Origin of the sequence: Thiorhodococcus fuscus (assembly GCF_042682685.1) — a bacterium.
Lineage (GTDB): Bacteria > Pseudomonadota > Gammaproteobacteria > Chromatiales > Chromatiaceae > Imhoffiella > Imhoffiella fuscus.
In genome coordinates this window covers 1-115,343 of sequence record NZ_JBHUHX010000047.1, presented here as the reverse complement: position 1 = coordinate 115,343, position 115,343 = coordinate 1, and the positions used below count along the sequence as shown (strand labels likewise).

The following is a 115,343-nucleotide window of genomic DNA, read 5'->3' as shown; positions in this document are numbered from 1 at the left end:
CATCATGCAGCGCTGACGGTCATCGGCTCGGGGCGTCTGCTCCGTGACCATGCCCAGGCATGATGCCGCTGATGATTTCACTCTGCCCGTGCTGGCTATTTGCGATGCTTCAGATTCGGAGCCCACCTGAATCAGCGGCGTGCCTTGAAGAAGGCTCGCAGCCGGTCGCCGCAGATGTCTCCCAGGACGCCGCCGCGACAGTCGGTGCGATGATTGAAGCGTCCGTCGGAGGGCAGCAGGTCGAAGACGCTCCCGCAGGCGCCGGCTTTTGGGTCGGTCGCGCCATAGACGACCTCGCCGACCCGGGCATGGATGATGGCGCCCGCGCACATGACGCAGGGCTCCAGCGTCACATAGAGCCGGGTGCCGGGCAGTCGATAGTTGCCGACCCGCCGGCCGGCATCCCTCAGCGCCTGGATCTCGGCATGGGCCGTCGCGTCATGGGCGCCGATCGGGCGGTTCCAGCCCTCGCCGATCGGCTCGCCGTCTCGGATCAGGACCGCCCCCACCGGCACCTCGCCTTCCTCGGCCGCGCGCTCGGCGAGGCCGAGCGCGTATTGCATCCAGTGCGCGTCCTGCTCGGCGTCCGCGATCACTCCCACTCGATCGTGCCCGGCGGTTTGCCGGTGATGTCGTAGACCACGCGCGAGACGCCGGGGACCTCGTTGGCGATGCGTCGGCACACCAGGTCGAGGAAGTCGTAGGGCAGGTGTGCCCAGCGGGCGGTCATGAAGTCGATGGTCTCGACCGCGCGCAGGGCGATCACGTGGGCATAGAGCCGATTATCTCCGACCACGCCGACCGAGCGCACCGGCAGGAAGACGGCGAAGGCCTGGGAGACTTGATCGTAGAGATCGGCCTTGCGCAGTTCCTCGATGAAGATGTGATCGGCCTGACGCAGCGTCTGGGCGTAGTCCTTCTGCACCTCGCCGAGGATGCGCACCCCGAGTCCCGGACCGGGGAAGGGATGGCGGTAGACCATCTCGGAGGGCAGTCCGAGTTCGATGCCGATCTTGCGCACCTCGTCCTTGAACAGCTCGCGCAGCGGCTCGACTAGCTTGAGGTTCATCTCCTCGGGCAGGCCGCCGACGTTGTGGTGCGACTTGATGACCTTGGCCTTGCCGGTCTTGGCCCCGGCGGACTCGATGACGTCCGGATAGATGGTGCCCTGGGCCAGCCATTTGACGTCCTGGATCTTGTTCGCCTCGTCGTCGAACACCTCGATGAAGGTGTTGCCGATGATCTTGCGCTTCTGCTCCGGGTCGTTGACGCCTTTGAGGCGGCCGAGGAAACGGTCCTCGGCGTCGGCCCGGATCACCCGCACACCCATGTGACGGGCGAAGGTCCGCATCACCTGATCGCCCTCGCCGAGACGCAGCAGGCCGTTGTCGACGAAGACGCAGGTCAGCTGGTCGCCGATGGCGCGGTGGAGCAGGGCGGCCACGACGCTGGAGTCGACTCCGCCCGAGAGTCCGAGCAGGACCTTCTCGTCTCCGACCAGTTCGCGCACCCGGGCGATGCTGTCCTCGATGATGTTGTCCGGCGTCCAGAGTCGGCCGCAGCCGCAGATCTCGTGGACGAAGCGCTCGATGATGCGCTGCCCCTGACGGGTGTGAGTGACCTCGGGATGGAACTGGACGCCATAGAAGCGTCGGCCTTCGTCGGCGATGCCGGCGAGCGGTGCGTTGTCCGTCTCGGCGATGACCGTGAAGCCGGGCGGCAGGGTTTCCACCCGGTCGCCGTGACTCATCCAGACATCGAGCAGGGCGTGCCCTTCGGAATTGTTGTGGTCCTCGATGTCGCGCAGCAGACGCGAGTGTCCGCGTGCCCGAACCTGGGCATAGCCGTATTCGCGATGGGTCGAGGGGATGACCGTGCCGCCGAGCTGTGCCGACATGGTCTGGAGGCCGTAGCAGATGCCTAGAACCGGAACGCCGAGCTCAAAGACGCAGGGTTCGGCGCGCGGCGTCTCGGCCTCATGCACCGACTGGGGGCCGCCGGAGAGGATGATGCCGCTCGGGTCGAAGGCGCGAATGGTGTCCGCGTCCAGGTCGTAGGGGTGGAGTTCGCAGTAAACGCCGGCCTCGCGGATACGCCGGGCGATGAGCTGGGTGTACTGGGATCCGAAATCCAGGATCAGGATACGGTCAGCGTGGATATTGGCCATGTGTGTGAGGGTTCGGTGTCATGCCCGACTGGGCGGCGTTCGGGCGTCAAGGGAAGGTGGGGTGGACGGGCGGGATCGCGCTGAAGTCGCGCGAATGCTGTCCTCGATCGGGCGACGCTCCCTGTCGCCCGCGATGCGGCGATCGCCTTAGTTGTCGATCCGGTAGTTCGGTGCTTCTTTGGTGATCTGGACGTCGTGGACGTGCGATTCGCGCATGCCCGCGTTGCTAACCCGCACGAACTCCGGCTTGGTCCGCATCTCATCGATGGTGCCGCAGCCGGTGTAGCCCATGCTGGATCCGAGGCCGCCGATGAGTTGGTGGATGATGTTGAGCAGGCTGCCCTTGTAGGGGACGCGGCCCTCGATGCCCTCGGGGACCAGCTTTTCCTTGTCGGTGCCTTCCTGGAAATAGCGGTCGCTCGAACCCTCCGTGGCGCCCATGGCGCCCAACGAGCCCATGCCGCGATAGGATTTGTAGGAGCGGCCCTGGTAGATCTCGACCTCGCCCGGCGCCTCGTCGGTGCCGGCGAAGAGCCCACCGATCATGACGCTGTTGGCGCCTGCGGCGATGGCCTTGGCGATGTCGCCGGAGAAGCGCAGTCCGCCATCGGCGATCAGCGGCACGCCGGTGCCTTCCAGTGCCTCGGTGACGTTCGAGACGGCGGTGATCTGGGGTACGCCGACACCGGCGACGATGCGGGTCGTGCAGATGGATCCCGGACCGATGCCGACCTTGACCGCGTCCGCGCCGGCTTCGACCAGTGCGTGAGCCGCAGCGGCCGTGGCGATGTTGCCGCCGATGACCTGAAGCTCGGGGTAATGGGTTTTGACCCACTTGATGCGGTCGAGCACGCCCTGCGAGTGACCGTGTGCCGTGTCGACGACGACGACATCGACGCCGGCCTCGACCAGTGCGGCGATCCGCTCTTCGGTGCCCTTGCCGACGCTCACCGCCGCGCCGCAGCGCAGACGCTCATGCGAGTCGCGCGAGGCCTTCGGGAAGTCCTTCGCCTTCTGGATGTCCTTGACGGTGATGAGCCCGCGCAGTTCGAACGCCTTGTTGACGACCAGCACCTTCTCGATACGATGGGTGTGCAGCAGATTGACCACGTCCTCGCGGCTGGAGCCTTCGAGTACGGTGATCAGCCGCTCCTTGGGGGTCATGATGGTCGAGACGGGCTCGCTCATGCGGGTTTCGAAGCGCAGGTCGCGTCCGGTCACGATGCCGACCAGTTCGCCCTTGTCGGTGACCGGAACGCCTGAGATGTTGTTGGCGTGGGTCAGCTGCACGACCTCGCCGATGCTGATGTTGGGCGAGACGGTGATCGGGTTGCGGATGATGCCGCTCTCGTACTTCTTGACTGCCAGCACCTCGCGGGCCTGGCGCTCGGCGGTCATGTTCTTGTGGATGATGCCGATGCCGCCTTCGAGCGCCATGGCGATCGCCAGCCTGGATTCGGTGACCGTATCCATCGCCGCCGAGACGAGCGGGATGCGGAGATCGATTTCGCGGGTGAGTTTGGTGTGGAAATCCACCTCGTTGGGGAGCACCCTGGAGTGGGCGGGCACAAGGAGGACATCGTCAAAGGTGAGAGCTTCCTGGATCAGGCGCATGAGATATGGGGCTCCGCAGATCGCTTCCAAAGCTGGAAAGTAACAGATAACTATAAAACGATGATGTCTTTTTGTAAACGTTTTTGTTTCCCGAAATCCGTGCCTGGATGTTTGAAGGGCGGTCGGGTCGAGCGATGAAGTCTCTCGACGTCAAGCAACATTTAGGGGGCGCGTCCCGCGATATCTATAGCGTCGCGCGTCTGGCGAGCGAGGTGCGCGCGGTTCTCGGCGCGAGCTTTCCGCTCCTCTGGGTGGAGGGCGAGATCTCCAATCTGGCGCAGCCCGCCTCGGGGCACCTCTATTTCACCCTCAAGGATGAGGCGGCCCAGGTGCGCTGCGCCATGTTCCGCTCGAAACGGATGCTGCTGGGCTTCCGGCCCGAGAACGGCCAGCAGGTTCTGGTGCGCGCGCGGGTGGGACTCTACGAGCCGCGTGGCGACTTTCAGCTCACGGTGGAATACATGGAGTCGGGCGGCGAGGGCGCCCTGCGTCTGGCCTTCGAGCGACTGAAGCAGAAACTGGCGGCCGAGGGGTTGTTCGATGCCGCGATCAAGCGGGCGCTGCCGCCCTTTCCGCGCCAAGTGGGGCTCATCACCTCGCCGACGGGCGCGGCGGTGCGCGATCTGCTCGCGGTGCTCGAACGGCGCTTCGCGGCACTGCCGGTGGTCATCTATCCGGCCCAGGTTCAGGGCGGTGCGGCCCCTGAATCTCTGATCGACGCCCTGGCGCTGGCCAATGACAGGGCCGAATGCGATGTGCTCATTCTGGCCCGTGGCGGGGGGGCTCTGGAGGATCTGGCGGCCTTCAACGACGAGGCCCTGGCCCGCGCCATTCGCGCTTCGACGATTCCGGTCGTCAGCGGTGTCGGTCATGAGAGCGATCTGACCATCGCCGACCTGGTCGCCGACCGTCGCGCGCCCACGCCCTCGGCCGCCGCCGAGCTGGTCGCGCCCTCGGGCGAGCATCTCAGCCAGCGCGTAGCGGCACTGAGGATGCGTCTGACCGATGCCCAGCAGCGTCACCTGAGGGCCGCCCGTCAGCGTGTCGAGGCATCGTCGCGTCATCTGGCGCTCTTGCATCCGAGTGCGCGTCTACAGCAGCAGGCGCAGCGTCTCGATTATGTGCAGCAACGATTGGTGCTGCTGCTCGGCGCGCGTTTGTCGCACGCACGCTCGCGACTGCATCCGCTGGTCGGGCGTCTCGCCGCCACATCGCCCGAACGGCGTCTGTCCCGGCTCGCCACGCGCCTGGATGGCCTCGCCCAGCGTCTGGGGCGCGCCCATGAGCGCGTCTTCGAGACGCGGCGCGAACGCCTTGCCCGCGCGGTCGCTGGCTTGGAGGCGCGCAGCCCTCTGGCCACGCTGGCGCGCGGTTATGCCATCTTGACCCGCCCGGAAGACGATCGCATCGTGCGCGATCCGGCCGATGCCCCTCCGGGAACGCGCGTCCAGGCACGGCTGGCACGAGGAACCTTGACTGCCATCGTCGTGCCGGACGCGGAGGACGGTGGAGCGACTCCGGCCGGATCCGATGGATCCAAGAGTCGGTCGAGTCGTCGGCCCAGATCACCGAAGTTGCCGCCTGATGCCTGAGTGGCCGCTTTCGGTCATGCGCCGATGCAACAATCTGGATGGGATCGATTAGGCTTGTCTCTGGGCCGTCCTATCCGCAATCCCTCTTCCATTCACACCGATCGGGTAATTCCATATGGCCAGTTTCGGAATCTTAGCGAGAGCCCGCCTACTTTTTGCGGCGCTTGGTGGTTTGGCCCTGGTTGCGGGTGTTGGCGCCTTCTATGTGTCCGGGCAGGTCAAGTCGTCGCTCGACGAGATCATGATCAAGGAGGGCCGGGTCGAGGCGTTGGCCTACGAGTTCAGGATCGATGTCATCCAGATCCAACAGTGGTTATCCGATATCAGCGCGACACGCGGCCTGAATGGACTGGATGACGGTTTCGACAAGGCGCGATCCCATTACGAGCGCGCTCAGGGCGAACTCGAGCAGATGCGCTCGCTCCACGACGATCCGGCCGCCCTGCCCAGCGATCTGGATCAGGCCCTGACCCGCTACTACGAAATGGGTCAGCGCATGGCGCACCTCTATGTCGAACAGGGGCCTGAGCAGGGCAATAGCCTCATGCCCGATTTCGATACCGCCGCCGAGGTGTTGGACGAGAAGCTGAGTGCGCTGTTCGATCAGGTGCATGCCGCGAAGACGCTTGCGCAGGAACGGCTCGATGCGCGAATGGATTGGGTGTCCGGTGCCAGTCTGGTCGCCACACTCCTGATGGCGACCGGTCTCATTGCAGGCCTGTTCGCGTTGCGACGCATGCTTCAGCCGCTCTCGGAGCTCGAACAGCTGGCTGGGCGCATGGCTGCGAAGGATTTCCGAGGCCAGATCGCGCTCCGTGGCGACACCGAGATCTCGCGGCTCGGGCGCGCCGTCATGGGTCTGCAGCGCAGTCTCGCCGAGACCTTTGGCAAGACCGCCGAGGATGTGGGGCAGATTCATGGTATTGCCGATCGTCTGCGCTCGGTTGCCTCCGACAGCCTTGAGCGCGTCACCGATGAGCAGGATGAGATCCGTCAGGTGGTGACCGCCATCACCGAGATGGCCTCGACTGTGGAGGAAATCGCCCGCAATAGTGCCGTCGCCTCCGATGCGGCCTCGGATGCCAAGCTGGAGGTCCATCAGAGCGACGCCATGATGCAGACCGCCATGGCCTCGATCCAGCGTCTGACGGAAGGCGTGGTGCAGGGGGCCGAGGCCATGTCCCGGCTCGATGCGGACATCGAGCAGGTGGGATCCGTGGTCGGCGTGATTCGGGGAATCGCCGAGCAGACCAATCTGCTGGCCCTCAATGCCGCCATCGAGGCGGCGCGGGCCGGCGAGCAGGGACGCGGCTTCGCTGTGGTCGCGGCCGAGGTCCGGATGCTGGCCTCGCGGACCCAAGAGTCGACCCAGGAGATCCAGGGCATGATCGAGCGGATCCAGAAGGGTTCGCAGGGCGTGACCGAGGTGATGGGCAAGGATCGCGATCAGGCGGCGCTCATGCTCGAACACTCCAGCCAGGTGGACCGTGCGCTCAAGTCGATCGGCCAAGCGATCGTGACCATCAGCGACCTCATGATCCAGATCGCGACCGCCGCCGAGGAGCAGAGCCATGTCGCCAAAGAGATCGATCGTGGCGCCCACGCCATTCAGGGAGGCGCCGAGCATGCGGCCGCTGGCGTCTCCGAGACCGCGCGTTTCTGCGAGGAGCTTCAAATGCTGCTCGACGATCTGAACCAGGAGATGGCCGACTACCGGTTCGATCGACCAGCCTCCAGCTGACGACGACCAGCCAGGTTGTATCGCTGGCGGCTGGATCAGCTCGCTTCCCGACAGCCTGGCCCCTGAATCCGGCTGCGTCCTCCTCGGATCGGCGTGACCCGGATCTGGGTGCCGATGCGTTCCTTGAGCGCCGGGACGTGCGAGATGATGCCGATCAGTTTGCCGTCGCGTCTCAGTCCCGCCAGCGTCTCCAGCGCGGTTTCGAGGGCCTCCGAGTCGAGCGTGCCGAAGCCCTCGTCGAGGAAGAGCGAGTCGACCCGCACCGTCTGGCTGGCCATCTGAGAGAGTCCGAGCGCCAGCGCGAGGCTGACGATGAAGCTCTCGCCGCCCGACAGGTTCTTGGTCGAGCGGATCTCTCCGGCCTGATCCTTGTCGATGACGTCGAGTTCGAGCGGCTGGGTTTGGTTGCGGATCAGCAGGTAGCGGTCGTTCATGCGCTCGAGCTGACGGTTGGCGTGGCCGATCATGATGTCGAAGGTCAGGCCCTGGGCGAAGTTGCGGTACTTCTTGCCGTCGGCCGAGCCGATGAGCTGGTGCAATCGGTCCCAGCGCGCGCATTCGATCCGCTGCGCGGCAAGGGCGTCGAGCCGTTCGCGCTGGCGCGTCTTGAGCTGCGCATTGTCCCCCAGCCGTTGACCTAGACCGCCGATCTCCTGGTGGAGCGCGTTGCGTTCGGTATCGAGCCTCGTGACCGTCTCTTCAAGATCGGCACGGGACCGATCGGTGAGCGCGCGCTGGCGTTCGGTCGCTAGGCGCGTCGTCGTTTCGCGCTCGTGCGCATTCAGCTCGGTGCGCTCGCGCGCCAGACCCTCTGCCCGCTCGGCAATGGCCGCACGCTCCTCTTCGTTCAGACGGGCAGCGACATAGTCGGGCTCGTCGCTGAATCCGGCCTTCAGGAGTCGTGCGACGAATGCATCCTCGGATATCTGGGCGCGCTCGGTCCGGACCGCGATGGCCTGAGCGAGTGCGGTGATGCGGCTGCGTAGCAGGTCGAGATCCCGGGCGGACGCGTTCTGGCTCAGATGGGCGGCATCCCGTGCGGCCTGGGCCGAGCGGACCGTCTCGTCGAGTCGCCTCCCTTCGGTGTCGGGATCCGCGTCTGGCAGCAGTGTCTGGCGTTGTTCGGCCAGTGCGTCGCGCTCAGCCTGCAGCGCCTCAAGCTGCTCGCTCTGCTCGATCGCCATGATGCAGGCGCGTGCGGTCTCCAGCATCGCTTTGTGGAAGCGGATCTCCCGCTCCAGTGCCTCAATCTGTGCAAGAACCTCGGTCGAGCGCGCGAGATCGGTCTGGGTCGTTTCCTTAAGGCGTGGAATCTCTGCGATCAGGCGATCCAGATCCGTTTCGGCGATTTCGAGTCGTGATTGGAGTTCGGCGATGCGCGTTTCTCGTTCAGCGATCCGTTGCAGGAATTCGGCATGGCGGCCTGCGATCAGGTCCAATTCCTTGGCGATTTCTGCCCGTTTGACCTTGAGCCGCATGATGCGCTCGTCGATCTGTTTGGACTCGATGCGCACCCGTTCGAGTTGGCTGGCCGCCTCCTCGCGTTGCGGGAGGTTGCCTTCCGCGTAGGGGTGATGGGTGGCGCCGCAGAGCGGACAGGGTTCGCCGTCGGCGAGTTGGCGACGCTGCGCTTCGAGGCTGTCGATGCGTCGGACCAGTATCAGCTGGGTTTCGATCAGGTGCTGCTCGCGTTCGAGGGCGTCGGCTTTTTCGCTCGCCGTTCGCATCTCTGTGGCGGTTTCTCCCTCGTCACGGGTCAACGCCATCTGCCTGTCTGTGAGCGTCTTGAGTGCCCGCTGTGTCTCCAGCAGCATCCTGGCCGTTTCGCTCAGCTCGTCCAGCCAGCGCGAGCGTGCTTGGAGGGCCTCGCCGTCGTTGCGCCAGTCCGCGATAGCGCGCTGTCCCAGAAGCGTATCGAGCTGGTCGCGTTTCTGACCGAGGACGTCCTCGATGCTTTGGAGCGCTCCACGTCTCGCATCGGCCTTGGTCTCGGCGAGTCGTTCGAGTCGGCTGTCGAGATCGCGCCGTTCGCTGTCGAGCGCATCCCGCTCCTGTTGGGCGCGGAGTGCGGCGAGCGCGGCCTGGCGTTCTGCGAGCGACTTCGAGGCTGTTGCGATGGGGCCGTCTTTTTCGGCGAGGCGTGCATCCAACGTGCGCGCCTCGTTCAGGATCGGCGTCATCCGGGCGTGCTCGGCTCGGCGCTCGGTCAGGGCCGATTCGGCTTGGCTCAGTACCTGTCGGGCCTGGGTCAGCGCCTGCTCGCGCGCGGGGAGCGCCGATCGGTCCTCGGTCAGCGCTCTCCGATCCTGTTCGAGTTGGTCGCGCAATCCGTTCAATCCGGCATGGTCGGCGGCCAGTTCGAGCGCTCGGTTGGCCCGGTCGAGTCGTTGCCGCTCCGGTGCGAACGCCTCTTCACGCACGCCCAGATCCTTCCAGCGCTCGGCGATGCTCGCGGACGCGCGCTCCAGTCTGGCGATCTCGTCGAGCCAGAGGATCGCCTGGCGGCTCTGATCGAGCCGCGCGCTCATGTCCGCGTCCCTGGCCTGCAAGTGGCTCAGGCGCTCGCGGGATTCGCGCTCCTGGTCCTCGCTCAGGGGTGTCATTCCGGCCAGCTCGGCGTTCAGGGTTTCGAGCCGTTTGTGCTCCTCTCGGTTGCGCTCGTGGGTGCGTATCGAGATGCGGCTGTAGATCTCGGTGCCCGTGATCTGTTCGAGGATGGGCGCGCGGTCGTCGGGGGCGGCGCGCAGAAAGGTGTCGAACGCACCCTGTGCCAGCAGCATGGAGCGGGTGAAACGGTCGAAGTCCATTCCGGTCAGCGACTCGATGCGCTCGGTCACTCCGCGCAGCTGGGATTCCAGGATCTCGCCGCTGTCGGCGTCGGCCAGTTCGTGCTTGGGGTTCTGTAGCTCGCCGTCCGGTTTGCGCCTGGCCCGGTGCTGGCTCCAGTGACAGCGGTAGCGGCCCGACTGGGTCTCGAAGGTGGCCTCGGCGAAGCAGTCGCCGGTGCGGCGCGACATGATGTCGTTGGCCCCCTTGCCGATCCGGTTCAGACGCGGCGTGCGGGCATAGAGCGCGAGACAGATGGCGTCGAAGATGGTGGTCTTGCCGGCGCCGGTCGGACCGGTGATGGCGAAGATGCCGTCGGCGCCGTAGCTCGGATGGGTGAGATCGATGTCCCATGCGCCGGTGAGCGAGTTGAGGTTCTTGAAGCGTATCCGCAGGATTCGCATCGGCGGTCCAGTTCGATTGGTGTGTGGAGGGTTGCCGATTCGAATGCGCCTGGGCACGCGCGAACGCTGTTCGCAAGGATCACTGACGGGCCAGCGGATCGGCGTCGTCGAGGTCGGCGAGTATCGCGCGGTAGCAGTGCACGAGGTCTGGGCGCTGGTCGGCCGCGATCTTCTGGCTCTCCAGGCAGCGGTCGAAGACCTCAGCTGGTCCGAGATCGGCGAGCGTCTCGTCGAGACGGATCGTTTCGAGCGACTGGGCCAGAAGACGCTCGTTGCGAATGCGTAGGATCTCCAGCCCGGTGTCGGCGGCGATCTCGTTCAGGCGCTCGCGCAGATCGCCGATCAGGGTCTCGCCCTCGTAGACCACCTCGATCCAGGCCCGGCTTTCGTCGGCCGTCAGCTCGCACAGGCGCGACTCGATGGTCTCCCATGTGCCCCGGATGCGTTCGAGCGTCTGGAAGACCGGGATCTCCAGTTCGCTCACTCGGGTCTCCCCGGGACTCAGGTCGACCAGACAGAGACGTTTGATCTGGCCTGACTCGCCGAAACCCATCGGCAGCGGCGAGCCGCTGTAGCGCATGGTCTCGGAGCCCGCGACCCGCTGCGGGACGTGCAGATGTCCCAGTGCCAGATAGTCGAAACACTCCGGGAAGATGTCCGCCGAGAGGTGTGCCAGCGAGCCGACATAGAGTTCGCGCACACCGTCGCCGTCCTGGGTCCGTCCGCCGGCGGTGAAGAGATGGCCCATGCCGACGATCGGAATCCGCAGGCCCAGATCGGAGCGGACGCTCTCCGCCGCTGCCGCGACCTCGGCATAGTGTTCGCGGATGCCGGCGATCAGCTTGCGTTCCTTGTCCTCGATGGTCTCGCCGGCCTCCGATTGGCGGATGTCGCGGTCGCGCAGATAGGGCACGGCACAGACGATGAGCTCGGGCCGTCCCTCCGGATCGCGCAGGACCAGCACCTCGTCGCCCGTCTCCTGGCTGACGGCCCCGACCACATGGACGTCCAGTTCGCGCAGAAGCGCCTTGGGCGCGTCGAGAAAGGATGGCGAGTCGTGGTTGCCGGCGATCACGACCAGGTGGCGGCAGTTCGAGCATGCGATACGGGAGAGAAAGCGGTAGTAGAGCGCCTGCGCCCGGTGGCTCGGCGCGCTGGTGTCGAAGATGTCGCCGGCGATCAGCAGCACCTCGACAGCCTCAAGCTCGACGGTGTCGATCAGCCAGTCGAGAAAGGCTGCGAATTCGTCGTCACGTTTGCGGCCGTGCAGTGTGCGGCCTAGGTGCCAGTCCGAGGTGTGCAGCACGCGGATCCGCCGGGAGTCCGTCATGGCAATGATTCGAGATCAGTAGCGTCCGCCCGTCTTCAGCAGATAGTTGCGCATCTCGGCGCTTTCGCGGTTCATGCGCATCAGGTTGCTGTGGGTGATGCGGAAGATGGCACGCATCATTTTGAATACCAGGCGCGGGTGGCTGTCGATCAGCGCCTCGAAGTCGACGGGCTCCAGCGTCATCACCTGGCTGTCGATCTCGGCGCGCAGACCGGCCTTACGGACCGAACGGTCGACGAAGGCGCGGGTGCCGGCGCATTCGCCGGGACGCATCTGGTGGACGATCTCCTCGCTCGTGCCGACACGCCGACAGACGCAGAGTCTCCCAGTGGCGAGCAGAAAGAGCGTGTGGCGCTCGTCGCCTTCCTCGACCAGGGTGTCGCCTGCCGCAAGGGCGATTGCTCCCATGCGGTCGGCCAGGACCTGGCATTCGTCCGGGTCGAGTTCGGCGCCAAGGGCCGAGTTCTTGATTGCCTCGATCTTGTTGACTTCGTTCATCGTTCGGATGTCTCCCGTGTCGTGATGCGTGTGTGAAGGTCCCTGTGCTGGCGCGGCGGCAGGGATCTTCGGCTGCGATTGTTACGAAGCGAGTTTACAGCGAAAGCCTCGCCGGGGCGTTCCGCTCCTGTCGCTGATCCGCCCCATGGGGCGAGACCGAGACGCCGTTTCAGCCGCCGTTGGGTCGGGCTGGTTAGGGGGTATCCCTGGCAGGTGAGGGGAGTGCGAGCCCAATCCAATCGCCTCTTCAATGCTGGAGGACGAACGGCTCGTCGTGTCCGGGTCAGCCGCCGATATCGGTGATTCTCCAGTCCACGCCCTCCAATTGCATGAGGATTCGGGTCTTGCTGTCACCCTCCCCGAGCCGGATCTCGAAACGGTCCCACGCGCTGAAGAAGGCCCAGTGGATACCGGCGATGAAGTAGGCCGGCCGGCGATCGGTCGCCTGCGTCGCCGTGGCCTGCAGCAGGTTACGGACGGCGGTCAGGTCAAGACCCTGTTCCAGTAGTTGATCGCCGATCTGACTCAGCCCCTGGGCGAGCAGGCCGACGATCGGATTGCTGTTGTCGGTTCCCTGAGGCAAATCGGCGCTGACGCCTTCGACGAGACGCTGTTTGAGCGATTGCCGGATGGCGGGCAGGTCCACGAAGGGGGCGATGGCCGCTGGATCGGTCTCCGCGAGCGCGCGGTCCAGCCGGAAGATGGTGTAGTAAGGCCAGACTCCGTAGACGATCAACAGAAAAGCGACGAGAAAGGCGATGATTCGAGACATGTCGGAGACTCCTTGAGGCCCGATTCGAGGTTCAGGCTATTTTAAGACGATTTCGAGCGGGACCTACGCGCTGTCACACGGCGGTATACGGAGGTGTTCGGCGCGTGGCGATAGACAGGATCGATCGGATCTTCCAGGATGGGCGGAGTTCCGCAACGCCCCGTTCTGGATCCGGTTCTTTCATTGCGGTGATCGGATCTCCGGTCGGAATCGGGCGATTTCATGCGTGTTGCGAGGTATTGCCGTGGACGAGATGACACAGACGCTGGCTCTGACCCTGGGCGCGGGCTGGGCGAGCGGAATCAACCTTTATGCGACCATCCTGCTGCTCGGATTGCTCGGCGCTACCGGGACGGTCGATCTGCCGCCTGGACTGGATATCCTGATGGATCCCCTGGTTCTGTTTGCGGCGGGTTTCATGTATCTGGTCGAGTTCGTGACCGACAAGGTTCCGGGCGTCGATACCGCCTGGGATTCGCTCCACACCTTCGTGCGGATTCCGGCCGGTGCCATGCTGGCCTCGGGCGCAGCTGGCGATTTGGGACCGGGAGCGGATGTGGCGGCCGCCATCATGGGGGGTGGGCTCGCCGCCGCCTCGCATTTCGCCAAGGCCGGCAGTCGGGTTCTGATCAACGCCTCTCCCGAGCCCTTCACCAACTGGGCCGCTTCGTTCGGCGAGGATGCTGGGGTCGTGGGTGGTCTGCTGCTCGCCGTCAGCCATCCGGTGGTCTTTCTGATCCTGCTGGCGGTTTTTCTGGCGTTGCTGATCTGGCTGATACCCAAGATCTGGCGTGGGATTGGGCGTCTGTTCCGCTTTCTCGGGCGCGCGTTCGGTGGTCGAGATGGACGGGATCCGGGAACGAACGATGTGGGTGGGGGGCCGCCATCGGGTTAGGCGTTGTGCGGAAGCTGTCGCCTCAAGTCGGCCGGTCCGAGCGGGGGCATCCCGGATTTCGCTCGCGCTTCATCCGGGATACGCAGAGTGGCCGGGCGGCTGTTGAGGGGCCGCAGTCTCAACGCTGGATATAGTTCACCAGCCGCTTGTCCGAGCCTGTGGTGTGCAAGGCAAACCATTCGAACAGGAACTCGACCATGCTGCCGAGGTCGATGTCCTCCACTCGGTAGCGGTGAATGTAGTCATAGAGTTTGCAGAGCAGCATGCTGTGCTCGCACTTGTGCGCCTCGTAATCCGGATAGTCAGCGTCGAGCATGATGTTCTCTTCGCTGTAGAAGTGAAAATCGGCGTATTTCCCGATCTCGGTCAGTAGGCGAAAGACGCGCTCGCGCGGCATATTCTCGTCGTCGCAGAGCGAGACGTTTTTGATCAGGTCGAGAAAGACCTGATGCTCGTGATCGATACGCTCATGTCCGACGGAAAATTTGTTGTCCCATTCGATGTCGATCATCGTTTTCTCTTACCAGCGGGTATTTGAATAGGGGCGGCGCGAAGGGATACGTCGTCAGGGGGCCGCTGGTGACAGTCCTCCGCTCGAACGCCCGATCCGACATCGGAGGATCGGGCGTTCGACGCGGATCGGATCAGCTTCCCGTCAAGGCGAGCAATACGCCGGCCGCGACCGCCGAGCCGATGACCCCGGCAACATTCGGTCCCATGGCGTGCATGACCAGGAAGTTGTGGGGATCTTCCTCCAATCCGACCTTGTTGACCACTCGGGCCGCCATGGGAACCGCCGAAACGCCTGCTGCGCCGATCAATGGGTTCACCTTGCCGCCCGTCACACGGTACATGACCTTGCCCATGAGTACGCCGGCCGCCGTGCCGATGCAGAAGGCGAGGGCGCCCAAGACCAGGATGCCGAGCGTTTCGACCGCGAGGAACTTGTCGGCCGACAGCTTGGAGCCGACGGCCAGGCCGAGCATGATGGTGACGGTGTTGATGATCTCGTTCTGGGCCGCGCGGCTCAGACGTTCGACCACACCGGCCTCGCGCAGCAGGTTGCCGAAGGTCAGCATGCCGATCAGCGGCGCCGCCGAGGGCAGCAGCAGGGCGCAGAGGATGAGCACCACGAAGGGGAAGAGGATGCGCTCGAGACGCGACACCGGACGCAGCTGTTGCATGACCACGGCCCGTTCCTGCTTGGTGGTCAGGGCGCGCATGATCGGCGGCTGGATGATGGGCACCAGCGCCATGTAGGAATAGGCCGCAACGGCGATGGCCCCGAGCATGTCGGGCGCCAGGCGCGAGGCGAGGAAGATGGCCGTGGGGCCGTCTGCGCCGCCGATGATGGCGATGGATGCGGCCTCTTGAAGCGTGAAGTCGAATCCAGGCAGGTAGTTGAGCGCCACCGCCCCGATCAGGGTGGCGAAGATGCCGAACTGGGCGGCCGCGCCCAGCAGCAGGGTCGATGGCCGGGCGATGAGCGCACCGAAATCGGTCAGTGCGCCTACCCCCATGAAGATCAGCAGGGGGAAGACGCCCGTTTCCACGCCGACGTGGTAGATCTGTCCGATCATGCCGTCCGGGCCGCCGATGCCGGCGATCGGGATGTTGCTGAGCAGGGCGCCGAAACCGATCGGGACCAGGAGCAGCGGCTCGAACTTCTTGGCGATTGCCAGATAGATGAGCAGGCAACCGATGGCCATCATCAGGCCCTGCCCCCACTCCATGTTGGCGATGCCCATGGAGACCCAGAGTTTGTCGATCGCGTCCATAGCTATCAGCCCAGTACCAGCAGCGGTGCGCCAAGGGCGACGGTTTCACCCTCCTTGACCCGGATCTCGGCGACCTGTCCGGCCCAGGGGGTCCGGACCTCGGTTTCCATTTTCATGGCTTCAAGGATGATGACGACGTCGCCGGCCGCGACCGTCTGGCCTGGCGTGACGCAGAGCCGGACGATGTTGCCGGCGAGTGGCGTCTCGACGACCTGCGTCCCCGCCGATGCGGCGGCCGGAGCGGCCGTCGGTGCAGCGCTCAGGCCGACCGAATCGACGCTGCCCTGGGGCGAGACGCGCACGTCATAGGCGCGGCCGTTGACCTCGATCCGATACTGCTCGGGACCGCTGGCCGGTGCGGCTGGCGCGGCGGGTGCCGGAGCGGCCTCCTGGATCTCCCAGGGACGCGGCTCGAAGGCATCGGGGTTGTTGCGGTTTTCGAGGAACTTGAGTCCGACCTGGGGGAACATGGCGTAGATGAGCACATCGTCCACGACCTGATCGACCAGTTTGAGGGCGCGCTCGCGGGCGATGCCTTCGAGTTCCTCGGTGAGGCGGTCGAGTTCGGGCGGCAGATCGTCGGCCGGACGGCAGCTGATCGGCTCCTCGCCATTCTGCAGCACGCGCGCCTGCAATTCCGGGTCGACCGGAGCGGGGGTCGCTCCGTAGGCACCCTTGAGGACGCCGGCGGTTTCGTTGGTGATGCTCTTGTAGCGTTCGCCAGTGAGCACGTTCAGTACCGCCTGGCTGCCTACGATCTGCGAGGTCGGGGTGACCAGGGGTAGATAGCCCAGCTCCTCGCGCACCTTGGGGATCTCGGCCAGCACCTCGTCGAGTCGATTCTCGGCACCCTGCTCGCGCAACTGGTTCTCCATGTTGGTGAGCATGCCGCCTGGGACCTGGGCGACCAGGATGCGCGAATCCACGCCCTTGAGCGAGCCCTCGAAGCGGGCGTATTTCTTGCGCACCTCGCGGAAATAGGCCGCGATCTCTTCCAGCAGGTTGAGATTGAGCCCGGTGTCGCGATCCGTGCCCTGGAGGATGGCGACCACGGACTCGGTCGGGGAATGTCCGTAGGTCATGCTCATCGAGGAAATGGCGGTGTCGATCATGTCGATTCCGGCCTCGGCGGCCTTGACCGCAGTGGCCGTGCTCATGCCTGTCGTGGCATGGCACTGCATGGCGATCGGGATCGAGCAGGTCTCCTTGAGCCGGGTCACCAACTGCTCGGCCACGTAAGGGCGCAGCAGTCCGGCCATGTCCTTGATGCAGATGGAGTGGCACCCCATGTCTTCGAGCCGTCGGCCCATATCGACCCAGTAGTCGATATCGTGGACCGGGCTGACCGTGTAGGACATGGTGCCTTGGGCGTGGGCGTCGGTGTTCAGCGCGGCATGGACGGCCTGCTCCAGGTTACGCAGGTCGTTCATGGCGTCGAAGATGCGGAAGACGCCGATGCCGTTGAGCGCCGCGCGTTCGACGAACTTCTCGACCAGATCGTCGGCGTAATGGCGGTAGCCCAGCAGATTCTGACCGCGCAGCAGCATCTGCTGCGGCGTGCGTGGCATCGCGGCCTTGAGCTGGCGTAGACGGTCCCATGGATCCTCGCCGAGATAGCGGATGCAGGCGTCGAAGGTGGCTCCGCCCCAGGATTCCATCGACCAGTAACCGACTTGATCCAGCTTCTCCGCGATCGGGAGCATGTCCTCGATTCGCATGCGGGTCGCCAGCAGGGACTGGTGGGCGTCGCGCAGGACGACTTCGGTAATACCGAGTGGGATGTTCTGATTCATGGCATGTTTCTGCGTGTTCGCGCCGACCCCTGCCGCTCGGCATGGGGTGGGCGCTGTCGGTGAGGGTTCGGGACTTGGCGCGGGCCAGCCGACCTCAGCGGCCCCGACGGTAGCGCGCGACGGCCGCACTGATGACCGCGATCAGGTCATCCGATTCGGGCGTCGAGGCGTTCGGGAGTGGATTCGGGCTCAGGGTGGGTTGCGGCTCGGCTGGTGCGATGCGCTGTGCGATCAAGGAGACCAGCCTGAGGATGCCGACCAAAAGCAGTAAGAAGCCGAAGACGATGCCCATGCCGATGCCCATCAGGCGCAGGCTCTCGATCATTAACGTGCTCTCACTCATTAGAACAAGGCTCCATCAGATTGCGTGGTTCGGATTCGTCGCCGTTCGCCGGGACAGCTTCGCCATGAATGCACCGATGGCGCTGGCGATCAGTCCAGCGGATGCCTCGCTCGGTGCAGGGACCACGCAGGCTTCTACCTAGGGATTCAGAGAATCCAACCGCCCCAGACAGCATTTAACGCGGCGAGGTTAACCGCGAAGTCTCTGATCGGCAAGATTTCGATCAAGTTTGGCGGCGGTCCCCATGCACGGGTGCCGAGCGACCCGCGTGGTAGAATCCAGTCTCCAGGCGTTGGTCCTGCTGCATCTCGTTCGCTCCATGCGAGCGTCTTACGCTATCGGATTCGTTTGGCTGACGAGCCCCTCATCCTTTCGGCTTGGCCGCATGCGATCAGCGCCGCAAACCGGGCTTGCGCCCCATTGGACGATCCCAGGCAAATGACACCATGCGTATGACGGCCCTCTTTTTCGCCTATCTGTTCGCCTGTTTTCTGCTGGCGGCACTGTTGACCTATCCACTGATGGCGACGGGCTGGATCGCGATCGACGCGCATCGCGTCATGGGGCGCCTGGCGCAGGTGTTCATCCTGGCCGGGCTCTGGCCCTTGCTGGCGTTTCTGCGGCTCGATGACCGCGCGGCGCTCGGCTATCGGCCGACGGGCGCATTCATGCTGCGTCGCATCGGTCTCGGCTGGCTGGTGGGATTGGCGATCCTCGGCGCTCTGGTGGCGGTCTTGATGACCCTGGAGATCCGTGTTCTGGATCCGGGGCTCGTCATCTGGCCGGGACTGGTCGAAAAGGGGATTCAGGCGCTGATTGGCGGGCTATTGATCGGGGTGCTCGAAGAGACCTTCTTTCGCGGGGCGCTCTACACGGCGATTCGCGGCCGCGACGGGGTGCGCTCGGCGGTGCTCTGGTCCTCGGCGCTCTACGCGGTGCTGCACTTCATGAAGCCGGGTGCCTTGCCCGATGGGATGGCCTTCGACTGGTTTGGCGCTCTGTGGATGTTCGTCCATGCCTTCGCGGATCTCTTCCAATGGAAGAACCTGGATTCGCTGGTCGCGCTCTTCGCGGTCGGTGTCTTTCTCTCGCTGGTACGCGAGCGTAGCGGACACATCGGCTGGTGTATCGGGATGCATGCCGGTTGGGTCTTTGCGATTCAGATGACGCGTCGTGTCTCCGACGGCAACCCGGCCTCGGATCTTGGTTTCCTGGTCGGCGACTATGACGGCACCATCGGCTGGCTGGCCGCCGCCTGGATCGGATCGCTCGCAGCGCTCTTCTGGTGGTGGCGCTCTAGCCGGCCTGGCGATCGCGCTGACTCAGCCAGCGACGGACCTCGGCGAGGTGCCGGCGGCTGACGGACAGGCGATCCTGACAGTCGCGAAGACGGACCGAGGTTGCGCCGTTCGGGTCCTTTTCCAATCCGTGGAAGCGACTGCGCGCCACCAGGGCGTTGCGGTGGATACGCACGAAGAGATCCGGAAACTCCTGTTCCAGTGAACGCAGCGATTCGTCCACCAGGAGCTCGCCGCCGAGATGCCGGACCGTGACATATTTCTGGTCGGCGCGCAGATAGATGATGTCGCTGAGATCCACCGAGCGCATCCGACCTCGGTATTGGGCTGTGATTCGACCGCGTCGAGTCGGGTAGGTCATGGGACAGTCGTGCGACGGCTCTTGAGTGTGATGCGCTGCGAGTGATTGGCTGGCGACCTGCAAGATTTCCTCCAGCCGCTCAGGCCGCACGGGTTTGCAAAGACAGCCTGCGATCTCGTATCCGTTGGTTTGAGGCGGGAGCGGTTGCTCTGAGGTCATGAGGACGACGGTTGGCGGCTTGTCCAGTTTGGCGAGATGATGCGCGGCCTCGAAGCCGCTCAGTCCCGGCATTTGAGTGTCCAGAAAGACCAGATCGACCGGTTGGACCCGGCATCGGGCGATCGCCTCCCAGCCGTCAGATGCCTCGCCGGCAAACTCGTGTCGACCATCGGTTTTCGCCAGCAACTGCCTGATGCGCTTGCGGGTTGGAGAGTCGTCGTCAACCACGAAAATCTTCATGCGGATCCTCCTCTTCCATGGCGTCGGGTCTTCATGTTCGAGCCGACGCGCGCTAATTTTCCCTTATTGAACAAGTTTCTGATCTATGCCGACCGCTTGGTCGAGCGGCCTTGGATCTGTCCTGCTATCGCTTAGGGTCTTACACGTTACGTTTGGTTTCGGCGGATGGCGTTCTTCAGTGAAATCGAGCGTGTAGAATCAGCGCTTTGCCTTTTGCTGGAACGACAGATGCAAGATTCCAATCCATCCTCAAAGCCTTGGGCGGGACGTTTCAACGAACCCACCGATGCCTTCGTCGAGGCATTCACCGCCTCCGTCGACTTCGATCGGCGGCTCTACCGCTACGACATTCAGGGTTCCATCGCCCATGCCACCATGCTTGCCCGTCAGGGCATCCTGACCGAGTCGGAGCGAGATGCCATCGTTGCCGGTCTGGAGGCGGTGCGTGCGCGCATCGACGCCGGAACGTTCGTCTGGTCGATCCCGCTCGAGGACGTCCACATGAACGTGGAGTCGGCCCTGACTCAGGATATCGGCAGCACTGGCAAGAAACTCCATACCGGACGTTCACGCAACGACCAGGTGGCGACCGACGTGCGTCTCTGGCTGCGCGATGAAATTGATACCATTCGCGCCGAAATCCAGCGTCTCCAGCGGGCTTTGCTGGATCTGGCCGAACGCGAGGCGGACACGATCCTGCCCGGATTCACCCATTTGCAGGTCGCGCAGCCCATCACCTTCGGTCACCATATGCTGGCGTGGTTCGAGATGCTGGATCGTGACCGCGAGCGTCTGGCCGACTGCCGTCGCCGGCTCAACGTCATGCCGCTCGGCGCCGCCGCGTTGGCCGGCACCACCTATCCGATCGACCGTCATTACACGGCCCAACTGCTGAATTTCGACCGTCCGGCCGAGAACTCGCTCGACGCCGTTTCCGACCGAGATTTCGCCATCGAATTTACCGCCGATGCAGCCATCCTGATGATGCATCTGTCACGTTTCTCCGAAGAACTCATTCTGTGGTCGTCGGCTCAGTTCGGATTCGTGGATCTGTCCGATAGTTTCTGCACCGGATCCTCGATCATGCCGCAGAAGAAGAACCCGGACGTGCCCGAACTGGTGCGCGGCAAGAGCGGGCGCATCTTCGGGCATCTCATGGGGTTGCTGACCCTGATGAAGGCCCAGCCGCTGGCCTACAACAAGGACAACCAGGAGGACAAGGAGCCGCTGTTCGACAGCGTCGACAACCTCAAGGGGTCGCTCAAGGTGTACGCGGACATGATGGCTAAGGTTAGCTGCAACCGCGAGCGTATGCGCGCGGCCGCTAAACAGGGCTTCAGCACCGCGACCGATCTCGCGGACTACCTGGTCCGCAAGGGCATTCCGTTCCGCGATGCGCACGAGATCGTCGGCAAGGCGGTGGCGCTCGGCGTGCGCGAGGGACGTGACCTGGCCGAGCTGACCCTGGCCGAACTCCAGCAGTTCTCCCCGGAAATCGGCGAGGACGTGTTCGAGGTGTTGACCCTGGAGGGTTCGGTCGCTGCGCGCGATCACATCGGAGGCACGGCTCCCGCTCAGGTTCGGGCCGCCATCGGCCGTGCCCGCGAGCGTCTGGCTCATGACTGACAGTCCGGATCGGCCCGATAGCCTGGGTCGGCTCAACGCCCGTCTGCTGCGCTTTGCCCGAGAGCGCGACTGGGAGCAGTTCCACTCGCCCAAGAACCTCGCCATGGCCTTGGCCGGCGAGGTGGGCGAACTCCTGGAACATTTCCAGTGGCTCACCGAAGCCCAGAGCGCGGCGTTGGACGAGAACAAAAAGCGCCAGGTCTCGCATGAGCTGGCCGACATCCTGCTCTATCTGGTTCGTCTCTCCGAGCGGCTCGATGTCGATCTCATTGCCGCCGCCGAGGAGAAGATCCTCATCAACGAACGCAGATATCCGGCCGATAAGGTGCGCGGAGACGCACGGCGGGCCGACGAATACCCTGACTGATCGGAATCGGCGCACCCGGTGCCGCCGGGGGCGCTCTAGCGCCCGGCGTCCGGGCGAGGGCTTCGTCCCGCCATCGAGTCGATCATGAGGACTTGATCCAATGAGCCACACGAAAGGGACAGGGAGGTCGGACCATCAGAATCCATCGGGGTTGAATCTCGGCGAGGAGATGCTCGCCGAACTGAACGCGCAACTGCAGCGGGAGCGGACGCGTTGCCGCGATCTGGAGCGCGCGCTCGCCGCGTCCGAGGCCAGATACCGCAAGCTCATGTCCTTCACCGACGACCTCATCGCCCTGGTCGATCGCAACTATGTCTACGAATGGGTGAACGACGCCGTTCTGAGGCTGTATCGCAAGACGTATGAGGCAGTCATCGGCCATTCGGCCGCCGAGCTGCTCGGGCGGGATCACTTCGAGAACGAGGTCAAGCCAAGGTTCGATCGCTGTCTGGCTGGAGAGCGCGTGCAGATCGACGAGTGGGTGGATAAGCCGAACGTTGGGCTCAGATTCATGCAAATCAGGCTGACGCCTTCCATGGGGGAGGAGGGGCGCGTCGAGGGCTGTATCATCCATATCCGCGATAACACCGATCGTCGACGGGCGGAAGAGGCGCTGGAGCGCAACGCACGTCAGCTCAAACTCATCACCGACGCCTTGCCCGCCCTCATCGCCTATATCGACGACCAGCAGCGGTACGTTTTCGTCAATGCGGGCTATACGCGCCTCTCGGGGAAGGGGCGCGATTGTTTCATCGGGCGGCCGGTGGTCGAGGCGGTCGGGCCGGATATCTACGCTCAGATTTGCGGCTATCTGGAGCGCGCGCTGGCGGGCAGGGAGGTTAGCTGTCGCTATTCTTTCGAACACGAGACGCATGGTCGGCTGTATTTCGAGGGTATCTACGTTCCGCATCGCGACGAAAACGGCAAGGTGCTCGGCGTCTACTCCCTGGTCCGGGACATCACCCACCACCGGCTGATCGAGGCGGAGCTGGAGCGTCGGGGGCGCATTCTGAGTGCGGTTGCCAGTCTTTCGCGATTGTTCCTGACGACCGATCGCTGGACCGAAATTATGGGCGACGCATTGGGGCAACTCGGAATGGCCGCCGGGGTCAGTCGCGCCTATCTGGTCGAGCATTCGCTGACGTCGGATGGCCGGCCGCTGTGCACCCAGAGCTTCGACTGGTGTTCCGAGGATCTGAGTGCTGATCTCGCGGGGCATCGAACGCTTGAATTCGACTGGTACGCCGAGGGTCTCGGGACCAGTTACGAGACCCTGTGTCGTGGAGACACCGTGACCTGCGGGCAGAGCACCTATTCGGAGGCAGAGGGCCGTTTCTTCGTGCCCCTGGGTATCAAATCGACCCTTTTGGTTCCACTCTTCGTCGATGCGGCCTTCTCAGGCTTCCTCGGATTCGACGACTGTCGCGAGGAGCGGGTCTGGTCTCTGGCCGAGGTCTCGGCGCTTCAGTCGGCGGCCGGGGTCATTGGGGCCGCGATCGAGAAGGCCGAGATCGGTCGCCGCTTGGTCGAACGCGAGCGTCGCTATGCACTGGCCACCGAGGCGGGCAAGGTCGGTGTCTGGGAGTGGAATCTGCGGACTGGGACGGTCTTCGTCGATCCTGTTCTGCAACGCATCATGGAACGGGATTGCGGTGATGACGGCACCGAAATGGACTGCTGGCTCGATTGCATCCATCCCCAGGACCAAGCGATCACTGCTGACATTCGTCGGCAGCTGGAGTTGGGAGAGCTGACGGAGGTCGATCGCCTGTTGCGGGTGCGCGCCCGGGGTGGCGGCATACGCGCGCTCTGCTTCCGTGGCAGCCTGATACGCGATCTCCACGGCGACCCGCTCAAGATCTTCGGGACCGCTATCGATCTCACCGAGCAGCGTCGGGTCGAGGAGGATTTGCGCCGCGCCAACGAGGAGTGGTCCAAGACCTTCGACACGGTTCCCGATCCGATCCTGATTCAGGATCTTCAGGGGCGTCTGCTCAAGGTCAATCGTGCCTGCGCCGAGCGTCTCGACGCCTCCATCGAGGGACTGCTCTCCGATCTGCATCGCGCCTTTCCCGACGAGACAGATGGTTGTGATGGCGAGCAGATTTCTTCGATCCAGGGTGGGCGCACCTGCGTGGCCGAGATCGAGGAGAATGGACAGGGACGTCTACTGCGCGTCACCACATCCCCGCTTTTCGATCATGAGGGCCTGCTTTGCGGTCGCATTCACGTCATCCACGACATCACTGACCGTCAGCGCGCCGAACGCGATCGTTTGGCGCATCTGGAGCGTCAGCGCGACGTCTTGGTGCGCGAGGTGCATCATCGCATCAAGAATCATCTCCAGGGGCTGATGGGACTGCTTTCTCTGGGTGGGGTCAATCATGCGGACTGTGCCGGGATCATCGGCGAGGCGATCGCACAGGTGCAATCCATTGCGACCGTCTACGGCTTGCAAAGCCGGGAGATGGGCGCGGACGTGTGTTTCCGCGAGATGTTCGACGCGATAGTATCCAACGTCCGGGGGTTCAGCCCCGTCCCGATTCGCATGGTGGCGGGGAGCGAGATCGACAGCGAACTCTGCATTGTGCGCGACAAGGCTGTGGTCTTGGCCTTAGTGATCAATGAACTTCTCATGAATGCCGTCAAATGCAGCACCTCGGGATCGGACCAGGATTCCGTCGAGCTAACCCTCAGAGACGACCAGGGACGGCTCGTTCTCACCATCGCCAACTCGGGCGTTCTTCCTCCAGGGTTCGATTTTGAAACCGGCCAAGGGCTTGGAACCGGACTCGGCCTGCTGCGGGATATGCTTCCGCGTCAGGGGGCGTCGCTGTCCATTTCCGGTGGCGTTGGCCGGGTCATGGCGACCGCGATCATCGAACCCCCATTGCTGGTGCGGAGACATCGGTTCTCATGAACGGGACGTCTTAATAAGAAGAGTGTGACATGCAAACATCGACGTTGTTGCTCGTAGACGACGACGAGGTCGTTCTGGCGACCTTCGGCAAGGGGCTCAGGGATGCGGGCTTCGTGGTGCAATTGGCCGCCTCCGGTCAGGAGGCCTTGATGAAGGCGCGCAAGGCCCCGCCCGATCTGGCGGTGCTCGATCTGCGTATGCCGGGGCTCTCCGGCATCGAGACGGCGGAGTTCATGCGTGACATGGGGATTCCCGTCCTCTTTCTATCCGCCTACGACGACTATGACTCGGTCGAACAGGCGATCGCCCGAGGGGCCTTGGGCTATCTGGTCAAGCCCATCGACGTGGTGCGTGCCATCCCGACCATCAGGGCTGCGCTGGAACGCGCGCGCGAGATTCGGGAGTTGGTCGAGCAGAAACGGCGTCTGACCAACGCGGTCGACACGGGCAGTCTCGTCAACGTCGCGATCGGTATTTTGATGGAGCGCCATCGTATCGGGCGGCAGGAGGCTTTCGACTCGATGCGGGAGCGCTCACGCAACGAGCGGCGCAAGGTGCGGGATGTGGCTGGCGACGTGCTGAGCGCCTGGTCGCTCGTGAACGACCTCAAGCCCCTGCCGGTGAAGCCGTCGTCGGCATCCGGTGGCCCAGGTCGCGCAAGCAAAGGTGAGATTGGGTGACCTGGCCGCTGGTTCGGCTGGATCGGGCGGCCTGTGATTCCACGTTCGCCGCATCCTGTCCACAGGACGCGCGACCGCACTCCTGGTGGCGCACCGTCAGCGCGTCGACGGATCTGTTGGGTTGAATCTCGGCCGGATCGCATGTTATTACGCGACGACTTGATGTGTGATTTTCCATCTGTGTGTGGCATATCATCCGCCTGTGATCGACCTGTTCGTGATCCTGGACCCTAAACGCCTGTCCTTGATCCTCCTGCCTGCATCCCGTTCCCCCGGATGCGACCGTTACGAATGACCGCCTTGCTCCTGCGGCCGGAATCCACTGTGGTGAGCGAATGGAAAAGCGCGATCGGGGAACTCTCCCGGATGATCGCCCGGCGTCTGCGCTGGCGATGCATGGACGACCGACAGGGGCGGTCGATGAACGGTTAGAGGGTGGGGGGCATGCGGTTGGAGGGGGCTGCTTCGCGCAGTGCCCTTCGCTTGCGCAGGTCCTATTCAGATATGCGCGCGAGGGCGTCCTCGTGACAGACGGCGAAGGCGTCGTTCTGGATTGCAACGAAGCCTTCACCCAGATCATGGGGCATGCGCGCGAGGAGATCCTCGGACGCCATGCGAGGACCCTCGTTTCCGGTATTCATGGGACCGAGCTGTTCGCAGCCATGTGGCGTGAACTCACCGAAAAGGACCATTGGCGGGGAGAGGTCTGGAGCCGAAGCAAGGATGGCCGGCTCTTTCCGGTGACGCTCATCATGACCGCCGTGCGCGATCCAGAGGGTGCGCGCCGGTATTGCCTCGGGCTCGTCTCCGATCTCTGTGGACAGGAGGAGCAGCGGCGTCATCTCGATTACATCTCCCATTACGATCCGCTCACCGGGCTGCCCAATCGCGTTCTTCTCGTCAATCGATTGCTGCGGGCGATGGATCAGGTCAAGCGTCGCGGCAAGCGTCTGACGGTCGCCTATCTGGATCTGGACGGCTTCAAGGCCGTCAACGATACCCATGGCCATGAAGTGGGGGACCTGCTCCTGGTCGCGCTCGCCCGGCGCATGCCTTTGGCCCTGCGCTCGTGCGACACGATCGCCCGTCTTGGCGGCGACGAATTCGTCGCCGTGCTCTTGGATCTCGACGATTCGACCGGCGAGGCCGTGCTCGAGCGTTTGCTGGTGGCGGCGTCCGATCCGGTGCTGCTGGGCGATGTGGTGCTACAGGTCTCGGTCAGCATCGGTGTCACCCATTATCCCCAGGCGCGTGAGGTCGATGCCGACCAGTTGTTGCGTCAGAGCGATCAGGCCATGTATCAGGCCAAGCTCGCCGGCAGGAACAGCTACCAGCTGTTCGATCCCGAGCAGGCGTTCAACCAGATGGATCGTCACCAGTGTCTGGCCCGAATTCGCACCGCTTTGGAGCGGCGCGAATTCGTGCTGCACTACCAGCCCAAAGTCAACATGCGTACCGGCAAGGTTTTCGGCGCCGAAGCGTTGATCCGCTGGCAGCACCCCGAGCGTGGGATGCTGATGCCCAACGCGTTTCTTCCTCCGATCGAAGGTCATGCAATCGCCGTCGAACTGGGTGAGTGGGTGATCGAGGCCGCCTTGAAGCAGCTTGAGGAGTGGCATGCCGCCGGTCTCCACAGCTCGGTCAGTGTCAACCTCGGCGCCTATCAACTGCAGCGACCGGATTTCATGGAGTGCCTTCGCATGCTGCTGGCGACGCATCCGAGGGTTCATCCGAGCTGCCTCGAACTGGAAATCGTCGAGAGCAGCGCGCTGCAGGACATCGAACGCGTGTCCCAGGTGATCGATGCCTGTCGCGAGATCGGGGTGCAGTTCGCGCTCGACGATTTCGGGACCGGCTATTCCTCGCTCACCTATCTGAAGCGTCTCCCCGCCGCCTCGCTCAAGATCGATCAGACCTTCGTGCGCGACATGCTCGACGATCCGGACGATCTTTCGATCTTGGAAGGGGTGCTGGGTCTCGCCAAGGCGTTCGAGCGCGATGCGATCGCCGAGGGCGTGGAGACGGTCGAGCACGGCTGTTTGCTGCTTCAGCTCGGCTGCGAACTGGCGCAGGGCTATGGGATCGCGGTGCCCATGCCGGGGGCCGATCTACCCGGCTGGGCCTGCGCCTGGCGACCTCCTGTGGTGTGGTCGACAGAGTCTCGGGTGGCCCGCGAGGATTTGCCGGTGATCTTCGCCCAGGTCGAGCATCGCGCCTGGCTGCGCAAGCTCGAGGATGTGGTGTTGTACGGCCGCATGCTGCCGCCGCCCATGCATGTATCTCATTGTCGTTTCGGTCGCTGGCTCTATGGCGAGGGGCGCGTTCGCTACGGCGACCGGCCGTCGTTCGAGACGGTCGAACTCCAGCATCGCCGGATACATGAGCGCGCCAACGAGATCCTGGATCTCAAATGGCAGGGACGGGAAGATCTGGCCGTCTCGCGGCTAAAGACCCTGGACGAGTTGCGCGATTCGTTGTTCGAGGCGCTCAGGTCTTTGGTGAGGGCACGACCTCGTTGAGTCGCGCGATGGCTTCACGCGTGGAACGGTGCGGACATTTGGGGACGTTCCTGTGGGGCGAGTTCATTCTTCGCAGGCGTCCCACTTCTCTTTCGCCGTCATGATGCGCGGCAGAATATCCATGAAGCACTCCACCAGACGCGGTTCGAAATGGCCTCCGGCACCTTCGCGGATGGTCTCCACGGCCCGCTCGCTCGGCCAGGCATCCTTGTAGGGGCGGCGCATGGTGAGTGCGTCGAAGACGTCGGCGATCGCCACGATACGGGCCGATTCGGGAATCTGGTCGCCGGCCAGACCGTCTGGATAGCCGCTTCCGTCCCATTTTTCGTGATGGCGCAGCGCGACCTCGGCCGCCAATTGGAAGAGGGGCGCCTGGCTCTTGCAGAGAATCTCGTAGCCGATGCGGGAGTGCTGTTTCATGATCTCCCACTCGCGTGCATCCAGCTTGCCCGGTTTGCGCAGAATCTCACCCGGGATCCCGATCTTGCCCGTATCGTGCATCGGGGCGGCGCGTTCGAGGTCATCGCGCTCGGCCTGGGACCAGCCGCAGGCGGTCGCGATCTCGCTGGCATAGGCCGCCATGCGCCAGATGTGCACACCCGTGTCGGTGTCGTTGTAGTGACCGGCCTCGCCGAGCATCGAGAGGGCGTCGGCATAGCTGTTCTCCAGACGCGAGGCCTGGACCAGTGAAAGATGGGTGCGAATCCTCGCTCGCACGATGGGCGGTGACAGCGGCTTGATGATGTAGTCGACTGCGCCTGCGTCGAATCCGGCCGCCTCGTCGCCGACATCGTTGAGGCCGGTAACGAAGATGACCGGAATGGCCTCGGTCGTCGGATTGGCCTTGAGGGTGCGGCAGACCTCGAAGCCGTCCATGTCAGGCATCTGGATATCGAGCAGGATCAGCGAAGGTCGACACTTGGCTACAGCCACCAGCGCCTCGGCGCCGTTGCGGCAGAAGATCAGGGGGTAGTCGTTGCCGAGGACCTGACGCATGGCGGCCAGGTTCTGAGGCTCGTCGTCGACGACCAGCAAGGGCCCATTACGTGTCATGGCTCCTCCAGTGGAATCGTCAGTCGGGCGGCCAGCGCGAGGATAGCGGCCGAACCGGCGGTTGAATCGAATTCCTCGGCGGCCCTCCATGCCTCCGCGAGCGATTCGCCGGGCAGATGTTGAGCCAGGGACCTCAGCAGAGGTTCGGCAGCGATGGGGTCGAAGCGTTCAAAGGCCGCCAGCGCCTGTTGCAGCAGGTCTGAAACGAGGGCGGGATCCACGTCCTCGGGATGAATCGCGTCTCTCTCGCTGCGACGTACTGAGGGGCGTTCGATCTTCGGGGCGTAGGCCTGGATCGCGTCCAGTGCCGAGACGAGGCTGTTCCGAAAGGCGTCCATCTCCGCAGCCGCGTCATCCCGTTCGAGAGGGTCGCTCCATGTATGCTCCAAGACCTGCGCTCGCGCGGCGAGCCGAGCCAAAGCCAGATTGTTCGCCGCACCCTTGAGTCTATGTAGATAACGGCGGGCCTTGCTCGGTTCCATATCCCGAAGGCGGGTCGCGCTGTCGCCAAATTCATGGGCGAATCGGCGTAGATACTTGCGATAGACCTCTGGGTCCTTCCAGAGATCCAGACCTCTGGCGACCGCTAGATGGGGCAGCGATTCGACCGAGGGCGGAGCGGTGGCATCGATGCTCGCGGACACCGCGTCGGTTCGCGGTTCGGGCGTTGGTTTGCTGTTGTCTTCCTTGCGTTCGGTCAGACGCCGGATCAAGGCGACCGCCTTGGCGACGTCGAAGGGCTTGGAGAGGAATCCGTCCATGCCGGCCTCCAGCGCGGCCGTCTCCTGCTCGCGCAGCGCTCCGGCGGTCAGTGCGACCACCGGGAGCTGGGCGATTGAGGGCGTGCGACGTATGAGTCGGGTGGCGTCATGACCGTCCATAACCGGCATTTGGACGTCCATCAGGACGAGGTCGACGGCGTCTGGATGGGCGATGAGCCAATCCACTGCCTCGCGTCCGTCGCCGGCCAGATTGATTTCGGCACCCTCGTTGTCGAAGATGCTGCTCGCGACCTTGCGGTTGATGTCGCTGTCGTCCACCACCAGCAGTCGCAGACCCGCGAGGCGTTGCGAGGTGGCGGGTGGCGGCTGGGACGGTTCTCCCTGTCGCTGGCTGAGTTTCCGTATGACGGCATTGTATAGTTGCGATGGTGTGACCGGCTTGGAGAGTACGGCATCTACCGCCCCCGTCTCCGACGCGTCCAGCAGGCTGTCGCGACGATGAACGCCGAGGACGAATATCAGGGGCTGTCGGTCCGCTGGCAGGGCGGTGCGGATGGCGTGCGCCGTCGCGATTCCATCGCGGTCTGGCATGCGGCTGTCGAGCAGCACCACTGCGTTTGGCCTCTGAAGTTCGGGATCCTCGAGGACGATCGCGAGTGCCTGGTCGCCCGATGCGGCTTGGCGCACCGTCCAGCCCAGCGTGGCGACCGTGGCCGCCAATGCCTCGCGGACGACTGGATTGTTCTCGGCGACCAGCACGCGTATTCGGTGCGCGTCTTGGGGTGCCTGCGAGGTCTGCTGTTCGGCCAGCTCGAAGGCGATCTCGAACCAGAAGGTGCTGCCCTCGCCCAGTGTGCTGCGCACTCCCATGTGTCCGCCCATGAGATCCACGAGCCGTCGGCTGATGGCAAGACCCAGACCCGAACCGCCGAACCTCCGGGTGGTGGAGGCGTCGGCCTGGGAGAACGGCTGGAAGAGCCGTGCCTGGGCGTTCTTGTCGATACCGATGCCTGTGTCGATGACGGAAAACTTGAGCCGGACTCGCGAGTCGGTGCGCTCGAGCGTTTCGATCTGCACCTCGACCAAGCCCGAGCGGGTGAACTTGATGGCGTTGCTGCTGAGATTGATCAGCACCTGACCCAGTCGTAGCGAGTCGCCGATTAGGGTCAGATCGACGCAGTCGGGTGGTTTGATGACCAATTCCAGGTCCTGGTCCTGATCGGCCGTGGCGGTCATGATGGTCGCGAGGTTGTCCAGCACGCCGCTCAATTCGAAGGGCGCGCGCTCGATCTCGATGCGGCCCGATTCGATCTTGGAGAAATCGAGGATGTCGTTGATGATGCCGAGCAGCGCCTGACCGGACTGGTTGATCTTGTGCGCCAGGTCGAGCGCGTCTTCGGGCAGATCCTGTTGTTCCAGCATGTAGCCCAGCCCCAGCACCGCGTTCATCGGGGTACGAATCTCATGGCTCATGTTGGCCAGAAAATCGCTTTTGGAACGTGCCAGACGTTCGGCCTGGTGGCGCGCCTGTTCCAGTTCGCGCGTGCGTTCGGCGACGCGTGTCTCCAGTTCCTCGCGGTGCCGCCGGAGCTGGTCCTCCATCGCGCGGTGCTCGGTAATGTCGCGGGTGATCTTGGTGACGCCGAACAGCTCTCGGTTGGCGTCGCGCGCGGCGGTCAGTATGACCTCCGCATAGAAGCGTGAGCCGTCCTTGCGGATTCGCCAGCCTTCTTCCGCGCTACGGCCCTCGTCGATCGCCTGTTTGAGCAGTTGCTGAGGTTTGTCGCTTGAGACGTCTTCCGGCGGGTAGAAGATGGAGAGCGGGCGACCGACCGCTTCTTCGGCCTCATAGCCTGTGAGATTGGCCGCGCCCTGGTTCCAGGTCGTCACGCGCCCCTCGGTATCCAGCATGATGATGGCGTAGTCGCGGATGTTGTCCATCAGCAAACGCAGTCGCTCTTCGCTGTCCCTTAGTGCGCGCTCGGCTGCGAGACGCTGGGAGATGTCCCGGATCACGATGGTGTAGATCCGGTGGCCTTCGTTCAGTGCCTTGGCGCAACTGGCCTCGATCGGAAAGTCGTGGCCGTCTTGGTGGCGTCCGTCGAGGACGATATAGCGGCTGTCGTAGACGCGCGTGTTACCTGACTCCATCAGCGGCTTGGCCGGGGTGCACTTGAGATGCTCGAATGCGTCGCCCGGTAGCAGTATGCCGATATGCTGCCCCAAGACCTCGGCTGCGGAGTAACCAAAGGTCGTTTCGGCGCCCTTGTTGAAAATCTGGATGTAGCCGGACTCCTTGGCGACCAATATGGCGTCCAGCGTACTGTCGAGGATGGCGCGGTACTGGACCTTGGTGACCAGGGTTTGGCGCCGATTGGCGGCCTCCTTGAGCTCGCGGTCCAATGCCGGACCCAGTCGTGCCAGATTGCTCTTCATGAGGTAATCGTTGGCCCCACCGCGCATGGCGGCGACGCCCACTTCGTCCATCACGGTTCCCGAGACGAAGAGAAAGGGCGTATCCCGGTCGCGTTTTCGCACGATCTCTAGGGCGCTCAGACCGTCGAAGCTTGGCAGTCTGTAGTCCGAGATCACGACGTCCCAGACGCCCGTCTGCAGCGCTTCCTGTAGGTCCTCTGCCGTTTCGACCCGCTGGTGCTTGGCCTCGTATCCGGCCTCCGTCAATGCGTTCAGGAGCAGCAGCTCGTCGTCCGAGGAGTCCTCGATCAGCAATAGACGCAATGGTTTGGATGTCATCATGGCGCCGCGATCGTGAAGTGAAAGCTGGCGCCCTGGCCGACGGCGGCTTTCGCCCAGATCTGTCCGCCGTGCTTGCGTATGACGCGCTGTACGGTCGCCAGTCCGATGCCCGTTCCGGGAAAATCGCTGTTCTGGTGGAGCCGCTGGAAGGCGCCGAAGAGCTTATCGGCATAGGCCATGTCGAATCCCGCCCCGTTGTCGCGCACGAAGAAGGCCGGACCTTCGTCCGTCTCCTGACATCCGAATTCGATCCGGGCCGTCTGCGTCTTGCTCGTGAACTTCCAGGCGTTGGCCAGGAGGTTCTGGAGCGCGACATGGATCAGACGTGCGTCGGCGTAGGCGTTGAGTTCAGGCTCTATGCGGGTCTCGATCTTGCGGTCCGGCTCGGAGGCGTGCAGATCGGCGAGGATCTCGCGTGCCATCGCGCTCAGATCGATCCGCTCGCGTTGGAGTTCGATGCGGGTGATGCGCGAGAGTGACAGGATGTCATCGATCAGTTCACCCATGTGCTGGGCAGCCGCGCGAATGCGGCCCAGATAGTCCTGGCCGGTCGCGTCGATCCGATCGGCATAGGTCTTCACCAGGATCGCGCTGAATCCGTCCAGTGCACGCAACGGCGCGCGCAGATCGTGCGAGACCGAGTAGGAGAATGCCTCGAGTTCGTGGTTTGTCGCGATGAGCTCCCGATTCGCGGTCGCGGTCTGTTCCAGCGCGTCGCGCAGCGCATCCTCGGTGGCCTGAATCTCGCTGATGTCGCGGATATCGCTGATGACCAGGGGCGATCCCTGGGGCGTTTCGACCGTGCTCAGGCTGATGGCCAGCGGAAGCGCGCTACCGTCCTTGCGCACGCCCTGGAGCCGTATGCCGGGCGCCATGGCGCGCGCGGTGCGTTCTCGCATGTAGTCGGCTCGGTATTCCTCGTGCCTGGATCTCAGGGGTTGCGGAACCAGCATTTCGACCGCTTGACCGATGAGCTCTGCGCGTTCGTAGCCGAACAGTCGCTCCATCTGGGCATTGACTTGCAGGATACGTCCCTCCCCATCGCTGATGAGAATGCCATCCGGCGCGCCTTCGATGAGCGCGGTCAGTTGGTTTTTCCGGCTTTTGAGCTCCTCGTTTGCCTGGTGCCGTTTGACTCCGAGATAGGCGATCCAGGTGCTGGCGAGCGCGCTGAGTGCGGCGAGCCAGATCCAGCCCTGAAGGTAGGTTAGCGCATGAGGGCGGAGCTTGGCGGCCAGTTCGTCCGGCGAGATCCAAGACACCAGCAGCCAGCGATTGCGGGGTGCGTCGGGGAGTTCGCTGCCATGGATGCTCAGATCGCGGGCGGCGCGGAACTCGATGGCGCTCAGGAGCCCGATATCCTCGTCGATCTTGGAGGAGCGGTCGTCGATCTGGTCCTGTATCGCGCGCCATAGCGCCGGGTTCCAACTGGGCACGCGCGCGTCGGAGCGGTCGGCGAACATGAAGTCCCATTCAGGGCGTTCGTCCGAGGCCATCAACCAGTAGCCTTCCCGGTCGAGCAGCCAGAGATTGACGGCCCGCACGCACGCGAGGTCGCGCAGTCGTTGAAGCAATGGCTGGCCGAGATAGTTGATGACCATCAGGCCGCGTTCCGTGCCCCTGGCATCGGCCACGCGCGAGACGAAACGGATCATGGGCTTGTAGGGGATCTCGATCTCACCATGCTCCACGTTGAGGTCGAAGCGCGACAGATAGAGCCCGTTTGCGCTCAGATCGCGCGCGCCGATGAAGTAGGGGCGGTCGCTCTTGTCCTGGAGCTGGGATTCGGGGACGACCTGCGTCGTGCCGCTCGTGTTGTCGATACGGATCTGTTCCCGGCCCTGCTCGCTCAGGTAGCGCATCTGATCGTAGATGCCTATACGGGCTGACATGAGGCTGCGGAAATCTTCGATCGTCTCGTGCCGGTCGGACGCGTCTTCGGCGGCGAGGAGGCGGCCTAGGGGGGGGTGGTGTGAGGCGTACTGTAGGTCGCGGAGCACCCAGTCCAGCCGTGCATTGATGACCAGGCCGGCCTCGAAGGCGGTGCTCCACTGTTTCTCATGTAGAGAGTGCACCAGATGCCGGGCTTCGCTGCGGTAGAGCAGCCCCATCAATAGACTGATCGCGATCAGCATGCACAGCCAGATGGCGAGGCTCTGCCAGAGGATTCGCCACCCGATGATGCCAAGTCTGAGATGGGCCTTCGTGTGCATGAAATCCCTATGTCGACGTCCGCGATGCGAGCTGCATTCTTGAGGCGTCCGATGTTTCCCCTCCGAGGCGCTAGCCTGTTGATTTGGGGACCGTTGAGGGGAGCGCAAGAGGCCATTGATCGGGATTTCGACCGATCAAGCGGGGCTGGGCACTTTTTGGGGAATCGGTGCGTCGCGAGGGACAGGGACCGCAGATAGGGCGCTGATTTAGGTGCGGTCGGCCATCCATGCCTCGAAGGCGTCGGATGACATCGGCCGGCCGAAGAGGTATCCCTGTCCGTCCTGGCAGCCGCGCTCCATCAGGTATCGCCGTTGTTCCTCGGTCTCTACGCCCTCGGCGATGGTGCCAAGATCCATCTGACGTCCCAGCGCGACCACCAGATCCGCAATCCCGCTGTCGCCGCTGTGGCCCAGTTCCTGGACGAAGGCGCGATCGATCTTGATCCGGTCGACGCCGAGCTGCTTGAGGACGCTCAGCGAGGAGTAGCCGGTGCCGAAGTCGTCGAGCGCGACCGAGACGCCCATGCGCCGGATCTCGGCGATCTTTGCGGCGGTAGAGGCGATCTGGCCGATCGCGATCGATTCGGTCAGCTCCAGCTCGATGCGTTCCGGGTCGATCTCGTGTTCCTGGAGTACGCGCTCCAGGATGGAGACGAAATCCGGCTCGCGGAATTGGGCCTGGGAAACGTTGACCGCCATGCGGAATTCCGTGTAGCCAAGCTCGACGAGACGTTTCAACTGGTCGCAGGCGGTGCGCAGCACCCATTCGCCGAGGGCGATCATGAGACCCGAATGCTCGGCCATCGGGATGAACCGATCGGGCGGGATGGAGTGGCCTTCCTCTGTGGTCCAGCGCAGCAGTGCCTCTGCCCCGACGGGGGCGCCGGTCGCGAGATCCACCAGGGGCTGGAAGGTGAGATGGAGCTGCTCGGCGTGGAAGGCGGAGCGCAGATCGGTGAGCAGGCGGATGCGCTCGCGTGCCGCCAGGCCGAGATCCTCGGTGAAGGCGATGGCGCGTCCCCGGTGCAGTCGTTTGGCCTGTTTCAGCGCGATGCTGGCGTCCTTGAGCAGGTCGGCGCCACCGGTGGGGTCCGGGCCCAGGCGGATGAGGCTTGCGGTCGCCGAGATGCGAATCGATCTGTCCTGCAGATCGAACGGGGTCGCGAAGATCTGCTCGATGGCGTGGCGATCGATCGCCGCGCTGGGACCGAGCAGGCAGAAAGCGTCCGCCGTCACGCGGGCGATCAGGATCGGTGGCTGGAACACCTCTCCCAACCGGTAGGCGACCGCGCGCAGAACCTGGTCGCCGAAGTGGTGATCGAGCGCCGCGTTGATCTCGGCGAAATCGTCGAGATCGATCAGCGCCAGGGTGGCGTCTTGTTCTCCGTCCTGGCGCTCGTCGATCAGTTGGATGAGCCGTGCGCGGTTGGGCAGATGCAGGAAGGGGTCGTAATAGGCCGAATCCACGAGCTGTTCGTGCAGCAGCACGTTCTCGAATCCGACCGTGACGTTGGCGCAGAAGATCTCCAGCAGGTTGCGGTTCACCCTGTCGAGCGGGTGCGCGACATCCAGGTAGGCCGCGACGCCCTGAGTGCCTTGTACGTCGAAATAGAGACAGGTCATGGGCTCGAACAGATGGCTCTTGAGCGTCAGACACTGCTCCAGGGCGTTTCTGATTCCGGCGTCGGGCAGTTCATGCAATGGCGACTGGATGAGGTGCCGGTACTGTCCCGCAGCGGCGATGAGCCAGGGCGATTTTTCTCCCGTGGGCGCGGAGGCGACGCAGACCAATCCCTCCGGTGCGATGTCCAGAAGCGCGCACAGGTGCGTGACCACGCCCTCGGCGAAATGATGCAGCGCCCGCCGTTTGGCGAGTCCGGTGCTGGCCGAGATGATGAGCTCCAGACCGCGCCGGCTCATTTCGAGCTGACGGAGCTGGCGGTAGGAGCGGATGGCGACGGTCAGGCTGGTGAACAGCCGAACCCGGGTCATCTCGGACTTGGTCTTGTAGTCGTTGATGTCGTAGGCGCGGATGGTTTCGATCTCTGGGGCGTAACCAGGCTGACCGGTGCGCAGGATGATGCGCACCGCGCGTTGGTCGAGATCTTCACGGATGCGCTGTATGAGAGCGAGTCCGGCGTCCTCCGATTCCATGACCACGTCGAGCAGGATCACCGCCACGTCTGGATTCTCGGCCAGTAGGCTGTAGGCCTGAGTCGCCGAATAGGCGTGGAGGAAATCGAGCGAGTGGGCGTCGATGGTCAGATCGCGCAGTGCCAGGACGGTGGCCTCGTGCACGTCCGGCTCGTCGTCGACGATGAGGATGCGCCAGGAATCCTTGGGTTGGTGGAGCTCGTCCGGCTGATCCTCAATGAGAAAGAGTGCGTCTTCCTCGTCTGGATGTTGGCTCGGGGTCATGGGGCGTCCTCGTCCACAGTCGTCCGGTGGCACGGGCCTGGGACGGGGGCTGACCAATCGATTGGAAGGCCATCCAGCGATAGATGAGCTGCTGTTTTCATCGGACTGCTTGGGCCTCTATGTGATGATTCGCTGGAATGCGCTTTTCCGGCAATCGCCAAAGGAAACGTCTGAGAATGGCTTTTCGGTTTTTGCCGACGCGAATCGATCCGGGTCGTAGACGTTTCTGCAAACCGCCTGAGACGGCCATCTTTTTTTGAGGTCAACGTGAAGGTCTCACGAGAATGGCGGCCTCGGCAACCTTCATCGTCACAGAGTGAGAAGGGGTGCTCGGGTTTCGAGATGGCGCTTGACTTCATGTCCAGGAAGCGGGTTTCCTGTCTCTGATTCATTGGGCTCGCACTCCACTGGTTCTTCGGCGACCGGTCGGCCAGTCCATCAAGGCGTTTGGCCGTCGGGGCCGACGCGCGGCAGCGTCAGGGTGAAGGTGGTGCCTTGGCCCGGCTGGCTGTCCACGACGATCCGTCCGCCCAGCGCGACCGTCACCAGATTGTAGGTGATATATAGACCCAAACCGCTGCCACCTTCCCCCAGGCGGGTCGTGAAGAAGGGCTCGAAGATTCGATCCAGGAGTTCGGGCGCGATGCCGATTCCATCGTCCGAGCAACGAATGCCGATGGCGTCCGTGCCTTCCGCATGGGCCTGGATGCGGATGCGGCCAGATTCCGATTCGGCAAAACCGTGCTTGAGCGCATTGGTCACCAGATTGGTGATGACCTGCTCCAGTGGGCCAGGATAGCTGTCCATCTCCAACTCGGGTGGGGCCTCGATTTCGATATGGTGCGTGGTGTGCTTGAAGCCTGGATGGAGCGTGACCAGCATTTCGTTCAGTGTCTGACGTAGATTGAAGCGCCGCCGCCGCATGCTGGTCTGATCCACGGCGACCTGCTTGAAATGTCCGATGAGTTCCGCCGCCCGTGACGTATTGCGTTCGAGCAGATCGACCGCCTCGCGGGCGTGCGCCAGAAAGGCGGTCAATTGCGAGCGGCGCAACGCGCCCTCATCGATCGCCGCGCCGATCTCGCTCAAGTGGGCTTCCAGCGTGCTGGCCACGATACGGGCGTTGCCGAGCGGGGTGTTGAGTTCGTGGGCGACGCCCGCGACCAGCTTGCCGAGCGCCGCCAGCTTTTCGGACTGTACCAGTTGACTCATCGCCTGTTGCAGGGCGCTGGTGCGCTCGTTCACCAGTTCCTCCAGATGCTCCCGGTGGCGCCGCAGCTCCGCATCCGCCTGCTTGCGATCGCTGATATCGCGCACGAAGGCGAAATCGTACTCTTGGCCGTCGAATACAAAGTAATTCGCAGTCACCTCGATCGGGAAGACTGTGCCGTCCTTGCGTTGATTCGTCCTTTCGAAACGGTGTCGCTGGAGATGGCGTGTCAGCTCCCATCTTGATGGCCACTCCGCCTCGGACAATTCCGGATCGATGTCCCAGATCCCCATCCCGAGGAGTTCATCGCGTTGGTATCCGAGTAATTCGCAAGCCTGTTCGTTGACGTTCATCAATCGGCCGTCGGGCGTAACCCAGAAGACGGCGTCCGCCGAGCGCATGATGGAGATCTCGGCTAGACGGAGCGCCTTTTCCGCCTTTTTGCGCTCGGTGATGTCGATCATGCTCACCAGAACGTTGGCGAATGCTGCCTCCTGGTCTGGCAGGGCGACGGCCAGGAGGATATCGCGCCGTTCGCCCTGCAACGTCTGGTTGACCGTTTCGAGTTCGACATGACGCTGGCCTTCGGCGATGGCGGCGATGATCTCCTGAAAGGCAGGCCGACTCTCCGGAAGCCAGATCTGTGGCAGTGCGCCCAGAAGCGCCTCCTTGCTGTCCGCGCCGAACATCTTCAGCGTTTGCTGGTTGACGTCCACGACCTGGATGCTGCGAATGCAGTCGGTCAGGACATCCGGCTGGCTGTCGAGATAAGCGCGAATATCCTGGACGCCCTTGGCCTTCATGTCCTCGATGGCCACATTGAGCGCCGAGATGTCCTCTTCCCAGAGCGAGACGGCGACGGACTCGAAGATGGTGCGGTAGCGCTGCTCGCTCTCCTGCAGTGCCTGCTCGGCGCGTCGCTGTAGGGTCTGATCCTGCACCAGGGAGAGCAGGGCCGGTTGCGCGCCGAGCGCGATGATCTCGGCCGACCAGAGTACGGTCCGCCGTTCGCCGTCACGGGGCATAATCTCCAACGGGACGTCCTTGAATGGACCCTTATCGCGTAATTGTGCCGTCATGCGGTCGCGCAGTTCGGGGTCGACCCAGAGTCCGAGTTCCTTGGTTGTTGTGCCGGTGAGATCCTCACTCCTGAGACCGGTCAGTTCGATCCAGCGTTCGTTCGCATCGATCAACCGACCTTCGTCCAGGGTCGTGATTGCCATCGCCGCCGGATTGGAGCGAAAGGCCGTCGCAAAGCGGTGTTCGCTTTCGCGGAGCCGTTTTAGTAGCAGATGTTGGGAGAGCTCATCGCCGACGCGCTCGGCGATGGCCTGGAACAGACGTTGTTCCGTCTCGCTCCAGTCGCGTTCATGGCTACACTGGTGAAGGCCCAGTATCCAGGTCCGATCGGACCGAGGGTGCAGCGCGATCGTCAGCTGGCTTCGGATGTCGTAGCGCCGTACCGTTGCGGAGTTCCTGATCTCTTCGGTCGCCGGGAGCGTATGAGGTCCGGGCGTGTTCATCAAACATCGCACCATCTCGTAAAAGTATGTGTCGGTTATGACTTTGACTCCTTCGGAGTCGATATCGCCTTCTGTGGCGGTGACGCCGGGCCATTCCGGTCGGGTTGCCTCGATTGGGATATGAAAGCTGGTGGTCCCCGTGTCGCCGGGGTACATGAAAAAGGCGCGGTCGGCTTGGAAGATATCCAGAATGGTGTCCAGCAAGTTGCGCATTAGCTCGTCGTCGGGTCTGGGCGTCGTCAGGATGCGCGAGATTCGGTCTAGATCTTCCAGGAAACGGGCGTTGTCCTTCAGCCTGCGGTCGGAATCGATATGCTGCAACGTATGAGCAAGGATTTCGGCCGCCATGCGCAAGAGTCGTGCGTCTTCGTCTCCCCAGTCGCGCTCATGGTCGATGGTGTCCAGACCGATGAGACCGCGTATTCGACCGTTCAACTCGATCGGAACCCATAGTGCCGACCGAACCTTCCCTTGCCGCAGATACGGCCTGTAAGGCGAGTCGTCCGGCAGGTCGCTGTAGCGGATTCTCACGACGCGATCCTGTGGCGTTGCGTCGAAGACGCGTCGCAGGTCTTCGGTCTTGAAGGTGCGTATCGTCTCGCTGTCTGGTTGAGCGTTCGTGTCGCACCATTCGTGCACATTGGCTGGTGCCGATGGATCGGGAGCGATTGTCAGAAGATAGCTGCGTTCGGCCTGGGTTAAGCGTCCGATGCGCTCAAGGATCCAGTGGAGGCGCCTGTCGAGGTCTTCCATCTCCGGATTGATCATCAGGGCGGAGATTTCGGTTGCCGCCTGCTCGATGTCCAGGTGCCGCTTCAGTCTGGCTTCGGCGTGCTTGCGTTCGGTGATGTCGAGCAGGGTGCCGAGCATGCGCGTCGCGCGGCCCTTGGCGTCTCTCTGCACCGCGCGGCCCGCCGAGAGCACCCAGATCCAGTCTCCCCGACGGGTACACAGACGTTGCTCCAGTTCGTAGCCGTCGCGTCGTCCCTCGATGCACTCCCGGACCAGATACAGACTGAGATCGCGCTCGTCCGGGTGCAGCCAGCTCTTCCAGAGCGATGGGGTCACCTCGATGTCGGCGGGCGCGTAACCCAACATTCGGGCTAAGGATTCGTTGATGACGGTTTTTCCGCTCGCGATATCCCAGTCGTAGAGTCCTTGTCCGGCCACGGAAAGGGCCAGAGAGAGACGTTCCTCGCTCTCGCGCAAGGCGTTCTCGGTCTCTCTGCCGGGCGTCAGCGGAAAGGCGAGCGCGCAGTTGTAGGCGCATCCGGCGATTTCGAAATAATGGGCGACGACCTCGATCGGGCATTGCGATCCGTCGCGGCGACGGTGCTTGGCGTGAAATCGCTGTGTCTTGGCTTGGCGCAGCATGCGCCAATGCTTGGGCCAGTCGTGTGGCGAGTATTCGGTGTTGAGATCGAGGATCGACATGCCGAGCAGCTCTTCCCGGCTGTATCCGAGCGCACGGCAGGCCTCTTGGTTGACGTCGAGGATGTGCGCTTGCTCATCGATCCAGAACACCCATGCCCCCGTGTTCGGGGTGACCTCTGTCTCGTTCAACGGCGTTGCCTCCATAGAATCGAGCGCCTTGGACCGACTTCCGGTGACGCATCGGCGCGAGCGCTCATGGCACGGTTGCGATTCCGTTCCGCGTTCCGTCGAGGCTCAGTGCCAGGCCGCTGACCCGCTCGACCCGTCGGCTCAGCGCGTCCGCCAGGACATGGTCCTGGCTGTAGAGCAAGGTGAATGTCTTGCGGGCGCGGGTGATCCCGGTGTAGACCAGCTCGCGAGTGAGCACCGGGTTGGGCGTATCCGGCAGGATGAGTGCGGTGTGGATGAATTCCGATCCTTGCGATTTGTGTACCGTCATGGCGAAGACGGTCTCGATCGCCGTCAATCGGCTGGGCAGGATCCAGCGGATCCCTCCGGTCCCGTCGCCGCTGGGGAAGGCGACCCGCAGTACCCGTCGGATGGCGCCGTCGGCCTGACGTACAGGGACCTCCAGTGCGATGCCGATGTCGCCGTTCATCAGCCGCAGTCCATAGTCGTTGCGGGTGACCAGCAGAGGGCGGCCGGCGAACCAGCCCTCGCTGGCGTTGGCGAATGTCTGCGCCGGGTTGGTGCGCGGTTGCAGCAGCGGCTCGTCGCCGGTGCTCAGCACCTCGATGATGCGCCGGTTCAGTCCCTCGACGCCCCAGGGACCCTCGCGCAGTGCCGTCAGAAGCTGGAAACCGGCGTGCGCGTCGAGCACGGCGGAGGCCCAGTCATCCAGCGCTTGACGATCGGCCTGGTCGTCTGGACGCCCATCGCGCATCAGACGCAGATAGCCGGCATAGCCATCACGGATCAGGTCGTCGAAGGCGGTGTCCTGGGTGTCTCTCAGTCGAATGGCGGCGATGCGCCCGAGTTGCGCGTCCATGTCGGATTGCTGGCGCTCGAACAGCGATTTGAGCGCGGCCAGTCGGTCGGTGACTGGCCTGTGGTCCAACATGCCCGCGTTGACCAGCTCGGCCAGGGCGCCGATGCCGCCTTCCGGTTTGAAGCGATAGCTGCGGCGCAGCATGGCGATGGCCTGGTCGAGTGGCCGGCCCTCGGGGTCGAGATGGATCGATGGGATCGGCTGGCCGGTGACCCCTTGCAGCCACTCGGCGGTTTGCGGGCGATAGTGTGCCTCGCGCGCCCGCTGGCATAGATCGCCGAGCACCGCTCCGGCCTCGACCGATGCCAGCTGGTCCTTGTCGCCGAGCAGGATGAGACGGACCTCGGGGCGCAGCGCGTCGAGCAGCCTGGCCATCATTTCCACGTCGATCATGGAGGCCTCGTCGACCACCACCAGGTCGGCCGGCAAGGGATTGCCCGCGTGATGGCGGAAGTGCCGGCTGTTCGGAATCGGCCCCAGCAGACGGTGCAGGGTGGTCACCTGGGTCGGGATCTCGGCGCGGATCCGCTCGCCCTCCGCGATGGCGTCGAGCGGAAGATCGGCCACCTGACCGGCGATGGATGCGTTCAGACGCGCGGCAGCCTTGCCGGTGGGCGCGGCGAGCCGGATGCGCAGCGGCGCTTCGCCACGGCCCATGGCGAGTCCCTGGAGCAGGGCCAGCAGACGCACCACGGTTGTGGTCTTGCCGGTCCCCGGTCCTCCGGTGATGACGGCGAAGGCGTTGCGCGCGGCCAGGGCGCAGGCGACCTTCTGCCAGGCGTCCACCTGGGCGTCGGATCCGGATCCGAGGGTGGGGGCGAACAGCCGGTCCAGCAGACCCCTGACGTTCTCCTCCGGGAGCGCGATGGTGTCTTCGAGACGGTGCTGGATTCCAGCGCAGATCCGTTGTTCGTCGCGCCAGTAGCGGCGTAGATAGAGCAGCGGGCGTTCCGGCGTGCCATGCAGAACCAGTGGGGATTGGTCTTCGCCATCCGTCGCCTCGGTCGCGGCCGGAGGGACGAGCTTGGAGTCGATGGCCGGACTGCGTGACAGGCGCGTGATCCAGTCGGCGATCCGCAGCGGAGCGAGCAGTCCGGGCAGATCGCGCCGGACCTCCTCGGCCTTGTCCCCGTCGTTGCGCAGACGGGCGAGCAGCGCGTCCGGGTTTCGCCGAGTGTCCTCCAGGTCGAGGCACACATGGCCGTGCGCGTTGCGTTCGCTCGTCAGCGCGACGGCGAGCAGCACGGCTGGATCGGTCTCGCCGCACTGCACATGGATGAAGCGCGCCAGTGCCAGGTCGAGCGCACGCAGCACCCCGGTCTCTACCCAGGTTTCGAGCCGGACGAAGAGCTCTTCCGCCGTCATGCCGCTCTTGCAAGCATCGATGCCGAATGCTTCATCTCTAGGCCGCATCGCTGGTCCCCTCGGTTGCGTGACCGCCGGCGAACAGACGATCCAGTCGTTCGATCGCCTCCCGGCTGGGCCGGTCCATGTAGAGCCCCTGGGTGGCATTCTCGGTGCCGCGCAGGAAGACATAGAGGATGCCGCCGATGTGACGGTCGTAGTCGTAACCCGGCAGCCGCGCGCCGAGCTGGCGGTGCAGCGCGAGCAGATAGAGCAGGTACTGGAGGTCGTAGCGTTTGGCGAGGATGGTCTCGCGCAGGGCCTCGCGATCGTAGGCCGCGTCGTCCTCTCCCAGTGTGTTGGACTTCCAGTCGAGGAGGTAGTACCGCCCCTGATGCTCGAAGACCAGGTCGATGAACCCCTTGAGCATGCCGTTCAGAAGGTGGGGCGCCAGTGCCGGACGCGGCATTCCGGGATGGATGTGGTCCATCGCCAGACGTTCGATGCGCCGGGTGTCGACCGCGTGGCTCGGCAGCCAGAATTCCATCTCGACCTGGATCTGGCGCGGACTCAGGTCGCGCAATGCCAGCCGGGTCGGATTGGCCGGATCCTCGGCCAGGTCGTGCAGCGCCCAGGTTTGGATGAGCAGGTCGTGCAGCCAAGCATCCAGTGCGTCGATCCATTGGGTCAGGTCGCGCAGGTTGCAGCGTCGCCCGAGCATCTCGCGGCGCAGCGACTCCGACTCGGCCGCTGCGGCATAGCCGCTCAGCAGGCGCCCGGTGTCGTCGCGGGTCTGCTGGGTGGCCGCCCATTCCAGGATGCCGTGCAGAAAGGTGCCGATATGGGCGCCGGACGGAAAGGCGTGCAGCCGTCCGCGCGAGGTTGCCGCTGTGCCGGAGTTTGGTGTCTGCGCGGCTGCGGTGCTCGCCGATTCCTCCAGGGCCGTCTCCTGCGCGGCGGTCTCGGAAGAGGGCGGCAGGATCGAGCCGGACTCGCCGTCCGTCCCGAGCGCGGGACGGGTATCGCGCACGATGGCCGAATAGCTGGCGATCCACCAGGGCTGGCGACGGATGACCGGGGCGGGGCGCGCCTGCTCCAGACGCTCGGCCCCCTCGGGAGGAAGCGGGATCGCGCGCGCGGTCGGCACCGGCTCGATGCGGATGTGCTTACAGCCGTTGCGCAGTGCTGCGAGCGCCTCCCAGATCTCCGACGGGCTGTCGAAGACCCGTCCGCCGCCGAGCAGATGGCCGATCGCCGACTTTTCCAATTGCGGCCGCTTGGACCGGCCGCTCTTGAGCGGCGCGATCCCGGCCCAGAGGGCGTGTCGGGCACGGGTGAGGGCGACGTAGAGCAGACGCATGTCCTCGCTCAGACGCGCGTCGTCGGCCGCCAGCCAGGCATCGGCGAATCCCTTCTTGGTCGCGATCTCCAGATAGGTGCGGCCCGCATGGCGATAGGGGACCTGGCGGCTGTGTCCGTCCACCTCGCGCCAGCCGCAGATGAAGGGCAGCAGCACCAACGGGTATTCGAGCCCCTTCGATTTATGGATGGTGATGACCTGGATCAGCTCGGCGTCGCTCTCCAGGCGCAGGATCTGCTCGCTGTCCGAGCCTTCGATCTGCTCGGCGAAATGGCGGATCAGGGCCTGCTCGCCGTCGATCCCAGTGGCCGAGGATTGGAGCCATTCGGCCAGGTGCAGCAGGTTGGTGAGGATGCGCTCGCCGTCGGCGCGTCCGACCAGACGGGCCGGCAAGTCCTGATCCTGCATCAGGCGGTAGAGCATGGGGAGCACGCCCTGGCGGCGCCAGATGTGCTGGTAGATGCCGAAGCGCTCGACCTGCTCCTCCCAGGCCAGCTCGTCGTCCTGGAGCCGGGCCAGCTCGGTGAGCGGGACCGCGAGCGTGTTGGTGCCGAGCGCGGCCCGTGCCAGTCCCTCGTCGGTCGGTGCGGCGCAGGCGCGCAGCCAGTGCAGCAGATCGGCGGCCTCCTGGGAGTCGAGCACCGAGTCGCGGTCGGAGAGATAGACGCTCGGTACCTGGCGCTCGGCCAGCGCCTCGCGCATCAGGGCTGCCTCGCGGCCGGTGCGGACCAGGATGGCGATGTCCTTGGGACGCAGACGATCGAAACCGTCCGGTCGGGTGAATCCGGCACGGTCCTCGCGCGCCGCGCTCAGCCAGTCGACGACCTGGTTCGCTGCGGCTTCGGCCATCGCCTGGCGGTAGGTGCCGGGCGAGACCGGATCCTCGCCGGTGTCCAGGGTCCAGAAGGTGAGTGCGGGGGGCTCTCGCCCGTCCAGCATCAGTCGCTCGGGACGGTCGTTGGATCCCGTGGAGACGAATGGGATGGGGTTGTATCCGGTGTCGTCCTTGAAGCGGAAGGCGCCGCGACTCCAAGACTCGGCCTGTTCGAAGAGATGGTTGCAGGCGTCGACCAGCGGCGCGGTCGAGCGGAAGTTGGTTGCGAGCGTGTAATGGTGCCCCTCGGTGGCCGAGCGGGCCGCCAGATAGGCGTGGATGTCGGCCCCGCGGAAGCCGTAGATGGCCTGTTTGGGGTCGCCGATCATCACCAGTGCGCTGCCCGGATGGGGCTCTGCGACCCTGTAGATGCGATCGAAGATGCGGTACTGGACCGGGTCCGTGTCCTGGAACTCGTCGATCAGGGCGACGGGGAACTGACGGCGGATGGTCGCGGCCAGGTGGTTCGCCTGGGCGGTGCCGAGCGTCGGATCCAGCGCGGTATCGAGCTGGCGCAGCAGGTCGTCGAATCCCATTTCGGCGCGGCGCTGGAGTCGCTTCTCCAGCTCGGCTCGAACCCAGTCGGCGGCGTGCGCCAGCAGGCAGGATTCCAGTGGCGGTTCGGGCGCGTCGGGCTGTGCGGGTCGCGTGCCGTCGGCCGCCCTCCAATTGGCGATGGCCTGGAAGGCGGCATGCTGGGGTGCGGTCTGAACCTTGGCAGTCTTCTTGAAGGAGAAGGCGTCCTGAGCGAAATTCTTGAGCTTGCCGGGCGCCGGGCCGCCCTCGGACCAGTCTGCGATGGACTGGAGCAGTTGGTCGAAGGTTTCCTCTTTGGCGCTGGCGTGCGAGGTGCCGTTGAGGTGCGGTCGCAGCGCGCGAAGCGCTTCTTCCAGCGCGGGCCTATCCGCGCGCCAGGCGGCGCGCGCCCTGTCTTCCTCTATTTGAATCGCCGCATCGAGACGTGCGCATTCGGTCTCGACCTCGCGCTTGCTGGCGGACCAGACCAGATGCGCGGCCAGTGGCTTGGCCAATGAATGGCAGACCAGCGGCTCGCCCCGATAGCTGAATCCGCTGTCGCGCCGACCGAGCCAGCGCGAGAGTCGATCGCGCAGGGCCTCGGGAGATTTCACGACCTCCAGTACGGCCTCCGCCTGGTCGGGTGTGAGTCGATAGAAATGGGCGCGCCAGTAATCCCGCAGCACCTCGGCCACCAGGTCGGACTGATCGGTGACCAGTTCGCGGTCGAACAGGCCCCGCGTGTCGAAGGCGTGCTCCTTGAGCATGCGGTTGCACCAGCCGTGGATGGTCGAGATGACGGCCTCGTCCATGGCTTCGGCGGCGAGACGCAGACGGCGCGCGCATCCCGGCCAGTCCTCGGGCGGATAGTCGGCGCGCAGGCCGATCATGGGATCCGTGCGCCTGTCCAGGGCACCGATGTCGGTGTCTGGCGATTCGAAGAGGGTTGCGGCCTCGACCAGACGTGTCCGGATACGCTCGCGCAGCTCCTGGGTCGCGGCCTCGGTGAAGGTCACCACCAGGATCTCGGGGGGCGTCAGCGGGCGCTCGAAGGCGGTCTCTTTCGATCCATGGCCGAGCACCAGACGGGTATAGAGCAGGGCCAGGGTGAAGGTCTTGCCGGTTCCGGCGCTGGCCTCGATGAGACGGCTGCAGCCGATGGGACGGCCGTCGCCGATTGGATGGGTGTCGCCAAGCGGGAAGCGGAGCAGATCGAGTTCCTGGCTCATGCGGGGCCTTCCTCCTGGCACGGCGCCGGATCGGCGCTCAGATGCTCGAACAGTGGGCGGTAGAGTCGCTCGACGAGCGTCTCGAATGCCGGATCGGCGGCGAGTCGGTCATAGCTCGGCCAGAAGCGCGCGTAGCCCGGATGGTCGCGCATTTCGCCCGTGCGCTCATAGCCGTCCTCGTAGACGCTCGCCGGATCCGCCGACCTGCCGTCGCGGGAGCGAAGCAGGGCGAAGCCGGTGCGGCAGGCGAGCGGCTGGAGCGCGGTCATGCCCTCTAGATAGGCGTCCAGCAGATCCTCCAGCAGCGCGCGCGCCTGCTCGGCCGGCAGCGGCTCCAGAGCCAGATCGGTGTCCGGCCCCAGGATGCGGGTGACGACCGGGCCTTCGAGCTGGGCGGCGAGATGGACCGGCCAATGCCGCACCAGCTGGTACCACTTGAGGTCGTTGCCCGTATGGAGTCGGCTCGCCTGGAGCCGGAGCATGATGCGCTGGCCGTCCGCGTTCTGGCGCAGATTTTCAAGGCTGTCTTCCAGACGGATCCCAGGACGTTCCAGAATCAGACGCTGCGATGGACATTGCTCCGGGTACTCGTGCAGCCAGTCCTGGTAAGCGGCGATCGGCTCGCGCAGATTCTCGGTCAGCGACGCGATCCAGACACCATCGAACGGCGGCAGCGGCAGATGTCCGGCGCGGGCCAGGCGCCGTGCGTTTCGCTCCAGTGTGGCGTCGACATCGGCGCTCGGATCCTGGTGCAGTCGGTTCGCAACCCATTGGACCAGGTTGTCCTGCAAGGCCCAGTTACTCAATGCGTCGAGGTCGAAGGTCTCCTCGTCGTCGGCGGTGTCGTCGGCCTCGGTGAAATGGAGCGCGAGCCGGCTTTGATAGAAGCTGGCGACCGGATGGCGCAGGAAGCGTCCCAGGGTTTGGAGCCCGATGGGGGCGTCCAGGATCGGTGTGGACAGCCGAGGCGGGGGCTCGATGTCGGTCGCGCGATCCTCGTGAACCAGTCGCCATTCTTTGGCATAGGTGAAGAGGTTCGGATCGCGGTCGGGCTCGAAATAGCGCCGGCTGAATGGCTGTAGCGGATGCTCGGTGGTGAGCGCCTTCAGCAGATCCTGTCCGCTACCGCTTGGAAGACGCCAGCCGGCGGCGATGTGGTCGCGTAGCTGTCCGACCAGCACCGAGGGCGGCCGGACCGAGTTGTCGCGGATGCTGCGTCCGACCCAGCCGATGACCAGCCGCTCGCGTGCCGAGAGCATGGCCTCCAGAAACAGATAGCGGTCGTCCTCGCGGCGCGAGCGGTCGCCCGGTCGGTAGTCGTTCGCCATGAGATCGAAGTCGGCTGGCCGGCGGCTGCGCGGATAGTCGCCGTCGTTCATCCCCAAGAGCCAGATGTGCCGGAAGGGGATGGCGCGCATCGGCATCAGGGTGGCGAAATTGACCGCCCCGGCGAGGAAGCGCTGGCTCAATGAGGGCTGGTCGATCTCGCTCAGAATGGCTTCGCGCACCACCTCCAACGGCAGGCATTCCTCGGCGGACCCGCCCTGGCGGCACTGATCCTCCCAGCGTTCGAGCGCCTGCTGGACCTGGGCGATGGCCAGGCCGTCCGTGTCGCCGGTCTCGGCGAAGGCATCGGCGAGCAGATTCGCGATCAGGGCGGTCCACTCGGCCGGTCGGCGCGTCTCCTGCAATTGGCTCCAGTAGTTCTCCAGGGTCTCCAGCAGCTCGGTCAGCGGACCGAGCAGCGCGGCATCCAGACCGCCGATCTCGTCGTAGGGTTCGACGCCGCGCCAGGGACCGGCCCCGGCGCTGGCGAACCCGAGCAGCATGCGTCTGAGCCCGAAGCGCCACGTGTTCTGCTCCAGTCCATCCGGCAGATCGAGCGCGGCGCGCTGATGCGCATCCAGGCCCCAGCGGATGTTGGCCCCGGCAACCCAGCGGCGCAGTCGCGGCAGGTCGGTCTCGTCGATGCCGAAGCGCGCGCGCAGGGCGGGGATGTCGAGCAGGTCGAGCAGCTCGCTCACGGCGAAGCGCGAGCTGGGCAGCCCGAGCAGGGATTCCAGACCGATCAGCAGCGGATTGCGGTGCCGCAGACCCTGGTCCGAGAGATGGAAGGGGATGAAGCGCGGATCCTTCGGCGCCAGCCGTCCGAAGACCGCCTCGATGTGCGGTGCGTAGGTGTCGATGTCCGGCACCATGACCAGCACCTCGCGCGGCTGTAGCGGTCGGTCGGTGAGGGCTAACCGTTCGAAGGCGTCGAGCAGCTGGTCTTGGAGGATCTCGATCTCGCGCTGCGGGCTGTGGGCGATCAGGAATTCCAGACTGCGGTCGCGGGCCGGGTCGATCTCCGTGCCGTCTTCACGACGTTCGTGCAGTGGTCGCAGCTCCAGGATGTCGCTTTGCAGCTGTTTCAGCAGGCTGTCCTCTCCGGGCGACTCGAAGAGATCGATCTCCAGGCTCTGGGACTGGAAGCGCGACTCGTATTGCTCGCGCTGGTCGTGCTCGTCCAGCAGACGGATATAGTCGCGCCCCTGCTTGCCCCAGGCCGCGAGCAGTGGGTGACCGTGCAGATGCAGGGCGTCTTCATCCAGGTTCTCCGGCACCTTGCGCGCCGCGCTGCGTCGGTAGGCGCGCCGGAAGAGGTCGCGTCCCTCGACGATGTCGCCCCAGTAGTGCCGGCTCGGGTTGTGCACGAAGAGCATCACCTGGGAATGTCCGGCGAGCGCCTCCAGAACCTCCAGCGATTGGCGGGGCAGTGACGAGATCCCGAACAGGATGATCCGGCGTGGCAGTGCCTCGGCGTCGTCGGGCGCACTCGGAGCGCGGGCCGCGTCGAGGAAGCGCAGATGGACGCTGGCGCGGCTGGCTCGACCGAAGGGGCCGTCGTCGAGGCTCGGGTCGGCGGCGATGTCGTCCCGCAGCGCGCGCCACAGCGCCGGTTGCCACTGCTGAGACGGATCGAGTGCGGAACGCTCGCCGTTCGGGCGGATGAGGATGTCCTGACCCTGCTCCCAGGCATCCAGCCAATCCGCCCGGTAGACCTGATACTGGTCGTAGAGATCGGCGAGCCGAGCCGCCAGCTGATGACGTCGCCGCTCGGGGTCCTCGCCGGCGAGAAAGCCCGTCAGGGGCGCGCGCCAATCGCCGTCCTCGTCCTGGTCCAGATTGCCGAGCAGGCGATAGAGGCGCCAGGTCAGTGGGGCCTTGTCGAAGGGCGAGCTTGCGGGAAGATCGCCGAGAACCGTGCGATAGGCCTCCCAGATGAATCGGCCCGGCAGCAGGATGCGCATCGCTGCGGCGATGCCGCAGCCACCGGACTCGTCTTCGCTCGGATCGGCTGCGAGTGCCAGCCGTAGCCATTGGGCGATGCCGTTGCTTTGGACCAGCACCAGCTCGTCCTCCAGCGGATCGAGCGGATAGCGCTTCATCCAGGTGACCATGAGGCTGCGCAGCAGCTCCAACCGGTTGCCCTGGATGAGCATGAATCCGGTCGGCCAGTCGTCCATTCGCTCGGATCTCGGTGTCTCCACCCGGACCTCCTTCATTCTGTTTGAGCCCCACCACGGTGAGCATCCGTAGCCCGTAGCCTGGGTGCAGCACAGCGAAACCCAGGGGGCGCCCTTAAGTTGCGGCGAGCATGCCCTGTTCGCGGATGAAGTCGATGACGGTATCGACCCCTTGACCCGATTTGAGGTTGGTGAAGACGAAGGGCCGTTCGCCGCGCATGCGTCGCGCGTCCTGCTCCATGACTTCCAGCGAGGCGCCGACGTAGGGCGCGAGGTCGATCTTGTTGATGACCAGCAGGTCCGAGCGTGTGATGCCTGGTCCGCCCTTGCGCGGGATCTTCTCGCCCTCGGCCACGTCGATCACATAGATGGTCAGATCGGCCAGCTCGGGGCTGAAGGTGGCGCTCAGGTTGTCCCCTCCGCTCTCGACGAACACCAGATCCAGCTCGGGGAAACGCGCCTGGAGATCCTCGACCGCCGCCAGATTCATGGAGGCGTCCTCGCGGATGGCGGTGTGCGGACAGCCGCCGGTCTCGACCCCGACGATGCGCTCGGCCGGCAATGCCTGGCTGCGGATCAGGAATTCGGCGTCTTCGCGGGTGTAGATGTCGTTGGTGACGACGGCGATTTCGAAGCGATCGCGCAGACGCTTGCAGAGCAGGTCGAGCAGCGCGGTCTTGCCGGAGCCGACCGGGCCTCCGACGCCGACGCGCAGGGGGGACTGACTCATCTGATGCTCCTCGGGCGGAGAGCGGCCGTCTCCGCGTCATGGCTGGGTGATGGCGTCCGCGACATTTCGCCGACGCTGCCGGCTAATGTACATGGCTGAAGGCCAACTCGACAGATGATAAGGACGGCCGATAGGGCCGGTCCAGGGGAGTCGCGTCACTATGTCGGGGTGCGCCGGACCTCCAAGGGGCTCGCCATACTCGGCAGCATCTGGGAGGCGATCAAGACGTCGGGCAACCCCTTGGGCGGTGATCGAGTTTCCCACCACGCTGGTGGTCCCGAGGCGGCCGAGCGGAAGGATCGGCTGTTCGACGACCGGGCACTGAAGATCGCGGTGGAGCGCTTGGGGCGGCAGGGGATGACGTGGCCTTATTGCGCCCCCTGGCCGGTATTACTGATGCGTCTTGACGTGCTCGCGCAGCACCGCGTCGATACGCGTCTGCCATCCTGGGCCTTCGGCCTTGAAATATTCGATCACCTCGGGCGAGAGGCGAATAGAGACCGGCTGCTTGGTGGAGTTGGCTTTCGGGCGCCCGGGCGAGCGTCCGAGCGGACGCATCTGGGCCAATTCTTCGTCCGTCAGCTCATGGGTGTCGGGGTCCTTCGCGATGCCTTCGCGGATGCGTGCCTCTTCCTCGGGGCTCGGCAGGTCAAAGATCCGGCCTGAGGGTGATGTGACGTGCATAGTCTCGAACCTCTTTCGGGTTGGTTTCCGTGAACACCACGCAATAGACGGCGCGACCGATGGGCGCGAACCCAATCCAGCGCTGCTCGCCGTAGGCCTCGCGGGCATCTTCGTTCACCCACGCCAGATCCCATTCCAGATCCGCCGCCAACGCCAATCGATAGCCCATGATGGGGACATTCAGGCGGTCCTTGGCGAGCTCACCGCTGAGCTGCGTGGCGACGACGTCACCTGGGAGCAGGTCGGCGTCCGCAACGAGGCCTTCGACCTCTACGTCTACGGCCAGGCCGGCTGCATCAAGCTCAAGGTCGACCGCATGGACTGGGAGCATCCGCGCTCCTGGGTCATGCCCTGGGACGAGAACCCCGAGGTACTGACGGTGGACGGGGAGCGTGGGAGGCAGGATCCGAAACCGCTGCCGGTGGGGGAGGCGGGTACGGTTTCGGCAGCGGCGGTGAGGGTGGCTACCGAGAGGGCTTCAGCCGGGGCTCGGTGCCGATCTTCGCCAGGTTCTCAGTTGTTTCAGATTCCGACCATCATCAGCGTGGTTGGGCTACAGGCAGTTGGCGATGCGAGCGACGGTCGACGCTTTCTGAGGGGAGTCCTGGGCCAGGAGACGCTTCAGTTTGCTTTTCTCCTCGCGTGTATTGTCGTCTTTTCGTTATGATTGACCTATCAGTGTTCTGCTTCCGTTGGCTGGTTGTGGTATCGGAGCGAACGGGCGCTTTGAGTCCGAAAGCAACGTAAGTGTATTTCGATCGGGTCTGCGGCCTATTGGCGATAGCAGATAAGCGACCGATGCGAGGGCTAAAGATTTGAACGAAATAGCTAAGGCTGCAGCGAGTCCTACAAAGGCATTCTTCGTGCGAATGATCACCCGAGATATTACGCTCGAGGACTGCATTTTCGATTTAATCGACAATAGCATCGATGGGGCCTGGAAAACCGAGGGAAGTCCTCCGATGACTCTCGAGCCGCATGAAGGGCTTTCCAAATACGATATTCGTATCGAGGCGGATCCAAATAAGTTTTCGATATTGGATAATTGCGGTGGAATGAGTCTCGATCAAGCGGTCGAGTATGCTTTTAGTTTCGGTAGGAAAATAGCCGACCATGCCGACGGATACAGCATCGGGGTTTACGGTATCGGCATGAAGCGAGCCGTGTTTAAGCTGGGAAACAAGATAAGAATTCGCAGCACATATAGGGATGAACATGGAGGAAGGCACTCGTTTGCTGTTCCCATCGTCGTTTCGAAATGGATCGAGAACGACGAGCCGCCTTGGGATTTCGATATTGATGACGACGAACCGCTTGAGAACGATGGCGTTGAGATCTTAGTGGAGGATTTGAATTCCGGTGCATCCGAGGCTTTTCGAAATCCCAGCTTTCTCGAAAACCTAAAACGAATGATTGCCAGAGATTATTCTCTTCACATGAGCGGTGGTTTGAAGGTTGCGCTGAACGGGGAGAGCATTCGGGCGCGTCCCATCGAACTCAGAAAGAGCGACGAGTTTTCTCCGATGCGGATGTCGTACGAAGAACAGATCGATGCAAGTAAGAAGGTCACCGTAGAAATCATCGGAGGGATGGCCGCCTTGCCTTACGACGACAACGAGCCTCCCGAAGACCGGTCGCGAGATCGGGAACGGATTTCGGGATGGTATATCGCCTGTAACGGCAGAATCGTACTCGCAGCAGACAAAACCGATGTTTCGGGATGGGGGAGCGACGATCTGCCCAGTTGGCATGGTCAGTATACCGGGTTTCTTGGCATAGTACTTTTTACTTCCGAAGACGCAGAATCCTTGCCTTTGACGACGACCAAGCGCAGCGTTGACAGAACTTCCGTCGTTTATCGTAGAGCGCTTAGGCCGCATATGCGTGATGTCAGCAGGGCATGGATCGACTACACGAACTGGCGAAAACAGGATTTGGCTGAAGCGAAGAAAAAGGAAGCCGAGACCAGGTCGATCCCCATACACCAGATTCAGGCGCAGTCATCGACTAAGCTACCCAATTTGACGGTAAAACCACGCCAGAAAATGGCCAACGTCAATTACTCGGTTTCTCGAGAAAGAATGAAGGAGTTGGCTAGGGAGTTGGGTAACATCAACATGTCATACAAGGATGTCGGCCTTCGGTCTTTCGATTACATGTATTCCGATTACGTAGGCGAAGATTAATGGCTTCGTTCGATAGCGTAAACTATAGCTTGAGACCCAGCAAAAGTATCGAACGCCAGATTGTATTCGAGGGTGTTCGAGATTTGCAAATGCATTTGAAATTGACCGAACTCGTTTATGTCGGGTTGGGGTCCGTTTGGTTTACGGATTTCATAATGGCCCATAGAATGCTGCGAATAGAGGAAATGATATCGATCGAGCGTGAAGAAATCGGATATAAGAGAGCTAAATTCAACTCACCCTATGCAACCGTTCAAGTGATGCATGGTTCGTCATCCGAAATTCTTCCCGTTTTGTGCAATGACGAAAATTGGAAATCTCGTCCATGGTTGATTTGGCTTGACTACGATGGAGATTTCGACGAAGAGATGAAGGGCGATCTGCAGATGTTGATCGAAAGAGCGCCAATGAACAGTCTTCTCGTCTCGACATTTAATGCTTGCCCGAGATCCTACGGGAAAAATCCGGAGGATAGGCTGGGTCGTTTGCAGGAGTTGTTTCGCTCTGTCGTTCCCGACAACTTACCTAAACGATCGGTAAAGGAAGAAGAGCGCATGCAACAGACACTTGCCGATATTTCTCTAAGGTACATGCAGTCGGTCGCAGAAGAAGCATCTCGCCCTGGGGGATTCGTTCCCGCAATTCGCATTCCCTATCAAGACGGTGCTCCCATGGTTACGGTCGGAGGAGTGTTGCCTGAGGAGGGGAACAGGCATGAAGTGGAGCAGATCACCCAAAGTGAGGATTGGCTTTGCCGCCCCGACAAGCCGATCGTCGCCCCGCACCTCACTATGAGAGAGGCGGCCGTGCTGCAATCCCAGCTGCCTTGCACCGATAGACTCACTCGCGATCGCATCAGGCAGCTGGGGTTCGATTTGGAGGAAAGCCAGATCGAGACCTTCCAGAAATACTATCGACAATATCCGACGTTCGCACAGATACTTTCGTGAGCGATCGCGTTCGGCGATCGCCAACCACGTTCGTTCGTGATATCTTTCCGGGCATGATGCCCATAATTCCCTCCGCCCCCGTCCTTATCGATCTGTTTTCCGGATGCGGAGGATTTTCTCTGGGCGCGCATCGGGCTGGCTTTCACGTAGCCGCAGCGTTCGACAACGATCCCATTCTAAGCTCTTCTTTCGAGAGCAACTTCCCGTCCACTCTCCACGAATTGCGCGACGTGGCGGGCCTGCGCGGCGAGGATTTGCGAGCGGTCGCTGGAGGGAGAGTCGACGGAATATTCGGAGGCCCCCCCTGCCAAGGGTTCAGCGACATCGGCAGACGCGATCGTTCGGATCCGCGTCGGCGTCTGTTGGCGCATTTCTACCGCCTGGTGGCCGAGACCGGTCCCACCTTTTTCGTGATGGAGAACGTACGGGGTCTCGCCTACCGAAACGCCCGAGACGAACTCGAAGGTGCGCTGGCCTACGTGCGCGACGACTACGCGTTGTTCGGGCCGACGATTCTGGACGCCGCCGATTTCGGAGCGGCAACGGCTCGGCCGCGACTGTTCGTCGTCGGCGTCCGCAAGGATAGGGGCGACGCCATCCTTCCGGAAGACATCGAAGTCGCCAAGCGTCCGGCGGCGACCGTCCGAGACGCCATCGGCGACCTGGAAGGCGTGATCGAGGTGGGCGAAAGGGACGGATTCGACGTCTGGCGGATCCCGGATCTCGCCCCGACATCCGACTATGCCCGTCGACTCAGTGCCCCGGATCGCCTGTTCACGAGTCACCGGACCACCGCGCACGCGCCCAATGTCGTCGAGCGTTTCGCGCGTGTTGAGCCTGGCGGCAAAGACGAAGTCGGGCGTCATCCTCGGTTGCGGTGGGACGGACAGTGTCCGACGCTCCGAGCCGGAACCGGGTCGGATCGAGGATCCTACCAGTCCGTGCGTCCCATCCATCCGGACCATCCGAGGGTGATCACCGTCAGGGAAGCGGCGCGCCTGCAGGGCTTTCCGGATTCCCATCTGTTCCATCCGACGGTTTGGCACTCGTTTCGAATGATCGGCAACAGCGTTTCCCCGATCATTTCCGAGGCGCTCTTCCGCGTGATCGCCGAGAAGCTGTACGAGGAGCGGGTGCCGACGGCGGCGTCCGTCTGAGGTCCGGGGCTACGGTGGACCGGCTCGCTCCGGAGCGCCGCTCTTGGCTCATGTCGAGAGTGGCTTCCAAGAACACCTCGGCCGAACTGCGCGTGCGCCGCGCCCTGCACGCGCTCGGATTCCGCTTCAGGCTGCACCGCAAGGACCTGCCAGGAACTCCCGACATCGTCTTGCCGAGGCATCGCACCGTCGTTTTCGTTCATGGGTGCTTTTGGCATCGGCATCCCGGCTGCCCGAAGGCGACGACTCCGAAGACTCGGATCGAGTTCTGGCAGAGCAAGTTCGACCGGAACGTCGAGCGCGACCGCGAGGCTATGGCGCAATTGGAGGCGCTGGGGTGGCGGACGGTCGTGATTTGGGAATGCGAGACGAAGAAGTCCGAACGGCTTGCCGAGGTGTTGGAGCGGCACTTCGCGCTTGGCGGAGAAGAGGCGGTTCGGGATCGGGAAGGGTAGCTGCTCGTGGAAAATATGTTCGTCCCCTTTTCTCGATGGCGGTGTGCGGACAGCCGCCGGTCTCGACCCCGACGATGCGCTCGGCAGGCAACGCCTGGCTGCGGATCAGGAATTCGGCATCCTCGCGGGTGTAGATGTCGTTGGTGACGACGGCGATCTCGAAGCGATCGCGCAGACGCTTGCAGAGCAGGTCGAGCAGCGCGGTCTTGCCGGAGCCGACCGGGCCGCCGACGCCGACGCGCAATGGGGACTGACTCATCTGAGATTCCTCGGGCGGAGAGGCCGTGTCTCTGCGCCATCGGTGGGTGAAGACGCCGCGACGGTTCGTCGGCGCCGTTGGCAAACGTAACAAAAGCGCCCAGTGGGCGTAAGAGGCTCGATGCGCGTTCGCAGGTCCGCTCAGGAGCGAAAGAGCCGGGTGTATTGGGTCTCGTGCAGGCTGCTGGCGATGGCGAGCGCGGGCGAGCTGGCGCCGATGTCGGCGTCCTCGGTCTGGAGCGCTCGGTCGACGGCGGCGGGCACCTCTTCGACCAGACGCGCGAGGGTCTGCTGACCCTGGGTCTGGCCGAGCGGGACGATCTTGACGGCGGCGATGACCAGATTCTCCAGCCAGCTCCAGGTGTATGCGAGCAGGGTTCGGCGCGGGTCGATGTCCCAGTGAGCGGCGGCATAGGCGAAGCCCGTGGTCTGTGCGCGGGCGATCAGGGTCTTGCGTTCGGCCGCCCCTGCCAGGTTCAGCGAGATCAGCAGGTCCGCCAGGGCACGACCGCGATTGGACTCCTCGCTACGCAGTTCCTGGGTCTCGCGGCTGGCGAGCAGGCGCTGGGTCCAGGCGTCGAGCGCGGCGTCGTCGCCCTGTCGGGCCGCCCTGTGCAGTCGGGCGAGCAGGGGCAGGTCGATGCCGGTCTGGGTTGTGCGCAGCTGATCGCGCAGCCAACCCTCCAGATCCGCCGTGTTGCGCACCCAGCCGCATTCGACCGCCCATTCGATGCCTTGCGAATAGCTGAATGCGCCGGTCGGAAGACTGGGACTCGACAGATGCAGCAGTCGCAGCAGGGCGAGGTCAGTGGTCATGGTGCCGATGACCGTGGGCCTGGTGTCCGCCCTCGTAGGCGCCGGCCTCTGGCTCGAAGGGGGCCTGTTCGAGACCGACCGTCAGCCCCAGCCCGCGCAGCATGTCGTCCAGGACATGGTCGTGCGGATAGCGCAGGATTCCGGGTCCGATCTGAAGGGCGACGTGTCGGTTGCCCAGGTGATAGCAGGCGCGGGCGAACAGCAGCGGATCGTCGCAGCGCACGCTGGAGAGCGTCTCGTCTCCGGCGCGTACCCGAACCGCCAGACCCTCATCCGAGAGCAGGTGGTCGCCGTCGCGAAGGCTGCCGCCCCGTTCGAGGAAGAGTCCGGCCTCGCGGCCGTCGTCGAGGACGACGCGCAGACGGCTGCGAACCCGCTGGTCGTAGGTCAGGGTCAGTGTCGTGTCGGTATCGAGCGGGTGGTCGGTCTTGCGCGTGAGACGGATCATGAGTCGTGTGTCTTTGGGTCGTTCGCGTGGTTGGGTGCGATCCGGCCATCGTCGAACGATTGCCGGGGTCTCGGTGTCAGGCTAGCATGCCGCCTGCCCTGTCCTGGGTCGATCCGGACCTCTGTCTCCTCTCGGAGACTGTCACAAAAACCGATGGAAAGGCTTTTGCGACAGCCTCTATGTGACGTGCGAGACGGTCAGCCCTTTTCTCACCCCTGCGTCGTGGCTATTCTTCGCGCCCCGTAGTCGGAGAGCGTCGTCCGTTGCGACGCGCTCACCGCTTGGGCGTGCCATCTCGATTTTCAATGCAAGAGGCAATGACATGTCCAATCTGGTGTTCGAGGACATCCGGAGACGTCTGCGGGAGACGCAACAGGAATTCGATCGCGAATTCGATCGCATGCTCGCCGAGGGGCGCGAGCGGTTTCGCTACGAGCGGCGGCGCGGCAAGGTCGTCTTCGAGCGGAACGTACGGCGCCTGCATCTGCGGCAGCGCATCGGCGTTTGGCGTTATATCAAGGATGCCCCGATCGCCTTCATCCTGACCGCGCCCGTCATCTACGGCATGATTCTGCCGTTTGCCATTCTGGATCTCTCCATCAGCCTCTACCAGCAGGTGTGCTTCCGGGTCTACGGCATCCCCCTGGTCCGTCGCTCCGACTATCTCATCGTCGACCGGCATCGTCTGCCCTATCTCAATCTGATCGAGAAGCTCAACTGCGTCTATTGCGGATACGGCAATCAGGTTCTGGAATATGCGCGCGAGGTCTCCGGACGGACCGAGCAGTTCTGGTGCCCCATCAAGCATGCCCAGCGCACCATGGACCCGCATCCGCGCACCAGCAGTTTCGTCGATTACGGCGACGCCGCCGGCTATCGCGAGGATCTGCCACGCCTGCGCAAGCAATGGGAGGACGAACGCCAGTTGCAGTTGTGATCGGCGGCCAGCCTCCAGTCTCCAGCCTCCAGCCTCCAGCCTCCAGCCTCCAGCCTCCAGCCTCCAGCCTCCAGCCTCCAGCCTCCAGCCTCCAGCCTCCAGCGATATGATCTGGCTGGTAGCTGGTAGCTGGTAGCTGGTAGCTAAAACAGAAAATACCGCTGCGCCATCGGCAGAACCTTCGCCGGTTCGCAGACGAGCAATTCGCCGTCGGCGCGGACCTGGTAGGTCTGGGGATCGACCTCGATGTTCGGCAGGGCGTCGTTCAGCACCATGTGCTTCTTGCCGATGTCGCGGCAGCCCATGACCACGCCGATCAGGCTGCGCAGGCCGATGGCGTCCTGCACGCCGGCCGCGATGGCGGACTGCGAGAGGAAGGTCATGCGGGTCGCCGTGCGTGCCCCGCCCAGTGCGCCGAACATGGTCCGATAGAGCACCGGCTGGGGCGTGGGGATGGAGGCGTTGGGATCGCCCATGGGCGCGGCCACGATCATGCCGCCCTTGATGATGAGGCTCGGCTTGGCGCCGAAGAAGGGCGGCTTCCAGAGCACCAGATCGGCGAGCTTGCCGACCTCGACCGACCCCACCTCGTGGGCGATGCCGTGGGCGATGGCCGGGTTGATGCTGTATTTGGCGATATAGCGCCGCGCGCGCAGGTTGTCGTGCTCGGCCGGGTCGCCCTTCAGGCTACCGCGCTGGACCTTCATCTTGTGCGCGGTCTGCCAGGTGCGCGTGATGACCTCGCCGACCCGGCCCATGGCCTGCGAATCCGAGGCGATCATCGAGAAGGCACCCAGGTCGTGCAGGATGTCCTCGGCGGCGATGGTCTCGCGGCGGATGCGCGATTCGGCGAAGGCCACGTCCTCGGCGATGCTCGGGTCCAGGTGATGGCAGACCATGAGCATGTCCAGATGCTCGTCGACCGTGTTGACCGTATAGGGTCGGGTCGGATTGGTCGAGGAGGGCAGGACGTTGGGCGCGCCGCAGGCCTTGATGATGTCCGGTGCATGGCCGCCGCCCGCGCCCTCGGTGTGGTAGGTGTGGATGGTGCGCCCCTTGAAGGCGGCCATGCTGTGCTCGACGAATCCCGACTCGTTGAGGGTGTCGGTATGGATGGCGACCTGGACGTCCATCCGCTCGGCGACGTCGAGACAGCAGTCGATGGCTGCGGGTGTCGTGCCCCAGTCCTCGTGCAGCTTGAGCCCGATGGCACCGGCCCGGACCTGTTCCTCCAGCGCCTGAGGCAGACTGGCGTTGCCCTTGCCGAGGAAGCCCAGGTTCATCGGCAACTCATCGGCGGCCTGGAGCATGCGGTGGATGTTCCAGGGACCGGGCGTGCAGGTGGTGGCGTTGGTGCCGGTCGCGGGTCCGGTGCCGCCGCCGAGCATGGTGGTGATGCCGGACATCAAGGCATCCTCGACCTGCTGCGGACAGATGAAGTGGATGTGCGAGTCGATCCCGCCCGGCGTGAGGATCTGGCCCTCGCCGGCGATGGCCTCGGTGCCTGGACCGACGACGATGTCGACTCCGGCCTGGGTGTCCGGGTTGCCCGCCTTGCCGATGCCGACGATGCGTCCGTCCTTGATGCCGATGTCGGCCTTGACCACGCCCCAATGGTCCAGAATCAGCGCGTTGGTGATGACGACGTCGACCACCTCGGCCGCGACCCGCTGGGACTGTCCCATGCCGTCGCGGATGACCTTGCCGCCGCCGAACTTGACCTCGTCCCCATAGACGGTACGGTCTTCCTCGACCTGGATCCAGAGATCCGAATCCGCGAGCCGAACCCGGTCGCCCGTGGTCGGGCCGTACATCTCCGCATAGGCCTGCCGGCCGATCTTTGCCATCGCTCGATCTCCAGATTCGGTTCTAAAGGGTGCCCATGACCTTGGCGTTGAAGCCGTAGACCTCACGGTCTCCGGCGTAGGCGACCAGCTCGACATCGCGGCCCTGGCCGGGCTCGAAGCGTACCGCTGTACCGGCGGGGATGTTCAGCCGGTAGCCGCGCGTCTGTTCGCGCTCGAACTGGAGCGCCGGGTTGGTCTCGTAGAAGTGATAGTGCGAGCCGACCTGGATCGGCCGGTCGCCGCTGTTCTCGACGCGCAGCATGATGGTGTCGCGTCCGGCGTTGATCTCGATCTCGCCGGGTGCGGCGATGACTTCGCCTGGAATCATGGTTGTCTCCACTGGAGCTGAGTTCGATGAGTCGAACCGCAAAGGCGCGAAGGACGCGAAGAGGGGTTCGGCATGTCGGCTATACCCGTGCGCTGGATCATCCCGAAAAATCCTTTGCGCGCTTCGCGTCTTGGCGGTTAGAAATGCGTCAGACGATCGGCTGGTGCACGGTCACCAGCTTGGTGCCGTCGGGGAAGGTCGCCTCGACCTGGACCTCCTGGACCATCTCCGGCACGCCGTCCATGACGTCCTCGCGTGTCAGCAGGGTGCGGCCGTAGTCCATGAGCTCGGCGACGCTCTGGCCGTCGCGGGCGCCTTCCAGGATGGCGGCGCTGATGAAGGCCACGGCCTCCGGATAGTTCAGCTTCACGCCCCGGTCCTTGCGTCGCTCGGCCAGCAGGGCGGCGGTGAAGAGCAGCAGCTTGTCTTTCTCGCGTGGGGTCAGTTCCATGGTCGATCCTCGTGCTGTGTCAGGTGGCCCAGATGCGCGGCGCCTGGGCCGAGCGGCCGAGCAGTGGCTGGCGAATGCTCGCCCAGATGGCGGTCAGTCGGTTGCGGACCCGGTCGCTGGCGAGCCCCAGCGCGCGCACGATCAGCAGGTCCTCGATGCGGGTGATGCCGATCAGGGCGTCCGGGTCCGGTCCCACGGCATCTCGGGCCAGTCGCAGGACGGCCTCGTCGGCGCCGGTTGCGATCAGGGTTGCGGTGACGGGCATGCCGCGCAGACCGCTGGGGCCGTCCAGGTCGCGTCTGTCCTCGATGTTCAGCCGATCCCAGAGCAGCGGACGTCCGTCGCGCTCGATGCGTAGCTGAAGGCCGGCACGGCCGGGATCCATCCGTTCCCCATTGCTCGGCAGACCCAGACACTGGATCTCCCAGCCGATGAAGCGCGCCGCGCCCTGCAGTTCGATCCGGGTGTTCAGGTGCGCATGGCAGCCGGGAAAGAGGATGTTCTCCTGGGGCAGCCATTCCAGACTGGCGTCCCGAACGCGCAGGGTCTGATGCTGTTCCGCGCGCGGACCCAGGCTGCGATAGAACTTGGCCGCGCCGGGCGTGGTGATCATGGCCGAGGATTCGGGCGCCAGATCCACCTCGACCTCCAGGCGATCCCCGCCGACCAGTCCGCCCGGCGGGTGGAGCAGGTAGAGATGACAGACATCCCCCTCCGGATAGAAGGGCCGCTGCACCGTGAGCGGACCGCGCGCGCGCCGCTCGGCGAGCACCGTGCGCGCGCCGCGTCGGGCGAACCCGAGCGAGAGACTGGCCTGCCAACCCAGGGCCGTTCCGTCGCCTTCCGGGGTTGGATCTGCCATTGCCTCTGCGGTTGGGCTGGGGGTCATGCTGAGCCGGTACGTCACGGGCGGTTGTCGGCCTTTTGGATGATTGCGATTGCCTGGTCCCGATGGTCTGCACAATGCCGGGGATGGTCAAGAGGTCTGGTCCGATCGCCTTCAGACACGTCAGGCATGCATCGAGTCGGTCTTCTGGCGTCGGGCTCGTACCAGCCGGATCAGTACCAGGACCAGGAGCCCACCCAGCAGCCAGAACAGGGCTGGGCCGGTCGTCAGCAGGGGTGTCAGGTCCTCCCGGCTCGGCCAGCCGCTCAAATTGATTCCGATGCGCAGGAAGGCGGCCACGGCCAGCGTGGCGAAGAGCAGTCCGGTGAAGGTTGCGGTACGTCCCGGACGTCCGGATTCGGCCGCCAGGCCGAAGGCGCTCGGCAGTGCGCTGCCCCAGCCGAGCCCCGCGAGCGCATAGCCGCCGACTGCGGCGCCGATCCCGTCGAGCGTCGTCAGGGCCAGGCCGGCCGCGCCGGCCAGACAGCCGAGGATGAAGATTCGGGGTGCGCCCCAGCGTGCGCTGAGCCGTCCGCCGACGAAGACCAGCAGGCTGAAGGCGACCCAGAAGACGGGCATCAGCCAGGGCAGTGCGCTGGGGTCGACCTCCCGCAGATAGCGTGGACCGGCATTGATGAAGACCCCGATCTGGAAGGCGAGCGCGGCGAGCAGCAGCGCCGGCAGCCATCCCCAAGCGGGAAGACGGCGTGTCGGTGCCGTCTCGGTTGCGGCCTTGGCCGGCGCACGACGCTCGGCGACCAGGATGCCCGAGCAGACGGCGAGCAGGGTCAGGCTGGAGACGGCGAAGGGCAGGCGCGGATCCTGGGCGGCGAGCAGCGTGCCCAGATAGGGCGAGACGGCTGCGGCCAGCCCCATGCCGAGCAGGGCCAGGCCGGCGAGCCGAGGAACGGCGGGCGTCGCGGCGTGACGCGCGAGCAGGGCGAACAGCGGCGAGCGCAGCGCCGACGAGGTCAGGACCCAAATCGCCGTGACGCAGAGGAAGAGCGTGGGGCTCGCGCCCGCTCCGGGCAGCAGCGGCAGGGCGAGGAAGGCGATGCAGGAGATCGCCGTGAACGTCAGCACCCAGGGTCCGATCCGGGCATAGAGCCGGAAGGCCCGGTCCGCCAGGAAGCCAAAGGCGACGTCGAAGCAGGCGAAGAGCGCCTGGTCGGCGAGCAGGATCCAGCCGGTCCAGCTGCGCGCGATACCGACCGACTCCAGCAGTCCGGGCAGATAGAGGGCATAGACGGTCCAGGTGAGCAGCAGCAGAAACTGCAGGACGCCGAGATAGAGCCCGAGTCCGGTCGAGGAATCTGTCGGTGTGGAGGTGTCGGTCATAGGCGGCTCCGAGGGGCTGGATGTGGTCGGACCGGATGCGAACGCGGTCGAGACGCGCGTAGGACCAGATAGTGCTGCGGGTGCCGGGAATCGACCCCGAGTGAGTCGGACCTGAATGCCGGGCGCGCTTGCGTCTTGGTTCGGCAATTGGCGTCTGTCAAGATGGGGGCCACCGTTGTCACCATCGATTCAGCCTGGGAGGTCTGGCATGCGATTTCGGGGACTCCATCACGTCGAGTTGTCCGTCCTGGACTATGAGCGGTCGGTCTCCTTCTACGACCGCATGTTCGGCTGGCTGGGATACACCAGCTTCTGGACGCTGGACATCGGATACCGCTCCACCTACTACATGGCCCGCTTTCCCATGCCGCACAGTTATATCGGCATCCAGCCGGCACGCGGCGGTGAGCGTCTGCATCATGAGGACCAGAACACCGGGGTCCATCACGTCGCGCTCTGGGCGCGCAACCGCCGCGAGATCGACCGCTTCCATGCCGAATTCCTGCTGCGGGAGGATGTGACCGTCACCGAGGTTCCGGCCGAGTATCCGATCTATGCGCCCGGCTACTATGCGGTCTTCTTCGTCGATGCCACCGGCATTCGTTGGGAGCTGGCCCATATCCCGCGTATCCCCTCGCCCTGGGCGATCCTGCGCAGCATCAAGGCCGGGAAGGCGCTGATGCGTCAGCACCCGGAATGGGACGGATCTCCCATGAAGGCGATGATGCGAAGGCTGCCGTCGCGGGATGACTTGATGCGGGAGCGGTCCGGTCCATCCTGATCCAGGACTGCCGTTCGCAACCGTCCGGTCCCTTGTGTTTTCTCTTCCCTTGAGATGTTGGCGAATCATGAAATCCGTTGAACCTATGAAATCGGTTGAGTCCATGAAATCCGTCGAGCGACATCGCTCGCTTCTTTTCGCCTCGATCGCGGCCTGCGTGCTCGGTTTCCTGCTCGTCTCGGGTATGCCCGGCAAGGTGTCTGCGGGCGATCCTGGCATCCGTCAGCCGACCGGCGAGGTGAGTGCCTTCTGGCATGGGTTCGCCTGGTTCGATCTCACCCCGGACGAGCAGGCGTTGTGGACGGTGCTCGGATGGGACCCCGCCAGTTGGACCGGCAAGGCGTCGGCGCCGGCCTCCAAGCGGATGAAATGGAGCGCGTTGCCGACGATGGATCGGCTCGCTGCGGAGAAGTTGGGCTTCGATGCCTCCAGCTGGGATTCGGCGCCCTGAGCGTGGTGACGGTCAGACGGTCAGATATTCGCGCACCAGGGTCTCGTCGAGTTGGTCGATGCCGCCGGTCGCCACCGCGTGCCCTCGGTCGAGGATGCAGAACCGATCCGCGACGCGACGCGCGAACGGCAGCTTCTGCTCCACCAGGATGACGGTCAGCCCCATCTCGCGATTGAGCTTGCGGACGATGTCGCCGATCTCCTGCACGATGTTGGGCTGGATGCCTTCGGTGGGCTCGTCGAGGATCAGGAGCTTGGGGTCGATCACCAGCGCGCGGCCGATGGCGAGCTGTTGCTGCTGTCCGCCCGAGAGGTCGCCGCCGCGCCGTCCGAGCATCTCCTTGAGCACGGGAAAGAGCGCGAAGATGGCGTCGGGGATCTGGCGTTTGCCGTCCGGGCGTGTCGGCAGACCGATGCGCAGGTTTTCCTCGACCGTCAGCAAGGGGAAGATCTGGCGTCCCTGGGGGACATAGCCGATGCCGAGTCCGGCACGTTTCTCCGCCGATTGCCTGAGCAGATCCTGACCCAGATAGTCCATGCGCCCGGAGGCGACCGGCAGCAGCCCCATGATGCATTGGAGCAGGGTCGTCTTGCCGACCCCGTTACGGCCCATGATGCAGGTGCATTGGCCCTCGGGAACCTCCAGGTCGAGATCCCAGAGCGTGTGGCTTTCGCCGTAGAACTGATTGAGTGCTTGGATGCTCAGCATGGCCTGCCGGGTCTCTAGTTGATTCTCGGAAACGCTGTGTGCCGATGGTGGCGAGACATCGATTCTCGGCACCGATCGTGGACCGTAGGGCGCAATAGCGAAGCGTATTGCGCCGAAAGGAATCCACGCCACCGGTCCGCATGTGAGGCGCCACCCGTGTCCTCCGATGTCGCCGAGCCCGTTTGGCGATGGCGGTATCTTCCATGCGGCGCAATACGGCTGGCGCCTGTTGCGCCCTACGTCGCGCCGCCCAGATAGACCTCGATCACGCGCGGGTCGTTCTGGACCTCGTCCATGGTCCCTTCGGCGAGCACGCTGCCCTGGTGGAGCACGGTGACCTTGTTGGCGATGGAGCGCACGAAGTCCATGTCGTGCTCCACGACCACGACCGAGTGTTTGCCGGCGAGGGATTTCAGCAGCTCGGCGGTGCGGTCCATCTCCTGGTGGGTCATGCCGGCGACCGGCTCGTCGACCAGCAGCAGATAGGGATCCTGCATCAGCAGCATGCCGATCTCCAGCCACTGCTTCTGACCGTGCGACAGCGCGCCCGCGCGCTGGGCGCGGTGCTCCTGCAGCCCGATGGTCTCCAGCACCTCGTCGATGCGGCTCTGCTGTTCCCCTGTCAGACGCGCCCTCAGGGTCGGCCAAACACGCTTGTCGGCGGCCATGGCCAATTCCAGATTCTCCAGTACCGAGAGCGGCTCGAAGACCGTGGGCTTCTGGAACTTGCGTCCGATGCCGAGGCTGGCGATCTCGGGTTCGGACAGACGCAGCAGGTCGATGGTCTGGCCGAACCAGGCGGTGCCCGTGTCGGGCCGCGTCTTGCCGGTGATGATGTCCATCATGGTGGTCTTGCCGGCGCCGTTCGGTCCGATGATGCAGCGCAGCTCGCCCGCGTCGATGTAGAGGTTGAGGTGGTCGATCGCGCGGAAGCCGTCGAAGATGACCGAGATGTCCTCCAGGTAGAGGATGGTGCCGTGACTCATGTCCAGCTCCAGCCCCAGCCCCTGTCTGGGCCGCATGAAGTCCCAGACCTGGTCGCGACGCATGGTGGCGCGCAGGGTATCGAGCGTCTTCATGCGGTAGCCCCCTTGCGGCGCAGCAGGCCGGCGATGCCCTGGGGCAGGAAGAGCGTGACCAGCACGAAGAGCCCGCCCAGTGCGAACAGCCAGGCGTCCGGCATGACCCCGGTGAGATAGGTCTTGCCGTAGTTGACCAGCAGTGCGCCCAGCACCGCGCCGTAGAGTGTGGCGCGTCCGCCGATGGCGACCCAGACCACGATCTCGATCGAGTTGAGCGGCGAGAACTCGCCCGGATTGATGATGCCGACCTGGGGCACGTAGAGCGCCCCGGCGATGCCGGCGAGCACGGCCGAGAAGGTGAAGATCCAGAGCTTGACCTGCTCGACCCGATAGCCGATGAAGCGGGTGCGGCTCTCGGCGTCGCGGATGGCGATGGCGACCCGTCCCAGCTTGGAGTTGACCAGATAGCGGCAGGCCAGATAGCCGCCGGCGAGCGCCAGCGCGCTGGCGATGAAGAGCCCGATCCGGGTCGCGTCCGATTGCAGATCGAATCCCAGCAGATCCTTGAAGTCGGTCAGGCCGTTGTTGCCGCCGAATCCCATCTCGTTGCGGAAGAAGGCCAGCATCAGGGCGTAGGTCAGGGCCTGGGTGATGATGGACAGATAGACACCGGTGACGCGCGAGCGGAAGGTGAGCCAGCCGAAGACGAAGGCCAGGACGCCGGGCACCAGGATCACCATGAGGGCGGCGAACCAGAACATGTCGAAGCCGTGCCAGAACCAGGGCAGCTCGTGCCAGTTGAGGAAGACCATGAAGTCCGGCAGATCCGGGTTGCCGTAAACGCCGCGGTCGCCGATCTGGAGCATCAGATACATGCCCATGGCATAGCCGCCGAGGGCGAAGAAGGCGCCGTGCCCCAGACTGAGGATGCCGAGATAGCCCCACACCAGATCGACGGCGACGGCGAGCAGGGCATAGGTCAGATACTTGCCGAGCAGGGTCACCGTGAAGGTGGAGACGTGCAGCGGGCTGTCCGCCGGGATGGCCAGGTTGAGGATGGGGACCAGGAGGGTCGTGACCGCCAGCAGGATCAGAAAGATCCGGCCGCCGCGATCGAGATGGAGCCTGCCCGGTTGGATGTCGGATCGCATCACGGATCAGCCCTCCGCCGCTCGACCCTTCTGCGGGAAGAGTCCGCGCGGGCGTTTCTGGATGAAGAGGATGATGAAGACCAGGACCAGGATCTTGGCCAGCACGGCACCGGCCCAGGGTTCGAGGATCTTGTTGACGACGCCGAGCGACATGCCTGCCACCAGGGTTCCCCAGAGATTCCCGACCCCGCCGAAGACCACCACCATGAAGGAGTCGATGATGTAGGTCTGCCCCAGATTGGGGCCGACGTTGGTGAGCTGGCTGAGCGCCACGCCGGCCACGCCGGCGATGCCGGAGCCGAGTCCGAAGGTCAGAGCATCCACTCGCGCCGAGCGCACCCCCATGGCGCGTGCCATGGCGCGGTTCTGCGAGACCGCGCGCACCTGCAGCCCCAGCGCCGTCTTGCGCATCACCAGATAGAGCGCGCTGAAGACGATGAGACAGAAGGCGATGATGACCATGCGATTCATGGTCAGCGAGAGGACGCTGTTGATCTGCCAGGAGCCCGACATCCACTCCGGATTGGCGACCGGCACGTTCTGCGGCGAGATGAGGGTGCGCACCAGCTGCTGCAGGATGAGGCTGATGCCGAAGGTCGCGAGCAGGGTCTCCAGCGGTCGGCCGTAGAGGAAGCGGATGACGCCGCGCTCGATGAGGATGCCGACCGCGCCCGAGACCATGAAGGCCGCCGGAATCGCCAGCAGGAGCGCGAGCCCGATGTGCCCCGGCATCAGTTGCTGGACGAGATAGGTGGTATAGGCGCCGAGCATGATGAGCTCGCCGTGGGCCATGTTGATGACCCCCATGACGCCGAAGGTGATGGCCAGCCCGATCGCCGCCAGCACCAGCACCGAGCCCAGGCTCAGACCGAAGAAGAGCGTTTCGGCCAGGCTGTAGAGTTCGAGTTTGAACTCGATGCTGTCCTTGACCCGCTGTGCGCTCTTGAGGACCTCGGGGTCGGCGTCGGTCTCGATCAACCGCCGGATGGCGCCGCGTACCGCTGGATGCAGGTTGCCTTGCAGGACGTCGAGCGACCGCAGTCGCACCTCGGGATCCGTGCTGTCCAGATCGCCCAGTGCGATCGCCGTGGTCATCGCCTCGCGCACCTCGGTGTCCGTCTCGACCTGGATACGCTCGCGCAGCAGCTTGAGTCCGTCGTCGTCCAGGTTGGCGAGCATCTCGTTGACGCCGGACAGTCGGATGGCGGGATCCTGATGCGAGAGGTCGAGACCGGCGATGGCCGCGCTCAGCTGGGAGCGCAGTCGGTTATTGATGCGGATGCGCTTGAGTTCGCGCTTGGAGGCGGCGGTTCCGGCCGGCTCGCCGGTCAGCGGGTCGGTGAGGTCGTAGCCATCCGTTCCTTTGGCCGCGATCACCAGCGTTCGATCGGATTTGAGCAGATAGAGATCGCTTCCCTGTAGCGCCAGCAGCAGTTGGCGCGCCTTGGGGTCTCCGCTCGCGGCAACCAGCGCCACGCCTTCTTCGAGGCTGGCGAAGCTGTTCTCGGCGATCAGCGCCGCGCCCCGTTGGAAGTCGCCCGGATCGGCGAAGGCGCTCGGCATCGATGCGATCAGCAGAAAGGCGGCGATCAGCCTGGCTCGCAGACCGGCGCGGCTGAGACATCTGACTGGCATGGCGGACCCTCGAACGGCGTCCCGAGTCGAGGGGCGCGGTTCATGAATGCGTTTGGGTACGGGGATTTTTGAGGAGCTGGGCGCCGGGCGGAGAACCGACGCCAGCCCACCCAGGGACACGCCAATTGCATGAAGGCGCGACCCGTGACTTGCTAAATCGCCGATCCTGACCGTTCAGATCAGGATCGGTGGGACGCTCGAATCAGTAGTTCTGACCGGAGCAGGTCTTGGTGACGGTGTTGTAGTTGCCGCAGGAGATCGGCGGCGTCCAGTCGGCGATGATGTCCTTGCTGCCAGGCAGATAGTCGGACCAGGCGTCGCCGGGAACCTCTTTCTCGGTCTCCCAGACCACGGCGAACTGGCCGTCGTCCTGGATCTCGCCGATCAGCACCGGCTTTGTGATGTGGTGGTTCTTGAGCATCACCGCCTTGCCGCCGGTCAGGTTGGGGGTTTCCTGTCCGATGATGGCTGCGGCGACCTTGTCGGGATCGGTGCTGCCGGCCTTCTCGACCGCCTTCACCCACAGATTGAAGCCGATGTAATGGGCCTCCATGGGGTCGTTGGTGACGCGCTTGTCGTCCTTGATGAAGTCGTGCCAGGTGTCGATGAAGGCCTCGTTCTCGGGCGTATCGACGCTCATGAAGTAGTTCCAGGCCGCGAGATGGCCGACCAGCGGCTTGGTGTCGATGCCCGAAAGTTCCTCTTCGCCCACCGAGAAGGCCACCACCGGGATGTCCTCGGAGGAGATGCCCTGGTTGCCCAGCTCCTTGTAGAAAGGCACGTTGGCGTCGCCGTTGATGGTCGAGACCACGGCGGTCTTCTTGCCGGTGGAGCCGAACTTCTTGATGTCCGAGACGATGCTCTGCCAGTCGGAATGACCGAAGGGCGTGTAGTTGATCATGATGTCGTCGTCCGCGACGCCTTTGGCCTTGAGATAGGCCTCCAGGATCTTGTTGGTGGTGCGCGGATAGACGTAGTCCGTGCCCGCCAGCACCCAGCGTTCCACGCCCAGGTCGTTCATCAGATAGTCGACCGCCGGGATCGCCTGCTGGTTGGGCGCGGCGCCGGTGTAGAAGACGTTCTTGGAGGATTCCTCGCCCTCGTACTGCACTGGATAGAAGAGCAGGCCGTTCAGCTCCTCGAACACCGGCAGCACCGACTTGCGCGAGACCGAGGTCCAGCAGCCGAAGACCGCCGCGACCTTGTCCTTCTCCAGCAGTTCGCGCGCCTTCTCGGCGAACAGCGGCCAGTTGGAGGCGGGATCCACCACCACGGGTTCGAGCTTCTTGCCGAGCAGCCCGCCCTTCTTGTTCTGCTCGTCGATGAGCATCAGCATGGTGTCCTTCAGCGTGGTTTCGCTGATCGCCATGGTGCCCGAGAGCGAATGGAGGATGCCGACCTTGATGGTGTCGGCGGCCGAGGCGACCGACGAGAGGCCGATCGAGAGTGCGGCAGCCAGTGCTGTGGCCGAGACGCGAAGCCTGCTTTTCGACATGGACGCATATCTCCTGATGGGGTGGACTCAGTGGATTCGAGCGTACGTTCGACGATGCCTTAAGCAGAGGTTATGCCATCTTCATCTGGTGCTCGCTCTCCTGTCCCCGCGCCTGGATTCTTGACGTTCTTAGGATGTTTTAGGCCCCGGATTGGTGCTGAGCGCCATGCCCTTGCACTCTTTATGTGCGAGGTGTCGAGGATTGTTGCACCAAGGTTGGTCTCCAGCGGTCATTCTCCTCGCGTCGGGCTACGGAGGTATGGATGTGCCGTCGTGATCTCATTCAAAGCTGCTTGGCGGAGAAGGTGTCGCAGGCCCCGATGTCGCCGTCCTGGAATCCGCGCTTGAACCAGCGCACGCGCTGCGCCGAGCTGCCGTGGGTGAAGCTGTCGGGTGTGACTCGGCCCTGCGACTGGCGCTGGAGCCGGTCGTCGCCGATGGCGGAGGCGGCCCGGAGTCCCTCTTCGAGGTCGCCGGGCTCCAGGATGTCGCGCGAGACATGGGCGCGGTGCGCCCAGAGACCGGCGAAACAGTCGGCCTGGAGCTCCAGCCGGACGGAGAGCGCGTTGGCCTGGGTTCGGCTGGCCTTCTGCTGGGCGTTATGCACCTTGGTCGAGATGCCGAGCAGGTTCTGGACGTGATGGCCGACCTCGTGGGCGATGACATAGGCCTGGGCGAAATCGCCCGGCGCGCCGAAGCGTTCGCGCAGGTCGTCGTAGAAGGAGAGGTCGATATAGACCTTGCGATCGGCCGGACAATAGAAGGGCCCCATGGCCGCCTGTCCGAGTCCGCAGGCCGAGCGGGTCGCGCCGCTGAAGAGGACCAGGTGTGGATCGCTGTAGCCTTTACCGTGCTCGCGGAAGACTGTGGTCCAGGTGTCCTCGGTGTCGGCCAGCACGACCGAGACGAAGTCGGCGAGTTGGTCCTGACCGGCCGGGTGGCCATTGGCATGGGGTGTCGTCTGATGACTGCTCGGCGTGGTGTCGATGGGCAGCCGGTCGAGCTGCGACAGCAACTGGCTGGGATCGACGCCGAGCAGGAGCAGGACCACTACCACCAGGATGCCGCCGACCCCGCCGCGAATGCCGAGCCGTGGTCCGAAACCCGTGGGTTGGCCGCTGAACCCCTCGTCCCGGCGGTCCTCGATGTTGTCGCTACGGCGACCGTCTTCCCAGCGCATTGGATGACCTATTCGATCGGTTGTGATCGGCGCCCTCTAGCTGAACGCGAGCCAGCGCTTCAGACGCACCTTGATGTCCTCTAGCATGCCATTCGTCCCGAAATCGGTCGAGATGTCCGATCTGTCTTCTGGGGATGCTTCGGGAGATTCTGTTTCCTGGGGCGCCTTCAACCGGACGCCCAGTGCCTGCAGCAGGCGTTTGCGATCCGCCGGAGTCGCCTCCCGTCGCGGGAAGGTGCAGCTTGGGCACAGCGGGTGCGCGTAGCGTCGGGTGAGGATTTCCTCGCGGGTGAGATCGAGATAGGGGCCGATTTCGAGCGCCGGGTAGTTGGGGTTGGCGCAGCAGAGCGAGACCATGCCGTTGGCGTCCACCGCGACCGTATCCATGATCAAAGGGCAGACCTCGCCGTCGTGCATCTGGAGCCTGGCTGGCGAATAGTCCCGCAGCCGCTCCAGGAAGCTTTCCTGATGGGCGTAGTTGCTGACAGGGTTTTCCACCGTTCCGACGCCTTGGAGCGGTTCGAAGGCGAATCCCAGCCAGTGCGCATAGTCTGCGACCAAGGATTCCTGTTCCCGGTTGTGATCGAAGCGCAGGAAGCGCAGCACGATCTGGGTCTTGATCGGCTCTTGGGCCATGAGCTGGGATATGTGCTCCAGGTTGGCCTTCACCATGGCGAGATCGCCGCCTCGGTGGTTGATCTGGTGGATCTCCTGGGTAAAGCCGGAGACCGAGACGATCAGCTTGTTCAGCCCGGCCCTCAGCGACTCCTCGATCAGCGCGGTGCGTCCGCGAAAGGAGAGTGTGGTCGAGACCTCGCAATTGAGTCCGAGCGATTTGACCACCCGGATGTAGTCGGCGATCCGGGCGTTGAGGAAGGGTTCGGTCCAGTTGTAGAGACCGACGTTTTCGTAGTCCTCGCTCTTGGCCTTCTCGACGATGCGCTCGAACTGGGCCATCGGGATTCGGCGCGAGCTGTTCGGCAGCAACCGGGTGCCCCGGACGCAGGTGGGGCATTTCATGTGACAGGCGTCGATCAGATCGACATAGATGATGGACATCGGCATCCTCCTGATGCGTTGACTGTGTGGGCGATGCCTGTACGACGGGTCGCCATGCTTGCGGTTCGGTCGCGCGCGGTTTCAGTTCGGGCGTAGACAGAGTCGCTGAATCAGTGAGCGCAGGATGCCGAGCATGGGATCGACGCGCTCAAGCGCCAGATATTCGTCCGGCTGGTGGGCCTGGGCGATGTCGCCGGGGCCGAGCACCAGGGTCTCCATCCCGAGCTGGTTGAGGAAGGGCGCCTCGGTGCCGAAGCTGACCGATTCGGCTGCGTGCCCGGTGAGTTCCTCGCAGACGCGCACGATGGTCGAGTCGGCCGGGGTTTCGGCAGGCGGGATGGCCTCGAACAGTGGAGCGACCGACCATTGGAGTCCACGTCGCTCTCCGACCTGGGCGACCCGTCGCGCCAGCTCGGCGCGCAGATCGGCTGGATCCAGTCCGGGCAGCACCCGCAGGTCGAGATGCAGTTCGCATTCGCCGCAGATGCGGTTCGGATTGTCGCCGCCGTGGATGTGGCCCAGATTGATGGTCGGGTAGGGCACCTTGAAGGCTGGGTGATGGTGCTCGCGTTGCAAGGCGTCGCGCCAGGTCAGGACCGCACCGAGCACCTCGTGCATGCCCTCCAGCGCATTGTTGCCCAGACCCGGATCGCTGGCGTGCCCGCTGCGTCCGATCAGGCGCACCGCCTCGCCCATGACGCCCTTGTGCAGACGCACCGGACGCAGCCCGGTGGGTTCGCCGATGACCGCATAGCGACCGAGCGGACGTCCTGCGTCCACCAGTGCGCGCGCACCGTACATGGCCGACTCCTCGTCCGCCGTGGCCAGGATCATCAGCGGTCGGTCCAGATCGTGCGCCGACAGTCCCCGTGCCGCCTCCAGGGCGAGGGCGAAGAAGGACTTCATGTCGGTGATGCCGAGCCCGTAATAGCGTCCGTCCGCCTCGGTCAGCTTGAGCGGATCATGGGTCCAGAGCGGTGCGTCGAAGGGGACGGTGTCCGTGTGTCCGGACAGCACCAGTCCGCCGGGTCCGGTGCCCATGGTGCCGAGAAGATTGAATTTGTCCGGGTGGCCGGGTATGGGAAGGATCTCGACTCGGAATCCGGCCGATTCCAGCCAGGTGGCGAGCAGATCGATCAGCGGTCGGTTGCTGTGATCGAAATCCGGTGTGACGCTGCTCACCGAGAGCGTGCCGACGAGTTCGGCGAGCATGCGGGTGAGCGGTGGGGCCTCTGTGGTCATGGCGGTCAGGGTCTCGGCGAAGGGGCGTTTGGCGGGTCGGTGAACAATCGCGAATCGTGCGCGCGTCCAGCTTGCATTTTTGCGGGCGCTCTGTAGATTGATCTCAGCTTATTCCTCTGTCCGATCCGTCGCCAGTGTCGACCCCTTCCACGACCGAACTCTCTTCATTGAATCCTCCCGCACCCTCTGTTCGTCCCGCCGTCCTGAGCGATTTGGGCGCCCTGCTGCGGCTTGAAAATGCCTGTTTCGAGACCGACCGCATCAATCGGCGTCAGTTCCGCTATCTGCTCACGCGCGGTCGGGCCAGAACCCTGGTGGTCGAACTCGACGGTCTGCTGCTCGGCTACGTCCTGCTGCTCTTCAGCCGCGCGACCTCGGTGGCCCGCATCTACTCGATTGCGGTCGCCGCCCAGGCGCGTGGACGGGGCGTGGGCCGGATGCTGGTGAAGGCCGCCGAGGAGGCCGCCTGGGAGGAGGATCGCGCCTATCTGCGCCTGGAGATCCGGCGCGACAATCTGGCCTCCCAGGCGCTGTTCGAAGGGGGCGGCTACCGGCGCTTCGGGGTTCTCTCGGACTATTACGAGGACCACATGGAGGCGTTGCGCTACGAGAAGACGCTCTCGCCCGGTCTGCAGGCCGAGCTGAAACGGGTGCCCTTTTACGAGCAGACCCTGGACTTCACCTGCGGTCCCTCCTCGCTGATGATGGCGATGCAGGCGTTGCGGCCCTCGCTGGAGCTCAATCGCACCCTGGAGCTGCGCATCTGGCGCGAGTCGACCACCATCTTCATGACCTCGGGGCACGGCGGCTGCGGGCCGCTCGGACTGGCATTGGCGGCGCATCATCGCGGCTTCGCGGTCGAGGTGTTCGTCAACGACACGGGTGTGCTGCTGGTGGACTCGGTGCGCAGTCCCGAGAAGAAGGAGGTGATGCGCCTGGTCCAGGAGGACATGCTGGCCGAGGCGGGCGGGCTCGGGATCCCCATCAACTACGAGACGCTCGGCATTGAGGATCTGCGGGCGCGCTGGGACGGCGGTGCCGTGCCCCTGGTGCTCATCAGCTCCTACCGCATCTATCAGGAAAAATTCCCTCATTGGGTCGTGGTCACCGGGTTCGACGAGCACTTCGTCTACGTCCACGACCCCTATGTCGACTACGACAACGGAGAGTCCACGCTGGATTCCATCGACATGCCCATTCAACGCGACGAATTCACCCGCATGGCCCGCTACGGCCGGGTCGGGCTGCAGGCCGTCGTCCTGGTTCAGGAACGCGCGGGAATCGACCAGGATGGCTGAGCACATTCTTCTGGTGGAGCAGCAGGGCGACTGGAAGCCCGGCTATCCAAACATGCCCGTGGTGACGGCCCGGGACTATCTGGCCGGCGGCGAGCTGGCGGCGAAGCGCGATCTGCGGGTCATCAATCTGTGCCGCAGCTACCGCTATCTCTCGGTCGGCTACTACTGCTCGCTGCTCGCGGAGGCGCGTGGCCACAAGGCGATCCCGAGCGTGCGTACCATGCAGGAGCTCTCCAGCCGCGAGCTCTACGGTCTGGCGACCGAAGAGCTCGACGCGCTCGCCCAGCGGCTGCTGGCACGGCGCAAGACCTCGGCTCTGATTCCGACCGCCTACGAACTGACCATCTGCTTCGGTCACTGCGACGTCAAGGAATTGCAGTCGCTCGCCAGTCTCATCTTCGAGACCTTCCGCTGCCCCATCCTCAAGGTCGAATTCCGGCTGCAGGGAACCTGGCGCATCGGCGCCATCAAGGCGTTGCCGTTGACCTCGGTGGCACCCGAGGGCGAGGCGCAACTGTTCGCGGCCATGGAGGTCTATCTGTCGCGGCGCTGGCGCCAGCCGCGCGCACGTCTGTCCTATCGTTACGATCTCGCCATCCTTTACGATCCGGACGAGGATCTGCCGCCCTCCGACGCCAAGGCGCTCAGCCGCTTCGTCAAGGCTGGCAAGGCGCTGGGCGTCAATGTCGAGCTGATCCAGCGCAAGGACTACAGCCGGCTCGCCGAGTACGACGCGCTCTTCATCCGCGAGACCACCCGCATCGGCCACCATACCTTCCGCTTCGCCAAGAAGGCCGACAGCGAGGGCATGGTGGTGATCGACGATCCGGATTCCATCCTGCGCTGTACCAACAAGGTCTATCTGGCCGAGCTGCTGGCCGCCCACCGCATTCCACGTCCCAAGACTCTGGTGCTGCGCAAGGAGAACCTGCTCGACGCCGAGTCGCAGATCGGCTACCCGGTGGTGCTCAAGATCCCGGAGGGATCCTTCTCGCGCGGCGTCTTCAAGGCCGAGGATCGGGCCGCCCTGACCCGCACGGCCACCAAGCTGTTCAAGGAGTCCGACCTCATCCTCGCCCAGGAGTATCTCTACACCCCCTTCGACTGGCGCATCGGTGTGCTCGGACGCAAGCCCTTCTATGCCTGCAAGTATCTGATGAGCCGGGATCACTGGCAGATCGTCAAGCACGAGGCCGACGGCGGACACGTGGAGGGCGGGTTCGAGACGCTTGCGCTCGACTCGGTTCCGCCGGCGGTGCTCAAGACGGCCCTGCGCGCGGCCGACCTCATCGGCGACGGTCTCTACGGCGTGGATCTCAAGGAGACGCCCGCCGGCCCCGTGGTCATCGAGGTCAACGACAATCCGAGCCTGGACGCGGACGTCGAGGACAAGGTCCTGGGCGACCAGCTCTATTCTCAGCTGATCGCCGAGTTCGTCGCGCGATTGGATCGTCGTCGCGGAGGGAAGCGGTGAAGGAGCTGCCAGCTTCCAGCCGCCAGCTTCCAGCTTTCAGCTTCCTGCGCGAGTGAAGGCTGGATGACCCGAAAATCGCTCCAACATCGGGCTGTCAGCTGGTCGCTGGCGGCCGATCGCTCTGTACCAGGCTGAATCATGATCCAATCGAAGAGAACCGCCCGCAACAGTGCGGCATCCCTGTGTACCCCGGACGCCATCGCCGACTCGCTCCTGGCGCGCTATCGCGATCTGGTGGACGATTGGGATGCCTTTGCCGCCGCGCTGGGGCGTGCGCTGCCGACCTGCGTCTGGGCCAATCCGACCCGGATCACGCCAGAGGCGCTTGCCCTGCTGTTGGCCGAGGACGGTATCGAATCGGTCCCGCAGCCGAATTTGCCACGGGCGTTGTCTTTGGCCCCTGAGGTGCGAACGGGCCAGCGCTGGTGGTATTGCGCGGGTCTGGCCCACGCCCAGGAGTCCGTGTCCCAGCTTCCGGCGCTGCTGCTCGATCTCAAACCCGGTCAGCGCGTGCTGGACATGTGCGCGGCGCCCGGAGGCAAGACCGCGCAGATCGCCTTCGGGCTCGACAACCGGGGTACCCTCGTCGCCAACGACATCGCCTATGCGCGTATCAAGGCGTTGCAGGGCAATCTCGATCGGCTGGGCGTGGTCAACGTCACCACCACCTGTCGCGACGCCGCCAACTGGCCGACGGCAAGCGGACAGTTCGACCGCATCCTGGTGGACGCGCCCTGTTCCAGCGAGGGGACCCTGAGGCGCAATCCATCGCTGCTGGCGCGGCTCGATCTGGCGAACGCGCAGCGGCTCGGGCCGCGCCAACGGGGGCTGCTACGCAAGGCGGTCCAGCGTTGCCGTCCCGGCGGACGGATCCTCTATTCGACCTGCACCTTCGCGCCGGAGGAGAACGAGCTGGTCGTGGCCGACATCCTGGACGAGTTTCCGGGGATGCTGCGTCTGCTGCCGATCTCGATTCCCGGCTGGGTCGCGAGTCCCGGAATCCGTGTCTGGGAGGGGCGCGAGCTGGCGCCGGAGCTCGGGCGCTGTCTGCGCTTCTGGCCCCATCACAACGACAGCGGCGGGTTCTTCATCGCCGTGCTGGAAAAGGATGCCTCGGCGCCTGCCGAGCCGGAGCCGGTCCTGGCCCCGATGGACACGGCCGACAGCGCCGAATGGCTCGTCGGTCTGTCCTCCAAGTTCGGGTTGTCCGACGACTATTGGAGCGCCTATCGCGTGAACCGCCAGACCCGCCGTGGTCTGCATCTGATGGCGGCCGATCATGCGCCGCCCGCTCAGCCGCCGGCGGCCGGAAGCGGGCTCTTCTTCCACCGCACCAACGCCCGTCCGCCCAAGCCGACCACGGGCGGGGCCATGCTGTTCGGGCGCGACGTAGGTCAGTTCATCCTGGATCTCTCGAAACCGCAGCGCGATGCCTATCTGCGTCGCGAGATCTTTGCGCCCACGCCCGAGCAATGGGCATCCTGCACGCCGGGGCAGGTGATGGTTCGCTATCGCGGCCATATCCTGGGGATCGCCGTGATGCACCGCTCGGGCGTCATCGAAAGCCAGTTTCCGAGCCGCTGGAGCGCCGGTTTGGTCTCCGCGTCGACGGCGGACGATGACTCGGCCCCAGAGGATGCGGCTGACTGATGGTGGCGTGACTGCGGTCCGTTCAGCGATTTGCGTCTTGTGCAAATGCGCGCTCTTACCTCCGCGTCGCCCCTCGTGCAAAATCGTCGCTGCCCGCTGTCTCACATTCATTTTCCCAAGGCCGTTGAGGCCCGTACTGGAGGTCGACGATGACTCGACAGGATCGGATGCGTGTGCTGTTTCCCCTTTTGATGATCGGCGCTCAGGGCGTCTGGGCTCAGGATCCGGCTGGCGAGATGCGCCCCGAGCCGAGGGCGGTCGAATCGACCCCGGCCGCATGGGCGATCGCCCCGCCGGGTACCCGCATGCCGGAGGGCAGCCGAATCCCGGAGGATGTCGTGCTGCCGGATGGAACCGTGTTGCAGGAGGCAGTGACCCTGCCGGCGGGGACCATCCTGCCCGGCGGCGCCATTCTGCCCAAGACTGCAGCTCCCGAGGCGGCTCCTGCCCAGGTGCCGAGCGCCCCGACGGAGCCCGAGGAGTCGGAGGTGGCGTCGGGCGTGCCCTATATCAGCGGAGGGATCGGGGCCTCGGGCCGCGAGGAGATGCAGGAGCTCAAGTCCAAGTTCAATCTGCGCCTGTTGTTCGCGATACAGGGCTCGGGCGAATATCTGGCCGACGTCAAGGTGCGCATCGACGATGCCTCCGGGCCGACGCTGCTGACGGCCGTCTCCCAGGGGCCTTGGTTCTATGCGAGCCTGGCGCCTGGACGTTATCGGCTCACGGTCGATAATGCGGGTCAGATCCAGACCCGCGAGGTGACGGTGCCCGAGGGCAGGGCGACGGAGCAGTCCTTCTATTGGGCGCCTTGAGCGATCCCGGGCGGGCTCCTTCTTAGGCATGTCGCGGTGGCGTTCGCAGTTCTTTTAGACCATGTATGTTGGCGTTTCGCTGCCGATTGCGGTCCGGTTGTTTCCACCAGCTGATCGGGCTGCATCGGGGCGAATTCTTGGTTGGCGGTTCCGTTTCGGCGTCCGGCGCACTCTGGGCTTCTAGCGGTGCGGGATCGCTGTTTCGGAGCAGAGGGATGCTGGAGTTCGGTGCCGATTCGCTCTGCTTCATTGAGGGTCGTGTCTCTCGTGATGACCGACCGAAAGAGAGTGAATCATGAAATGGATCGATAACGCGAAGATCAGCGCCAAGCTCGCCGCGATGGCCTTGGTTCCCAGCTTCGCGATGTTGCTGATCGGCGGTGTCACGCTGCACCTTTTGGGGCAGGTCAATGCGGGCGTGGATCGCATCTACCTCGATCGGGTGGTGCCGCTGAAGGAGTTGAAGGGGATTGCCGACGACTATGCGGTCGATGTGATCGATGCGGTCAACAAGGCCAATGCAGGGCGCTTCACGGCGCAAGAGGCGCTGAATCGTGTCGAGGAGGCGCAGTCTCTGATTCGCGAACGCTGGACTGCCTATCTCAAGTCGGACCTCACGGCCGATGAGATGCGTCTCGTAGACGAAGCCCGGAAGCTCTTCGATGATGCGGACGCCATGATCCAACGGTTGGTCGTCCATTTGCGAGGGAAGCAAGGGCGAATCAGCGGTCAGCTGAACGATTTCGATGGACCGCTCTACGCTGTGATCGATCCGATCAGCGACAAGCTGACCGAGCTGGTGGATCTTCAGTTGAGCGTGGCGCATGACGAAAGCGAGTACGCCCATGGGATCTATCGGCAGTCGATGTTGCTGTTCGGACTTCTGTCGGGAGGGGCTATTTTGGTCGTCGTGCTGTTGGGCTGGGTCTTCTACCGCTCCATCACCGGTCAGCTCGGGCGTCTGCATGCCGCCATGCAGCAGATCCTGCATCAATCGGATCTGTCTCAGGCGACCACGCTCGATATTCCCAACGAGATCGGCGAGATCGCCAAGGACTTCGACCGCATGGTCGACCGTTTGCGCGGCTTGGTCGAGCGTGTCGGCGGATCCGCCGTGACGCTGTCCGGCTCGGCGCAACAGATGGCCGAGAGTCTGCAGGACGCGCGCGCGACGGCGCACCGGCAGAACCAGGAAACGGATCAGGTGGCCGCCGCCATGCATGAGATGACGGCCACGGCGGCCGAGGTGGCCGCCAATACGGCCTCGGCGGCGGAGTCGGCCGAGCGCTCCAAGAATCTGGCCGGACAGGGACGCGAATCGGTTCAGGACACCATCGGCTCCATGTCGGTGACGGTCGAGCATATCGGCGCCGTAGCCGAGACCATCGTTGCGCTGGAGACGCATGCGGGCACGATCGGCAAGATCCTGGATGTCATTCAGGGCGTGACGGCCCAGACCAATCTGCTGGCGCTCAATGCCGCGATCGAGGCGGCGCGTGCGGGCGAGCAGGGTCGAGGATTCGCCGTCGTCGCCGACGAGGTGCGTACCTTGGCCCGGCGCACCCAGGCATCGGCGCTCGAAATCGAGGAGATGGTGGTCCAGTTGCAGGGCACGACGCACCAGGCGGGCGAGCAGATGGCTCGCAGCCGCGACAGTGCCGAGTCCTCAATGGAAGCGGCGACCAAGGCGGGTCGGTCGCTGGAGGAGATCACCGAGGCCGTCGACGCCATCACGGCGACCATGACTCAGATCGCCAGCGCCGCCGAGGAACAGACGGCGGTTGCCAGCGAGATCAGCAAGGGCGTCGTGGCGATCAGCGATGCCGCGCGTCAGTCCAGCGCCGGCATGACCCAACTGGAGTCTGCGGGTCAGGCGTTGGAGCGGCTCGCCGGTGAGTTGCAGGAAGAGGCGACCGGCTTTCGAACCTGATTGCCGTCTTGTGGGGCGTGCAGGGCGCGACGGTTCGGCTCAGAGCAGCGCACGCATCACCTTGCGCAGCAAGGGTGCCAGCGCCTCGCGGTCGAGCTCCGGGTGCGAGATGGCGCGCGTGGAGAGGCCGTCGAACAGAGCCATGAGGATTTCCGTTTCGGCCTCCATGGAGTCGGTCTGCGTCTTCTGCTCTCGCGTCTCTTGGCCGCTGGCGCGGGCCTGTCGCGCCTTCTGGGATACTCTGATGAGACACTCGCGCTTGATGCGGTCGGCCTCGATCAGGATGGAGGCCACCGCCGGATTGCGGGCGGCCTCGGCAAAGATTTCCAATTCGAGCGCCGCAGATTCGCGATCGGTCTTCTCCTTGAGTCCGATGTCGACCCGATCGAGCAGGGCCTGGAAGACGTCTTCCGTGCTGTCGAAGTGTCGCGCCATCTCCTGGGCGCATTCCAATCGCCGCTCGATCAGGGCGGCGATGATCGCCTCCTTGTTCTCGAAGAAGTGATAGATATGGCCTGGGCTCATCCCGGCCTCTTTGGAGAGCTTGGCGATGCTGGTGCCGTGGAAACCCTCGCGGGCAAAGCATCCGGCCGCAGCGTCTAGGATCTGTTCACGTCGCACCTCGCAACGCGGTAGGGCCGAGGTGGGTGTGTTCGGCATCATGCTCCTCCAGGTCGTTGATTCATTTCGGCCAACTGGCCGGCGTGCGGTGGTTGTTTTCCAAGGCGGGGCGGCCTCGCTGTCCAGCCGTCGATCGAGGCGCATTTCCGACATTCTAGGCTTGACGCATCCGTTCCTGCCGACTAGATTGAACATTCATTCTAGAATGAACCTTCATTCTCTCAAAGATCAAATCGCTGAAGACCAACCACGAGGTGACCATGAAGTTCGTAAATCGTCAGCCAGCCGCGACCCTGCCGATCGCGCTCGCGGCCGCGCTCTTCGTGGTCGGTTGGTATCCGCAGGCGCATGCGGCCGGACCCGGTGGTCCAGGCGGCCCGGCAGAGGTCGGCGTGGTGCGCATCGAGGCGCATCCGGCCGTGCTGACCACGGAGCTTCCGGGGCGCACGACGCCCTACCAGATCGCCGAGGTGCGTCCGCAGGTGGGCGGAATCATTCAGGCGCGCAGATTCAAGGAGGGCGGTCAGATCGAGGCCGGCGAGGTGCTCTATCAGATCGATCCTGCGGTCTATCAGGCTACCTACGACAGCGCCAAGGCATCCCTTGCGCGCTCTCAGGCGACCCTGGCCCGGGCGCGTCTCAAGGCCGATCGCTATGCCAATCTGCTCAAGGCCAACGCGGTCAGTCAGGAGGACTACGACGACGCGGGGGCGGCGCTCAAGGAGGCGATCGCCAGCGTCGCGGTCGATCAGGCCGAGCTGGTCAGCGCGCGCATCAATCTGGACTACACCCGTGTGACCTCGCCGATCGCGGGCCGGATCGGGCGTTCTGCGGTGACCCAGGGCGCGTTGGTGACGGCCTATCAGGATCTGGCGCTTGCGACCGTCCAGCAGCTCGATCCCATCTATGTCGATCTGACGCAGTCGAGCGCGCAGTTGCTGCGTCTGCGTCGCGCCTTGGAGGATGGCGATCTGCAACGCACGGATGGCAAGCAGCCCAAGGTGACGCTCATCCTTGAGGACGGGTCGGCCTATCCGCTGCCTGGACGTCTGGAGTTCAGCGAGGTGACGGTCGATCAGGGCACGGGCGCGGTGACCATGCGCGCGACCTTTCCCAATCCGGACAACCTGTTGCTACCCGGTATGTTCGTGCGTGCCACAGTGGAGGAGGGCGTGCGGCCCGATGCCATTCTCGCGCCCCAGCAGGGTGTTCAGCGCGATCGGCGGGGCGAGCCCTTCGCCCTGGTGTTGAGCGAGGACGGGACCGTCGAGCAGCGCAAGCTGGAGACCAATCGCGCCATGGGCGATCGCTGGCTGATCGATTCCGGTCTGAAACCGGGGGATCGGCTGATCGTCGACGGCATCCAGATGGTGCGGCCGGGCGCCAAGGCCACAGCCGTGGACCGCAGCGACGAGCCGCAGTTCGCCGCACACTGAATAGCCGCCAGCTTCCAGCCGCCAGTTTCCAGCTGTGCGGATCTGGTCATGCATCAGGTGGCAGCCGATAGCTGGCCACTGGTCGCTGGAGGCTGAACGCTCAATAGACATTCCGAGGAACGCCCTCCATGGCCCGCTTCTTCATCGACCGCCCCGTCTTCGCATGGGTCATTGCCATTGCCATCATGCTGGCGGGCGTGCTCTCCATCCTGTCCCTGCCGGTGTCTCAATATCCCAGTATTGCGCCGCCGGCGATCGCTATCACCGCCACCTATCCGGGCGCCTCGGCCGAGACCGTGCAGGACTCGGTGACCCAGGTCATCGAGCAGCAGATGAACGGGCTCGACGGTTTGCGCTATATGTCCTCGACCAGCGAGTCGAATGGCGTCTCCACCATCACCTTGACCTTCAACAACGATGTCAATCCGGACATCGCTCAGATGCAGGTCCAGAACAAGCTGCAGCTAGCCAATGCGCTACTGCCGTCTGCGGTGCAGCAGCAGGGCATCCAGGTCGCCAAGTCGGTGCGCAACTTCCTGATGGTGGTGGCCTTCGTCTCGAATGATGGCCGTCTCGACAGCGCCGATCTGGGCGATTACGCTGCGAGTCTGGTGAAGGATCCGATCAGTCGTGTCGAGGGTGTCGGCGAGATCACCCTGTTCGAGTCTCAGTACGCCATGCGGATCTGGCTCGACCCCAACCGTCTGAATCAGTACGGGTTGACGCCGGCGGATGTCGCCAAGGCCATCGAGGCCGAGAACGCCCAGGTTTCGGCCGGGCAGCTCGGCGGCATCCCGGCCGAGGAGGGCCAGCAGCTCACCGCGACGGTGAACGTGCAGAGCCGTCTCAACACGCCGGAGGAGTTCGGCGCCATCCGACTGCGCACGGAGGCGGACGGCTCGACCGTTCTGCTGCGTGACGTGGCGCGCGTCGCCTTGGGCAGCGAGACCTACGGCAAGACGGCTCGATACAACGGCAAGTCGGCCGCAGGCATGGCTATTCGTCTCGCGACTGGCGCCAACGCGCTGGATACCGCCGATGCGGTCAAGCGCAAGATCGACGAACTCTCGGCCTTCTTCCCTCCGGGGATGGAGGCGGTCTATCCCTACGACACCACGCCTTTCGTGCGCATCTCCATCAGCGAGGTGGTCAAGACCCTGTTCGAGGCGGTCATCCTGGTCTTCCTGGTGATGTATCTCTTCCTGCAGAACTTCCGCGCCACCCTCATCCCCACCATTGCGGTGCCCGTGGTGTTGCTCGGAACCTTTGGCGTGCTGGCTGCGTTCGGTTATTCGATCAATACCCTGACGCTGTTCGCCATGGTGTTGGCCATTGGCCTGTTGGTCGACGATGCCATCGTGGTGGTGGAGAACGTAGAACGGGTCATGCACGATGACGGATTGCCGCCCAAGGAGGCCACGCGCCGCTCCATGGATCAGATCACCAGCGCCCTGGTCGGTATCGCTCTGGTGCTCTCGGCGGTCTTCGTCCCCATGGCCTTCTTCAGCGGCTCGACCGGCGTCATCTATCGTCAGTTCTCGATCACCATCGTTTCGGCCATGCTGCTTTCGGTGGTGGTGGCCCTGACCCTGAGTCCGGCACTGACAGCCACGTTGCTCAAGCCGGTTCCTCATGGACCGCGACGCGGCTTCTTCGGCTGGTTCAACCGCAATTTCGGCCGCAGCGTCGATCTCTACGGCGAGGCGGTGGAGCGGATCGTCAAATGGCGCTGGCTGTTCTTGGGCGTCTATGCCTTGCTGGTGGGCGCGATGATCGCGCTGCATGAGCGTATGCCGACCTCCTTCCTGCCTGAGGAGGATCAGGGAATCCTCATTATTCAGGCCGTACTGCCCTCCGGTGCCACGCGCGAGCGAACCCTGGACGTATTGGCTCAGGTCGAGAAGTATTTCAATGAGAACGAGCAGGAGGCCGTGAAGGAAATGATTACGGTCGCCGGATTCAGCTTCTCGGGCCAGGGCCAGAACATGGCGATCGGCTTCGTGCGGCTGAAGGATTGGAGCCAGCGCGACCGGCCGGACCTGCACGTCGGGGCGATCGCCGGGCGGGCGATGGGGGCCTTCTCCAAGATCCGCGATGCCCGCGTCTTCGCCTTCGCGCCGCCAGCGGTCATCGAGCTGGGTACCGCCTCGGGATGGGACGTTCAGTTGCAGGACCGCGCCGGTCTCGGCCATGAGGCTTTGGTCGCCGCGCGCGGTCAGTTCCTCGGTATGGCGATGAAGGACCCGAATCTGGTGGCCGTGCGTCCCAACGGTCGCGAGGACGAGCCTCAGTATCAGGTGGAGGTCGATCGCACCAAGGCAGGGGCGCTCGGCCTGTCTCTGGCCGACATCAACAATACCCTCTCGATCGCCTGGGGTAGCGCCTATGTCGACGACTTCGTCCATGAAGGCCGGGTGAAGAAGGTCTATCTACAGGCCGACGCCCCCTATCGCATGCTGCCCGAGGATCTGGATGCCTGGTATGTGCGTAACGGTAAAGGGGAGATGGTGCCCTTTTCGGCCTTCGCCTCGGCGCACTGGACCTATGGTTCTCCGCGCTTGGAACGTTACAACGGTCTGCCGTCGTCCGAGGTGCTGGGTCAGGCCGCACCGGGGCTGAGCACGGGCGCGGCGATGGAGACCGTGGCCGAGCTGGCCTCGAAGCTGCCGAAGGGGATCGGTATCGAATGGACCGGGCTGTCCTTCGAGGAGCGCGCCGCCGGTGCCCAGGCCTCGGCCCTCTATGCGCTGTCGGCGCTGGTGGTGTTCCTCGCGCTGGCCGCGCTCTACGAGAGTTGGTCGGTACCCTTCGCCGTCATGTTGGCGGTACCTTTGGGCGTGCTGGGCGCCGTGGTCGCCGCGATGGGGCGCGGACTGCCGAGCGACATCTATTTCCAGGTGGGTCTGTTGGCCACCATCGGTCTCTCTGCCAAGAACGCCATTCTCATCGTCGAGTTCGCCAAGACGCTTCAGGAGCAGGGCACCGATGCCTTGTCTGCGGCACTGGAGGCGGCGCGGATGCGTATTCGTCCCATCATCATGACCTCGCTGGCCTTCGGTTTCGGCGTGTTGCCGCTCGCGATCAGCTCGGGTGCCGGGGCAGGTGGGCGCAATGCCATCGGGACCGGCGTGCTCGGCGGCGTGGTCGCGGCCAGCATGCTCGGCGTCTTCTTCGTCCCGCTCTTCTTCGTGCTGATCCGAGGTCGCCTGAAATCATCCGCAGCCAAATCGGCGACGGATTGATCCGGTCATGCCTGGCGTCGCCCGCGCGGCGATCCAGGCATGCGCTGCGTCCTCAGTTCGCTTCCAATCCGGGGCGGTTCGTTCTTTCGAGGCAACCGCCTTACTCGTCCTCGTAGCGGGCCTGAAGCCGTTGTCTCTGTAATAGATAGATGTGTCGGATGATCGCCTCGCGGTCGGCGTCGCGTAGATGGGTGAATTCGATCGCCACGTCGGCCTTAGGCGAGGTCGTCTCGCCGCGCACGACTCGGCCCAGCGCTTCGATTCGGCAAAGGTCGGGGAACAGGGCGAGTTTTACGCTCACCATGGAGTCGATGGCGAAGACCTCGTCGGTCATCAAGCTCAATCCCTGGGCGCTGATGTTGGCCATGGTGTTGGGCTTGCTCGGGAAATCGTCCCGGCCGTCGATCGCTTGGGCCAGGATGTCGAGTTGGCGCTCAAGGATGCGGATGTAGCTGGCAACGGTCGGGAACTTGCTTTCTAGGCTGCGCTGTTGCGGAAGATGCTCATAGCGCATGCCCCGAAGCTCGTTCAAGAGACCGATTCGGTTGGTACTCCCCTGATGGGCGGCGATGGCCGCCTCTTCATCGGATGCAGCGACAGGCGTCAAGGCGAGTCCGACCTCATCGTCGATCCGGAAGAAGCGTCGCCGCTCCTGCTCCGCCGTCGTGGGCTTGTCTTCGGTCATCGGGTGGTCTTCGTCGTTGAGTTCATGTTCAACTCGGGGATCGCTTCGAGCGCCTCGCGCACGCCTTGATCTCCAAGCACGATGATCTCCACGCGACGGTTCGCGGCGCGACCCGCAGCGGTCTCGTTGGAGTCGAGCGGTTTGTTTTCGCCGTAGGCGCGGATCTCGACCCGCTCGGGGTCGATCTGGTCCTCGCGGGTCATGGCGTCGGCCACGGCGGCAGCGCGGGCAGCCGAGAGGACCCAGTTGGAGGGGAATTCGTAGGTCTGGATCGGGATGTTGTCCGTATGCCCGGCCACGATGATCTTGCCCTCGACCTGGTTGAGCGCGTCGCTGATCTTGTTGAGCGTCCCTCTGAATCCAGGCGAGACCTTGGCGGAGGCCGATTCGAACGAGCCCTTCTCTTGGATGCGGATGATCACCTGATCCTCGATCGTCGAGATTTCCAGCAATCCCTCCGAGATCTCTTTCTTCAGCATCTCCTTGAGTTCCTCGGCCTTATCCTCCGCCTTGGCGGCTTCCTCAACCTTTAGATTTTGCTTCATCTCGTCCATGGTCTGCTGGCGCACCTCGTTGACCACGGTGGCTTCAGGCTGTGCGGGCGAGAATTCCTGGGCGATGATGCTGGTCCCGAGCGGGATGCTGGTCGCTTCGACCTCTTGTTGTACGCCGAACGCGGCCTTCATGGATCCGGCGAGCTGCTTGTACTTTTGGACGTCCATCTCGGAGAAGGACAGCAGCAGCACGAAAAAGCACATCATCAGCGACATCAGGTCGGCGAAGGTGGCCATCCATTCGGGTGCGCCGGCCGGCGGATCGGGGCATTCGCATTCTTCTGTCACGGCATTGACCTCGTCCGGTTGAAACTCAGCGGTATCAGCCCTTGTCTGCGCTCTGGCGCAGGTGTTCCGGCAGATAGGTCATGAGCAGCTGCTCCAGAACGCGCGGGTTCAGCCCTTCCTGAATCCCGGCGATCGACTCTAAGATAAGTGATTTGGAGAGTTTTTCCTCGCCGCTACGCAGTTTGAGCTTTTCGGCGATCGGGGTGGCGAAGGCATTCGCCAGCACCGCACCATAGAGTGTGGTCAGGAGCGCCACGGCCATGGCCGGACCGATGGCCTTGGGGTCGGACATGTTTGCCAGCATCTGCACCAGCCCGATGAGGGTGCCGATCATTCCCATGGCGGGAGCCACCTCGGCTGTAGCCTTGAAGACGCTGTAGCCGGCCTCCTGGCGCTGGATGGTCAGATTGATGTCCTTTTCCAGAACCTTCTGCACCACCTCTGGCGGATGGCCGTCGATGCACAGCGAGATTCCGGTTTGCAGGAACGGGTGTGAGATCGGTTTGCCTTCGAGCGCCAGCAGACCCTCGCGGCGGGCCGTGTTGGCCAGGGAGACGGCCTCCTCGACCAGTGCCGTCGGCGAAATCGATTTGTGCAGGAAGGCGCCCAGAGCGACCTTGAAGCTGCCCAGAAACTGGCCAAGCGTGGTCCGAAACAGTACGACGAACATGGTTCCGACGAGCACGATGACGATCGAAGGGACGTCGACGAAGACCATGAGGTCGCCACCGAGCACGATGGCGCCGATCATCACACCGGTTGCGCCTAGCATTCCCAATAGGGTCGCCAAATCCACGTTATTGCCCTCTACGTCAGTGATTCAATCATGCAGGCTCGACCCCGCTGGTGCCGATAGACCCGGGTCGCGATCGGGAATATCCGGTGTAGGGTACGCGCCGCGTACCCCATAGGCTATTGTCCAGTGATTGTGCTGTTCGGGTCCAGCCGTCGTCCGCAGCTACAATGGTCGATCCACGATGGCCCGAAGGACCCGAACAACGATGCACAGCGCTCCCGACATCTTCTCCTACCGCAAATATTGGGCGCACCGTTTCGGCGTCGCGCCCGAGCTTCCCATGTCCCGCGCCGAAATGGATCGGCTGGGTTGGGATAGCTGCGACGTCATCATCGTCACTGGCGATGCCTATGTGGATCATCCCTCGTTCGGGATGGCCATCATCGGGCGTCTGCTGGAGTCGCAGGGGTTTCGGGTCGGTATCCTCTCGCAGCCCGATTGGACCTCGGCCGCCGGTTTCCAGGCGCTCGGTCGGCCGAACCTCTTCTTCGGGGTGACCGCAGGCAACATGGATTCCATGGTCAATCGCTATACCGCCGATCGGCGTCTGCGTTCGGACGACGCCTATACGCCCGATGCGCAGCCGGGCCGTCGGCCCGATCGATCTGTGACCGTCTATGCCCAACGGGCGCGGGAGGCCTACAAGGATGTGCCGATCGTGCTGGGCGGAATCGAGGCCAGCCTGAGGCGTATTGCCCACTTCGACTACTGGTCCGAGAAGGTACGCCGCTCGGTCCTGCTCGACTCCAAGGCCGACCTCCTGCTGTTCGGCAACGCCGAGCGCGCGGTGGTCGAGGTCGCGCATCGGCTGGCGCGCGGCGAGCCGATCGCGGAGATCCGCGATCTGCGCGGCAGCGCCTTCATCACGCGGACCTGTCTCGATGGTTGGACCGAGCTGGATATGACCCAGGTCGAGGGACCGGTTGCGCCGAAGCGCCATCCCAACCCCTACGAACCGGAGCCCGAGTGCGAGCGCCAAGGCGAGGTGCCCGAGCCGCGCCGGGTGCGCCCGGCCGATCGCGTGCGGACCGTGGTGCGATTGCCGTCGTTCGAACAGGTGCGTGACGATCAGGTTCTCTACGCCCATGCCTCGCGCGTCTTCCATCAGGAGACCAATCCTGGAAACGCGCGTGCCCTGGTCCAGGCCCACGGTGACCGGGATGTCTGGTTCAATCCGCCGCCCATTCCGTTGACGACCGAGGAGCTGGATCGGGTCTACGAGCTGCCCTTCAGTCGGCGGCCCCATTCCGAGTATGGCGATTCTCGCATGCCGGCCTGGGAGATGATTCGCGGCTCGGTCAACATCATGCGCGGCTGTTTCGGTGGCTGTACTTTCTGCTCCATCACCGAGCACGAGGGGCGGATCATCCAGAGCCGCTCGGAGGCATCCATCCTGCGCGAGGTCGAGGATATCCGCGATCGCACGCCCGGCTTCACCGGTACCATCTCCGACCTCGGCGGCCCGAGCGCCAATATGTGGCGCATGGCCTGCAAGGACCGACGCATCGAGGCCGCCTGCCGCAAGTTGTCCTGTGTCTACCCGGATATCTGCCGCAATCTCGATACGGATCACGAACCGCTGATTCGGCTGTATCGTCTGGTGCGCGCCCTTCCCAAGATCAAGCGCGTGCTCATCGCCTCCGGACTGCGTTACGACTTGGCGGTGCGCTCTCCGGCCTATGTGCGCGAACTGGTCATGCACCATGTGGGCGGGTATCTCAAGATTGCCCCGGAGCACACGGAGGAGGGGCCGCTTTCGATGATGATGAAGCCGGGGATCGGCACCTTCGACCGTTTCAAGGAGATGTTCGAGCGCTACTCGCGCGAGGCCGGCAAGGAGCAGTATCTCATTCCCTATTTCATCTCCGCCCATCCGGGGACGACCGATCGCGACATGCTCAATCTCGCGCTCTGGCTCAAACGCAACGGTTTTCGGCTCGATCAGGTGCAGTCGTTCCTGCCGACACCGTTGGCGATTGCCTCCGCCATGTATCACAGCGAGCGCAATCCACTGAAGCGCGTGACCCGGAGCGCGCCGAGGGTGCCGGTGGTGCGCGGTCAGCGCCAGCGCCGGCTGCACAAGGCCTTTCTACGCTATCACGATCCCGAGAACTGGCCGCTGCTGCGGCAGGCGCTGAAGGATATGGGGCGGGCGGATCTCATCGGCAACGGCAAGCGGCACCTGATTCCAAGTTTCCAGCCGGCGGGAACCGGAGGGGCGCCGGAGGGGCAGCGTCGGCCTCGGGCTCAGGTCAAGCCCTCGGCCGCGCGCGCGCGGACGCTCAAGCCGAAGCCGGTGCGTGGTCGGCGTTGATGCCGCGCGATGGGGCTCATTTCGGTGCCCATCGCAGACAGGTTCCGGGTGCGTCGTCCGCGATGAAGCCATACTGGCGTCCCATCCAGTAGGCGAGCAGATAGTCGACGCCCGCATAGGCCAGATTCGGCGTTCCCGGATCGTAGAGCTTCCAGGGTTGGCGCTCCCAGACGAAGGTCGTCGGAACCCGCTCGTCGACATTGACGGCGACGGCCGAGATGCCCGGACACTTCTCGCTTTCTGGATAGATACCGCGCAGATCGCGACCGGTGGCCAGATTGGGCGCGACCGGGAAACGCGCCAATTGGGCGGCGTTGGCCGTGATCACGTCCTGAACCGCATCCTCTGGGGACGCCTGGGAGGCGTAGATGAAGGCGAAGAAGACGTTTTTGTGATCGGCCACATCGGCCCAGAGTGCGTCGCGCAGCACCTTGCGCTGCAGTCGGGCCTTGATCGTCGGGTCGGTCTCCAGTCGGATCCAGTTGTAGAGCGGCATGAAACCGATGTTGAGTCCGAAGTAGCCGCTGTCGCACCGGTTGGTGTTGCGCCATTTCTCGGCGATGCTCAGCCATTCGCCGACATGCTGCTGATAGTGCTCGGTGATCGCCTGGCGTCGCTGCGCGTAATCCGGGACGCCCTCGGTTACCTGGAGTGCGATCCGGAAGATAGCGCCGAGTTGGATCGCCTGGGTCGGTTGCGGCGTGCTGGGGAAGAATGAAAATCCAGGCACCTGCCGGATCAGATCCGCCGCGTCTGCGGTGAAGAAGAGGATGCCTTCGCCGGCCGCATCGAAGGGGCTGATCTGCAGCGTCAACATCGGCACGCCATCGGGCGCGTCGGCACGGCTGAAGACCGCGTAGGGAATGTGCGCCGTCGTGGAGAGCGTCGAGCCGTTGAGTCTGAGCTGAACGGGCTGGCTCTCGCTCTGCATCAGCTGCTCGACGAAGCGCACGACATCGCTGCGGATCGTTTCGCGTAGCGCAGGACTCTTGGTTGCCGAGTAGGCCAGCGAGTAGCCGAGCAACACCCCCTGATACTGATCGCGACTGATGTTGCCCCGCCAGTGCCAGGTCGAACCCTTGAAGGCGACATCCCGATGTACCTCCGGGTCGTCCGCAGGCAGCAAGGCCAGGATCTGCTCTGAGCTGTCGGCCGGCGCGGCATATCGGGCGAGATAGCCGCGATCACCTGAGATGCGCCACCAGCGGTGCAGCGTCTCGACGGTCGCCCGCATCCAGCGCGCGGCATCCGGCGCCCCCGTGTCCATGAAATGCAGCGACTCCGCAGCCAAATAGGCTCCGGTCCAGATCGCGGAGTCGCGCCGACCGCCGTAGGCCAGCACCTGGTTGAGCGATGCGTCCGTGAACTGGGTGCTGGTGATGCCGCCAGCGGGCATCATCCAGGTATGCAGCCATCTGGTATAGTCTCGCGCCAAGTTGTGCATGGCGCCCGGCCCGGTCGTAAAGGGGATGCTGCTCCAGGACATGCGGTTGGAATCCCAAATCTCGCAGCGCGTCGTGGCGCCAGAGTCTTCGAGGAGACAGGCATCGGCGCAGTCGGGCGTGATGCCAGGCTGTGCCGTTGTGGATATCAACCATAAACAGAGTGCGAGAGAGCGATACCTTTTCATGTCTCTATTCCGCTGATTCGAGTATCTGGCGATACCGCTTCTATCGCTTCGGCATCGAATGATGGTATCCCAGAGTTCACTGGTTGAACTGGTTGGATCGGAAGTATAGCGTTCCTAAGCTAAGCCTTTTTTCGGCTCGGGCGTCTGTTTGGTCGGTCGGCGTCGTTCAGTTCCGTGATCCCGCAAAGCTTGGCCTGGAGCGTTGTGCTGCGGGCGCTCCGGTTTTTTGTCTCCTGCGACTAGAGTGGATGCACGTGGGGAATCGCTGGGCCGTTTGTATCTGAGGTGCCGGTCTGCCGTGTGCGTTGGCTGAGCTTGGCCGCTTGTGTGTTCCATGCTCGGGGCATCGGGCTATTCCCGTGTTTGCGGCGTTAAAAGGGCGTATGACGCAGCACTATCGTAGATCCGGCCATGTTTCGAACGACGCTGATACAACCTGTATAAGGAGCTAGAATGCCAAAATTCACCCCCATTTCCCGTGAGCGCCACGCAGAAATGTGCTGGCGTCGTTTCGATTCCTATGGCTTCGCAAGGCAAGCCAATGTCGCATCGCTGGTCGCCTCGGAGATGCCAAAGGCATCTTCCGCGATGCCGCTTGCCTTCATCCGTCAAGGCGAGGATTTTCTGCCTGTGGCGCTGATGGGCCTGGAGCCGGGGAAGAATCTTTTTGTCGCTTCTGATGGCCGTTGGCTGGGGCGGTATGTCCCTGCTGCGTTTCGTGGTCAGCCGTTCGCATTTGCCAAGTTGGAAGACGGGGGGCTGGTTCTCTGTATCGACGAAGAGAGCGAACTGGTTGGTGAGCATCATGGCGCGGAGCAGCTCTTGACAGCAGAGGGCGAGCCGACCGAGGCCGTGAAACAGGTTCTGGATTTTCTGCGTCAGGTCGAAGCTGATCGCGGGCCAACCAAGACGGCCTGTGCCGCCTTGGTTCGTCATGATCTGATACGCCCTTGGCCCATTACGCTCAAGGATGAGTCTGGCGAGCAAAAGGTCGAAGGCATTCATCAGGTCGATGAGGCCGCGCTCAACCAGCTTTCAGACGAGGCCTTTCTCGATTTGCGACGCTGCGGCGCCTTGCTGCTCGCCTATTGTCAACTGTTGTCGATACAGCACCTGCCGATGCTGGGTGAGCTAGCGAAGCTGCACGCGCAGGCGGTGTCCGCCCCTCAGCCCTCCGTTTCAACGTCCTTCTCCTTGCATGATGACGATGTGCTGAACTTCGGGTGATCAAGGTGGTTTTTGGGGGCGGGGATGTCCGATGTCTATGCCGGTATTGGGTTTTTACTCAGGGTTCGGGCCGAATCTCGCTTATAATTTAAGGTCGTGTGCTGCATCGATGTGGTTCAGGTTTTTCTGCGTTTGCAGTGCCTTTTGAGCTAAGCTGGCCACATTCGTATTGGCGCCTGGGGGGCTGACCGTGGTTTTTGTTTCGCGAGCCAGCTCGGTCCCTGAATTCCTCTACTCAACTCGGTTTATCTCCCGTGCAACATCGCAATCGTCCTGAAGACGAGTTGCGCGCCGTCCTAAAGGCCAGCCGCAACTCGTTTATCTTCGCCGGTTTTTTCAGCATGTTTATCAATATGCTGATGCTGGTTCCCGCGCTCTACATGCTGCAGGTCTATGATCGAGTGCTAGCGAGCAGCAGTGAGTCAACGCTTCTGATGCTGACGATTTTGGTCGTCTTCCTATACCTGTCGATGTCGCTGTTCGAGGTCATACGCTCGCGTATCCTTGTGCGAGTCAGCGCCCGTCTCGACATGCAGCTGAATCCTCGACTGTTCGCGGCAATGTTCGATGCCAAGCTGCGTGACGGGCGCGGAGCCGGTACCCAGCCGATCGATGACTTGGGCAATCTGCGTCAATTTTTGACTGGAAACGGTCTCTTCGGCTTCTTCGATGCGCCTTGGGTGCCCGTTTATATCGCCGTGCTTTTCTTGCTGCACCCACTCTTGGGGTGGTTCGCCGTTGGTGGCGCCGTGTTGCTCTTCGGTCTTGCGGTCGCGAACGAAGTGCTCACCCGTAAGCCGCTTGCCGAAGCCAATCGGCTGGCCATTGCGGGACGCAACTATCTCGGGGGCAATCTGCGTAATGCGGAGGCATTGGAGGCGATGGGCATGGTGGGGCGCGTACAGGCGCGTTGGTCCGAGCGCCACCAGGACGTGCTCAAGCTTCAGGCTTTGGCGAGTGATCGCGCCGGGCTTTTGGCCAATGCGAGTAAGGGTCTGCGGGTCGCTCTGCAGTCCTTGATCCTCGGTATGGGCGCCTATCTGGTCATTCAGCAAGAGTTCACGGCGGGCGTCATGATCGCTGGCTCCATCATTCTCGGTCGCGCCCTGGCTCCGATCGATCTTTTGATCGGAACCTGGAAGGGCTTTTTGTCAGCGCGTTCCGCCTACCAGCGCTTGCATGGGCTGCTGTCGGCGGTTCCCAAGCGACCGCGTTTCATGAGTCTTCCCGCTCCAGACGGTTCGGTCTTGCTCGATGGGGTGGTCGCAACTCCGCCGGGTGGTTCGACGCCGGTGCTGCGCGGTATCCATTTTGAAATTGCCGCCGGCGAGGTGGTGGGCGTGATCGGGCCAAGTGCTGCGGGCAAGTCGAGTCTGGCGCGCGTGATTCTGGGTCTCTGGCCCGTGGTCGCGGGCAAGGTTCGCCTGAGCGGTGCGGATATCACGCACTGGAATCGCGAGGAGCTCGGCCCCTATATCGGTTATCTTCCTCAGGATATCGAACTGCTCGATGGTACCGTCAGCGAGAACATTGCCCGCTTCGGTGAGATCGATCCCGAACAGGTGGTGGAAGCCGCCAAACGGGCGCAGGTGCATGACATGATTTTGCGCCTGCCCAAGGGATACGACACTCCGGTCGGTGAAGGGGGAGCCGTGCTCTCCGGCGGTCAGCGTCAGCGTATCGGTCTTGCGCGAGCCATGTACGGTCGGCCGGTACTCGTGGTTCTTGATGAGCCCAACTCGAATCTCGACGATCAGGGTGAGGCCGCGCTGATCCGGGCCATCAACCAGCTCAAGGCCGAGGGGTCGACCGTCGTCATCGTCGCCCACCGACCTAGTGTGCTCGGTTCGGTCGATAAAATTATTGTGTTGCGCGAAGGGCTTTTGGAGTTGTTCGGGCCGCGCGATCAGGTGTTGTCGAAATTTGCGCGTCCGACCGCTGTCAAATCACAGCCGACGGCAACGGCCTTGCCTTCTCAGGCGGCCAGCTGATTTAGATTCAAGGCGGTATCGAAATAGATGGATATCACGGTTGTTCCCCATGAAGTCGAAGGCCGCAGTGGCGACCACGTGCGTACCAGCGATAGGCCGGAGCGTATCGCCGGCCTGCTGTTGATCGTTGCTCTGTTCGGTGGCTTCGGCGTTTGGTCTGTCTTGGCCCCGATCGACAGCGCGGCCGTAGCGCCAGGTGTGCTCGCCGCCGAGTCTGCGCGTAAGACGATTCGCCACCTGGACGGTGGCGTCGTCTCGGAGATACTGGTTCGCGAAGGGGATCGCGTTGCGAAAGGAGATGTCTTGGTGCGCCTCGATGACACCGAGGCCAGTGCTCAGCTCGAGATCGTGCGTGGTCAGTATCTCTCGGCTCGGGCCCAAGAGGCGCGTTTACTTGCCGAGAGGGACGATTTGCCTGAGATCACCTTTCCCGACGAGCTGATTAAGGCTGAAGGCGATTCGCGTATTCGCGAAGCCCTGACCGGTGAGCGGCGTGTTTTCGTTGCTCGCAAGAGTGCTTTGCTTGGTGAGCAAGAGGTCTTGCTGCAGCGAACCGACCAGCTTCAGGAGCAGATTCGAGGTCTTGAGTCCTTGGTTTCCACCAAAACCAAGCGCATTCAGCTTTACCAGGAAGAGATCGAAGGCTTAAAAAAATTGTTCTCGAAAGGGCTTGGGGATAAGAGCCGGCTTCGCGAATACGAGCGGTTATCGGCTGAGATCGAGGGCGAGCGTGGTCAGCATCAGGCCGATATTGCTGGTGCGCGCATGCGGATCGGAGAGACCAATATTCAGATTGCCCAGTTGAAGCGTAAATTTACGAGCGACGTGGTGACCGAACTGCGGGATGTTGAGACCAAGATCTCCGATCTGCGCGAGCGTATGCGCGCGCTTGGGCAGACCCTCGAGCGCACAGTGATTCGCGCTCCGGTGGCCGGTGCTGTTGTCGCCTCTAGCGTCCATACCGTTGGTGGTGTGCTGCGCCCCGGCGACCATGTGCTCGACATCGTTCCCGAAGACGATTCCGTAATCGTCGAGGCCAAGGTTCAGCCGACCGATGTCGACCGAGTCTCTCCAGGATTGGAGGCGGATCTTCGTCTTAGTGCGTTCAATGCGCGCACCACTCCGGTTGTGCAGGGGCGCGTTCTTACGGTTTCTGCCGATAGTCTGGTCGACGAGGCGACGAGAAGACCCTATTACTTGGCGCGGATAAAGGTCACTTCCGAGGGAATGGCGAAGCTCAAAGGGCGAGTCCTCCAGCCCGGAATGCCGGTCGAAGCGATGATCAAAACGGGTGAGCGCACCTTCTTCGAGTATCTGAGTCGTCCCGTTACCGACCGCTTGGCTCAGGCGTTCAAGGAAGAGTGATAGCTCGGTCGATATTTCCTCACGAGAAGTCGGGTCCCGGTTGCAATAATGGAGATCCGCTTTTCGTTTGCGGCTCGCTAATGCTTGATCTTTCTTTTCTGGACAAAGGGTTGCTTGATGGGGCGGGCTTGAACTTATGCTCGATTCGGTATGATCGCTCAATGCTATTGGCTGTTTTGAGCGCGGTTTATCCTTTGCTTATCGCGATGCGGACGAGTCTGCTTGATGTATTGCGGCGTCTGGATTTTGCATTCGTGATGCTCGGGTTGCTTGTCGTCAATGCTTGGTTTGGCTGGCGGGCATCGGAAGCTGCAAATATGCTCGCTCGAACGGATGTCGCTTGCTGCGCTGCGATTGAGTTGCGATAAATGGCTGTTTCGTCTGATGCATCCGATGTCACGGTTATTTTGATTAATTATCGGACACCGGAAATCACCATCCGTTGTCTTCGGTCTTTGCTCTGTTTGAATTCGCCCCCTGGCGGAGTGCTGGTGCTCGATAATGCGCCGCGTGATACCAGTCTTCAAGAGCAAATTTCTGGCATAGACGTCCCTTTGATTGCTTCAGTCGATTGCATCGTTTCGCCTGAGAATCTTGGCTTTGCCGGTGGGTGTAATCTTGCGATCGAGCGCGCCTTGGTTAATTCGCGCTGTCGTTACATTCTGCTTCTAAATAATGATGCAGTTGCGCTGCAATCGCTAATCCCCGCGCTCAAGGCGACCCTCGATTCCTCTCCAAAGGCTGGAATGGTCGGTGGGCGCATGCATGCCACGGATGATCCTGATGCTATCGATACGCTTGGGATTGCGTTGCATATCAGTCTGATGCCAGCGAATCGTATCAGGAAAGAAGATCGGTTTTTCGGCCCGACAGGCGGATGCTGTCTGATGACACGCGAATTCCTGGGTGATATTCGTACAACTTACGGCTACGTCTTTGATAAGCGCTTCTTCTGTTATTGTGAGGATACCGATCTCGCTTGGCGCGCCAATCTTCTCGGTTATCGGTCCGTCTATGTTGATGAGCTTGTCGCATTGCATCAGGGGCAAGCGAGTACGGGGAAAGGCTATAACGCCTTTATCGCCTATCATGGCTTGCGCAATGTCATCTGGATGCATGTGAAACTATTGCCGATGCGGTTGTTGCTGCGGTATGGTGCGTGGTTGCTGCTTGCTCATATGCTGCTCATCATGCGTCATCTGCTGGCTGGTCATCCTGGGGTAGTGTTTCGAGCGTATAGCGATGCCGCAAAAAGGTTTCCTGAATTGCTACTTGAGCGGCGCATGCTGAAGCCCTTGCGCGCACAAGGTGCGGGGGCGATTTCAGCACGTTTGTCATCAAGCTTTTACCAATCCGGCTATGCGCGGGTCGTTCTTGCTCAACTCGGTTCGATGTACCGGCAGCTCTTCGCTCGGCAGAGCGTTTCATAGTTGGTTTCCTGTCGTTAGGGCGGATGTCTTTATTAAGATATAATGATTGCTGCTATCCAACGCGCTTTTCGCGATTGAATATCCTTTTCATGCCTTTCGATTTTCGCCAATACTTTCGATGACAATCTCCAATGCGACGGCCTTGGGTCGTTCACATGGAGCCTCCTTACGGAGGCTTCTCGGGTCGCTTTTTACGTACCGCCAATTGATCTTCGAGCTGACTCGGCGTGAGATTGCTTCGCGCTACCGAGGCTCGTTCATGGGCCTTGCTTGGTCGTTAATTCACCCTCTTCTGATGCTTGTCGTCTATACGTTTGTATTCTCTTATATTTTCGAGTCTCGGTGGGGGCTGGCGAACGAATCGCGAGTCGATTTTGCGATTGTGCTCTTTGTTGGCATGATCGTTCACGGTTTTTTCGCTGACTGTCTGAATCGTGCTCCCATGCTGATTCTTTATAATGTCAATTACGTTAAGAAGGTCATATTTCCGCTCGAAATACTTCCTTGGGTAGTGATCGGTAGTACGCTATTCCATTCGCTTGTCAGTGTTTTGGCATTGCTCATCGTTCAGTTTTTTCTGAAAGGTGCATTGCCTGTGACGGCGTTTCTTTTTCCGCTCTTGCTGATGCCGTTAATATTTGCTACTGCTGGAATCGCATGGATATTGGCCTCGCTTGGAACCTTTGTGCGCGATGTCGGTCAATCGATCGGGATCATCACAACGATTCTCATGTTTTTATCTCCAGTTTTCTACCCGGTCGCACGCTTGCCCGAGCGTTTGCAGTTCTGGATGCAGCTCAATCCTCTGGCTTTCATGATCGAGGAGGGGCGCAAGGTTCTCGTTTTCGGAACTTTTCCTGACGTCATTCCATGGCTTTTCTATCTTGTTGCTGGGTTTGGTCTCGCCTGGGTCGGCTTCTGGTGGTTTCAAATGACGCGTGACGGCTTTGCTGATGTTCTCTGATCCGACGGTCTGATTTGGTTTGGTGTTTTTTAATGAGTTTGGATATGTCAGGGAAGCATTGCGTTTTCGTTATCGGCATGCATCGCAGCGGAACGAGTGCCGTGGCCGAGGTGCTGTCCGGTTTTGGTCTTCATTTTGGTCGTGACTTGCTTGGTGCTAATGAATGGAATCCTCATGGCCATTTCGAATCGCTACCGTTTGTACGGCTCAATGATACGCTGCTTGCTGCGGGTGATGCGCATTGGCATACGCTGTTTCCATCCCTTCCAGACCTTGAGTCTATGCTGGATCGTTTCCGTGCGCAGGCACTGAAGGTACTTGAAGAGGATTTCGGTGGTGAGTCTGTCATTGCGGTCAAGGATCCGCGTCTCTGTCGCCTGCTTCCTTTCTGGAGAGCAGTGCTCGAAGAGGCCGAGTATCGACTGAGCTATCTTCTCGTGGTACGCCATCCGTATGCCTGCGCCGAATCTCTCTTGCGTCGTGACCGGTTTGAAAACCTTAAGTCCTATTGGCTTTGGGGCTCGTATCTGCTCGAAGCTCTGCAGGCGGTAGATCCGTCGGCATCTTTTTTGGTGCATTACGAGACACTCATCGATGATCCTGCGAGAGAGCAGGAGAGGATCCGCACTTGGCTTGGCGATCAGGTTGGTTTATTAACCCTCCCGGCCGGTTCTGTCGAATCCCAGACTGTCGATTCGGCTCTTTCGCATGCCTCTTGTTCGGCGTTGGATTTCCAACTACCGCATTTCGTTGCGCGTCTTTATCAATGTCTTCAGCTTCCCGATCCTTTCTTGAATATTGAGGCTTGGCTGCCGGACCTGTTGGCCCTAGCGAATTCCGATCAGCAGGAGGACCTTCCACGCCTACTCGCTTTAGTTGAGCGTGAGGTCGAGCGCAAGGATCGGATGGTCGCTCACTATGAGCAAGAGACCGCCAATGCGCAAAATGAGATTGAAGAGCTGGTCGCCGAAATCGCTCATGCGCGTCACACCATCGATGGGTTGGTCGCGGAAATCGATCGGGCACGCGAGGCCCATGCGGAGCGTGATCGGCGTGAGGCAGACTTTCTCGCTAGAATCCGCGAGCTCGAATGTGAGTCCGCTCACGGAAATAGGTATCCATGACCCAAACGCTCCAGCACCAGTTGAAACTCTTTCTCGATACACCGCGCTATCGACTATCACTCACGACAGAGCTCTGCATCTCCGGTTGGTGTTTTCATGCCCAAGAGCGGATCTCTGCGCTTTACATCGATGTTGGTGGGCAGAGCGTCAGGTGCCAGTATGGGCATCGGCGTGATGACGTTCGATCCGTCTACCCGGACATGGATCATTCGCTGGAGAGCGGATTCGTTGCCTATGTTCGCCTTCCCGCTGGGCGTTATCCGCTGTGCTTTCGTGTTCTTCTAGAGGATGATGAGCGCACTGTTCCCATCAAGCTTGTATCCAGTATCTATCACCTGCCCTTGGTGCCACCGTATAGGCAGGTTGCGAGACGGTTCAAGACGCTGTTTCGCTTCCCCGGTTTTGCGCTGAAGTCCGCCCGTGAATGGTATTTCAACCACCGACGTCTGCCACGGATCGGTGAATTTGTTCCGCTGGTGCGTTTGGCCCTGAATGTGCACGCACAGAGAGCTCTGGAGGACGAGGGGCTCGAGCCCCCACCGGGTTTCTCTCGGCCCGAGCGGTGCGATTCCTATCAGCGCTGGATCGAACTCGATCGCCTCACTGAAATGGACATTCTGCATTATCGTGATCTGTTAGATGCTGATGATCGCCGCTGGCCGCTACTTTCGGTTGTCATGCCTGTCTATGATCCGCCGAGAGAGTATTTCGAGGCTGCGATTTCATCGGTTCGCAGCCAGATTTATCCGCATTGGGAACTCTGTATCGCCGATGATTGCAGTCCTCAGCCTTGGTTGCGCGAGCGTCTGTCCGAGCTTGCCGGTGAGGATTCGCGGATCCGTTGGCTTGCACGCTCCGAAAACGGTCATATCAGTCGTTGCACGAACAGCGCAGTCGAACTCGCACGTGGTACCCATCTCTGCCTGTTCGATCAGGACGATCTGCTGACGCCTGATGCGCTGATGGAAGTCGCGCTCGCGCTGGTGTCCGATCCTGAGACCGATCTGCTCTATTCCGACGATGACAAGATCAGTTGCGACGGGCGTCGATACGATCCGCAGTTCAAGCCCGATTGGAATCCCGAGCTATTGCTGGCCTACATGTACTTCAGCCATCTGTTCGTGATCCGTCGAGAGTTGTTCCTGTCCCTTGGTGGCTTGCGCCCGGAGTTCGATGGTTCGCAGGACTATGATCTGGCGTTGCGTGCCAGCGAGCGGGCGCGACACATCGTGCATATCCCGCGTATCCTCTATCACTGGCGTTGCCTGCCAGGTTCCACGGCGAGCAGCGGCAACGCCAAGCCTGCCAGCTTCGAAGCAGGAAGAACGGCTATTCAAGAGGCGTTCGCCCGACGTGGTATCGATGTCAGCGTCTTTCGTCCCGAATGGGCCAGGCGCGGTGGTCTAGGCATCTTCTGGCATGACTTCCCGCATCGCGGGCCGACCGTCGCCGTTCTTATCCCCAGTCGCAACAATTGGCGCCAGCTCAAGCATTGTCTCGATTCGCTCGCGCGCACCACCTATCGCGACCACGAGATCTTCGTTATCGACAATGGAAGCGACGATCCAGAGACGCTCGGGTATCTCGCCAGTCTCTCAACCCCCGTCTTGACCATTCCGAATGGCCCGCGCGGTTTCAGCTTCGCCGCAATCAACAACGCGGCGGTTCGTCAGGTGTCGGCCGAGTATCTACTGTTTCTCAACGACGATACCGAGGTCATAGAGCCTCAATGGCTCAGCCGCATGGTGGGTTATGCGCGGATCCAGGGTGTCGGGGCCGTAGGAGCCCGCTTGATCTTCCCCAACGACACCATCCAGCATGCTGGGATCGTGCATGGCTATTACGGTGGCTTGGCTGGTCCTGCATTCAAAGGCAATCCGGACTGGCACGGCGGCTATCTCTCCTACTCCCTCGTCTCTCGCGATTATTCAGCGGTCACTGCTGCGTGCCTTCTCACGCCAAAGGCGTTGTTCGAGCAGTTCGGGGGATTCGATGAGGATCAGTTTGCTGTGGCCTACAACGATGTCGATTACTGTCATCGTCTGGTCGCCGCCGGCTATCGCTGCGTCTATGCCGCAGGAGCGGAACTCGTTCACTACGAGGGGTTCAGTCGAGGCTCCGGGGACGATCCCGCCGAGGTTCTAGCGTTCCGCGAGCGCTATCGTGGCTATCGCGATCCCTACTACAGTCCGCATCTTTCGTTGGCCGATGAGCACTTTCAGATCGCTGCCCGCCGTCTCCCGCGCCGCTCGATCGCCGCGCCCGTGCGTGCCATCATGTGTGCCTTCACCCTCAATCATGAGGGCGCGCCCTACAGTCAATACGAGATGACGTTGGCCTTGGCGCGTCAGGGCGTGATCGAGCCGATCGTCTATTCTCCGACCGATGGCCCCCTTCGCCCACTATACGAGCAGGCAGGCATCGAGGTCGTGATTGCTCCCCACCCCATGCTCGGCGTATTCGACCTCGACGCCTACGAGATTGCGATTGCGCGTTTTGCGAGCTGGATCGACTCGCGTGCGGTCGATCTCGTCTACGGCAATACCTTGCAGACTTTTTATGCGATCGCCGCCGCGCGTCGCTTGGGCAAGCCCAGTCTTTGGAATATCCGCGAGAGCGAACCTTGGCAGACCTATTTCAGTTTCCTCGCTCCTCCCATTGCCGCGCGAGCGCTTGAATGTTTTGCGGATCCCTATCGTGTCATCTTCGTGGCCGATGCGACTCGCCGTCAGTTTGAACCATTGAACAGCCAGAACAATTTTTCCGTCATCCATAACGGCCTCAATCTCGCCCGGTTCGATGGCAATCTGGCACCAGAGCAGCGAGCGGACGCGCGCCGCGAGCTCGAAGTCGGAGACGGGGATTTCGTCGTCCTCGTTCTGGGGACCGTGAGCGAACGCAAGGGGCAGCTGGACCTGGTTGAGGCATGTGGGCACCTACCTGCGTCACTTCAGCGTCGATTACGCGTATTCATCGTCGGCGACCGTCAAGGGGAGTACAGCAGTCGGGTGCATCAGGCTCACGCCGCTTTGCCGGCATTGCTGCGCGAGCGCGTCCATATCGTTCCGGAGACCGGTCGTGCGGCCCTCTATTACGCTGCCTCAGACTGCTTCGTTTGTACCTCCCGCATCGAAAGCTATCCGAGGGTCATCCTCGAAGCCATGCTGTTCGGTCTCCCGATCATCAGCACCCCGGCGTTTGGCATCGTCGAGCAGGTCAGGCAAGGCATCAATGCGGATATCTACTCGCCTGGTGACGCCCGTCAGCTCGCCGAGCGTCTAGGGTTCCTCATGACCGATCCCGAGCGCGTGGAACGCTATCGGCGCAATGCTCCGCTCGTGCTGCGCTCGCTCACGCAGTTCGACGAAATGGTTGCTGCCTATGCCTCGCTTTTCCGCGAGGCGGGCGAACTCGATGCCGTGGTATCCCCATCGACATCGCAATCGACAGTTTCCTGACTAACGGCTCCGGGGTATCCCAGTCATGTGTGGAGTCTACGGACTTATCGGTTACCCGTCCGCTTGGGGCGAGCGCATCCTCACCGCGATGGGCGAGCAGATCCGCCCGCGTGGTCCTCATGGTGAGGGGCGTTATCTGGAGCCGGGTGTGGCGATGGGGATGCGTCGTCTCTCGATCATTGACCTCGAACATGGCTGGCAGCCGCTCAAGGCACGCGACGGCCGTATCATCTGTTTCCAGAATGGTGAGATCTACAACCACCGCATCCTCAGACGTGAGCTGGAAGCCTGCGGCGCCGTTTTTCGCACGGCCAGCGATACCGAGGTTTTGGCGCATGGCTACGATCGTTGGGGTGCGGACGGATTGCTCGCCCGTATCGACGGCATGTACGCCTTCGCCATTCTTGACCGGGACCGGCGCGAGCTGATTCTGGCTCGCGATCGCTTCGGCGAAAAGCCGCTCTATTACAGCGTCATCGGAGATCGCTTCGCCTACAGCTCGGACCTGCGCACCCTCGCCGCCTTACCGGGGTGCGACACCTCGATCGATGCGTTGGCGCTCGAGCGCTATCTGGCCCTGCACTTCTCGCCTGGTCGACAGACCATCTTCGCCGGGATTCAGCGGCTCCTTCCGGGAGAGCTTCTGCGGGTTTCGCTGATGGCGCCAGGCGCTCCAGAGCGCCATCGCTATTTCGTCCAATCGCTCGGCTCCAGTCGGCGACGCTCGGACGACGAGTTGGCCGAGCTCGTGGAGCAGGCCGTGAACAGCCGCTTGATTGCGGATGTTCCCGTCGGAGTCTTCCTCTCGGGCGGGCTCGACAGCTCGGTTGTCGCCGCACTTGCCGCCCATGCGCAGCCTGCCATCGCCACCTTTTCAATGGGGTTCGCCAGCGCCCGCTATGACGAGAGCGAGCACGCCCGTGCCGTTGCCGTTCACATTGGGGCGACCCATCATCACTTCGAATTTGGCGGCGACGATTTTTGTTCGCTTTTACCTCGGGTTGCCGCCGCGCTCGATGAACCGGTTGGCGATCAGGCCATGCTTCCACTCTATTGGCTCTGCCGCGAGGCCGCTCGGCATGTCTCCGTCGTGCTGGCGGGCGAGGGCGCCGATGAGATCTTCGCCGGTTACGGTTACTACCGGCCTTTCTCCGCCAGTCCCGGTCTGCGCGGTTACCTGCAGCGTTTGCGTGCGGGCACCGCCCGCTCTCCGCGTCTTGCGCGCCTCATCGATAATTCCCAGCCCTCTTCTCCCGCAGGCTTCCCGTTGCTGACCGATATCCCCGGGCGTGCGGCGTTGCTCGCAGTGAATCATGCCGAGGATTCCCCTGATGATTGGGAACAGGGATTGCTCACCTGGCTGGATACCGCCGCCGATCCCTTGCAGCGTGCCAGTGCCGCCGATCTCGCAACCTGGCTTCCAGACGATCTCCTCGTGAAATTCGACCGCATGGCCATGGCCCACAGCCTCGAAGGTCGGGCCCCATTCCTTGCGCCGGAATTGGTCGATGCGGCCTTGCATCTACCAACTCGGCAGCGCCTGTGCAACGGTGCAAGCAAGGTTGCGCTGCGTCGTGTCGCCCGCCGCTGGCTACCGCATTCGATCCTTGATCGACCCAAGCAGGGATTCGTTTTACCCATGCGGCAATGGCTCGGCGATTGGCTCGAGCGTCATGACGGCGCAGCGTCTTATCTCGCCGAGCGTGAGTTTCCTGGGTTCGACATGGGGGCGCTCACCCGGCTGCTCGTCACCGAGCAGGCCGAGTCCATTCCGCGAGAGCGTCTCGTTTTCGCCCTCGTTCTGTTGCTTGAGTGGTATGGAGGCGTCTTGGAGAGCATCGTGGCTTTACGCGATGCCTACGGCTCCGATTGATGTTCAACGGCCGGATTGGCGGCGCGCTCGCAACCTCATTTGGCGAGTACGCCATTAGAGCGGTTCCTCGGCGGCGACCAATAGGATCCTCATCACAGCCGCTCACGTCGCCGAGGATGACATCCGCAAGGTCAACGCCTATTTCCTTGGGGGACTTGACACCTAATTGCGTGGAATCGCTGATCCTCGGCAGCATCCGTCCACGCGGTCTCGTCAACGCCGTGCTCAACGATTTGGCGATCATGCCCAAGGCCGATGGAACCTATGGTCAGCCGAACGGTTGGCTGGGCGGTCCAGGCGGTGGGTTGCTGACCGAGATCCAGGTCCTTGACTACAAAGCCCGAATCGAGTCGCTTGCATCGAATGCGCTGTAAAGATTGTTGGAGCCAGTTGAGCTAGGCTTAGTGACACGCCTCGGCAGATACCTCGTGCCGGAGGCGCTTGCTTCGTCACCATTCGGTGGATAATGATGCCTAAAGCGTTCGGCGATTCGGATGAATCGTTCGTGGTCTGTCTGGCCAGCTCTCCGATTCAAACGAGTCAGGTTCTGGTTGCAGACAGGTCTGGGTCGCTCAATGCTGCAATGCTCGATTTTGCCTTGAGCGTTGGGCGCTTGGCGTCGGGTTGGTGCGCATGGTTCAGAACCCTTCGGAGAATACCGTGAAGTTTCGATCGAAATTGAGCAAATTCGTTCTGCTGGCTGGATTGCTTGCGGTTCTTCCCTTCGGGGCGATGCGATTGGAGGCAGGCCCCACAACCGTCACAACTGGTTCACCGGGTGTCGCCAACACCTCGATTACGGCGGCTCAAGGTTTCAGTAGATCGACATTGTCGGCGCTGAATGCCGGAGAGCCGGTCGATTTGATCGTGGAATACTACGATCAAGCTCGGATTGCCGGAGCGGACGATCAGGAGGTCGAGGCAACGCGCCGTCTTCAAAAGGAAGACGTCTTGTACGGGGCGCAGGCCTTAGGGGTCGAGGAGGTTCGCGACTACAGCCAGCTGCCGATGAATGTGCTCCGTGTCCAGTCGCTGGAGGCGGTGGACGCGCTACGCACGGATCCGCGCGTCAAGGCGGTGCATGAGAACGGGGCCAACTATCTTCAACTCAACGAAAGCCTGCCCCTGATCGATCAGCCGGAAGGCGAAGCCCTTGGCGCGGACGGTGCCGGAACCACGGTAGCCGTTCTGGATACTGGAGCCGACTATACCCGTTCCGCCTTCGGGTCCTGCTCAAGTCCGGGCGGCTCATGCAAGATCGTGGTCGCGATGGATTTCGCACCTGACGATGGCAGCTTGGACGATGATGATCATGGGACCAACGTTTCAGCGATCGTACTTGGCGTGGCGCCCCAGGCGAAGGTGGCCGCGCTGGATGTCTTCCGGCAAGTTTCAGGTGGTTTGACCGCTTACGACACCGACATTTTAAGCGCGTTGAATTGGGTGCTCGCCAATCGGGCGACCTATAACATCGTCGCGGTGAACATGAGCCTGGGCGGCAGTACCATGTTCTCGTCTCCCTGCGCCTCTTCTTCCTACTCCTCTGTCATCGCCAGTCTGAAATCCGCCGGTATCCTCACCGCGATCGCCTCCGGTAACTCCGGCTATAAGAGTGGTATCGCAAGCCCCGCCTGCACCCCGGGCGCCGTTTCTGTGGGCGCTGTCTATGACTCCGATGTGGGAGGCCCTTGGACATGGGGTGGTGGTACCTGTACCGACTCCTCGACGGCGGCCGATCAGGTCACCTGCTTCTCCAACTCGGCGAGCTACCTCAGTCTTTTAGCGCCCGGGGCCATGATCGTCGCGGCCGGCATCGAGCAGGGAGGGACCTCTCAGGCATCGCCTCATGTCGCCGGTGCCGCCGCCGCCCTGAAGGCCTACTGTAGCTCGGCGAACCCGGACAACATCCTTTCTGCCTTGCAGACCAGCGGAAAGCCGGTGACGGACAGCCGTAACGGCATCACCAAGCCCCGGATCGATCTCGATGCCGCAGCCAACTCTCTTGCCGCGACACTGGGTGACTGCACCGGAGGTGGAGTTACCGACTCCTATGTGCTCAGCGTCTCCAAGGTCGGCAGTGGCACCGTGACCAGCTCGCCGAGCGGCATCAGCTGTGGTTCGACCTGTTCGGCCAGTTTCTCCAGTGGTACGGCCGTCACGCTCGCCGCAACGCCGAGCAGCGGATATTCGTTTAGCGGTTGGGGTGGAGCCTGCAGTGGAACCGGAAGCTGCCTCGTTACCATGAATGCCGCCAAATCGGTAGCCGCCTCCTTCACCGCGAGCGGTTCGACGCTGCCGGATCTGGTCGTGACCACCGTTACCGCTCCCGCCAGCGGTGAGCCTGGTGGAACCCTATCCGTCACCGCAAGCGTGCGGAATCAGGGGACGGCAACCTCTGGGTCCTTCTGGTTCGGATACCTGTTCTCCACCGATAGCCGCATCACCGGCTCCGATGTCGACGCCAATTGGGGTTGCGCGGTCTCGTCCTTGACGCCCGGTTCCACCTATACATGCTATGGCGATCTGCCGATTCCAAGCACGCTGGCTGCGGGTACCTACTACGTCGGTGCTTACGGTGATCTTGATAGCGAGGTGGCCGAGAGCAATGAAGTCAACAACGGACTGGCGGCCTCCAATTCCACCGTGATCGGTTCGACCTCGCACGACGCTGGGGACTACTACCGCAAGGTGAACGCCTATTTTCTCGGCGTGCTTGGTCGGTCGGCAACGGCGCAGGAACTTGCGGATTGGGGCGATGTGCTGCTCGACTACAACGGGAGCGTTTGGAAGCCAGCCGGAATCGGTCTGCAGCTCTATTTGAGTTCGCTCAAGTCCTGGGGCGCCGATGCACCCGCTTGGGACGACGCCGATTTGATGGTCCGTCTGGTGCTGGGTAACCTGTTCGGCTCCTATACCGACATCCACAGCGCGATCCGAGGCTATTACGTTGAAGGTCTCGTGTATGGCTATGTCAAACCGAAAGGACTGGTCAATGCCGTCCTCAACGATCTGGCGATCATGCCTCGGGCCGACGGAACCTACGGCCAGCCAAATGGTTGGCAGGGCGGTCCTGGCACCGGGTTGCTGACCGCGTCTCAGATCGCTGCCTACAAGGCGTTGGTGGAGTCGCTTGCGACCAACTAGGGGCGATTGTCTTTGGAGCCCCTCTCCCCATGGGGAAAGGGGCTTGGGGAGAGGGGGGCGGTTGGCCGAGCGAAGTCGCTCAATGCTGAGTAGAGTGCTCCAACCTCCCGCCTGATCGCATTCTGGATCTCCATGTCCAGCTCGCGTCCCCCGCGCCCGATACTTTCCGCATGAATGTCATGCGTCTTGTCGATCTTGGGGTCCTCCAGTCCACGCCCTCGCTCCGGTGCGTTGAATGCGTCCAGTAGTGATCGGTCGGGCTCCAGGCCAAGCCAGGCCAACAACTCCTTCATGATCGCCTTTGGCTGCTCCGCGATCGATTCGTAATGCAGGCAGTAGAAGCGCTCCGGGGCCTTGGCGGCAAAATGCAGTGCGGCCTCTCCGTTGAGGCGGTATTGCCCCAGTTGATTCGCCAGTACAGGTGAAAGGCTCTTTTCGAAGCGCATCTCGCGCAGCGAGGCGAAGACATCCAACGGTTCGCGCAACACATGCACATAGACGAACCCCTCGCCCAGTACCTGCTCCCACTGGGGCAGATAGCGCGCGTTCTCCGGTTCCTTGTCGGCCCAGCGCCGTTTCCCCAGGCGCTGTGCCGACGCCTCGCGCAGCGAGACATAGGCGCGTCCGAGCAGCGCGATCCGTTCCGTTTCGCTCAATGGCAGCACGCGGCAGGCGTTGAAAAAGCGCAGATGGCCGTAAGGGTCGTCGGCATACTCGCCCAGCACATCGCGGAAGAATTTGAGCTCCGAAGGGCAATGGACCGCCGGATGGGCGTCGAGTAGCCGGCGCAACAGCGTGGTCCCAGAACGATAGAAACCGCCCAGGATGATGGGGGCATTCTCCAATGCGATGGTGCTCATGCTAGCCTGTAACCGAGCGAGTCGAGCAGGTCGCCCGCCTCGCGCTCGAACAGCGCCACCTCACCCCGGGTCAGGCCGGTTCGCCACTTGCCCGACTGGGCCGGATCCGGCGGCCGCGAGGTATTCGCGTGGATGCTCAGTCGCCGCTCGCGCGGCACTGCCACCTGCCCCTCTGTATCGCGGCGGTCGCCCATCTCGCCGAGTCGTTCGGTCGCGCGCCTCGGATAGTTCAGCATCTCCGGCTCGAATGGCAGTTCCAGAAAATCGCAAACCGTTCCCAACCAGTGCTCCGGCTCGCGAACCAGATCCTCGAAGCGGAGTTCCAAATAGCGCCCGGAATCCAGGGTTTCGGCCTGCGAGCGCGCGGTTAGGATGCGCCCGCGCCACAGGCGCGCCGCCGCGACCAGATCGTCGCCAGGTCCGAACCACTTGTTCCGGTAGGAAAGCGCCACGTCTCGGCCGTCGCGCAGCAGATGCACGAAGCGCGCCTCGGGCAGCAAGGCGCCGATCGCTGCGACCTGCTCGACGTAGGTCGGCGTCTTATCGCCCCAGCGCGGCTTGCGCTGGGTCGCGGCATAGCTGCCGAAGAAGAGCCGGATGGCTTCGGTCAGAGAAAAGGGTTGCAACGCGATCAGCCGCTCCTCGAATGTCGTCCCAGCGAGATCGAAATCGCCCCAGTTCGGCATCGTCCGCAGCCGTGCCAGGCAATCGGCCCCATCGCGCGGCGCATCCTGAAGCAGAAAGGGAATGAAATGGGTCTCCGCCGGGATCGCCAGCATCGAATGCGCGTCCAGCATCAGCCGCAACAGAGTCGTCCCGGAGCGTCCCATTCCGATGATGAAGGGTGCCGGGGTCATGGCTGTTCTCCACCAAGAAAGGGATGGCTGGTCCAGACCCGGTCCGTTTGCCATCCATCCGCATCCGGTCGTATCAGATCCTCGATGTTCGGCAGCCATGCCTCTCCCTCGTCGAAGCAGGCCCGCTTGCCGTGCCAGCCCAGCTCCTGCACCTCGTAGTCCGAATAACGCCGGCTGTGGCGGTATTTGTCCACCAGGTGGTTCCAGCTCAGGAAGGGGTAATGGCGCAGGATCAGGCGCTCCGGGCTCAGTCGTCTGCCGGCGAACTCTGCCCGATGCCCGCCCGAGCTGACCAGGTCCACCGACTGTCCCCGCGCCTTCCAGGCATTCACCCGGTGCTCCGGGTGTGGCTGGAAGTAATAGGCGTGGGGCAGGGCGGTCACATAATCCGCTCCGCGAGCGTCCAGGTCGCGCCCTGTCGGCAGGAAGACGAACTCGCGGAAATCGATTGCATCGAACCCCGCCGCGTCCGCCGCCGCGATCGCCTCGGACAGCGTCTGTCCGGGAATCGGCGACTGACGAATTTCGTCCGCGTCGTGATGTATGAACCAATCGGCATCCAATTCGGTAGCCAATTGCTCCTTGCGTCGCAGGATGCCCTGCCAGTCGTAGTAGCCGGGATAGGGCAGGCGTTCGACGCCAAGCACGCCCCGCCCCAGAAAGGATCGCGCGATCTCGAGGCTGTCGTCGGTCGAGTCGTTGTCCATCACCAGGGTCTCGATCCCCTGGTCCGCGAGATGGGTCAGACAGTGCTCCAGGTAGAGCGCCTCGTTACGCAGCGCTAATAGCGCAATGATTCGCATGGTTCACCAATCGCATGCCGGGGTCCGTGATCCCTAGGAACAACCGCTCGTCCCAGGTGCTGCTGAAGGCCAGCGCCGCGACCTGAACGGTCAGCGGCACGAAGACATCCTGACCTACGCGCTCCTCCAGCCGCAGCGAGACGAAATACTCGCCCGGCGCCAGCTGGTTCGTCCAGCGCACCACGGTTCGTCCCGTTTCCTTCTGATGCAGACGAAAGCGCTGTCCGCACAGCTCCAGCAGCTTGGTGTTCTGAATGACGACGGCCAGATGGATGCGGTCCGGTGCGGACTCGGCAAGCGTGAATTCCACCTCAATCTCGATCTCGGTACCGACCTCGAACAGCTCCCGCGTACCCGAGGTCCGGCGAAAGCGTGCGGACTGGAACTCGGCCCGGCTATCGCCGAACGCGGTCGAGCGCGCGTCCGCACCCAGCGCCGCCAGAGGCCGCATCTCGGGGCCTGATCCCAGCCCCGCGCGCTGCTGACAGCGGATGTCATAGAAATACTGGGTCGCAATGGCCTCTGGATCGCCGATTGCCTTCACGCGACCGTGCTCCAGATAGACCGCGCGGTGACAGAAGGTCTTCACCATGCCCATATCGTGCGACACGAACAGGAGCGTGGTACCGCGCTCGCTGAGATCGCGGATGCGCTGCAGACATTTGAATTGGAAGGCCGCGTCGCCTACCGCCAGCGCTTCGTCGACGATCAGAATATCCGGGTCCACGCAGACCGAGACTGCGAACGCAAGGCGCACCACCATGCCGCTCGAATAGTTCTTCACCGGCTGCTCGATGAAGTCGCCGATGTCGGCGAAGGCGGCGATCTCCTCGAAGCGCGCCTCGATCTGGCGTCGCTCCAGACCCAGGATCGCCGCGTTCATGAAGACGTTCTCGCGCCCCGTGAACTCAGGATTGAAGCCGCTGCCCAGCTCCAGCAGGGCGGCGATACGTCCCCGCGTCACCACCTCGCCTTCGGATGGTTGTAACGTTCCTGCAACAAGTTGCAGCAGGGTCGATTTCCCAGAGCCGTTCTGGCCGACAATCCCCAGCGTTTCGCCACGTGCCACGCTCAGTGACAGGTCGCGCAATGCCCAGAAGGGTCGATAAAAGGTTGGGGCGGTCTTGGTCGGGCGCCCGGAGCGCACCCTCAGCCGGTTCATCAGGGCAGTCAGTCCGCCTGCAACCGATTGACGCAGCCGATCCTGCGGCCGTGCGTAGAGTGAATAGAATTTCCCCAGTCCGCGTAGCTCCAATGCCGCAGGCTGGTCTGTTTCTGTCATCGTGAGATTGTGCTCCAAATCGTCATCATGCTCAGCCCACGCCTTTTTAGCGCGGGACAAGCATAGCGCACATCGTCCCCTCGCCGACACAGAGAGGGCCGCCTTCAGCCCGGTCCAGCGGCCAGCGGCCAACGTCCAACTCGTCACGTGCGTCCGGCCGGAGATGTCGAGGTGAAATTGTTTTCAGCTCGGAGATTCAATCGTCATCGCCATCCGAAAACCTGTTTTCCGAATGAAGCCAGTGCAGTCGGGCTCTTGGGCCGGGTCCGCGATTGGTTTTCTCGGCATCGACCTCAATATGCCTTCACTCGCTCCCTAGTGTGCAAACCCTGTGTCGCTGCTGGTTCCAGGCGGAAACTGTTGGTACCGGATGCGGTTGAATCAGGGTTTTGTACTTTCGCTTGACATGAATTAAGCTGTGCTGAACATGAGGCAGCTTTGCTGCTGCAGTGTGGGTTTGATCGGAAGAGTCCTTCACGCTGTTTGAGATTACGCTGGATGAGTCGCGGTTTCTTGTGGCCAGTTGTCTGCAACCAGTTGTAATTCAGCGGGCTTTTCGGAAGCGTCGAGTGTCTGATCGGTTCTCTGCTCGGATACCCCTCTCCACGGGGGTATAGCGGGTTTCGGTGCTGGATATGGCGGCACCGATCCGCTATCTGGGCGGGGCTTGGTTTGGGATCGAGGCGATTACGATGCAAAGTTTACGCCTTGTTGTAAAAAGGAAACGCCCGTTGCGCGGTATGGCTTTTTACCAACATTCTTTGACCTTTCCCCGGAAATAATGTATTAAAAGCGCTGAGTCTACGTCTGGGCTTCATGGCGTTCACCTTCGATAATTTAAGCCGCAGTGCCTGGTTCATCGCGCGAATCTCAACCCTCTTAAGGAGCATGACATGCCAACCGCTGAGCAATACAACGCAAAAGTATCCGCGTACTTCCTGGCCACCCTCGGTCGCCCGGCCAGCGCCTC

The 115,343-nt window shown here is 63.1% G+C and carries 84 protein-coding genes and 1 pseudogene (1 of these 85 running past the window's edge); 36 read left to right on the top strand and 49 right to left on the bottom strand.

The genetic code is table 11. The features are described from left to right. Positions 1-16, top strand: the end of a protein-coding gene (locus tag ACFSJC_RS15675) for an FAD:protein FMN transferase (RefSeq protein ID WP_386028044.1). Its footprint begins 980 nt before the window's first position; the window shows 16 of its 996 coding nt (coding positions 981-996); its start codon lies off the left edge, out of view; it ends in the stop codon at positions 14-16. Between the two features lie 115 nt (positions 17-131). On the opposite strand, the gene tadA is transcribed toward ACFSJC_RS15675, so the two are convergent. The 3 genes from tadA to guaB form a co-directional block, all read right to left on the bottom strand. Continuing rightward, entirely contained in the window at positions 132-593 is a 462-nt protein-coding gene (gene tadA / locus ACFSJC_RS15670; protein WP_386028144.1) for a tRNA adenosine(34) deaminase TadA, read from the bottom strand. Next, entirely contained in the window at positions 593-2,167 is a 1,575-nt protein-coding gene (gene guaA, locus ACFSJC_RS15665; RefSeq protein ID WP_386028043.1) for a glutamine-hydrolyzing GMP synthase, read from the bottom strand. Before guaA ends, tadA begins: the two co-directional genes overlap by 1 nt. A 147-nt stretch (positions 2,168-2,314) precedes the next feature. Beyond that, positions 2,315-3,781 carry an IMP dehydrogenase gene (gene guaB / locus ACFSJC_RS15660; RefSeq protein WP_386028041.1) on the bottom strand — a complete coding sequence of 489 codons (1,467 nt, stop codon included), beginning with the start codon at positions 3,779-3,781 and terminating at the stop codon, positions 2,315-2,317. Between the two features lie 134 nt (positions 3,782-3,915). On the opposite strand from guaB, the gene xseA reads away from it, so the two are divergent. Next, the gene (xseA, locus tag ACFSJC_RS15655) at positions 3,916-5,373 is read left to right on the top strand and encodes an exodeoxyribonuclease VII large subunit (RefSeq protein ID WP_386028039.1); all 1,458 of its coding nucleotides are present in this window, start codon (positions 3,916-3,918) and stop codon (positions 5,371-5,373) included. A 172-nt stretch (positions 5,374-5,545) separates the two neighbouring features. After that, the gene (locus ACFSJC_RS15650; RefSeq protein WP_386028037.1) at positions 5,546-7,114 is read left to right on the top strand and encodes a methyl-accepting chemotaxis protein; all 1,569 of its coding nucleotides are present in this window, start codon (positions 5,546-5,548) and stop codon (positions 7,112-7,114) included. Between the two features lie 35 nt (positions 7,115-7,149). Here the strand turns inward: ACFSJC_RS15650 and ACFSJC_RS15645 are convergent, their stop codons facing one another. The 4 genes from ACFSJC_RS15645 to ACFSJC_RS15630 form a co-directional block, all read right to left on the bottom strand. Further along, positions 7,150-10,344, bottom strand: a complete 3,195-nt coding sequence (locus ACFSJC_RS15645; RefSeq protein ID WP_386028035.1) for an AAA family ATPase — start codon at positions 10,342-10,344, stop codon at positions 7,150-7,152. 79 nt (positions 10,345-10,423) lie between these two features. Continuing rightward, complete coding sequence (locus ACFSJC_RS15640) at positions 10,424-11,674, bottom strand: exonuclease SbcCD subunit D C-terminal domain-containing protein (protein WP_386028034.1); 1,251 nt, start codon at positions 11,672-11,674, stop codon at positions 10,424-10,426. Between the two features lie 15 nt (positions 11,675-11,689). Beyond that, complete coding sequence (locus ACFSJC_RS15635) at positions 11,690-12,172, bottom strand: Crp/Fnr family transcriptional regulator (protein WP_386028032.1); 483 nt, start codon at positions 12,170-12,172, stop codon at positions 11,690-11,692. 283 nt (positions 12,173-12,455) lie between these two features. Further along, on the bottom strand, positions 12,456-12,944 hold the full coding sequence (locus tag ACFSJC_RS15630; RefSeq protein WP_386028031.1) for a DUF2939 domain-containing protein: 489 nt from the start codon (positions 12,942-12,944) through the stop codon (positions 12,456-12,458). A 253-nt stretch (positions 12,945-13,197) separates the two neighbouring features. On the opposite strand from ACFSJC_RS15630, the gene ACFSJC_RS15625 reads away from it, so the two are divergent. Then, positions 13,198-13,839, top strand: a complete 642-nt coding sequence (locus ACFSJC_RS15625) for a DUF4126 domain-containing protein (RefSeq protein WP_386028143.1) — start codon at positions 13,198-13,200, stop codon at positions 13,837-13,839. Positions 13,840-13,957: 118 nt separating this feature from the next. Here ACFSJC_RS15625 and ACFSJC_RS15620 read toward each other — a convergent pair whose 3' ends face one another. From ACFSJC_RS15620 to ACFSJC_RS15605, 4 genes are all read right to left on the bottom strand, one after another. Beyond that, positions 13,958-14,350 (bottom strand): bacteriohemerythrin, encoded by a 393-nt coding sequence (locus tag ACFSJC_RS15620; RefSeq protein WP_386028030.1) that lies wholly within the window; start codon positions 14,348-14,350, stop codon positions 13,958-13,960. Between the two features lie 133 nt (positions 14,351-14,483). Beyond that, entirely contained in the window at positions 14,484-15,617 is a 1,134-nt protein-coding gene (locus ACFSJC_RS15615) for a sodium ion-translocating decarboxylase subunit beta (RefSeq protein ID WP_386028028.1), read from the bottom strand. Positions 15,618-15,622: 5 nt separating this feature from the next. Continuing rightward, positions 15,623-17,410 carry a sodium-extruding oxaloacetate decarboxylase subunit alpha gene (gene oadA / locus ACFSJC_RS15610; protein ID WP_386028027.1) on the bottom strand — a complete coding sequence of 596 codons (1,788 nt, stop codon included), beginning with the start codon at positions 17,408-17,410 and terminating at the stop codon, positions 15,623-15,625. Between the two features lie 94 nt (positions 17,411-17,504). Then, the gene (locus ACFSJC_RS15605; protein ID WP_007040962.1) at positions 17,505-17,753 is read right to left on the bottom strand and encodes an OadG family protein; all 249 of its coding nucleotides are present in this window, start codon (positions 17,751-17,753) and stop codon (positions 17,505-17,507) included. Between the two features lie 446 nt (positions 17,754-18,199). Between ACFSJC_RS15605 and ACFSJC_RS15600 the strand changes: the two genes are divergently transcribed. Continuing rightward, entirely contained in the window at positions 18,200-19,114 is a 915-nt protein-coding gene (locus tag ACFSJC_RS15600; RefSeq protein WP_386028025.1) for a CPBP family intramembrane glutamic endopeptidase, read from the top strand. Here the strand turns inward: ACFSJC_RS15600 and ACFSJC_RS15595 are convergent. Further along, complete coding sequence (locus tag ACFSJC_RS15595; protein WP_386028023.1) at positions 19,050-19,811, bottom strand: LytR/AlgR family response regulator transcription factor; 762 nt, start codon at positions 19,809-19,811, stop codon at positions 19,050-19,052. The genes ACFSJC_RS15600 and ACFSJC_RS15595 overlap by 65 nt on opposite strands. A 228-nt stretch (positions 19,812-20,039) precedes the next feature. Between ACFSJC_RS15595 and argH the strand changes: the two genes are divergently transcribed. The 5 genes from argH (at position 20,040) to ACFSJC_RS15570 (ending at position 27,923) form a co-directional block, all read left to right on the top strand. Continuing rightward, positions 20,040-21,437: an argininosuccinate lyase gene (gene argH / locus ACFSJC_RS15590; RefSeq protein ID WP_386028021.1), complete on the top strand. Its 1,398-nt coding sequence runs from the start codon at positions 20,040-20,042 to the stop codon at positions 21,435-21,437. Beyond that, on the top strand, positions 21,430-21,804 hold the full coding sequence (locus tag ACFSJC_RS15585; RefSeq protein WP_386028020.1) for a nucleotide pyrophosphohydrolase: 375 nt from the start codon (positions 21,430-21,432) through the stop codon (positions 21,802-21,804). Before argH ends, ACFSJC_RS15585 begins: the two co-directional genes overlap by 8 nt. A 100-nt stretch (positions 21,805-21,904) precedes the next feature. Next, a complete protein-coding gene (locus ACFSJC_RS15580; protein WP_386028018.1) occupies positions 21,905-24,724 on the top strand; it encodes a PAS domain-containing protein in 2,820 nt (939 codons plus the stop codon). A gap of 29 nt (positions 24,725-24,753) precedes the next feature. Further along, positions 24,754-25,404, top strand: coding sequence for an ANTAR domain-containing response regulator (locus ACFSJC_RS15575; protein WP_386028017.1), 651 nt, complete (start codon positions 24,754-24,756; stop codon positions 25,402-25,404). A 335-nt stretch (positions 25,405-25,739) separates the two neighbouring features. Further along, complete coding sequence (locus tag ACFSJC_RS15570) at positions 25,740-27,923, top strand: EAL domain-containing protein (RefSeq protein WP_386028015.1); 2,184 nt, start codon at positions 25,740-25,742, stop codon at positions 27,921-27,923. A 63-nt stretch (positions 27,924-27,986) separates the two neighbouring features. On the opposite strand, the gene ACFSJC_RS15565 is transcribed toward ACFSJC_RS15570, so the two are convergent. From ACFSJC_RS15565 to ACFSJC_RS15515, 11 genes are all read right to left on the bottom strand, one after another. After that, on the bottom strand, positions 27,987-28,976 hold the full coding sequence (locus ACFSJC_RS15565; protein ID WP_386028013.1) for an HD domain-containing phosphohydrolase: 990 nt from the start codon (positions 28,974-28,976) through the stop codon (positions 27,987-27,989). Beyond that, on the bottom strand, positions 28,973-32,455 hold the full coding sequence (locus ACFSJC_RS15560) for a response regulator (RefSeq protein ID WP_386028012.1): 3,483 nt from the start codon (positions 32,453-32,455) through the stop codon (positions 28,973-28,975). Before ACFSJC_RS15560 ends, ACFSJC_RS15565 begins: the two co-directional genes overlap by 4 nt. After that, on the bottom strand, positions 32,452-34,668 hold the full coding sequence (locus ACFSJC_RS15555; protein ID WP_386028011.1) for a sensor histidine kinase: 2,217 nt from the start codon (positions 34,666-34,668) through the stop codon (positions 32,452-32,454). Before ACFSJC_RS15555 ends, ACFSJC_RS15560 begins: the two co-directional genes overlap by 4 nt. A gap of 207 nt (positions 34,669-34,875) precedes the next feature. Then, on the bottom strand, positions 34,876-37,086 hold the full coding sequence (locus ACFSJC_RS15550) for an EAL domain-containing response regulator (RefSeq protein WP_386028010.1): 2,211 nt from the start codon (positions 37,084-37,086) through the stop codon (positions 34,876-34,878). A 438-nt stretch (positions 37,087-37,524) separates the two neighbouring features. Next, positions 37,525-41,382 carry a PAS domain S-box protein gene (locus ACFSJC_RS15545; RefSeq protein ID WP_386028008.1) on the bottom strand — a complete coding sequence of 1,286 codons (3,858 nt, stop codon included), beginning with the start codon at positions 41,380-41,382 and terminating at the stop codon, positions 37,525-37,527. Between the two features lie 64 nt (positions 41,383-41,446). Then, positions 41,447-43,606 carry an exodeoxyribonuclease V subunit alpha gene (gene recD / locus ACFSJC_RS15540; RefSeq protein WP_386028006.1) on the bottom strand — a complete coding sequence of 720 codons (2,160 nt, stop codon included), beginning with the start codon at positions 43,604-43,606 and terminating at the stop codon, positions 41,447-41,449. Positions 43,607-43,643: 37 nt separating this feature from the next. Further along, positions 43,644-47,564 carry an exodeoxyribonuclease V subunit beta gene (gene recB, locus ACFSJC_RS15535; protein ID WP_386028005.1) on the bottom strand — a complete coding sequence of 1,307 codons (3,921 nt, stop codon included), beginning with the start codon at positions 47,562-47,564 and terminating at the stop codon, positions 43,644-43,646. After that, on the bottom strand, positions 47,561-51,070 hold the full coding sequence (gene recC / locus ACFSJC_RS15530; protein WP_386028003.1) for an exodeoxyribonuclease V subunit gamma: 3,510 nt from the start codon (positions 51,068-51,070) through the stop codon (positions 47,561-47,563). The genes recB and recC overlap by 4 nt, the downstream gene beginning before the upstream one ends. Before the next feature lie 115 nt (positions 51,071-51,185). Continuing rightward, positions 51,186-51,800 carry an urease accessory protein UreG gene (gene ureG / locus ACFSJC_RS15525; RefSeq protein WP_386028001.1) on the bottom strand — a complete coding sequence of 205 codons (615 nt, stop codon included), beginning with the start codon at positions 51,798-51,800 and terminating at the stop codon, positions 51,186-51,188. A gap of 390 nt (positions 51,801-52,190) precedes the next feature. Continuing rightward, positions 52,191-52,484, bottom strand: coding sequence for a BrnA antitoxin family protein (locus tag ACFSJC_RS15520; protein ID WP_386028000.1), 294 nt, complete (start codon positions 52,482-52,484; stop codon positions 52,191-52,193). Next, the gene (locus tag ACFSJC_RS15515; RefSeq protein ID WP_386027999.1) at positions 52,450-52,815 is read right to left on the bottom strand and encodes a BrnT family toxin; all 366 of its coding nucleotides are present in this window, start codon (positions 52,813-52,815) and stop codon (positions 52,450-52,452) included. The genes ACFSJC_RS15520 and ACFSJC_RS15515 overlap by 35 nt, the downstream gene beginning before the upstream one ends. A gap of 484 nt (positions 52,816-53,299) precedes the next feature. Between ACFSJC_RS15515 and ACFSJC_RS15510 the strand changes: the two genes are divergently transcribed. Genes ACFSJC_RS15510 through ACFSJC_RS15495 form a run of 4 tightly spaced genes read left to right on the top strand, consistent with a single transcriptional unit; the run spans position 53,300 to position 57,232 of the window. Then, the gene (locus ACFSJC_RS15510) at positions 53,300-54,670 is read left to right on the top strand and encodes an ATP-binding protein (protein ID WP_386027997.1); all 1,371 of its coding nucleotides are present in this window, start codon (positions 53,300-53,302) and stop codon (positions 54,668-54,670) included. Then, positions 54,670-55,620 carry an O-methyltransferase gene (locus tag ACFSJC_RS15505; protein WP_386027995.1) on the top strand — a complete coding sequence of 317 codons (951 nt, stop codon included), beginning with the start codon at positions 54,670-54,672 and terminating at the stop codon, positions 55,618-55,620. Before ACFSJC_RS15510 ends, ACFSJC_RS15505 begins: the two co-directional genes overlap by 1 nt. A 53-nt stretch (positions 55,621-55,673) precedes the next feature. After that, positions 55,674-56,777: a DNA cytosine methyltransferase gene (locus ACFSJC_RS15500; protein ID WP_386027993.1), complete on the top strand. Its 1,104-nt coding sequence runs from the start codon at positions 55,674-55,676 to the stop codon at positions 56,775-56,777. Positions 56,778-56,791: 14 nt separating this feature from the next. After that, positions 56,792-57,232 carry a very short patch repair endonuclease gene (locus tag ACFSJC_RS15495; protein WP_386027991.1) on the top strand — a complete coding sequence of 147 codons (441 nt, stop codon included), beginning with the start codon at positions 56,792-56,794 and terminating at the stop codon, positions 57,230-57,232. Between the two features lie 28 nt (positions 57,233-57,260). Here the strand turns inward: ACFSJC_RS15495 and ACFSJC_RS15490 are convergent. The 3 genes and pseudogenes from ACFSJC_RS15490 to ureE all read right to left on the bottom strand — a co-directional run. Continuing rightward, positions 57,261-57,491 (bottom strand): annotated as a pseudogene (locus tag ACFSJC_RS15490) (GTP-binding protein); the annotation flags it as partial. Between the two features lie 140 nt (positions 57,492-57,631). Next, on the bottom strand, positions 57,632-58,306 hold the full coding sequence (locus ACFSJC_RS15485; protein ID WP_386027990.1) for an urease accessory protein UreF: 675 nt from the start codon (positions 58,304-58,306) through the stop codon (positions 57,632-57,634). Beyond that, positions 58,296-58,754: an urease accessory protein UreE gene (ureE, locus tag ACFSJC_RS15480; RefSeq protein WP_386027989.1), complete on the bottom strand. Its 459-nt coding sequence runs from the start codon at positions 58,752-58,754 to the stop codon at positions 58,296-58,298. Before ureE ends, ACFSJC_RS15485 begins: the two co-directional genes overlap by 11 nt. A gap of 322 nt (positions 58,755-59,076) precedes the next feature. Between ureE and ACFSJC_RS15475 the strand changes: the two genes are divergently transcribed. Beyond that, positions 59,077-59,691 (top strand): hypothetical protein, encoded by a 615-nt coding sequence (locus ACFSJC_RS15475; protein WP_386027988.1) that lies wholly within the window; start codon positions 59,077-59,079, stop codon positions 59,689-59,691. A 143-nt stretch (positions 59,692-59,834) separates the two neighbouring features. On the opposite strand, the gene ureC is transcribed toward ACFSJC_RS15475, so the two are convergent. The 5 genes from ureC to ACFSJC_RS15450 all read right to left on the bottom strand — a co-directional run bounded on the left by ureC (position 59,835) and on the right by ACFSJC_RS15450 (position 64,541). Beyond that, positions 59,835-61,538: an urease subunit alpha gene (gene ureC, locus ACFSJC_RS15470; RefSeq protein ID WP_386027986.1), complete on the bottom strand. Its 1,704-nt coding sequence runs from the start codon at positions 61,536-61,538 to the stop codon at positions 59,835-59,837. A 22-nt stretch (positions 61,539-61,560) separates the two neighbouring features. After that, complete coding sequence (locus ACFSJC_RS15465; RefSeq protein ID WP_386027984.1) at positions 61,561-61,866, bottom strand: urease subunit beta; 306 nt, start codon at positions 61,864-61,866, stop codon at positions 61,561-61,563. A gap of 148 nt (positions 61,867-62,014) precedes the next feature. Next, the gene (gene ureA / locus ACFSJC_RS15460; protein ID WP_386027982.1) at positions 62,015-62,317 is read right to left on the bottom strand and encodes an urease subunit gamma; all 303 of its coding nucleotides are present in this window, start codon (positions 62,315-62,317) and stop codon (positions 62,015-62,017) included. Positions 62,318-62,336: 19 nt separating this feature from the next. Then, positions 62,337-63,179 (bottom strand): urease accessory protein UreD, encoded by an 843-nt coding sequence (locus ACFSJC_RS15455; RefSeq protein WP_386027980.1) that lies wholly within the window; start codon positions 63,177-63,179, stop codon positions 62,337-62,339. A 147-nt stretch (positions 63,180-63,326) separates the two neighbouring features. After that, positions 63,327-64,541, bottom strand: a complete 1,215-nt coding sequence (locus ACFSJC_RS15450; RefSeq protein WP_386027979.1) for an MFS transporter — start codon at positions 64,539-64,541, stop codon at positions 63,327-63,329. A 208-nt stretch (positions 64,542-64,749) separates the two neighbouring features. On the opposite strand from ACFSJC_RS15450, the gene ACFSJC_RS15445 reads away from it, so the two are divergent. Together ACFSJC_RS15445 and ACFSJC_RS15440 are read left to right on the top strand one after the other, a co-directional pair. Beyond that, a complete protein-coding gene (locus ACFSJC_RS15445; RefSeq protein WP_386027978.1) occupies positions 64,750-65,322 on the top strand; it encodes a VOC family protein in 573 nt (190 codons plus the stop codon). A 103-nt stretch (positions 65,323-65,425) separates the two neighbouring features. After that, a complete protein-coding gene (locus tag ACFSJC_RS15440) occupies positions 65,426-65,773 on the top strand; it encodes a hypothetical protein (protein WP_386027976.1) in 348 nt (115 codons plus the stop codon). 12 nt (positions 65,774-65,785) lie between these two features. On the opposite strand, the gene urtE is transcribed toward ACFSJC_RS15440, so the two are convergent. The 8 genes from urtE to argE all read right to left on the bottom strand — a co-directional run bounded on the left by urtE (position 65,786) and on the right by argE (position 75,265). Then, entirely contained in the window at positions 65,786-66,481 is a 696-nt protein-coding gene (urtE, locus tag ACFSJC_RS15435) for an urea ABC transporter ATP-binding subunit UrtE (RefSeq protein WP_386027974.1), read from the bottom strand. A gap of 236 nt (positions 66,482-66,717) precedes the next feature. Then, positions 66,718-67,560, bottom strand: coding sequence for an urea ABC transporter ATP-binding protein UrtD (gene urtD, locus ACFSJC_RS15430; protein ID WP_386027972.1), 843 nt, complete (start codon positions 67,558-67,560; stop codon positions 66,718-66,720). Beyond that, entirely contained in the window at positions 67,557-68,654 is a 1,098-nt protein-coding gene (gene urtC, locus ACFSJC_RS15425) for an urea ABC transporter permease subunit UrtC (RefSeq protein WP_386028142.1), read from the bottom strand. The genes urtD and urtC overlap by 4 nt, the downstream gene beginning before the upstream one ends. A gap of 6 nt (positions 68,655-68,660) precedes the next feature. Beyond that, positions 68,661-70,289, bottom strand: coding sequence for an urea ABC transporter permease subunit UrtB (gene urtB / locus ACFSJC_RS15420; RefSeq protein WP_386027971.1), 1,629 nt, complete (start codon positions 70,287-70,289; stop codon positions 68,661-68,663). A gap of 202 nt (positions 70,290-70,491) precedes the next feature. After that, positions 70,492-71,784 carry an urea ABC transporter substrate-binding protein gene (urtA, locus tag ACFSJC_RS15415; RefSeq protein ID WP_386027969.1) on the bottom strand — a complete coding sequence of 431 codons (1,293 nt, stop codon included), beginning with the start codon at positions 71,782-71,784 and terminating at the stop codon, positions 70,492-70,494. Between the two features lie 283 nt (positions 71,785-72,067). Beyond that, a complete protein-coding gene (ypfJ, locus tag ACFSJC_RS15410) occupies positions 72,068-72,964 on the bottom strand; it encodes a KPN_02809 family neutral zinc metallopeptidase (RefSeq protein ID WP_386027967.1) in 897 nt (298 codons plus the stop codon). A gap of 36 nt (positions 72,965-73,000) precedes the next feature. After that, complete coding sequence (locus ACFSJC_RS15405; protein ID WP_386027966.1) at positions 73,001-74,023, bottom strand: radical SAM protein; 1,023 nt, start codon at positions 74,021-74,023, stop codon at positions 73,001-73,003. A gap of 81 nt (positions 74,024-74,104) precedes the next feature. Next, positions 74,105-75,265: an acetylornithine deacetylase gene (argE, locus tag ACFSJC_RS15400; protein ID WP_386027964.1), complete on the bottom strand. Its 1,161-nt coding sequence runs from the start codon at positions 75,263-75,265 to the stop codon at positions 74,105-74,107. A gap of 134 nt (positions 75,266-75,399) precedes the next feature. Between argE and ACFSJC_RS15395 the strand changes: the two genes are divergently transcribed. The 5 genes from ACFSJC_RS15395 to ACFSJC_RS15375 all read left to right on the top strand — a co-directional run bounded on the left by ACFSJC_RS15395 (position 75,400) and on the right by ACFSJC_RS15375 (position 82,429). Continuing rightward, the gene (locus ACFSJC_RS15395) at positions 75,400-76,563 is read left to right on the top strand and encodes a peptidase C39 family protein (protein ID WP_386027962.1); all 1,164 of its coding nucleotides are present in this window, start codon (positions 75,400-75,402) and stop codon (positions 76,561-76,563) included. After that, complete coding sequence (locus tag ACFSJC_RS15390; protein ID WP_386027960.1) at positions 76,556-78,037, top strand: RimK family protein; 1,482 nt, start codon at positions 76,556-76,558, stop codon at positions 78,035-78,037. The genes ACFSJC_RS15395 and ACFSJC_RS15390 overlap by 8 nt, the downstream gene beginning before the upstream one ends. 138 nt (positions 78,038-78,175) lie before the next feature. Further along, positions 78,176-79,687 (top strand): RsmB/NOP family class I SAM-dependent RNA methyltransferase, encoded by a 1,512-nt coding sequence (locus ACFSJC_RS15385; protein ID WP_386027959.1) that lies wholly within the window; start codon positions 78,176-78,178, stop codon positions 79,685-79,687. A gap of 149 nt (positions 79,688-79,836) precedes the next feature. After that, the gene (locus ACFSJC_RS15380; RefSeq protein ID WP_386027957.1) at positions 79,837-80,499 is read left to right on the top strand and encodes a carboxypeptidase-like regulatory domain-containing protein; all 663 of its coding nucleotides are present in this window, start codon (positions 79,837-79,839) and stop codon (positions 80,497-80,499) included. Between the two features lie 295 nt (positions 80,500-80,794). Then, positions 80,795-82,429 carry a methyl-accepting chemotaxis protein gene (locus ACFSJC_RS15375; RefSeq protein ID WP_386027956.1) on the top strand — a complete coding sequence of 545 codons (1,635 nt, stop codon included), beginning with the start codon at positions 80,795-80,797 and terminating at the stop codon, positions 82,427-82,429. A gap of 39 nt (positions 82,430-82,468) precedes the next feature. Here the strand turns inward: ACFSJC_RS15375 and ACFSJC_RS15370 are convergent, their stop codons facing one another. Further along, positions 82,469-83,089, bottom strand: a complete 621-nt coding sequence (locus ACFSJC_RS15370) for a TetR/AcrR family transcriptional regulator (protein ID WP_386027955.1) — start codon at positions 83,087-83,089, stop codon at positions 82,469-82,471. Between the two features lie 221 nt (positions 83,090-83,310). On the opposite strand from ACFSJC_RS15370, the gene ACFSJC_RS15365 reads away from it, so the two are divergent. Further along, entirely contained in the window at positions 83,311-84,486 is a 1,176-nt protein-coding gene (locus tag ACFSJC_RS15365; RefSeq protein WP_386027953.1) for an efflux RND transporter periplasmic adaptor subunit, read from the top strand. Positions 84,487-84,614: 128 nt separating this feature from the next. Further along, the gene (locus ACFSJC_RS15360) at positions 84,615-87,728 is read left to right on the top strand and encodes an efflux RND transporter permease subunit (protein WP_386027951.1); all 3,114 of its coding nucleotides are present in this window, start codon (positions 84,615-84,617) and stop codon (positions 87,726-87,728) included. Positions 87,729-87,828: 100 nt separating this feature from the next. Here ACFSJC_RS15360 and ACFSJC_RS15355 read toward each other — a convergent pair whose 3' ends face one another. Genes ACFSJC_RS15355 through pomA form a run of 3 tightly spaced genes read right to left on the bottom strand, consistent with a single transcriptional unit; the run spans position 87,829 to position 90,051 of the window. Next, positions 87,829-88,413 (bottom strand): PilZ domain-containing protein, encoded by a 585-nt coding sequence (locus tag ACFSJC_RS15355; protein ID WP_386027950.1) that lies wholly within the window; start codon positions 88,411-88,413, stop codon positions 87,829-87,831. Further along, on the bottom strand, positions 88,410-89,255 hold the full coding sequence (tssL, locus tag ACFSJC_RS15350) for a type VI secretion system protein TssL, long form (RefSeq protein WP_386027948.1): 846 nt from the start codon (positions 89,253-89,255) through the stop codon (positions 88,410-88,412). Before tssL ends, ACFSJC_RS15355 begins: the two co-directional genes overlap by 4 nt. 34 nt (positions 89,256-89,289) lie before the next feature. Further along, positions 89,290-90,051 (bottom strand): flagellar motor protein PomA, encoded by a 762-nt coding sequence (gene pomA / locus ACFSJC_RS15345; protein ID WP_386027947.1) that lies wholly within the window; start codon positions 90,049-90,051, stop codon positions 89,290-89,292. A gap of 205 nt (positions 90,052-90,256) precedes the next feature. Here pomA and ACFSJC_RS15340 point away from each other — a divergent pair, with 205 nt between their 5' ends. Next, positions 90,257-92,365, top strand: a complete 2,109-nt coding sequence (locus ACFSJC_RS15340; RefSeq protein WP_386027946.1) for a YgiQ family radical SAM protein — start codon at positions 90,257-90,259, stop codon at positions 92,363-92,365. 16 nt (positions 92,366-92,381) lie between these two features. On the opposite strand, the gene ACFSJC_RS15335 is transcribed toward ACFSJC_RS15340, so the two are convergent. After that, the gene (locus ACFSJC_RS15335; RefSeq protein ID WP_386027945.1) at positions 92,382-93,851 is read right to left on the bottom strand and encodes a hypothetical protein; all 1,470 of its coding nucleotides are present in this window, start codon (positions 93,849-93,851) and stop codon (positions 92,382-92,384) included. 597 nt (positions 93,852-94,448) lie between these two features. On the opposite strand from ACFSJC_RS15335, the gene ACFSJC_RS15330 reads away from it, so the two are divergent. The 11 genes from ACFSJC_RS15330 (at position 94,449) to ACFSJC_RS15280 (ending at position 110,571) form a co-directional block, all read left to right on the top strand. Continuing rightward, positions 94,449-95,222, top strand: a complete 774-nt coding sequence (locus ACFSJC_RS15330) for a SapC family protein (protein WP_386027944.1) — start codon at positions 94,449-94,451, stop codon at positions 95,220-95,222. Positions 95,223-95,476: 254 nt separating this feature from the next. Further along, positions 95,477-97,213, top strand: coding sequence for a type I secretion system permease/ATPase (locus ACFSJC_RS15325; protein ID WP_386027943.1), 1,737 nt, complete (start codon positions 95,477-95,479; stop codon positions 97,211-97,213). Between the two features lie 27 nt (positions 97,214-97,240). After that, a complete protein-coding gene (locus ACFSJC_RS15320; RefSeq protein WP_386027941.1) occupies positions 97,241-98,578 on the top strand; it encodes an HlyD family type I secretion periplasmic adaptor subunit in 1,338 nt (445 codons plus the stop codon). Between the two features lie 80 nt (positions 98,579-98,658). After that, entirely contained in the window at positions 98,659-98,946 is a 288-nt protein-coding gene (locus ACFSJC_RS15315) for a hypothetical protein (protein WP_386027939.1), read from the top strand. After that, positions 98,947-100,008 (top strand): glycosyltransferase family 2 protein, encoded by a 1,062-nt coding sequence (locus tag ACFSJC_RS15310; protein ID WP_386027938.1) that lies wholly within the window; start codon positions 98,947-98,949, stop codon positions 100,006-100,008. It abuts the gene before it with no gap. 46 nt (positions 100,009-100,054) lie between these two features. After that, complete coding sequence (locus tag ACFSJC_RS15305) at positions 100,055-100,972, top strand: ABC transporter permease (RefSeq protein ID WP_386027937.1); 918 nt, start codon at positions 100,055-100,057, stop codon at positions 100,970-100,972. 32 nt (positions 100,973-101,004) lie between these two features. Then, a complete protein-coding gene (locus ACFSJC_RS15300) occupies positions 101,005-102,096 on the top strand; it encodes a sulfotransferase family protein (protein ID WP_386027935.1) in 1,092 nt (363 codons plus the stop codon). After that, a complete protein-coding gene (locus tag ACFSJC_RS15295) occupies positions 102,093-105,554 on the top strand; it encodes a glycosyltransferase (protein WP_386027933.1) in 3,462 nt (1,153 codons plus the stop codon). Before ACFSJC_RS15300 ends, ACFSJC_RS15295 begins: the two co-directional genes overlap by 4 nt. Positions 105,555-105,579: 25 nt before the next feature. After that, positions 105,580-107,427, top strand: a complete 1,848-nt coding sequence (gene asnB, locus ACFSJC_RS15290; protein WP_386027931.1) for an asparagine synthase (glutamine-hydrolyzing) — start codon at positions 105,580-105,582, stop codon at positions 107,425-107,427. Between the two features lie 170 nt (positions 107,428-107,597). Continuing rightward, the gene (locus tag ACFSJC_RS15285; RefSeq protein ID WP_386027929.1) at positions 107,598-107,801 is read left to right on the top strand and encodes a hypothetical protein; all 204 of its coding nucleotides are present in this window, start codon (positions 107,598-107,600) and stop codon (positions 107,799-107,801) included. A gap of 493 nt (positions 107,802-108,294) precedes the next feature. Continuing rightward, positions 108,295-110,571 carry a S8 family serine peptidase gene (locus ACFSJC_RS15280; protein ID WP_386027928.1) on the top strand — a complete coding sequence of 759 codons (2,277 nt, stop codon included), beginning with the start codon at positions 108,295-108,297 and terminating at the stop codon, positions 110,569-110,571. Here the strand turns inward: ACFSJC_RS15280 and ACFSJC_RS15275 are convergent. The 5 genes from ACFSJC_RS15275 to ACFSJC_RS15255 form a co-directional block, all read right to left on the bottom strand. Continuing rightward, the gene (locus tag ACFSJC_RS15275) at positions 110,568-111,431 is read right to left on the bottom strand and encodes a sulfotransferase family protein (RefSeq protein WP_386027926.1); all 864 of its coding nucleotides are present in this window, start codon (positions 111,429-111,431) and stop codon (positions 110,568-110,570) included. The two genes, ACFSJC_RS15280 and ACFSJC_RS15275, sit on opposite strands and share 4 nt — an antisense overlap. Further along, positions 111,428-112,288: a sulfotransferase family protein gene (locus ACFSJC_RS15270; RefSeq protein WP_386027924.1), complete on the bottom strand. Its 861-nt coding sequence runs from the start codon at positions 112,286-112,288 to the stop codon at positions 111,428-111,430. Before ACFSJC_RS15270 ends, ACFSJC_RS15275 begins: the two co-directional genes overlap by 4 nt. Next, positions 112,285-113,091 (bottom strand): glycosyltransferase family A protein, encoded by an 807-nt coding sequence (locus ACFSJC_RS15265; RefSeq protein ID WP_386027923.1) that lies wholly within the window; start codon positions 113,089-113,091, stop codon positions 112,285-112,287. Before ACFSJC_RS15265 ends, ACFSJC_RS15270 begins: the two co-directional genes overlap by 4 nt. Beyond that, positions 113,060-114,373: an ABC transporter ATP-binding protein gene (locus ACFSJC_RS15260; RefSeq protein ID WP_386027921.1), complete on the bottom strand. Its 1,314-nt coding sequence runs from the start codon at positions 114,371-114,373 to the stop codon at positions 113,060-113,062. The genes ACFSJC_RS15265 and ACFSJC_RS15260 overlap by 32 nt, the downstream gene beginning before the upstream one ends. 701 nt (positions 114,374-115,074) lie before the next feature. Next, positions 115,075-115,343: hypothetical protein (locus ACFSJC_RS15255; RefSeq protein ID WP_386027920.1), on the bottom strand; the 269-nt coding region annotated here is incomplete at its 5' end.

Excerpts from the sequence above, each read along its gene's own strand:
- guaA (WP_386028043.1), bottom strand. The coding sequence starts at position 2,167 with ATGGCCAATATCCACGCTGACCGTATCCTGATCCTGGATTTCGGATCC.
- guaB (WP_386028041.1), bottom strand. The coding sequence starts at position 3,781 with ATGCGCCTGATCCAGGAAGCTCTCACCTTTGACGATGTCCTCCTTGTG.
- xseA (WP_386028039.1), top strand. The coding sequence starts at position 3,916 with ATGAAGTCTCTCGACGTCAAGCAACATTTAGGGGGCGCGTCCCGCGAT.
- ACFSJC_RS15645 (WP_386028035.1), bottom strand. The coding sequence starts at position 10,344 with ATGCGAATCCTGCGGATACGCTTCAAGAACCTCAACTCGCTCACCGGC.
- ACFSJC_RS15640 (WP_386028034.1), bottom strand. The coding sequence starts at position 11,674 with ATGACGGACTCCCGGCGGATCCGCGTGCTGCACACCTCGGACTGGCAC.
- ACFSJC_RS15635 (WP_386028032.1), bottom strand. The coding sequence starts at position 12,172 with ATGAACGAAGTCAACAAGATCGAGGCAATCAAGAACTCGGCCCTTGGC.
- ACFSJC_RS15630 (WP_386028031.1), bottom strand. The coding sequence starts at position 12,944 with ATGTCTCGAATCATCGCCTTTCTCGTCGCTTTTCTGTTGATCGTCTAC.
- ACFSJC_RS15625 (WP_386028143.1), top strand. The coding sequence starts at position 13,198 with ATGACACAGACGCTGGCTCTGACCCTGGGCGCGGGCTGGGCGAGCGGA.
- ACFSJC_RS15620 (WP_386028030.1), bottom strand. The coding sequence starts at position 14,350 with ATGATCGACATCGAATGGGACAACAAATTTTCCGTCGGACATGAGCGT.
- ACFSJC_RS15615 (WP_386028028.1), bottom strand. The coding sequence starts at position 15,617 with ATGGACGCGATCGACAAACTCTGGGTCTCCATGGGCATCGCCAACATG.
- oadA (WP_386028027.1), bottom strand. The coding sequence starts at position 17,410 with ATGAATCAGAACATCCCACTCGGTATTACCGAAGTCGTCCTGCGCGAC.
- ACFSJC_RS15605 (WP_007040962.1), bottom strand. The coding sequence starts at position 17,753 with ATGAGTGAGAGCACGTTAATGATCGAGAGCCTGCGCCTGATGGGCATC.
- ACFSJC_RS15600 (WP_386028025.1), top strand. The coding sequence starts at position 18,200 with ATGCGTATGACGGCCCTCTTTTTCGCCTATCTGTTCGCCTGTTTTCTG.
- ACFSJC_RS15595 (WP_386028023.1), bottom strand. The coding sequence starts at position 19,811 with ATGAAGATTTTCGTGGTTGACGACGACTCTCCAACCCGCAAGCGCATC.
- argH (WP_386028021.1), top strand. The coding sequence starts at position 20,040 with ATGCAAGATTCCAATCCATCCTCAAAGCCTTGGGCGGGACGTTTCAAC.
- ACFSJC_RS15585 (WP_386028020.1), top strand. The coding sequence starts at position 21,430 with ATGACTGACAGTCCGGATCGGCCCGATAGCCTGGGTCGGCTCAACGCC.
- ACFSJC_RS15580 (WP_386028018.1), top strand. The coding sequence starts at position 21,905 with ATGAGCCACACGAAAGGGACAGGGAGGTCGGACCATCAGAATCCATCG.
- ACFSJC_RS15575 (WP_386028017.1), top strand. The coding sequence starts at position 24,754 with ATGCAAACATCGACGTTGTTGCTCGTAGACGACGACGAGGTCGTTCTG.
- ACFSJC_RS15570 (WP_386028015.1), top strand. The coding sequence starts at position 25,740 with ATGGAAAAGCGCGATCGGGGAACTCTCCCGGATGATCGCCCGGCGTCT.
- ACFSJC_RS15565 (WP_386028013.1), bottom strand. The coding sequence starts at position 28,976 with ATGACACGTAATGGGCCCTTGCTGGTCGTCGACGACGAGCCTCAGAAC.
- ACFSJC_RS15560 (WP_386028012.1), bottom strand. The coding sequence starts at position 32,455 with ATGATGACATCCAAACCATTGCGTCTATTGCTGATCGAGGACTCCTCG.
- ACFSJC_RS15555 (WP_386028011.1), bottom strand. The coding sequence starts at position 34,668 with ATGCACACGAAGGCCCATCTCAGACTTGGCATCATCGGGTGGCGAATC.
- ACFSJC_RS15550 (WP_386028010.1), bottom strand. The coding sequence starts at position 37,086 with ATGACCCCGAGCCAACATCCAGACGAGGAAGACGCACTCTTTCTCATT.
- recD (WP_386028006.1), bottom strand. The coding sequence starts at position 43,606 with ATGACGGCGGAAGAGCTCTTCGTCCGGCTCGAAACCTGGGTAGAGACC.
- recB (WP_386028005.1), bottom strand. The coding sequence starts at position 47,564 with ATGAGCCAGGAACTCGATCTGCTCCGCTTCCCGCTTGGCGACACCCAT.
- recC (WP_386028003.1), bottom strand. The coding sequence starts at position 51,070 with ATGGACGACTGGCCGACCGGATTCATGCTCATCCAGGGCAACCGGTTG.
- ureG (WP_386028001.1), bottom strand. The coding sequence starts at position 51,800 with ATGAGTCAGTCCCCCCTGCGCGTCGGCGTCGGAGGCCCGGTCGGCTCC.
- ACFSJC_RS15520 (WP_386028000.1), bottom strand. The coding sequence starts at position 52,484 with ATGCACGTCACATCACCCTCAGGCCGGATCTTTGACCTGCCGAGCCCC.
- ACFSJC_RS15515 (WP_386027999.1), bottom strand. The coding sequence starts at position 52,815 with ATGCTCCCAGTCCATGCGGTCGACCTTGAGCTTGATGCAGCCGGCCTG.
- ACFSJC_RS15505 (WP_386027995.1), top strand. The coding sequence starts at position 54,670 with ATGGCTTCGTTCGATAGCGTAAACTATAGCTTGAGACCCAGCAAAAGT.
- ACFSJC_RS15500 (WP_386027993.1), top strand. The coding sequence starts at position 55,674 with ATGATGCCCATAATTCCCTCCGCCCCCGTCCTTATCGATCTGTTTTCC.
- ACFSJC_RS15485 (WP_386027990.1), bottom strand. The coding sequence starts at position 58,306 with ATGACCACTGACCTCGCCCTGCTGCGACTGCTGCATCTGTCGAGTCCC.
- ureE (WP_386027989.1), bottom strand. The coding sequence starts at position 58,754 with ATGATCCGTCTCACGCGCAAGACCGACCACCCGCTCGATACCGACACG.
- ACFSJC_RS15475 (WP_386027988.1), top strand. The coding sequence starts at position 59,077 with ATGTCCAATCTGGTGTTCGAGGACATCCGGAGACGTCTGCGGGAGACG.
- ureC (WP_386027986.1), bottom strand. The coding sequence starts at position 61,538 with ATGGCAAAGATCGGCCGGCAGGCCTATGCGGAGATGTACGGCCCGACC.
- ACFSJC_RS15465 (WP_386027984.1), bottom strand. The coding sequence starts at position 61,866 with ATGATTCCAGGCGAAGTCATCGCCGCACCCGGCGAGATCGAGATCAAC.
- ureA (WP_386027982.1), bottom strand. The coding sequence starts at position 62,317 with ATGGAACTGACCCCACGCGAGAAAGACAAGCTGCTGCTCTTCACCGCC.
- ACFSJC_RS15455 (WP_386027980.1), bottom strand. The coding sequence starts at position 63,179 with ATGGCAGATCCAACCCCGGAAGGCGACGGAACGGCCCTGGGTTGGCAG.
- ACFSJC_RS15450 (WP_386027979.1), bottom strand. The coding sequence starts at position 64,541 with ATGACCGACACCTCCACACCGACAGATTCCTCGACCGGACTCGGGCTC.
- ACFSJC_RS15445 (WP_386027978.1), top strand. The coding sequence starts at position 64,750 with ATGCGATTTCGGGGACTCCATCACGTCGAGTTGTCCGTCCTGGACTAT.
- ACFSJC_RS15440 (WP_386027976.1), top strand. The coding sequence starts at position 65,426 with ATGAAATCCGTCGAGCGACATCGCTCGCTTCTTTTCGCCTCGATCGCG.
- urtE (WP_386027974.1), bottom strand. The coding sequence starts at position 66,481 with ATGCTGAGCATCCAAGCACTCAATCAGTTCTACGGCGAAAGCCACACG.
- urtD (WP_386027972.1), bottom strand. The coding sequence starts at position 67,560 with ATGAAGACGCTCGATACCCTGCGCGCCACCATGCGTCGCGACCAGGTC.
- urtC (WP_386028142.1), bottom strand. The coding sequence starts at position 68,654 with ATGCGATCCGACATCCAACCGGGCAGGCTCCATCTCGATCGCGGCGGC.
- urtB (WP_386027971.1), bottom strand. The coding sequence starts at position 70,289 with ATGCCAGTCAGATGTCTCAGCCGCGCCGGTCTGCGAGCCAGGCTGATC.
- urtA (WP_386027969.1), bottom strand. The coding sequence starts at position 71,784 with ATGTCGAAAAGCAGGCTTCGCGTCTCGGCCACAGCACTGGCTGCCGCA.
- ypfJ (WP_386027967.1), bottom strand. The coding sequence starts at position 72,964 with ATGCGCTGGGAAGACGGTCGCCGTAGCGACAACATCGAGGACCGCCGG.
- ACFSJC_RS15405 (WP_386027966.1), bottom strand. The coding sequence starts at position 74,023 with ATGTCCATCATCTATGTCGATCTGATCGACGCCTGTCACATGAAATGC.
- argE (WP_386027964.1), bottom strand. The coding sequence starts at position 75,265 with ATGACCACAGAGGCCCCACCGCTCACCCGCATGCTCGCCGAACTCGTC.
- ACFSJC_RS15390 (WP_386027960.1), top strand. The coding sequence starts at position 76,556 with ATGGCTGAGCACATTCTTCTGGTGGAGCAGCAGGGCGACTGGAAGCCC.
- ACFSJC_RS15385 (WP_386027959.1), top strand. The coding sequence starts at position 78,176 with ATGATCCAATCGAAGAGAACCGCCCGCAACAGTGCGGCATCCCTGTGT.
- ACFSJC_RS15380 (WP_386027957.1), top strand. The coding sequence starts at position 79,837 with ATGACTCGACAGGATCGGATGCGTGTGCTGTTTCCCCTTTTGATGATC.
- ACFSJC_RS15375 (WP_386027956.1), top strand. The coding sequence starts at position 80,795 with ATGAAATGGATCGATAACGCGAAGATCAGCGCCAAGCTCGCCGCGATG.
- ACFSJC_RS15370 (WP_386027955.1), bottom strand. The coding sequence starts at position 83,089 with ATGCCGAACACACCCACCTCGGCCCTACCGCGTTGCGAGGTGCGACGT.
- ACFSJC_RS15365 (WP_386027953.1), top strand. The coding sequence starts at position 83,311 with ATGAAGTTCGTAAATCGTCAGCCAGCCGCGACCCTGCCGATCGCGCTC.
- ACFSJC_RS15360 (WP_386027951.1), top strand. The coding sequence starts at position 84,615 with ATGGCCCGCTTCTTCATCGACCGCCCCGTCTTCGCATGGGTCATTGCC.
- ACFSJC_RS15355 (WP_386027950.1), bottom strand. The coding sequence starts at position 88,413 with ATGACCGAAGACAAGCCCACGACGGCGGAGCAGGAGCGGCGACGCTTC.
- ACFSJC_RS15340 (WP_386027946.1), top strand. The coding sequence starts at position 90,257 with ATGCACAGCGCTCCCGACATCTTCTCCTACCGCAAATATTGGGCGCAC.
- ACFSJC_RS15335 (WP_386027945.1), bottom strand. The coding sequence starts at position 93,851 with ATGTCCTGGAGCAGCATCCCCTTTACGACCGGGCCGGGCGCCATGCAC.
- ACFSJC_RS15330 (WP_386027944.1), top strand. The coding sequence starts at position 94,449 with ATGCCAAAATTCACCCCCATTTCCCGTGAGCGCCACGCAGAAATGTGC.
- ACFSJC_RS15320 (WP_386027941.1), top strand. The coding sequence starts at position 97,241 with ATGGATATCACGGTTGTTCCCCATGAAGTCGAAGGCCGCAGTGGCGAC.
- ACFSJC_RS15315 (WP_386027939.1), top strand. The coding sequence starts at position 98,659 with ATGCTTGATCTTTCTTTTCTGGACAAAGGGTTGCTTGATGGGGCGGGC.
- ACFSJC_RS15310 (WP_386027938.1), top strand. The coding sequence starts at position 98,947 with ATGGCTGTTTCGTCTGATGCATCCGATGTCACGGTTATTTTGATTAAT.
- ACFSJC_RS15300 (WP_386027935.1), top strand. The coding sequence starts at position 101,005 with ATGAGTTTGGATATGTCAGGGAAGCATTGCGTTTTCGTTATCGGCATG.
- ACFSJC_RS15295 (WP_386027933.1), top strand. The coding sequence starts at position 102,093 with ATGACCCAAACGCTCCAGCACCAGTTGAAACTCTTTCTCGATACACCG.
- asnB (WP_386027931.1), top strand. The coding sequence starts at position 105,580 with ATGTGTGGAGTCTACGGACTTATCGGTTACCCGTCCGCTTGGGGCGAG.
- ACFSJC_RS15275 (WP_386027926.1), bottom strand. The coding sequence starts at position 111,431 with ATGAGCACCATCGCATTGGAGAATGCCCCCATCATCCTGGGCGGTTTC.
- ACFSJC_RS15270 (WP_386027924.1), bottom strand. The coding sequence starts at position 112,288 with ATGACCCCGGCACCCTTCATCATCGGAATGGGACGCTCCGGGACGACT.
- ACFSJC_RS15265 (WP_386027923.1), bottom strand. The coding sequence starts at position 113,091 with ATGCGAATCATTGCGCTATTAGCGCTGCGTAACGAGGCGCTCTACCTG.
- ACFSJC_RS15260 (WP_386027921.1), bottom strand. The coding sequence starts at position 114,373 with ATGACAGAAACAGACCAGCCTGCGGCATTGGAGCTACGCGGACTGGGG.